General features: G+C 73.2%; 103 protein-coding genes, 1 tRNA gene and 2 pseudogenes (2 of these 106 only partly in view). 41 read left to right on the top strand and 65 right to left on the bottom strand.

Going from position 1 to position 111,619, the window contains the following annotated elements; all coding sequences use genetic code 11:
• Positions 1 to 945, bottom strand: partial view of an alpha/beta fold hydrolase gene (locus F0L17_RS21640; protein WP_155072364.1) — the 5' portion only. 42 nt of this gene lie to the left of the window's left edge; only the first 945 of its 987 coding nucleotides appear in the window; it begins with the start codon at positions 943 to 945; its stop codon lies beyond the left edge, outside the window.
• A 143-nt stretch (positions 946 to 1,088) separates the two neighbouring features.
• Here F0L17_RS21640 and F0L17_RS21635 point away from each other — a divergent pair, with 143 nt between their 5' ends.
• Positions 1,089 to 1,748 carry a helix-turn-helix domain-containing protein gene (locus F0L17_RS21635; protein ID WP_162466532.1) on the top strand — a complete coding sequence of 220 codons (660 nt, stop codon included), beginning with the start codon at positions 1,089 to 1,091 and terminating at the stop codon, positions 1,746 to 1,748.
• Here the strand turns inward: F0L17_RS21635 and F0L17_RS21630 are convergent.
• A pseudogene (locus F0L17_RS21630) lies at positions 1,700 to 2,035 on the bottom strand (helix-turn-helix domain-containing protein); the annotation flags it as partial. The gene F0L17_RS21635 and the pseudogene F0L17_RS21630 overlap by 49 nt on opposite strands.
• Positions 2,036 to 2,251: 216 nt before the next feature.
• Between F0L17_RS21630 and F0L17_RS21625 the strand changes: the two are divergent.
• Positions 2,252 to 2,746: an ATP-binding protein gene (locus tag F0L17_RS21625; protein WP_155072362.1), complete on the top strand. Its 495-nt coding sequence runs from the start codon at positions 2,252 to 2,254 to the stop codon at positions 2,744 to 2,746.
• A gap of 265 nt (positions 2,747 to 3,011) precedes the next feature.
• Positions 3,012 to 3,140, top strand: a complete 129-nt coding sequence (locus F0L17_RS27760; RefSeq protein WP_238419523.1) for a DUF6408 family protein — start codon at positions 3,012 to 3,014, stop codon at positions 3,138 to 3,140.
• 76 nt (positions 3,141 to 3,216) lie between these two features.
• Here the strand turns inward: F0L17_RS27760 and F0L17_RS21620 are convergent, their stop codons facing one another.
• The 3 genes from F0L17_RS21620 to F0L17_RS21610 form a co-directional block, all read right to left on the bottom strand.
• Positions 3,217 to 5,346 (bottom strand): DUF2075 domain-containing protein, encoded by a 2,130-nt coding sequence (locus F0L17_RS21620; RefSeq protein WP_162466531.1) that lies wholly within the window; start codon positions 5,344 to 5,346, stop codon positions 3,217 to 3,219.
• A 204-nt stretch (positions 5,347 to 5,550) separates the two neighbouring features.
• On the bottom strand, positions 5,551 to 7,440 hold the full coding sequence (locus F0L17_RS21615) for a DUF2075 domain-containing protein (protein ID WP_155072361.1): 1,890 nt from the start codon (positions 7,438 to 7,440) through the stop codon (positions 5,551 to 5,553).
• A 233-nt stretch (positions 7,441 to 7,673) separates the two neighbouring features.
• The gene (locus tag F0L17_RS21610; RefSeq protein ID WP_155072360.1) at positions 7,674 to 8,189 is read right to left on the bottom strand and encodes a hemerythrin domain-containing protein; all 516 of its coding nucleotides are present in this window, start codon (positions 8,187 to 8,189) and stop codon (positions 7,674 to 7,676) included.
• 631 nt (positions 8,190 to 8,820) lie between these two features.
• Between F0L17_RS21610 and F0L17_RS21605 the strand changes: the two genes are divergently transcribed.
• Both F0L17_RS21605 and F0L17_RS21600 read left to right on the top strand, forming a co-directional pair.
• Positions 8,821 to 9,336 carry a hypothetical protein gene (locus F0L17_RS21605; RefSeq protein ID WP_162466530.1) on the top strand — a complete coding sequence of 172 codons (516 nt, stop codon included), beginning with the start codon at positions 8,821 to 8,823 and terminating at the stop codon, positions 9,334 to 9,336.
• A 438-nt stretch (positions 9,337 to 9,774) separates the two neighbouring features.
• Positions 9,775 to 10,044 (top strand): hypothetical protein, encoded by a 270-nt coding sequence (locus tag F0L17_RS21600; protein WP_162466876.1) that lies wholly within the window; start codon positions 9,775 to 9,777, stop codon positions 10,042 to 10,044.
• Positions 10,045 to 10,228: 184 nt separating this feature from the next.
• Here F0L17_RS21600 and F0L17_RS27755 read toward each other — a convergent pair whose 3' ends face one another.
• The 3 genes from F0L17_RS27755 to F0L17_RS21585 all read right to left on the bottom strand — a co-directional run bounded on the left by F0L17_RS27755 (position 10,229) and on the right by F0L17_RS21585 (position 12,867).
• Entirely contained in the window at positions 10,229 to 11,356 is a 1,128-nt protein-coding gene (locus F0L17_RS27755; protein WP_162466529.1) for a dienelactone hydrolase family protein, read from the bottom strand.
• Positions 11,353 to 11,763 carry a hypothetical protein gene (locus F0L17_RS27750; protein ID WP_155072359.1) on the bottom strand — a complete coding sequence of 137 codons (411 nt, stop codon included), beginning with the start codon at positions 11,761 to 11,763 and terminating at the stop codon, positions 11,353 to 11,355. Before F0L17_RS27750 ends, F0L17_RS27755 begins: the two co-directional genes overlap by 4 nt.
• 153 nt (positions 11,764 to 11,916) lie before the next feature.
• Positions 11,917 to 12,867 (bottom strand): ABC transporter substrate-binding protein, encoded by a 951-nt coding sequence (locus tag F0L17_RS21585; RefSeq protein WP_155072358.1) that lies wholly within the window; start codon positions 12,865 to 12,867, stop codon positions 11,917 to 11,919.
• Between the two features lie 82 nt (positions 12,868 to 12,949).
• On the opposite strand from F0L17_RS21585, the gene F0L17_RS21580 reads away from it, so the two are divergent.
• From F0L17_RS21580 to F0L17_RS21570, 3 genes are read left to right on the top strand one after another with little or no spacing between them, the layout of a single operon-like run.
• Positions 12,950 to 13,948: an iron chelate uptake ABC transporter family permease subunit gene (locus F0L17_RS21580; RefSeq protein ID WP_202917906.1), complete on the top strand. Its 999-nt coding sequence runs from the start codon at positions 12,950 to 12,952 to the stop codon at positions 13,946 to 13,948.
• The gene (locus F0L17_RS21575) at positions 13,945 to 15,120 is read left to right on the top strand and encodes an iron chelate uptake ABC transporter family permease subunit (RefSeq protein ID WP_202917905.1); all 1,176 of its coding nucleotides are present in this window, start codon (positions 13,945 to 13,947) and stop codon (positions 15,118 to 15,120) included. The genes F0L17_RS21580 and F0L17_RS21575 overlap by 4 nt, the downstream gene beginning before the upstream one ends.
• On the top strand, positions 15,117 to 16,040 hold the full coding sequence (locus F0L17_RS21570) for an ABC transporter ATP-binding protein (protein WP_420802442.1): 924 nt from the start codon (positions 15,117 to 15,119) through the stop codon (positions 16,038 to 16,040). Before F0L17_RS21575 ends, F0L17_RS21570 begins: the two co-directional genes overlap by 4 nt.
• Before the next feature lie 36 nt (positions 16,041 to 16,076).
• On the opposite strand, the gene F0L17_RS21565 is transcribed toward F0L17_RS21570, so the two are convergent.
• On the bottom strand, positions 16,077 to 16,499 hold the full coding sequence (locus F0L17_RS21565; RefSeq protein ID WP_202917904.1) for a hypothetical protein: 423 nt from the start codon (positions 16,497 to 16,499) through the stop codon (positions 16,077 to 16,079).
• Between the two features lie 301 nt (positions 16,500 to 16,800).
• Between F0L17_RS21565 and F0L17_RS21560 the strand changes: the two genes are divergently transcribed.
• Positions 16,801 to 18,849: an N-6 DNA methylase gene (locus F0L17_RS21560; protein ID WP_155072356.1), complete on the top strand. Its 2,049-nt coding sequence runs from the start codon at positions 16,801 to 16,803 to the stop codon at positions 18,847 to 18,849.
• Position 18,850: 1 nt separating this feature from the next.
• On the opposite strand, the gene F0L17_RS21555 is transcribed toward F0L17_RS21560, so the two are convergent.
• The 4 genes from F0L17_RS21555 to F0L17_RS21540 all read right to left on the bottom strand — a co-directional run bounded on the left by F0L17_RS21555 (position 18,851) and on the right by F0L17_RS21540 (position 24,243).
• Entirely contained in the window at positions 18,851 to 20,119 is a 1,269-nt protein-coding gene (locus F0L17_RS21555) for an McrC family protein (RefSeq protein ID WP_155072355.1), read from the bottom strand.
• Positions 20,112 to 22,229, bottom strand: a complete 2,118-nt coding sequence (locus F0L17_RS21550; RefSeq protein WP_238419521.1) for an AAA family ATPase — start codon at positions 22,227 to 22,229, stop codon at positions 20,112 to 20,114. The genes F0L17_RS21555 and F0L17_RS21550 overlap by 8 nt, the downstream gene beginning before the upstream one ends.
• 99 nt (positions 22,230 to 22,328) lie before the next feature.
• A complete protein-coding gene (gene mgrA, locus F0L17_RS21545; RefSeq protein ID WP_155072353.1) occupies positions 22,329 to 23,321 on the bottom strand; it encodes an L-glyceraldehyde 3-phosphate reductase in 993 nt (330 codons plus the stop codon).
• Between the two features lie 190 nt (positions 23,322 to 23,511).
• Entirely contained in the window at positions 23,512 to 24,243 is a 732-nt protein-coding gene (locus tag F0L17_RS21540; RefSeq protein ID WP_155072352.1) for a TioE family transcriptional regulator, read from the bottom strand.
• A 58-nt stretch (positions 24,244 to 24,301) separates the two neighbouring features.
• On the opposite strand from F0L17_RS21540, the gene F0L17_RS21535 reads away from it, so the two are divergent.
• On the top strand, positions 24,302 to 25,513 hold the full coding sequence (locus F0L17_RS21535) for an erythromycin esterase family protein (RefSeq protein ID WP_155072351.1): 1,212 nt from the start codon (positions 24,302 to 24,304) through the stop codon (positions 25,511 to 25,513).
• A 59-nt stretch (positions 25,514 to 25,572) separates the two neighbouring features.
• Here F0L17_RS21535 and F0L17_RS21530 read toward each other — a convergent pair whose 3' ends face one another.
• The 7 genes and pseudogenes from F0L17_RS21530 to F0L17_RS21500 form a co-directional block, all read right to left on the bottom strand.
• On the bottom strand, positions 25,573 to 26,202 hold the full coding sequence (locus F0L17_RS21530; protein ID WP_162466528.1) for a methyltransferase domain-containing protein: 630 nt from the start codon (positions 26,200 to 26,202) through the stop codon (positions 25,573 to 25,575).
• Between the two features lie 186 nt (positions 26,203 to 26,388).
• Positions 26,389 to 27,681, bottom strand: coding sequence for a right-handed parallel beta-helix repeat-containing protein (locus tag F0L17_RS21525; protein ID WP_155072350.1), 1,293 nt, complete (start codon positions 27,679 to 27,681; stop codon positions 26,389 to 26,391).
• Between the two features lie 303 nt (positions 27,682 to 27,984).
• Positions 27,985 to 29,937, bottom strand: a complete 1,953-nt coding sequence (gene htpG, locus F0L17_RS21520) for a molecular chaperone HtpG (RefSeq protein ID WP_155072349.1) — start codon at positions 29,935 to 29,937, stop codon at positions 27,985 to 27,987.
• Positions 29,938 to 30,211: 274 nt separating this feature from the next.
• A complete protein-coding gene (locus F0L17_RS21515) occupies positions 30,212 to 32,047 on the bottom strand; it encodes a GmrSD restriction endonuclease domain-containing protein (protein WP_155072348.1) in 1,836 nt (611 codons plus the stop codon).
• A 684-nt stretch (positions 32,048 to 32,731) separates the two neighbouring features.
• Positions 32,732 to 33,472 carry a restriction endonuclease gene (locus tag F0L17_RS21510; protein WP_155072347.1) on the bottom strand — a complete coding sequence of 247 codons (741 nt, stop codon included), beginning with the start codon at positions 33,470 to 33,472 and terminating at the stop codon, positions 32,732 to 32,734.
• A 445-nt stretch (positions 33,473 to 33,917) separates the two neighbouring features.
• Positions 33,918 to 34,091: pseudogene (locus F0L17_RS28600) on the bottom strand (winged helix-turn-helix domain-containing protein); the annotation flags it as partial.
• Positions 34,092 to 34,545: 454 nt separating this feature from the next.
• Positions 34,546 to 35,343 (bottom strand): hypothetical protein, encoded by a 798-nt coding sequence (locus F0L17_RS21500; RefSeq protein ID WP_155072346.1) that lies wholly within the window; start codon positions 35,341 to 35,343, stop codon positions 34,546 to 34,548.
• A 94-nt stretch (positions 35,344 to 35,437) separates the two neighbouring features.
• Here F0L17_RS21500 and F0L17_RS21495 point away from each other — a divergent pair, with 94 nt between their 5' ends.
• Positions 35,438 to 35,626: a hypothetical protein gene (locus tag F0L17_RS21495; protein ID WP_155072345.1), complete on the top strand. Its 189-nt coding sequence runs from the start codon at positions 35,438 to 35,440 to the stop codon at positions 35,624 to 35,626.
• Positions 35,627 to 35,765: 139 nt separating this feature from the next.
• Here the strand turns inward: F0L17_RS21495 and F0L17_RS21490 are convergent, their stop codons facing one another.
• Positions 35,766 to 36,599, bottom strand: coding sequence for a ParB N-terminal domain-containing protein (locus F0L17_RS21490; protein WP_155072344.1), 834 nt, complete (start codon positions 36,597 to 36,599; stop codon positions 35,766 to 35,768).
• Positions 36,600 to 36,616: 17 nt separating this feature from the next.
• Positions 36,617 to 36,940: a DUF262 domain-containing protein gene (locus F0L17_RS21485; protein ID WP_238419511.1), complete on the bottom strand. Its 324-nt coding sequence runs from the start codon at positions 36,938 to 36,940 to the stop codon at positions 36,617 to 36,619.
• Between the two features lie 359 nt (positions 36,941 to 37,299).
• Between F0L17_RS21485 and F0L17_RS21480 the strand changes: the two genes are divergently transcribed.
• Entirely contained in the window at positions 37,300 to 37,878 is a 579-nt protein-coding gene (locus F0L17_RS21480) for an SMI1/KNR4 family protein (RefSeq protein ID WP_155072343.1), read from the top strand.
• A gap of 201 nt (positions 37,879 to 38,079) precedes the next feature.
• On the opposite strand, the gene F0L17_RS21475 is transcribed toward F0L17_RS21480, so the two are convergent.
• Positions 38,080 to 38,164, bottom strand: a tRNA-Leu gene (locus F0L17_RS21475).
• 344 nt (positions 38,165 to 38,508) lie between these two features.
• On the opposite strand from F0L17_RS21475, the gene fdhD reads away from it, so the two are divergent.
• The 3 genes from fdhD to F0L17_RS21460 all read left to right on the top strand — a co-directional run bounded on the left by fdhD (position 38,509) and on the right by F0L17_RS21460 (position 42,411).
• Positions 38,509 to 39,402: a formate dehydrogenase accessory sulfurtransferase FdhD gene (fdhD, locus tag F0L17_RS21470; RefSeq protein ID WP_155072342.1), complete on the top strand. Its 894-nt coding sequence runs from the start codon at positions 38,509 to 38,511 to the stop codon at positions 39,400 to 39,402.
• A 216-nt stretch (positions 39,403 to 39,618) separates the two neighbouring features.
• Positions 39,619 to 41,445, top strand: a complete 1,827-nt coding sequence (locus F0L17_RS21465; protein ID WP_162466527.1) for an AMP-binding protein — start codon at positions 39,619 to 39,621, stop codon at positions 41,443 to 41,445.
• 138 nt (positions 41,446 to 41,583) lie between these two features.
• Positions 41,584 to 42,411 (top strand): aldo/keto reductase, encoded by an 828-nt coding sequence (locus F0L17_RS21460; protein ID WP_162466526.1) that lies wholly within the window; start codon positions 41,584 to 41,586, stop codon positions 42,409 to 42,411.
• A 119-nt stretch (positions 42,412 to 42,530) separates the two neighbouring features.
• On the opposite strand, the gene F0L17_RS21455 is transcribed toward F0L17_RS21460, so the two are convergent.
• Complete coding sequence (locus tag F0L17_RS21455; protein ID WP_155072340.1) at positions 42,531 to 42,839, bottom strand: 4a-hydroxytetrahydrobiopterin dehydratase; 309 nt, start codon at positions 42,837 to 42,839, stop codon at positions 42,531 to 42,533.
• 272 nt (positions 42,840 to 43,111) lie between these two features.
• A complete protein-coding gene (locus F0L17_RS21450) occupies positions 43,112 to 45,193 on the bottom strand; it encodes a phage holin family protein (RefSeq protein ID WP_155072339.1) in 2,082 nt (693 codons plus the stop codon).
• A 281-nt stretch (positions 45,194 to 45,474) separates the two neighbouring features.
• Here F0L17_RS21450 and F0L17_RS21445 point away from each other — a divergent pair, with 281 nt between their 5' ends.
• Together F0L17_RS21445 and F0L17_RS21440 are read left to right on the top strand one after the other, a co-directional pair.
• Positions 45,475 to 46,251 carry an MBL fold metallo-hydrolase gene (locus F0L17_RS21445; RefSeq protein WP_162466872.1) on the top strand — a complete coding sequence of 259 codons (777 nt, stop codon included), beginning with the start codon at positions 45,475 to 45,477 and terminating at the stop codon, positions 46,249 to 46,251.
• Positions 46,248 to 46,895, top strand: coding sequence for a VTT domain-containing protein (locus F0L17_RS21440; protein WP_162466525.1), 648 nt, complete (start codon positions 46,248 to 46,250; stop codon positions 46,893 to 46,895). Before F0L17_RS21445 ends, F0L17_RS21440 begins: the two co-directional genes overlap by 4 nt.
• 53 nt (positions 46,896 to 46,948) lie before the next feature.
• Here F0L17_RS21440 and F0L17_RS21435 read toward each other — a convergent pair whose 3' ends face one another.
• From F0L17_RS21435 to F0L17_RS21425, 3 genes are all read right to left on the bottom strand, one after another.
• On the bottom strand, positions 46,949 to 48,022 hold the full coding sequence (locus F0L17_RS21435) for an MBL fold metallo-hydrolase (RefSeq protein ID WP_155072337.1): 1,074 nt from the start codon (positions 48,020 to 48,022) through the stop codon (positions 46,949 to 46,951).
• A complete protein-coding gene (locus tag F0L17_RS21430; RefSeq protein ID WP_155072336.1) occupies positions 48,019 to 49,485 on the bottom strand; it encodes an aminotransferase class I/II-fold pyridoxal phosphate-dependent enzyme in 1,467 nt (488 codons plus the stop codon). Before F0L17_RS21430 ends, F0L17_RS21435 begins: the two co-directional genes overlap by 4 nt.
• Positions 49,486 to 49,579: 94 nt before the next feature.
• Positions 49,580 to 50,326 (bottom strand): GAF and ANTAR domain-containing protein, encoded by a 747-nt coding sequence (locus F0L17_RS21425; RefSeq protein ID WP_155072335.1) that lies wholly within the window; start codon positions 50,324 to 50,326, stop codon positions 49,580 to 49,582.
• A gap of 321 nt (positions 50,327 to 50,647) precedes the next feature.
• Between F0L17_RS21425 and F0L17_RS21420 the strand changes: the two genes are divergently transcribed.
• Complete coding sequence (locus tag F0L17_RS21420; protein WP_155072334.1) at positions 50,648 to 51,850, top strand: PAS domain-containing protein; 1,203 nt, start codon at positions 50,648 to 50,650, stop codon at positions 51,848 to 51,850.
• Positions 51,851 to 51,974: 124 nt separating this feature from the next.
• On the opposite strand, the gene F0L17_RS21415 is transcribed toward F0L17_RS21420, so the two are convergent.
• Positions 51,975 to 52,817, bottom strand: coding sequence for a SigB/SigF/SigG family RNA polymerase sigma factor (locus tag F0L17_RS21415; protein WP_155072333.1), 843 nt, complete (start codon positions 52,815 to 52,817; stop codon positions 51,975 to 51,977).
• Positions 52,818 to 53,074: 257 nt separating this feature from the next.
• Between F0L17_RS21415 and F0L17_RS21410 the strand changes: the two genes are divergently transcribed.
• Positions 53,075 to 54,046, top strand: a complete 972-nt coding sequence (locus F0L17_RS21410) for an LLM class F420-dependent oxidoreductase (protein ID WP_155072332.1) — start codon at positions 53,075 to 53,077, stop codon at positions 54,044 to 54,046.
• Positions 54,047 to 54,184: 138 nt separating this feature from the next.
• Here the strand turns inward: F0L17_RS21410 and F0L17_RS21405 are convergent, their stop codons facing one another.
• Entirely contained in the window at positions 54,185 to 54,730 is a 546-nt protein-coding gene (locus tag F0L17_RS21405; protein WP_155072331.1) for a ribonuclease FAU-1 family protein, read from the bottom strand.
• A 320-nt stretch (positions 54,731 to 55,050) separates the two neighbouring features.
• Positions 55,051 to 55,278 carry a DUF6158 family protein gene (locus tag F0L17_RS21400; protein WP_155072330.1) on the bottom strand — a complete coding sequence of 76 codons (228 nt, stop codon included), beginning with the start codon at positions 55,276 to 55,278 and terminating at the stop codon, positions 55,051 to 55,053.
• Positions 55,279 to 55,430: 152 nt separating this feature from the next.
• On the opposite strand from F0L17_RS21400, the gene F0L17_RS21395 reads away from it, so the two are divergent.
• Positions 55,431 to 56,630: a baeRF2 domain-containing protein gene (locus tag F0L17_RS21395; protein ID WP_155072329.1), complete on the top strand. Its 1,200-nt coding sequence runs from the start codon at positions 55,431 to 55,433 to the stop codon at positions 56,628 to 56,630.
• Positions 56,631 to 56,827: 197 nt separating this feature from the next.
• Entirely contained in the window at positions 56,828 to 57,187 is a 360-nt protein-coding gene (locus F0L17_RS21390) for a VOC family protein (RefSeq protein ID WP_155072328.1), read from the top strand.
• Between the two features lie 125 nt (positions 57,188 to 57,312).
• Here F0L17_RS21390 and F0L17_RS21385 read toward each other — a convergent pair whose 3' ends face one another.
• From F0L17_RS21385 to F0L17_RS21370, 4 genes are all read right to left on the bottom strand, one after another.
• The gene (locus F0L17_RS21385; protein WP_155072327.1) at positions 57,313 to 58,236 is read right to left on the bottom strand and encodes an NADP-dependent oxidoreductase; all 924 of its coding nucleotides are present in this window, start codon (positions 58,234 to 58,236) and stop codon (positions 57,313 to 57,315) included.
• 106 nt (positions 58,237 to 58,342) lie between these two features.
• Complete coding sequence (locus F0L17_RS21380) at positions 58,343 to 58,609, bottom strand: LapA family protein (RefSeq protein WP_155072326.1); 267 nt, start codon at positions 58,607 to 58,609, stop codon at positions 58,343 to 58,345.
• A gap of 47 nt (positions 58,610 to 58,656) precedes the next feature.
• Complete coding sequence (locus F0L17_RS21375) at positions 58,657 to 59,295, bottom strand: 4'-phosphopantetheinyl transferase family protein (RefSeq protein WP_238420802.1); 639 nt, start codon at positions 59,293 to 59,295, stop codon at positions 58,657 to 58,659.
• 290 nt (positions 59,296 to 59,585) lie between these two features.
• Complete coding sequence (locus F0L17_RS21370) at positions 59,586 to 60,365, bottom strand: SDR family NAD(P)-dependent oxidoreductase (RefSeq protein ID WP_155072324.1); 780 nt, start codon at positions 60,363 to 60,365, stop codon at positions 59,586 to 59,588.
• Between the two features lie 95 nt (positions 60,366 to 60,460).
• Between F0L17_RS21370 and F0L17_RS21365 the strand changes: the two genes are divergently transcribed.
• Entirely contained in the window at positions 60,461 to 61,402 is a 942-nt protein-coding gene (locus tag F0L17_RS21365; protein WP_155072323.1) for an aminoglycoside phosphotransferase family protein, read from the top strand.
• A gap of 31 nt (positions 61,403 to 61,433) precedes the next feature.
• Here F0L17_RS21365 and F0L17_RS21360 read toward each other — a convergent pair whose 3' ends face one another.
• The 6 genes from F0L17_RS21360 to F0L17_RS21335 all read right to left on the bottom strand — a co-directional run bounded on the left by F0L17_RS21360 (position 61,434) and on the right by F0L17_RS21335 (position 68,154).
• The gene (locus tag F0L17_RS21360) at positions 61,434 to 61,970 is read right to left on the bottom strand and encodes a DinB family protein (protein ID WP_155072322.1); all 537 of its coding nucleotides are present in this window, start codon (positions 61,968 to 61,970) and stop codon (positions 61,434 to 61,436) included.
• A complete protein-coding gene (locus F0L17_RS21355) occupies positions 61,967 to 62,953 on the bottom strand; it encodes a S66 peptidase family protein (RefSeq protein WP_155072321.1) in 987 nt (328 codons plus the stop codon). The genes F0L17_RS21360 and F0L17_RS21355 overlap by 4 nt, the downstream gene beginning before the upstream one ends.
• Positions 62,950 to 64,977 (bottom strand): LpqB family beta-propeller domain-containing protein, encoded by a 2,028-nt coding sequence (locus tag F0L17_RS21350; RefSeq protein ID WP_155072320.1) that lies wholly within the window; start codon positions 64,975 to 64,977, stop codon positions 62,950 to 62,952. Before F0L17_RS21350 ends, F0L17_RS21355 begins: the two co-directional genes overlap by 4 nt.
• Positions 64,978 to 65,079: 102 nt before the next feature.
• Positions 65,080 to 66,426 carry a M20/M25/M40 family metallo-hydrolase gene (locus F0L17_RS21345; protein WP_155072319.1) on the bottom strand — a complete coding sequence of 449 codons (1,347 nt, stop codon included), beginning with the start codon at positions 66,424 to 66,426 and terminating at the stop codon, positions 65,080 to 65,082.
• Entirely contained in the window at positions 66,419 to 67,255 is an 837-nt protein-coding gene (locus tag F0L17_RS21340; protein WP_155072318.1) for a M55 family metallopeptidase, read from the bottom strand. The genes F0L17_RS21345 and F0L17_RS21340 overlap by 8 nt, the downstream gene beginning before the upstream one ends.
• 137 nt (positions 67,256 to 67,392) lie before the next feature.
• The gene (locus F0L17_RS21335; RefSeq protein WP_162466524.1) at positions 67,393 to 68,154 is read right to left on the bottom strand and encodes a class I SAM-dependent methyltransferase; all 762 of its coding nucleotides are present in this window, start codon (positions 68,152 to 68,154) and stop codon (positions 67,393 to 67,395) included.
• 228 nt (positions 68,155 to 68,382) lie between these two features.
• Between F0L17_RS21335 and F0L17_RS21330 the strand changes: the two genes are divergently transcribed.
• The 3 genes from F0L17_RS21330 (at position 68,383) to F0L17_RS21320 (ending at position 70,763) form a co-directional block, all read left to right on the top strand.
• Positions 68,383 to 68,916: a hypothetical protein gene (locus F0L17_RS21330; RefSeq protein ID WP_155072317.1), complete on the top strand. Its 534-nt coding sequence runs from the start codon at positions 68,383 to 68,385 to the stop codon at positions 68,914 to 68,916.
• A 214-nt stretch (positions 68,917 to 69,130) separates the two neighbouring features.
• Complete coding sequence (locus tag F0L17_RS21325) at positions 69,131 to 70,171, top strand: Rv2578c family radical SAM protein (RefSeq protein ID WP_155072316.1); 1,041 nt, start codon at positions 69,131 to 69,133, stop codon at positions 70,169 to 70,171.
• A 352-nt stretch (positions 70,172 to 70,523) separates the two neighbouring features.
• Complete coding sequence (locus tag F0L17_RS21320; protein ID WP_155072315.1) at positions 70,524 to 70,763, top strand: hypothetical protein; 240 nt, start codon at positions 70,524 to 70,526, stop codon at positions 70,761 to 70,763.
• Between the two features lie 258 nt (positions 70,764 to 71,021).
• Here F0L17_RS21320 and F0L17_RS21315 read toward each other — a convergent pair whose 3' ends face one another.
• Complete coding sequence (locus F0L17_RS21315) at positions 71,022 to 71,849, bottom strand: methyltransferase domain-containing protein (RefSeq protein WP_338018166.1); 828 nt, start codon at positions 71,847 to 71,849, stop codon at positions 71,022 to 71,024.
• Between the two features lie 92 nt (positions 71,850 to 71,941).
• Between F0L17_RS21315 and pdxR the strand changes: the two genes are divergently transcribed.
• Positions 71,942 to 73,477, top strand: coding sequence for a MocR-like pyridoxine biosynthesis transcription factor PdxR (gene pdxR / locus F0L17_RS21310; protein WP_338018165.1), 1,536 nt, complete (start codon positions 71,942 to 71,944; stop codon positions 73,475 to 73,477).
• 34 nt (positions 73,478 to 73,511) lie between these two features.
• Here the strand turns inward: pdxR and F0L17_RS21305 are convergent, their stop codons facing one another.
• Complete coding sequence (locus F0L17_RS21305) at positions 73,512 to 74,096, bottom strand: HEAT repeat domain-containing protein (protein WP_155073970.1); 585 nt, start codon at positions 74,094 to 74,096, stop codon at positions 73,512 to 73,514.
• Between the two features lie 337 nt (positions 74,097 to 74,433).
• Between F0L17_RS21305 and F0L17_RS21300 the strand changes: the two genes are divergently transcribed.
• From F0L17_RS21300 to pssA, 9 genes are all read left to right on the top strand, one after another.
• A complete protein-coding gene (locus F0L17_RS21300) occupies positions 74,434 to 76,218 on the top strand; it encodes a 3-hydroxyacyl-CoA dehydrogenase family protein (protein WP_155072312.1) in 1,785 nt (594 codons plus the stop codon).
• 107 nt (positions 76,219 to 76,325) lie between these two features.
• A complete protein-coding gene (locus F0L17_RS21295) occupies positions 76,326 to 77,144 on the top strand; it encodes a TetR family transcriptional regulator (protein ID WP_202917903.1) in 819 nt (272 codons plus the stop codon).
• A gap of 370 nt (positions 77,145 to 77,514) precedes the next feature.
• On the top strand, positions 77,515 to 78,852 hold the full coding sequence (gene ccrA / locus F0L17_RS21290; protein ID WP_162466522.1) for a crotonyl-CoA carboxylase/reductase: 1,338 nt from the start codon (positions 77,515 to 77,517) through the stop codon (positions 78,850 to 78,852).
• A gap of 9 nt (positions 78,853 to 78,861) precedes the next feature.
• On the top strand, positions 78,862 to 80,874 hold the full coding sequence (locus tag F0L17_RS21285; protein WP_155072311.1) for a protein meaA: 2,013 nt from the start codon (positions 78,862 to 78,864) through the stop codon (positions 80,872 to 80,874).
• Positions 80,871 to 81,854 (top strand): HpcH/HpaI aldolase/citrate lyase family protein, encoded by a 984-nt coding sequence (locus F0L17_RS21280; RefSeq protein ID WP_155072310.1) that lies wholly within the window; start codon positions 80,871 to 80,873, stop codon positions 81,852 to 81,854. Before F0L17_RS21285 ends, F0L17_RS21280 begins: the two co-directional genes overlap by 4 nt.
• Before the next feature lie 130 nt (positions 81,855 to 81,984).
• The gene (locus F0L17_RS21275) at positions 81,985 to 82,530 is read left to right on the top strand and encodes a MaoC family dehydratase (RefSeq protein ID WP_155072309.1); all 546 of its coding nucleotides are present in this window, start codon (positions 81,985 to 81,987) and stop codon (positions 82,528 to 82,530) included.
• Position 82,531: 1 nt separating this feature from the next.
• On the top strand, positions 82,532 to 83,737 hold the full coding sequence (locus tag F0L17_RS21270) for an acyl-CoA dehydrogenase family protein (RefSeq protein ID WP_155072308.1): 1,206 nt from the start codon (positions 82,532 to 82,534) through the stop codon (positions 83,735 to 83,737).
• 181 nt (positions 83,738 to 83,918) lie between these two features.
• Positions 83,919 to 84,566, top strand: a complete 648-nt coding sequence (locus F0L17_RS21265) for a phosphatidylserine decarboxylase (protein WP_155072307.1) — start codon at positions 83,919 to 83,921, stop codon at positions 84,564 to 84,566.
• Entirely contained in the window at positions 84,553 to 85,410 is an 858-nt protein-coding gene (gene pssA, locus F0L17_RS21260; RefSeq protein ID WP_238419508.1) for a CDP-diacylglycerol--serine O-phosphatidyltransferase, read from the top strand. The genes F0L17_RS21265 and pssA overlap by 14 nt, the downstream gene beginning before the upstream one ends.
• Positions 85,411 to 85,584: 174 nt before the next feature.
• Here pssA and F0L17_RS21255 read toward each other — a convergent pair whose 3' ends face one another.
• The 6 genes from F0L17_RS21255 to F0L17_RS21230 all read right to left on the bottom strand — a co-directional run bounded on the left by F0L17_RS21255 (position 85,585) and on the right by F0L17_RS21230 (position 92,020).
• The gene (locus tag F0L17_RS21255; RefSeq protein WP_155072306.1) at positions 85,585 to 86,853 is read right to left on the bottom strand and encodes an ABC transporter substrate-binding protein; all 1,269 of its coding nucleotides are present in this window, start codon (positions 86,851 to 86,853) and stop codon (positions 85,585 to 85,587) included.
• Positions 86,850 to 88,013 (bottom strand): ABC transporter permease subunit, encoded by a 1,164-nt coding sequence (locus F0L17_RS21250; RefSeq protein WP_162466521.1) that lies wholly within the window; start codon positions 88,011 to 88,013, stop codon positions 86,850 to 86,852. The genes F0L17_RS21255 and F0L17_RS21250 overlap by 4 nt, the downstream gene beginning before the upstream one ends.
• Positions 88,006 to 88,896, bottom strand: coding sequence for a branched-chain amino acid ABC transporter permease (locus tag F0L17_RS21245; protein ID WP_155072305.1), 891 nt, complete (start codon positions 88,894 to 88,896; stop codon positions 88,006 to 88,008). Before F0L17_RS21245 ends, F0L17_RS21250 begins: the two co-directional genes overlap by 8 nt.
• On the bottom strand, positions 88,893 to 89,711 hold the full coding sequence (locus tag F0L17_RS21240; RefSeq protein ID WP_155072304.1) for an ABC transporter ATP-binding protein: 819 nt from the start codon (positions 89,709 to 89,711) through the stop codon (positions 88,893 to 88,895). The genes F0L17_RS21245 and F0L17_RS21240 overlap by 4 nt, the downstream gene beginning before the upstream one ends.
• Positions 89,708 to 90,562 carry an ABC transporter ATP-binding protein gene (locus F0L17_RS21235; RefSeq protein WP_155072303.1) on the bottom strand — a complete coding sequence of 285 codons (855 nt, stop codon included), beginning with the start codon at positions 90,560 to 90,562 and terminating at the stop codon, positions 89,708 to 89,710. Before F0L17_RS21235 ends, F0L17_RS21240 begins: the two co-directional genes overlap by 4 nt.
• Positions 90,563 to 90,883: 321 nt before the next feature.
• Complete coding sequence (locus F0L17_RS21230) at positions 90,884 to 92,020, bottom strand: glycerate kinase (protein ID WP_162466520.1); 1,137 nt, start codon at positions 92,018 to 92,020, stop codon at positions 90,884 to 90,886.
• 178 nt (positions 92,021 to 92,198) lie between these two features.
• Here F0L17_RS21230 and F0L17_RS21225 point away from each other — a divergent pair, with 178 nt between their 5' ends.
• Positions 92,199 to 93,905, top strand: coding sequence for a BCCT family transporter (locus F0L17_RS21225; protein WP_155072302.1), 1,707 nt, complete (start codon positions 92,199 to 92,201; stop codon positions 93,903 to 93,905).
• Positions 93,906 to 94,080: 175 nt separating this feature from the next.
• Here the strand turns inward: F0L17_RS21225 and F0L17_RS21220 are convergent, their stop codons facing one another.
• Complete coding sequence (locus F0L17_RS21220; RefSeq protein ID WP_162466519.1) at positions 94,081 to 94,281, bottom strand: type II toxin-antitoxin system VapB family antitoxin; 201 nt, start codon at positions 94,279 to 94,281, stop codon at positions 94,081 to 94,083.
• A gap of 70 nt (positions 94,282 to 94,351) precedes the next feature.
• Between F0L17_RS21220 and F0L17_RS21215 the strand changes: the two genes are divergently transcribed.
• Entirely contained in the window at positions 94,352 to 94,576 is a 225-nt protein-coding gene (locus tag F0L17_RS21215) for a hypothetical protein (protein ID WP_155072301.1), read from the top strand.
• Between the two features lie 6 nt (positions 94,577 to 94,582).
• Complete coding sequence (locus F0L17_RS28545; protein WP_155072300.1) at positions 94,583 to 95,203, top strand: Clp protease N-terminal domain-containing protein; 621 nt, start codon at positions 94,583 to 94,585, stop codon at positions 95,201 to 95,203.
• A gap of 60 nt (positions 95,204 to 95,263) precedes the next feature.
• Here F0L17_RS28545 and F0L17_RS21205 read toward each other — a convergent pair whose 3' ends face one another.
• Entirely contained in the window at positions 95,264 to 96,679 is a 1,416-nt protein-coding gene (locus tag F0L17_RS21205; protein WP_155072299.1) for a phytoene desaturase family protein, read from the bottom strand.
• Positions 96,680 to 96,714: 35 nt separating this feature from the next.
• Positions 96,715 to 97,533, bottom strand: coding sequence for an inositol monophosphatase family protein (locus F0L17_RS21200; RefSeq protein ID WP_155072298.1), 819 nt, complete (start codon positions 97,531 to 97,533; stop codon positions 96,715 to 96,717).
• Positions 97,534 to 97,723: 190 nt separating this feature from the next.
• On the opposite strand from F0L17_RS21200, the gene F0L17_RS21195 reads away from it, so the two are divergent.
• The 3 genes from F0L17_RS21195 to F0L17_RS21185 all read left to right on the top strand — a co-directional run bounded on the left by F0L17_RS21195 (position 97,724) and on the right by F0L17_RS21185 (position 100,135).
• Complete coding sequence (locus tag F0L17_RS21195) at positions 97,724 to 98,494, top strand: SIR2 family NAD-dependent protein deacylase (RefSeq protein ID WP_155072297.1); 771 nt, start codon at positions 97,724 to 97,726, stop codon at positions 98,492 to 98,494.
• A 107-nt stretch (positions 98,495 to 98,601) separates the two neighbouring features.
• Positions 98,602 to 99,192 carry a hypothetical protein gene (locus tag F0L17_RS21190; protein ID WP_155072296.1) on the top strand — a complete coding sequence of 197 codons (591 nt, stop codon included), beginning with the start codon at positions 98,602 to 98,604 and terminating at the stop codon, positions 99,190 to 99,192.
• Positions 99,193 to 99,382: 190 nt separating this feature from the next.
• Positions 99,383 to 100,135 (top strand): GntR family transcriptional regulator, encoded by a 753-nt coding sequence (locus F0L17_RS21185; RefSeq protein ID WP_155072295.1) that lies wholly within the window; start codon positions 99,383 to 99,385, stop codon positions 100,133 to 100,135.
• An 86-nt stretch (positions 100,136 to 100,221) separates the two neighbouring features.
• Here F0L17_RS21185 and F0L17_RS21180 read toward each other — a convergent pair whose 3' ends face one another.
• The 13 genes from F0L17_RS21180 to F0L17_RS21120 form a co-directional block, all read right to left on the bottom strand.
• Complete coding sequence (locus F0L17_RS21180; protein WP_202917902.1) at positions 100,222 to 100,665, bottom strand: DUF6278 family protein; 444 nt, start codon at positions 100,663 to 100,665, stop codon at positions 100,222 to 100,224.
• Between the two features lie 51 nt (positions 100,666 to 100,716).
• Positions 100,717 to 101,508 (bottom strand): exodeoxyribonuclease III, encoded by a 792-nt coding sequence (locus tag F0L17_RS21175; RefSeq protein WP_155072293.1) that lies wholly within the window; start codon positions 101,506 to 101,508, stop codon positions 100,717 to 100,719.
• Positions 101,509 to 101,634: 126 nt separating this feature from the next.
• Positions 101,635 to 102,303, bottom strand: coding sequence for an MBL fold metallo-hydrolase (locus tag F0L17_RS21170; RefSeq protein ID WP_155072292.1), 669 nt, complete (start codon positions 102,301 to 102,303; stop codon positions 101,635 to 101,637).
• A 227-nt stretch (positions 102,304 to 102,530) separates the two neighbouring features.
• Positions 102,531 to 102,980, bottom strand: coding sequence for a peptidoglycan-binding domain-containing protein (locus F0L17_RS21165; protein ID WP_155072291.1), 450 nt, complete (start codon positions 102,978 to 102,980; stop codon positions 102,531 to 102,533).
• A gap of 114 nt (positions 102,981 to 103,094) precedes the next feature.
• Entirely contained in the window at positions 103,095 to 103,433 is a 339-nt protein-coding gene (locus F0L17_RS21160; RefSeq protein WP_338018164.1) for a peptidoglycan-binding domain-containing protein, read from the bottom strand.
• A 252-nt stretch (positions 103,434 to 103,685) separates the two neighbouring features.
• Positions 103,686 to 104,246, bottom strand: coding sequence for a hypothetical protein (locus F0L17_RS21155; RefSeq protein ID WP_162466517.1), 561 nt, complete (start codon positions 104,244 to 104,246; stop codon positions 103,686 to 103,688).
• Entirely contained in the window at positions 104,243 to 105,388 is a 1,146-nt protein-coding gene (locus F0L17_RS21150) for an ROK family glucokinase (protein ID WP_155072290.1), read from the bottom strand. Before F0L17_RS21150 ends, F0L17_RS21155 begins: the two co-directional genes overlap by 4 nt.
• Positions 105,389 to 105,403: 15 nt before the next feature.
• Complete coding sequence (locus F0L17_RS21145; RefSeq protein WP_155073961.1) at positions 105,404 to 106,279, bottom strand: ATP-binding cassette domain-containing protein; 876 nt, start codon at positions 106,277 to 106,279, stop codon at positions 105,404 to 105,406.
• A gap of 14 nt (positions 106,280 to 106,293) precedes the next feature.
• Positions 106,294 to 107,334, bottom strand: a complete 1,041-nt coding sequence (locus F0L17_RS21140; protein WP_155072289.1) for an ABC transporter permease — start codon at positions 107,332 to 107,334, stop codon at positions 106,294 to 106,296.
• Positions 107,331 to 108,329, bottom strand: coding sequence for a sugar ABC transporter substrate-binding protein (locus tag F0L17_RS21135; RefSeq protein WP_476691284.1), 999 nt, complete (start codon positions 108,327 to 108,329; stop codon positions 107,331 to 107,333). The genes F0L17_RS21140 and F0L17_RS21135 overlap by 4 nt, the downstream gene beginning before the upstream one ends.
• A 276-nt stretch (positions 108,330 to 108,605) precedes the next feature.
• Positions 108,606 to 109,889: a cytochrome P450 family protein gene (locus F0L17_RS21130; RefSeq protein WP_155072288.1), complete on the bottom strand. Its 1,284-nt coding sequence runs from the start codon at positions 109,887 to 109,889 to the stop codon at positions 108,606 to 108,608.
• A gap of 288 nt (positions 109,890 to 110,177) precedes the next feature.
• On the bottom strand, positions 110,178 to 110,492 hold the full coding sequence (locus F0L17_RS21125) for a DUF5955 family protein (protein ID WP_155072287.1): 315 nt from the start codon (positions 110,490 to 110,492) through the stop codon (positions 110,178 to 110,180).
• A 477-nt stretch (positions 110,493 to 110,969) separates the two neighbouring features.
• Positions 110,970 to 111,619: the 3' end of an 8-oxoguanine deaminase gene (locus F0L17_RS21120; protein ID WP_155072286.1), read on the bottom strand. 739 nt of this gene lie beyond the right edge of the window; 650 of the gene's 1,389 nt are visible here — the last part of the coding sequence; its start codon lies beyond the right edge, outside the window; it ends in the stop codon at positions 110,970 to 110,972.

Raw genomic sequence — 111,619 nt, 5'->3', positions numbered from 1 at the left:
GACCTCGTCGGGGCGTTCCTGCTGGATCCAGTGGCCGCAGCCGTCCAGGATGTGGGAGGCGGACAGGGCGGGGAGGGTGGTGGGGTAGGCGTCGATGGCGTCGGCCATCCAGGTGGTGGAGGCGTCCAGTGCGCCGCCGATGAACAAGGCGGGCTGCGTGATCGGGGCTCCGCGGTGGGAGGCGAGGTCTTCCCAGTCGCGGTCCATATTGCGATAGCGGTTCAGGGCGCCGGTCAGGCCGGTGCGCTCGAACTCTCCGGCGTAGACGTCGAGGTCTTCCTCGCTCAGCCAGGCCGGGAGCGGGCCGGCAGGGAAACGGTCGCGCAGCCGGCCGCCGTGGGCGACGAAGTGCGGGTCGGGCTCGCCCTTGGGGGGCATGGTGTCGGCGGACAGGGCCGCGTAGAAGCCTGCGAGCCAGCCCCGGACGTCGGGCTCGATCTCCGTCTCGGCGCGGCCGGGCTTCTGGAAGTAGGAGACATAGAACTCCTGCTCGGGGCCGCCGATCTGGCCGAAGACGTCGGTGGGCCGGGGGCCACCGGGTGGCGCGTAGGGGACGCTCAGCAGGCCGACGGCCCGGAAGACCTCGGGGCGGAGCAGGGCGGAGGTGGCGGCGATGTTGGAGCCCCAGTCGTGGCCGATGACGACCGCGTTCTCCTCGCCGAGGGCACGGACGACGGCGACGTTGTCCTCCACCAGGTCGAGCATCCGGTAGGCATCGGTCACGGCGGGCTTGGAGGAGCGGCCGTAGCCGCGTACGTCGATCGCCACCGCCCGGTATCCGGCTTCGGCGAGGGCCGGGAGTTGGTGGCGCCAGGAGTACCAGGACTCGGGGAAGCCGTGCACGAGCAGGACCAGCGGACCGGTGCCCTGCTCGACCAGGTGCAGGCGCCCTGCAGGGGCCTCGACGGTGCGGTGGCGGAGTACGGGGGCTGGCTCGGATCTCATGGGAACTTCTCCTCGGTTCGCGGACGGTCGGCGGTTACCTGTCGATCATGCGGCGCGGCGGCCACTCGGCGCGATCAGCGTTGCCATCCTGGCAAACTTGCAGGCAGGGTGATGCAACGGCACGGCGGAGAGGAACAGCGACAGTGGCAGAGGACGACGTGGCCCAGATGCTGGCGGCAATGGGGTCCCGGCTGCGGGCCGTGCGCGAGCGCCGTGGCGTCACACTCGCCGATGTCAGCCGCGCGACCGGCATCTCGTCCAGCACCCTGTCGCGGACCGAGACGGGTCGGCGCAAGCCCACCCTGGAGGTGTTGCTGCAGCTGGCGAAGGAATACGAAATTTCCCTCGACGAGCTGGCCGGCACCGCACCCGCTCCTGCCGCCGAGCCCCGCAGTACGGCGCCGCACAGCTTCGGCGACGACAAGGCGGTGTTGCCGCTGACCCGGTACGTCGGCGGCCTGCACGCCCACAAGCATCTCCTGCCTGCCGTCGCGGAGCCGCCAGGGCGGCCCCGACAGGTGTCCCACGAGGGCTACGAGTGGCTGTGCGTCCTGTACGGGCGGCTGTGGCTCGCACTCGGCAGCCAGGACCTCGTCCTGACTGCCGGAGAAGTCGTTGAGTTCGACACCCGCATCCCCCATGGAGTCGCGAACGCTGGATCCGACGGACCGGCCGAGTATCTGATCATGTTCGGGCCTCAGGGAGAACGTCTACGGCCGCGTACCCCTCCAGCAGCTGGTCGCGGAACTGATGATGGAAAGGCTTCATTGAGCATCACCGCCCGCGCGTACGCCTCCGTCTGAAGCAGGCCGGGCACCACCCGGCACTCGTACGTGCACAGGCTCACCGCCGTCGCCTCCAGTTGCGCCCACAGCCGGAACCACGACGCCAACCCCGGTTGGCGCGTGATGTGCCGCGCCGCCGCCCGCAGCACGCCGAAGGCGTCCAGGGCCTCCTCCGCCCGCTCCACGAGATCGTCCGGCGGCAGCCGCCGGCCCTGCTCGACCGAAGCGACGAAGTGCGGTGAGTAGCAGACCAGCGGCGCGAGTTGCTCCTGGGTGAGCGATACCCGCTCGCGGAACGTCTTCAGAACGGCCCCGAAGACCTTGAGGCTGTCGGACGTCCCCGGTCCGGGACTGCTGCTCGCCATGGGCGACCCCCTCATCGCGCCTGCCTGACTTGTCGTACGGCTCAACGAGCCGGGGAGACCGTGGTGCTCGTACGCTGCGGGGCCCGACTCGTACGGAGCGCCCCGGGCGGGCCGCGGTCATGGCGTGCGGCGCGGCGGCCCCGCCACGGTGGGCGCATGACGCATTCAGCAGACGCCGTGGACACCGTGAGCACCACGGGCGCCGGGGTGCCGCTCGCCGGAGACGTGTTCGCGGTGCGGTTCAGCTCCACCCACCGCGGCGCACGCCTCGCCCGCCTCCTCACCGCCGAGCAGCTCGACGCCTGGGGCGTCCCGTACGGCAGCGGGCCCGCGGAAGCCGCGGCACTGGTCGTGGCCGAACTGACCGCGAACGCGGTGGTGCACGGGCGCGTACCGGGCCGGGACTTCGAGGTGCGGCTGACGCTGGACGGCGGCGTGCTGCGCATCGCCGTCTCCGACGCGCGGGGCGAGCGGCTTCCGGTCGTCACCGAGGTGGCGGAGGACGGGGAGTCGGGGCGCGGCCTGCACCTGGTCACCGCCCTCGCCACCGCCTGGGGCACCGAACCGCGCCCGCCGTCGGGCAAGACGGTCCGGGTCGGGATTCCCCTACTCGACCGCCCGGCGACGGAAAGCGGAAAACGGAAACGGTGATTCCGAATACTGCCCAGGTGGCCGAACTCCGCTTCCATTCCTCGTTCGTACGCAGCGAATCGTCGACATTTCCACCAGATCCCGTGCTGTAAACTGCTTTCGCGCCGCGCGCCTTCCCGGAGGGTACGAGGGCGGAGTTCACGAACCACTTCCAGGCCGTGAGCACGGGACGACGGATCCACCATGGACCTCACCTCGCGTGAGGGCGGATGCCCCGGTGGGGCAACCCCTGTCGCACCACTTTCACGCCGAGGAGTGGTCCTGTATGAACCCTGTCGAGTACAAGCCCGCGCGCCGTGGTTGGATCCGTGAGGTCCTGGTCGGCACCGTCGCCGGAATCGTTTCCGGTCTCGCGCTGGACGCGCTGGCGGCGGCAGCGCACCGGCTCTTCTGAGCCGGACGGGCGGCGGGCCCGGGAGCCCACCGCCCCTCACTTGGTCGAGGCGGTTCCGCGACCGGGCCCCTCCCCATCAGAACAGTTTTCCCTGCCGTCCCCGGCTCTTCTTGCCCTTCTTTCCCGATGTGCGATTCCCCCCGCTGCGTTTGGGGCGCCTCTGGTGCGGAACGCGTGCCTCTATCGGAAGGTTGCCCCATGTGGGACGGAGGCCGTCGAGTCGGACCTCGCCCACGAGTTTCTTCAGATAGGCCCTCGTCTCCTCGTCCGTGGAGTAGAGCACCGTCGCACGGCTCGCCCGGGTCAACAGCACGTGGTAGGCATGGCGGACGCACCGCTCGAACTCGTCGTCGTCCAGACTGGCGGTGTTCACCTTCGGATCCTGGGAGCCGGGCACCACAACCCTCCTGAGTCCCGTCTCGTCCTTCCGGGCCCTCCCGCGCTGGAACACCCACCGGTCCCCGCGGCGCACCATGTCGTCACCCATGATCACGCCACACCAGTCCCACTCGAGGCCCTGCGCCGTGTACACGCAGCCGATCTGGCCGATCCCGTTCGGGTGCACCGACCAGATGGCGGAGGGGGGAACCGTGCCTCCCTCACAGTACTTCTCCTCCTTGGCATTCCAAGGGCGGCGCCAATCCCCGATGTGAACATCGGGCTCGAGCCTCAACTCGTCGCCCTGCGGTTCGTTCCAGGGCCAACAGAAACCGGCGACCATACGCGCCGACGCACCGGCAGCGGCTTCCGCCCGGATGATCCGCTCCATTTCCTCCGGGGTGTCGACGGTCTCAACGTGCATCAGCCCGTCCGGCACCCACTCCCTCGGCCTCTGCCCCGACAGCCCCAGAAGGCCGTGCACCCAACTCAGGTAGGCATCGCTGCCACCACATCTGAACTGCTCCCGCAGGTGATACCTCCGGAGCATGGCCCCATAGCGCTCCGCGGCGTCCTCGATCAGCTTCGCCGTGCCCACCTCGTCGGGCCTGAGGGACTGCCCCTCGTCCAGGAAGAAGACCGTCAATCGCGATGCGTCCAACAGCTCGTCCACCTGGGGCTTCTTCCCCCATTTCTCCTGTGGCCAGAACCGATTGGTGGAACGTGCCCGGATTCGGTGCGCTTCGTCGCAGATCAGCACGTCCAGCGGCGGCTCAGGCGGGGTGACGAAGCCGCTGAAGTAGGCGAAGCTCTCCTTGAACTCCCTGTCACCGTAGCCCACGTGTTCCTGCATGGCGCTGTTGAAAGCGCGCGAGCCGCTCGCGTATTTGACGCTCCGCCCTTCGGCTTCGAAACGCGCCTTGAGTTCGAGGCCGATCGCGCTCTTCCCGGTGCCGGCACCACCGGTCACCAGGAAGACGGCTCGCTCCGGGTTGTCGACGAGGGCCGCCTGCTCCGGGGGGTCGAGAACCTGAGACGCGAATTTGATCGCGTCTTCCACCACGTCCCTCTGCTCGCCGCGCAGTGTGAACACGGTGTCCTCACCACGCGAATTGATCATGGCGTCCAGCAGGGGTGTGTTCCGCAGGTTCATCTGTTGCAGCAGTATCTCGGCTTCCGAGGCGCCGCCGTCCTCCGCGAAGTACCGGCGCATGTCCCGCAGGAGCTGTTCCCGGCCGTCTTTGGTGTAAGTACGGGAGTACGCCCCGGGCGGCACGGTGATGTCGAACAACGGCTTCACCGACTCGTCGGACGCGTTGTGCAGGTAGGCGAAACCGCCGCACTCGAAGGAGAGCCCATTCAGCGGTCCCTTGTCACCGATGAAGAGATGGTAGTACTCGCGCAGTTGCACGACCGGGTGCTTCTTCTCCTCCTTGTCCTCCCCCATCCCCGGCACACGGACCAGCTCGGCCGTGGCTTCCTCCACCCTGGTCACGGTCGACCAACGCTTCAGCTCGACGAGTTGGACCGAGATGCGCCCGTTCCCCGGATGGCGGCCGACCAGGACCACGTCGATGAGGCGGGGCCCACCGGGACGGTCGTCCTCTTCGGTCGTCGCCGCGCATTCGACGACCATCTCCACATTGCCCCGGCCGGCCGCCATCAGATCCTCGGCCAGGGTGACCAGACTCTCCGCCCACGCCGAGCTTTCGCCCTCCGACACTTCGCTGCCCCGGAAGTGCTTCCACCTCGCGGCGAGGTGGGGCACCATTCTGCGCCGTTCGTTCAGAGCGAGCAGGTCCCTGGCCGAGAGCTTCAGCAGAAGCATGGACACGAGGTGGTTCCCCCAGAACACGAGTGGTCTCGTGCGGGTGGGGGCGTGTCCTGTCCGAGGAAGCCCGTCGGGCCGCATTTCGGTATGTACGAGTGGCGTCAGGCGACCGGCCTCACGTGGGGCTACCGGCACCTTTTCGGTCACGGCGGCTGTGGCCGGCCCGGCAGGGTCACTCGACGGAGCGACCCTGCCGCAGGGTCACACCGCGGCCACCGCTCGCTCCTCTCCGACTCCGATCAGCTCCCGCAGCTTCCGCTGCGTCTCGGGATCGGTGGAGTGGACGACGGTGCCGACCATGCCCCGGGTCAGCAGCACCTTGTAGGTGTTGCGGATCAGGCGGTCCACGTCGGCGTCCGGGGTGGACTTCTTGAACACCGGGTCCTTGGAGGCCGTGCGGTCCGTCACCCACCGGTCGCCCCGCCAGACCAGGTCCGGGCCGATGATGACGCCCGACCAGTCGTACTCGAAGCCCTGCGCCGTGTAGACGCAGCCGACCTGGCCGAAGCCCGCCGGATCGGTGGCCCACAGCGCGGACGGGGGCGCGCCGGAGACCGATCGGTCGCCGCGCAGGTTCCAGGGACGGGCCCAGTCGCCGATCACCACGTCCAACGGGAGCGGTTCGCCGGGCTTGGGTTCCGGCGACCACTTCCAGCAGTAGCCGGCGGACATCCGGGCGCCGTAGCCCTGGGCACGACGCTCCTCGAGGAACGCCTCCATCTCCTGAGGGCTGTCGGCGACAAGGAGCCGCATCCGGTCGTCGGGCTCCCAGACCACCGGGCCACCCGGCTCCAGGCCGAGGAGCCGCACCACCCAGCGCAGGTAGGCGTCGCTGCCGCCGCAGCGGAACTGGCTGTCCAGGGGCACGACGTGGCAGGCGAGGTTCCTCCTGGCCGCGGCCGCCTTGATCTCGGCGACGGTGCCCATCTCACCGGGCCGCACCACCTGGTGTTCGTCGAGGAGGAAGACGGGGACACGGGCGACATCGATGAGCTCGTCGACCTGCGGTTTTCCGGTGCGGTGTTCGGCCCTGGTGTAGCGGTTGGCGGAGGTCTCGCGGATGCGGTGGGCCTCGTCACAGATCAGGACGTCGAGGGAGTTCCTCTCGGCCGTCATGAAGCTGTTGAAATACTTGAAGAGATCCTGCACCTCTCGTTTGCGGGCGCCCGCCACCTTCCGCATGGTCTTGGTGAACGACTGGGAGCCGGTGGCGTGCAGCGTGGGGACACCCTGCCGGTACAGCTCGCCGAGCAGGGAGAGCGCGATGACGCTCTTGCCGGTGCCGGGCCCGCCGGTGACGATCACGACCTCCTTGTGGTCGGATCGCTTGGCCCTGCGGACTGCGTTGAGCACCATCCGGTACGCGACCTGCTGCTCGTCGAGGAGCACGAACTGTTCACGCTCACGGACCTCCTGGGCCGCGACGGCCATCAACTGCCGGGAGGGAACGGTCCTGCCCGCGAGGAGTTCATCGGCCGCGCGGGCACCGGAGTGCTCGTGACTCAGCCTGCTGCGGAGGTAGTCGATGAACTCCCCACGCCGTCCGGCGGTGTAGAGCTGCCCCTGACCGTCGGTCTCGATCTCACGCAGGCCGTTGACACCGAACTCGGTGGCGTTGTGGAGGTAGGCGACACCACTGAGGCGATCCGGGTGCTGGGCGACCGCGCCGTTGAAATTGGCGAGGTACCGGCAGTAGCGGCGGACCTGTTCGACGGGATTGAGGACCGGACGGGCGTATGTGTCGACATGGCACAGTGTCGGGTCGTCCTCGTCCGGAGTGGCCTGTCCCCACTGCTTCAGTTCCACCACGACGTACGACGGCTCTCCGGTAGCCGGATGCACTCCGGCCAGTACGGCGTCGGCACGCTTGCTGTTCAGCGGCAGCGCGTACTCGAGCATGACCTCCACGTTGCCGAGGCCCGCGTCGTTGAGCGCGGCGGCCAAGGCCGGGATGCTTCGCTCCCAGGAACGGATCTCGGAGAGGCCGGGACGGTGCCCGTGCGCATGGACGAACTGCTCGGTGAGACGCAGGAAGAGCGAGCTGTCGAACGCCATGACGGCAACCGTTTCGGCGGACTCGCGGAACAGCAAGACATGCCCCCAGGCAGCACGAAAGGACTCGTGCGGGTGGGGGCATGTCCTTCGGAACTCCACGGGGTGGAGCGGAAGCCCGTCGGGCCGCGATGACTATGTGCTCAAGGGTACTTGCGCGGGAGGACCATGGTGGAGTTTTAAGCCGGGCCCGGGGAACCAGGGTGCACTCCGAGCAGCCGTCGGGCCCGGTTCCGTATCGAGCGGGTCCGCGTTGGGGAAACTTGTCCGCTTCAGCCGTCGGGGCGCGCCGGGAGGCCCAGCAGGCTTTCCGTGGTTCCCGCCTCGGGGGGCAGGGCGTCGAGGGCGTCGAGGATCCGCCGCTCCTCGAAGGAGAAGTGGGATTCGAGGATGGCGGCCAGGCCGTCCAGTTCGCCCATCACCCGCCGGGCCTCGGCCTCGTCCGGCTCGTCCGGGATGCCGTCGAGCAATCGCTCCAGGTCGTGCAGGAGGCCGCTCACCAACCGGTGGTCCTCCTCCAGTTTGACGATGACGGGACGGAGATCGGGGAACCGGCGGGCCAGGTGCAAAAACGCTCCGGTGTCCTCGCCGGTGTGGTGCCTCGTCAGCGCGGAACAGAAAGCCAGACAGTGCGCCTTGAGCTGTCGCGGACGGCCGGCGCGCCCGTTCAGGTGGGCGTCGACGTCCGCACGGAGGCGCTCCAGCTCCGCGCGGAGCCCGGTGTGGATCTCGACCAGTTCGTCACCGAGCGCCCTGAGCCGGTCGCCCGGTCCGGTGGGGTCTCCCATGGCCGCCACGTTACCCATCGGCGGCGGGGTTTTCGACGGGCGCCGAGCGGGCGCTTCGGAGCTGGCGGTTCTTGCCGCCGTCCCACGACGCCGTCCCACCGCGCCGTCCCACCGCGCCCGAGACGGGCCACCGTGCGACCGCGCACGCCCCTTTTCCGGGCACGGAGCGGGCGGCGTGATGCGGCGCGAACGATGCCCATGGCAACGAACAAGCCCGGGCCTCTCGCCACGAAAAGGGCTCCGCAACGCGAGCCGAAGGGCCGATTCCAGGGGCCCCGATGGACGGGTAAAGCTTTCCGGAAAGCTTTACCCGTCCGTTTCCCCGAATGACCCGAGCGACACGAATGCGTCGGTGAGGCAGGAGAGGATCCGGGCCGGATCAGATATCGTGGTCCCACGGTTGACGCCTCGTGAAAGCCGTAATCCCTCGGCGGGACTGCTCGCGAGTACATCAGGCCAGGAATCCCCGCACCGGAAAATCGGATAACCGGCGCATACACGGACCGACCGAATGGCGAATTCCCCGCTTCAGAGGCGTTCCGAACAACCGACACCATGGCGTCGGCACGGATTTCACGAAGCCGCCGCTCCGAACGCGGCGCATCGCAGGCACCACCGAGGGGAGCACATCGTGAAACTGCGCAAAGCCCTGGGACTGGTCACCGCCTCCGTGGCGCTGGTCGCCACCCACCTGCTGACCGGCAGCGCCTCGGCCGCCCCCGCCGCCGACGACTACGTCGCCCCCGACGGGACCCGGGTGACCGCCGCCCAGGCGACCCAACTCGAGGAGAGGGTCCAGGACTACCTGGGCGAGCACCCCGAGGCGAGTCGGGTCTCGGGGAACAAGCTGAGGATCCCGGGCGGCACCGTCACCCTCGCCGTTCCCGGCTCGACCGTGGACGCCTCGGCCATCAGCTGCTCGTCCGGGTGGCTCTGCATCCAGGACGCCTACGGAGACCGCTACAACTACTACTACTGCGGCTACTACGACTTCTGGGGCCTCGGCGACGGGGTGTTCAACAACAACCAGACCTGGGGGACCGTCGCCCGGTTCTACAACAGGGACCACAGCCTCCGCTGGACGAACACCGCCAAGGACACCGGCACCGCCTCGTGGACGCCGGTGTACCACATCCGGCCGTGCTGACCCCGTAGTACCGCACCGCTCCACACGACGGACCTCGCCGTTCCGGCGGGGTCCGTCGTCCTGTCCGCCCCCGTCGGTCCCGCGGGTGCGGCCGGTGATGTCTCCGCGTTCCACACGTGTGCGGATGTTCCCGTGCCCACAGTTCCCCCGGTCGTTCTTCGATGGCCACCCGACTCGACAACGACGGTTCATATGACTCGATTACTGCCATACGGCGACTTCTTCGGTTCTTCCACCGGTCGTGGATACATCGGAGTGTCGGGAGTGACAAGCGAGCTCTCCCGGGGTGCCACCGATCAGCCGCATACGACAACCCTTGTCCGGCTTCCGAAATGACGTGAAAGAGCATCCCCTCAAAGTCCACCGGAACGCTACGGTTGTGGCATTTCCGCCGATCGGAGCGGCCGGTCATCGGAGCCGGCCAGAGGGGTGGTGGCTGTGGACAGGCCGTGGGAAGCCGATCCTGCGACGAGGTTCCGAAGGAGACTGGGGAAGGCGCCCCAGGAGTTAGGGGTGACGACCGACACCCCCGACTGCCCCGACATCTGGGAGCTCGACAACGGGGACATCGCCGTCATCGGGCGGGACCTCACGGAATCACTCGGAAAGCACCTCCCCGCCGGCGTGTCGATCGGCTCCGACGAACGGCTGGTGATTGTCCCCAGGAGCATGATGATCGCGGCGAAGCCGGACATTCCCCAAGCTTGACCCGTTCCTGGGAAGCCATACGGACCGCCTCGACCGGAAGAGCACCACGAGGACTTCTGCCGCGTCCTCGAGAATTTGACGGGACCGGCCGGCTCGCCGCCGTCGGACTCGGAGCGTCACCGTCCTGATCCCGTGTCGCCCCGCGCCCGGCCGGGTACGGGGCGACACGGGGCGGGCGCGGTCCTCAGGGGCGGGCGTGGCCCGTCCAGCGGTCCAGCCAGGTGAAGGCGGCATCCTGCATGGCGGGGGTGAAGGCGTGCCCCACGCCCGGTCGGACCTCGGTGTGCAGCCGGTCGTCGGCCCGGTGGGCGCGCCAGACGGCCCGCATCGTGCGGTACGCCGTCTCCACTCCGGCGGCGGTGAACAGCGGGTCGTCCTCGCCCCCGGTGAAGAACAGCGGCTTGGGGGCGGCGATGCTCGCCACGTCGGGGATGTCCAGGTGGCGCGACAGGCCCGGGTGGAGCATGAAGTAGGCGGACTGGCCGCGCAGGGTGTTGCCGCCCGGCACCATCAGCTCCTTCAGTCCCGTCATCCAGCAGGCGGCCACCGCCGCGCGGACGTGGTCGGAGAGCGCGGCCACCTGCCAGGCCCGGAAGCCGCCCATCGAGAAGCCCAGCGCCGCGACCCGCTCCCCGTCCACCTCGGGCAGGGAGGCGAGGAAGGCGGCGGCGCGCTGGTCCTCGCGGGCCACCAGGCCGGCCGGCGAGGAGCCGAGGTGGAACAGGTTGCTCGCCAGGGCCTGTTGCCCCTCGTAGCCGAGTCCGGAACGGTCGCCCCAGCCCGGGGCGTCGACGGCGAGCACGACGTGGCCGCGCCGGGCGAGTTCGTCGCCCACGAAGCGCCCGCCGAAACACCTGTCGGCCCAGGCGCGCGCCGAGGAGAGCTTCGCCGCGTCGTACCAGGGGCGGACGAGTTTCTCCTTGCCGATGTCGAACCTCGCGCCGTGGTCGTGGAGCAGGAGCACCGCGGGGAACGGGCCGCGCCCCTCGGGCAGCAGCATCGTCGCCCGTACCCGGCTGTACCGCGTCACGTCGAACAGGACGATCCGGCGGCGACACCCCTGCCCCGGCCGTTCGTCGACCACCTCCGCGTGGAACGGGGTGTCGTCGGGCGGGTGGAGGAGGTGGGCCTCGACCGTGGCGCGGGCGGTGCGGCGCCAGGTGGGGAGGTCGCGGATGGGGGAGGCGCCCCAGGCGAGCGGGAAGGTCAGGTCGGCCTTGAGGCGTTCGTGGCAGGCCGGGAGGTGGTCGTCCAGCACGCCCGGGGACTCGAAGTCCGCGGCTTCGGACTCCGGGGGCCCGGAGGAGGTCACGGGCGGGCGTCCAGGCGGTGCAGCAGGGCGCCGTCCGGACCGAAGACGTCCATCAGGTACCCCCGGCCGAGCGGGAGCCCTTCCGTCTCCGCGAGGAAGGTGACGACGGATCCCTTCAGCTCCTGGAAGCGCTCGTCGTCCCGGTTCGGGTCGTGGGTGCGGACGACGAGCAGGGGGGCGCCGTCCGGACCGGGTTCGCGGTGGAGGGCGTACACGTCCTCGTCGCCGCCGGCGTTCCGGTAGCGCTCGGCCCGTGCCTCCGCTTCCGCCGGCGCGGCGGTGCTCGTCGCCGTGGGGCCGGCGGAGGTCTGCGGCGGGGCGTCGGAACCGGTGCAGGCGGTCAGCGCGGCGGCGCAGAGCGGCAGTACCAGGGCGACCGCGCGCCCCACCCGGTGTTCTGTGGTCACCGTCCGTGCTCCCCTCCGTACCGACGTGGCCCGATCGTACTGCGGACGGACGCCGCGTCCCGCACGGGGAGGTGACGGCCCCTCGGCGTACGGGCACGCCGCGGTCGGCCGGCGGCCCGACGGCGGTGGTGGGGCCGCCGGGCCGGGCCGGACTCATCCGCCGTAGGCGGCCTCGATGTCCTCGATGACCTTCTCCATGGCGTACGGGCCCGAGCTGCTGCTCCACACCTGGCCGTCGACGCCGCTGACCGCGTCGTTCCGCACCGCTTCCAGCCGGGTGAAGGACTTCTGCCGCTCGGCGGCCTCCAGCGCCTTCTCGCCCTCGGCGTTGAGGGTGGCGACGAAGAGGTGGTCGGCGTCGATCCGGTCGAGGTTCTCCAGGGAGAGCGGGTCCGAGTGGGGCGAGTCCAGGTCCTCGGCGATCGGCATGAGCGAGGCGCCGGCCTCCTCCAGCAGGCGGCTGGGCATGTTGGCGCCGTTCATCACCATGGGGCCGGCGGGCATCCAGCGCACCACCACGGCCGTGCCCACGTCGTCGCCGCCGGCGGCGTCGGCGGCGCGTTCCAGGAGGGCGTCGAACTTCTCGGCGAACGCCTCCTTCCGCCCCAGGGCGTCGGCGTAGGTCTCCAGCGGCTGCTTCCAGTCGTCGCTCTTCGGGACGACGGTGGGCGCGACGGCCTTGAGGGCCTCGTACTGGGACTTCTCCAGGTTGGGCCCGGTGAGGATCAGATCGGGCTCGGTCTTGAGGATGGCCTCGATGTTGGGCTCCTTGACGGTGGCGACCAGCGGGACGGACGCCGCCTTCTCGCCCAGGTAGCCGGGGGCGGTGTCCGCGCCGCGGGCGCTGCTGGTGCCGACCGGCTCGATGCCGAGGTACAGGGCGGTGTCCAGGGGGGTGTCACCGAGAGCGACGACGCGTTGGGGGTCGGCGGGGACCTCCACCGTGCCGAAGGCCGTCTCCACGGAGCGGTCGGCCCGCTTCCCGTCGTTCCCGCCCTCGTCTCCGGAAGCCGATCCTCCGCATGCGCTCAATCCCATGATCAGCAAAGACGCCGTCAGGGCCTGGGATACTCTTCCGATTCCGGGCAGGGTGAAGTCGGGCATGACGAGCCTCCTGGTGGGGATGGTGCCGACGAATGAGCTTAGGCTAACCTAACTCATGTATCGACCACCGAGAAGGTGCCATGTGACGTTCCGTAATGTTCTGCTGCGCGGCCTGCTCCCCGCCGCCGGTCTGTTGGCGGTCACCGCGGTGGCCGGTCTGCTCGTCGGCGCCGGTGACGTCGGACCCGCCCGCGCCGCCGCCGTGCTTCTCGGCGGCGACGATCCCGACGCCCGCTTCACCGTGCTGCACCTGCGCCTGCCGCGCACCGCCGTGGGGATCGCGGTCGGCGCCGCCCTCGGAGTGGCCGGCGCCGTCCTGCAGGCCACCGCCCGCAACCCACTGGCCGAGCCCGGCCTGCTCGGGGTGAGTGCCGGAGCCTCCTTCGCGGTGGTCCTGGCGATCGTGCTCGGGGCGAGCGCCACCACCGTGGGTCCCTACGTCGCCGTGCTCGGCGCGGCGGTCGGCTGCCTGCTCGCCCTGGGCGCCGCCCGGTTGCGGGGGGCGGGCGACGATCCGGTCCGACTGGTGCTGGCCGGTGCGGCGTTCAGCGGCATGGTGGGCGCGGCCTCCTCGGTGCTGTTGCTGGTCAACCAGCGGGCCTCGGACGAGATCCGGTTCTGGACGGTGGGATCGGTCGTCGGACGCGGCACCGAGGAACTCCTCGCCGTCCTGCCCGTCCTGCTGGTCGGGGTGGCCGCGGCCGTCGCGGTGAGCCCCGCCCTGTCGGCGCTCACCCTCGGGGACGACGTGGCCACCGGACTCGGCCACCGTCCGCACCGGGTGCGCGCCGTGGCCGTCGCCTCCGTCGCCCTGCTGGTCGGCGGGGCCACCGCGGTCGCCGGCCCGGTGGCCTTCGTCGGACTGGTGGTGCCCTTCGCGGCGCGGGCCCTGGTCGGTCCGGACCTCAGGCGGCTGCTGGCCGTGTCGGTGCTGCTGGGACCGTCCGTGGTCCTGCTCGCCGACGTCGTCTCGCGTCTGGTCGTCCGCCCCTACGAGATGCCGCTGGGCGTGATGACCGCGCTGTTCGGCGCACCGGTCCTGGTCGCCGTCGTCCGTTCGTCGAGGTTGCCCGCGCTGTGAGGAATCCATCGGAAACGTCACCGAAGGCACGGCCGGAGGCTCCCGAGGGAGGCCCCGCGGGCACCGTCCCCGCCGCGGCGTCCGTGCCGCGGCCCCGGGCGCCGCGGGAGACGGTCGTCCCGTCCCCGCCCGCCGCGCCGCCGGGCACGGTCCGTCTGGCCGCCGGGGGGCTGTCCGTCCTCGTGTCCCGCGGGCCGCTGCTCGCCGGGGTCGCGCTCACGGCCGTTCTGGTCGCGGTGGTCGCGGTGTGCCTGTCCGTCGGCGATGTCGCCGTGGCACCGCTCGACGCCCTGCGCGCGGCGGTGCTGGGCACCGGCAGCCCGCGCGACCTGCTGGTCGTGACGGAGCTGCGGATGCCTCGGGTCGAGGCCGGCGTCGCGGTCGGCGCGGCCCTGGGAGCGGCCGGCTGCCTGATGCAGACGCTCTCGGGGAACCGGCTGGCCACCCCGGACACGGTGGGACTGAACAACGGCGCGACCGCGTTCGCCGTCGCCGGCGTCGTCGCCGGCCCCACCAGCGTGTTGCCGCCGGCGACGGCCCTGACCGGCGCGGCCACCGCCGCCGCGCTCACCCTCGCCCTCAGCGGCGGGGTCGGGCAGCGCGGCTACCGGTTCCTGGTGGTGGGGTTGGGGGTCGGCGCGGTCTTCGGCGCGGCGACGAACCTGATCCTGTCCCGGGCGGAGATCGACGCGGCGAACGCGGCGTTCGCCTGGACCGTGGGCACCCTCAACGGACGTTCGCAGCCGGCGGTGACGGTGCTGGAGGTGGGGTTGCTGGTCTGCCTGCCGCTCGCGGTGGTCCTGGCGCGCGGGTTGAACGCGCTGCGCTTCTCCGACGCCGTCGCCACCGTGCTGGGCGAGCGGGTGCGGCCCCTGCGGGTGGCGGTGCTGCTCACCTCCGTCGTCTGCGCGGGTCTGGCCGTGGCCGTCGCCGGCCCGGTCGGCATGATCGCCCTGGCCGCGCCCGAGGCCGCCCGGCGCCTGACCGGCCCCGGACCCGTTCCCGTCCTGACCTCCGCGCTCGCCGGCGCCGTCCTCACCCTGTCGGCCGACCTCGTCGGTCGGACCGTCATGGCGCCGTTGGAGATTCCCGTGGGTCTGGTCACCGCCGTCGTCGGCGGCCCGTACCTGCTGTGGCTGTTGCTCACCACCCGTACCAGGAGGACCCCGTGAACGCCCCGCACAACCGGAACGCCGGAAACGCCCGGGGCGACCGGAACGTCCCGACCGCCCCGAACGCGGCCGTGGCCACCGCGACCGACGCGGAGGCCGAGGCCCACCGGCTGCGGGCCCGGTCCCTCACCCTCGCCCACGGACGCGTCCCCGTCGTGCGGGGGTTGGACGTCGAGCTGCCGCCTCGGCGGGTCACCGCGATCGTCGGGCCCAACGGCTGCGGCAAGTCCACGCTGCTCGGCGGCCTCGCGCGGCTCATGGCACCGCACGAGGGCGCGGTGTTGCTGGACGGCCGGGAGCTCGCCTCGATCCCCACCCGGGAGGTGGCCCGCACGATCGGTCTGCTGCCGCAGTCGGCCACCGCCCCGGACGGGCTGACCGTGCGCGACCTGGTGCGCTACGGCCGCCGGCCGCACCAGGGGCTGCTGCGCCAGTGGTCGAGGGCGGACGCCGACGCGGTGGAGGGGGCGCTGGAGGCGGCGGACCTGGGGGAGCTGGCGGACCGGCCGCTGGAGACGCTCTCCGGGGGGCAGCGGCAGCGCGCCTGGATCGCGATGGCGGTGGCGCAGGACACCGCCATCCTGATGTTGGACGAGCCGACCTCGGCCCTCGACATCGGTCACCAGTTGGAGGTCCTGGAGACGGTCCGCTCCCTGGCCGCCCGGGGGCGCACGGTGGTGCTCGTCCTGCACGACCTGACCACGGCCTGTCGGTACGCCGACCACCTGCTGGCGATGTCGGAGGGGAGGATCGTCGCGCAGGGCGCCCCGGCCGAGATCATGACCACCGACCTGGTGCGCACCCTGTACGGGGTGGAGAGCGTCATCCTGACCGATCCCGTCCACGGCACCCCGGTGGTGTGTCCCACGGCCCTGACGGCGGGCCCGGCAGCGGAGCGGGCGGGCCGGAAGGCGTCCTGACGGTTCCGCGGGCCGGGCCGGGGCGGGCCCGGCGGCTCAGCGCCGGCGCACTTCCACCCGGGCCGGCAGGGCTCCGACGGCCGCGAACAGCGCCAGGTAGGCGACGGTCGCCCCGGCCCCGACGGCGTTCTCGACCACGTGCCCGCCGAGGACGGGCCACACCACCGCGCCCACCGCCACCAGCAGGTGGTTGCCCCGCTCCCGCAGCAGACGCATGCCCGCCCACAACAGGACCGGCATCAGCACCACCCCGACGGCCGTCGCCAGCAGCGACTCCAGGGCCCCGGCGAGGAAGGCCCCGTCGCCCGTCCGTGCGTCCTGCGCCCAGGACCGCGCGGACGTCCAGACCCGGTGGCACACGACGGCCGCCACCGCCGAGACGGCGGCGCCCTTCGCCCAGCGGGCCCGTAGGGGACTCCTCCCGTCGCCGGTCCTGTCGCCGGTCCTGTCGCCGGTCACGGCTCTCCTCTCTGCCACGGCTCCGCCGGTCGGGAGCGGGCACGGTCGTTGGGGGCCGGCGGGTCCGCCCCCCGGAGGGCCCCCGAGAGAGGACGGCCCCGCCGGCTCGCCGGTTCATCGGTTCCCTGTCTCCCGTCCGAAAACAAGCAACACCGCCTGTGAACGCTGTCAATGTGCGTAGTAATCTGGCCCGGTGAGCAGGCTGTTCGATGACCGGATCCCCGACCCCGAGGCTCCCGACGCCCTGTCCGCGCATCGTCCCTGCCCCCTCGACGGCCCGTAGACGAGTTCGGAGACCCCCATGCCCTCACCCCGCGCAGTCCCGGTCACACTGGCGGAGATCGCGCGCATCGCCGGGGTGGGACGGGCGGCGGTCAGCAACTGGCGGCGGCGGCACGACTCCTTCCCCGCCCGGATCGGCGGCACCGACGCCAGTCCGCAGTTCTCCCTCACCGAGGTCGAGCAGTGGCTCCGCGAGAACGGCAAGCTCAAGGACGTCGGCGGCCGCGAACTGCTCTGGCCCGGCTTCGAGGCGCTCGGCAGCCGTGACGAGACGGGACTGGCCATCGCCGAGGCCGGCCGGCGGATGCGGGGCGCTCGGGCCCGGTCCTCCGACCCGCGACTGTCCGACCGGGCCCGCGAACTGATCGACGAGGCGGTGGCCCTGGGGAAGCGCGAAGGAGACCGGGAGACCTTCGAGTTCCTGCTGCAACGCTGGCTGGACGCCCACGTGCGGCAGGTCAGCGCCAGCCCCCGTCCCCTGGCCGCCCTGATGACCGAGGTGGCCTTCGCCCTCCGGCCGCCCCGCGCCGGTGCCCCGTTGACGGTCCTGGACCCGGCCTGCGGCGCGGGCCACATCCTGGACGCCGCCGCCCGCGCCGCCGTGGCGACCGGCGCCGACCCGGTCGCGCTGTTGGGCTGCGAGATCGATCCGGCGCCGGCCGCCCTGGCCGCCGCCCGGCTGGCGTTCGTCCGGGACGCGGACGGGAACGGCGACGGGGGCGGCGCGGCGACGGCGGACGTGCGCCGGGGAGACTCGCTGCGCGCCGACCCGCACGCGGCGGTCACCGCGGACGTCGTCCTGTGCAACCCGCCGTTCAACGAGCGCGACTGGGGCTACGAGCAGCTCTCCACCGACCGGCGCTGGGCGCACGGACTGCCCCCGCGCACCGAGTCCGAACTCGCCTGGGTGCAGCACTGTCTGGCACGGCTGCGCCCCGGCGGCGTCGCGGTGCTGCTCCTGCCGCCCGCCGTCGCCTCCCGCCGCGCCGGACGCAGGATCCGCGGTGCGCTGCTCCGTGCCGGACTGCTGCGCGGCGTGATCGCCCTGCCGCCGGGCGCCGCCCAGCCGCACAGCGTGTCGCTGCACCTGTGGCTGTTGCGCTCCCCCGGCGGCGCCGGGCCCTCCGCCTCCGCCGACGGCTCCGGGGTGCTCCTGGCGGACGCCGCCGCACGACGCGCGGCCTCCCGGGAGGGCGGGGTCGACTGGGAGTCGCTGGGAGGCTTCGTGCGCGACGCCGTCACGGCCTTCGACCGCGGGGAGCACGACCTGCCCGACGGGGCCCGGCGCGTGGCCGCCATCGACCTGCTGGACGAGGAGGTCGATCTCACCCCGGGACGGCACGTCTCCCCGGCGACACGCGGCGAGGAACTGCGCCTCCCGGACGTCTGGCGCGAGTTCACCGGGACGGTCGAGGGTCTACGGGCCACCGGCCGGGCGTTGGAGGCCCTGGTGCCGGCCGCCGACGACGGGCGCAGGCCCCCGACGACGACCGTGGGCGAACTCGTCCGCGCCGGTGCCCTGGTGCTGCGCGGCGGACAGCAGCCCCCGGACGGGACGGTCACGGCCGGCGAACCGGGTGAGGACGGCATCCCCCTGCTGACCGTTCCGGACCTGCTCCAGGGCGGCGCCCCGACGGGGTGGCTGCGCCGGGCGGAGGCGGTCGAACGCGGAGCGCTGGTGGCCGAACCCGGTGACGTCGTGGTGGCCGGGGTGATCCGGGCCTTCACCGCCTGGGTCCACCAGGGGCCGCCCACCGTGCTCGGCGCCCAACTGCACTCCCTGCGTGTGGATCCCGAGAAGCTGGACGCCTGGTTCCTGGCGGGCTGCCTGCGGGCGCCCTCCAACGGCCGGCAGGCCGGCACCCACGCCTCCAGCGCGTCCCGGGTGGACGTGCGCAGGCTCCAGGTGCTCCAGATCCCCCTGGCCGAGCAGCTCCGCCACAGCGAGGCGTTCCGCCGGCTCACCTCCTTCGAGGAGTTCCGTGCCCGGCTGGACGAGCTGGGTTCCCGTCTCGCGCGCGACCTCGGTGACGGCCTGGCGTCGGGGCGGCTGACACCGGGAGGGTGACCTACCGGGCCGGGGCGGGGACCAGGGGCGCCCACACGGCGCGGAGGTGGTCGACCGCTTCCCCCGGGGACGCTCGGGTGTCGATGCCGATGACGTCGATGGTGCCGAGGCGGCCGTGCGGGCCGTCGACGCGCAGCACGCGGCGGGTGTGTCCGCTCGGGTCGGGGTGGACGATCGCGGCCGTCGAGGCGGGGTTCGAGGCGTAGCCGCCGATGTAGGTGAGGAGTTGGTGGATGTCGGCCGATCCCACGGCACGGCGGTCGTAGCGCTTGTACTTGGCGTCCACCGGCAGCAGGGTCCGGCTGTCCCCGCCCCTTCCGGGCAGGTCGGCCAGGACGTCCGGACGGAACGGCTTGTGCGGGCTCGTGTCGCCCCGGGTGGTGATGCCGAGGGACCCGGTGGCGGCGGCGATCCGGCCGCCCAGGGAGGCGGCGGCCTCCGCGGTCAGGCGCCGTACGACGCGCTCCCACAGGTCCGGCATGGCCAGGAGCATGCTCTCCGCGGTCGGTCCGCGGGCGGCGAGGAGGTCGTTGGGGCCTCCGCCCTCCAGGGCCAGGCGGGCCCACGCGTGAGCGGTGCGGTAGCGGGCGTTGAGACGGTTGTAGACGGCCCGGTCCAACAGGCGCAGGGCCGCTGCCCTGGAGGGCGCCTCGGGGAAGGCGGTCGCGGCATCGCGGAGGGCGCGGGCCGGCTCGGGCGAGCCGCTCACGGCGGCCGCCGTGGCGAGAGCGGTGCCCAGAACACGGTTCTCCCAGATGTCGGTCTTCCGCTCGAAGGTCTCGACGTGCAGTCGGTCCAGCATGCCGAAGCGCCGGGTGACCTGGGCCGTCACATCCAGACGACCGCGCAGCACGGGTTCGAGGCGCCGGTCGCGCACGTAGTCGCGGCGCAGTCCCTCACGCGTCAGCTCCCGGCACGCGATCAGGAGGGCGGCGGCGACGAGTTCCGCGTAGCCGTCACGGCCGGTGGTCCAACGACGCAGGGTGGAGCGGTGTGGCACCGGCAGGGCGAACGCGTAGCAGAGCCAGTGGACGATTCGGTCGCCCGGTACGGCGAACTTGGGCGTGACGGTGAGGTGGACGCGGTCGAGGACGAGCACACCGACGGTGGCATCGGCTGTCAACCGCCACCCCGAACGGGTCTCGGCGAGGGTGAGCGCACCGCGGCTCTGGAGCGCCCGCAGCCGGTCGACGTCCCGGTCCGTCAGCTTCTCCGGGCCGAGGTCGACGCTCTCGTACTCCCCGATGCGCACGTGTGCCGGATCAGCCATCGCCGTCGGAGGAGGAAGCGGTGAACTCGGCGGCGAGGGCGGTGACGAGGTCCTGCGGCGGCATCAGGGAGGGGCTGCCCGTCTCCTCGTCGATCAGGGAGCCCAGGATGCGGTGGAGCAGTTCGGGACGGCCCAGGCAGTAGTCCTCCAGGAGCGGGAGCACGTCGTGGTGGAAGGCGGCGGCGAGGTCCTCCTCGGTGCTGATCGGCTCGCCGTCGCGCAACAGGTAGGCGTGACCGATCCGGTGGTCCGCGTCCAGGTGGCGGGTGACACGGGTGTTGAGGCTCTCGATGAAGGAGGCCAGGTTCAGCGGACCGACCGTGCCCGAGACGGCCTCGGGGTCGGGTTCCACGGGCAGGAAGGCGAAGCGTCGCCGGACTGCGGCGTCCAGGTGGCTGATGCTGCGGTCGGCCGTGTTCATCGTGCCGATGATGCGGATGTTCTCCGGGACGGAGAACATCCGCTTGCTGATCGGCAGCTTCAGGGGGACGCCCCGCTTGTCGGGTTCGAGCAGGGTGATCAGCTCACCGAAGATCCGGGGCAGGTCGCCGCGGTTGATCTCGTCGACGATCAGCAGGAAGGTGCGGTCGGGGTGTTCGGCCGCGGCCGTGCACAGTTCGTGGAACAGGCCGTCGGTGAGGGTGAGCGTCAACCCCTGCCCCTGGGAGGAGGCGCCGGGCTTGAACCCCTCGACGAAGTCCTCATAGCCGTAGGACGGGTGGAAGGTGACCATCCGGACCACCCCGTCGCCGTCGCCCAGGAGCAGCCTGACGGCCCGGTGACGTTCCTCGGGCGGGGCGTCGACGGCCTCCGGCCGTCCGGCCACCGCGAGAGCGGCCCCGAGCGCCAGTCGCGTCTTGCCGGTGCCGGGCGGCCCGTAGAGGATCACCTGCTTCTTGCGTTCCAGGGCGTCCAACACCTGCCGGACGTCCTCGGTGAGTTCCGCCTCGCCGACCGCGGGCCGGGCGTTCGACGCGGACGCGGGCCCGCTTCGGGCCCGGGAGATCTGGTCGAACTGGGTGGGGGAGATCCGGGCGAAGGTGGAGCGCCAACCGTGCTGCGGTCTCGGCAGGGTCTGGGCGTAGGAGGTGTCCCATTCCACCGGGAGCACGTGGCGGAACTCCGCACGGTCGGGGTCGAAGCGGTACGCCTCGCGCACCGTGCCGACGCCGAGGATCTCGGACGTTCCCCGGTTGGCGACCACCGTGTCGCCGACCTCGAGGTCCCGGAAGGCCAGCAGATTCCGTGCCGCACGGGAGTTGCCGCCGCTCGACTTCGGCCACAGCCCGTCCATGGCCCGCCTCAGCTCCGTGTCGCTTCCGTACTCGCCGAGATCGCCGAGTTCGTCCCAGCCCACGCAGATGAAGCCGCCGGCGAGGCACTCCTCCCACAGCCGTCCCCGCTCGCCCGGCGCGATCTTCCAGATGGTGCGCTGTCGCGGCCGCGGATCGAACTCCTGGTAGAGGAAGCGCATCACCTCCTGTCCGGACCAGCCCTCGAACGCGGGCGTACGGGACACCAGGTGGAGCAGGTGCCGGTTCAGCTGCCAGGTCTGCGCGCCGCCCTCCGGCGTGCCGCCGAGGAGCCGGATGAAGCCCCGCAGATGCGTTCCGGAATAGACCGGGAGGAACTCCTCGGGAAAGTAGGTGGCCAGGGACTTGGTGACCAGGGCCGGCCCGTACCGCAACAGGCCCAGTCCGTCGACCGCGTCGACGTCTTTGTTCCCCACCGCCTCGAAGGCCCGTACGAACTGGTCGCGCAGTTGCTCCCACGCCTCGTGCGGTCCCGTCTCCCTGAGCGACGGCGGACTGATGCGCCACTGGCCCGAGTGGTGGCGGAATATGATGTGCTTCGCCGCGCCACCTCCCCTGATGCTCCCCAGGTGGGGGGTGCCGAACTCCAGCAGTCGACAGTACGGGACCCGACCGGGCACCTGGTCCTGGCCCAGGGCGTACCGTTCCAGAGGGAGCTTCGGCCAGTCCTCCAGCGGGAACTCGGTGATCACCTGTTGCCGCTCGGCCTCCGCCCGCCGCGCCTTCTCCGCTGTCTCCGTCCGGTCGAAGCCGGCCGCTGCCGTCGTCGGATCCATCCCACCGTCCACGGAGGTCATCATGGCGCATGGGAGCCGGCGGGATCAGCGATATGGCGCGGAAGGACGGAAACGGATCCCACCCGGGACCGGGGCGGCCCGGCCCCGGGTGAGGTGCGGCTAGCGGGTGGCGTGCCGCTCGATCTCGGCCAGTTCCTCGTCGGTGAAGTCGAGGTGGCCGACGGCCGCGACGTTGTCCTCCAACTGCCCGACGCTGCTGGCCCCGATGAGCGCGGAGGTCACCCGTCCGCCGCGCAGCACCCAGGCCAGGGCCATCTGTGCCAGGGACTGGCCGCGCCGGCGGGCGATCTCGTTCAGTGCGCGGACCTTGGCGAGGGTCTCCTCGGTGATGCCCTCGGCCTTCAGGAACGGGCTGGCGCTCGCGGCCCGGGAGTCGGCGGGGATGCCCGAGAGGTAGCGGTCGGTCAGCAGCCCCTGGGCCAGCGGGGAGTAGGCGATCGAGCCCGCGCCCGCCTCGTCCAGCACGTCGAGCAGGCCGTCCTCCACCCAGCGGTTGAACATCGAGTACGACGGCTGGTGGATCAGCAGCGGGGTGCCGAGGTCGGCCAGGATGCGGGCGGCCTCGCGGGTCTGCTCGGGGCTGTAGTTGGAGATCCCGACGTAGAGGGCCTTGCCCTGCCGGACGGCGGTGTCCAGCGCCCCCATCGTCTCCTCCAGGGGCGTGTCCGGGTCGGGGCGGTGGGAGTAGAAGACGTCCACGTACTCCAGGCCCGTGCGGGCCAGGCTCTGGTCGAGGCTGGCCAGGAGGCTCTTGCGCGAGCCCCACTCGCCGTACGGGCCGGGCCACATCAGGTACCCGGCCTTGGTGGAGACGACGATCTCGTCACGGTAGGGGCGCAGGTCGCGGGCGAAGTTACGGCCGAAGTTGGCCTCGGCGGCTCCGGGGGGCGGGCCGTAGTTGTTGGCCAGGTCGAAGTGGGTGACGCCCAGGTCGAAGGCGCGGCGCAGGATCGCGCGCTGGGTCTCCAGCGGCCGGTCGTCGCCGAAGTTGTGCCACAGGCCCAGCGAGATCGCCGGCAGCTTCAGCCCGCTGCGGCCGACGCGGCGGTAGGGCATGGCGCCGTAGCGCGTGTCCGCGGCGATGTAGGTCATGGTGCTCCTCACCAGGGGTTCTCGAGCGTGCGCGGGGACCGGGGCCCCGGCGGCTGCCACGTTATACCCGCCGTGCCCCGCCGTGGACCGCCATGCCCCGCCATGGGTCTCGCCGCGGCGTGCCCGGCCGCACGCCGGCGTTTCGAGGCGTGCGGCGGCCCTACGGCCGTTCCGGCCGGCGATCGGGGTCTCATCCGCGTTCCCGGAGGTACGCCTCCAGCTCGGCGGCCCCGGTCAGCATCGCCCGCCCGCGGGCGGACAGCCGACCACGCCAGTCGCGCAGCGCGGCCTCCAGCGGCTCCGGCCCGCCGGCCGCCCGCACCTGGGAGATCAGCGGGGCGATCTGCTCCAGCAGGTAACCGCCCCGCCTGAGTTGGTGGACCAACCGGGCGTCCCGCACGTCGGCCTCGCCGTAGACGCGGTACCCGGTCCGCGGGTCGCGGCGCGGGCGGACCAGCCCGGCGCGTTCCCACGCGCGCAGCGTCGCGGGCCGGATTCCGAGCTTCCCCGCCAACGGTCCGATGAACGTGCCGTCGGCCCCGGACACCGCGGCCGGCCCGGACGCCGCGGTGGGCTCCAGGTCGCGGAGGGCCTTCTCCACGGCCCGGAGGGTCCGGCGGTCGTCGAGGAGTTGGACGTGGCTCTCGTCGATGAGGCGGAACGCCTCCTCGGTCGCGCCCTCGTTCACCGCCCGCATGATCGACGACGCCGTCCGGTGGCCGTGGCCCGGCACCAGGGCGAGGAACGCCCGCAGGGCCCGCGCGTGCAGCGGGGTGTAGGCGCGGTGGCCGTGGGGGGTGCGGTCGGCGGCCGGGAGGATGCCGGCCTCCTCGTAGTTCCTGATCGCCTGCGTGGACAGACCGTGCCCGCGCGCCAGATCGATCGGCCTGAGCCGTTCACCGCTTTGAAGGTTTCGCCCCATGGTCCTGCCGGTATCGCGGAAAAGTTTCAACCGAAAGTTCAACTATACCGTTGAGGCCATGGTTACCGGCATCAAGGACACCGCCCATGCCGTCGAGGCCGCCGCCGTCATGGGGCTGCTCCCGGCCCGACCCCGGCTGCTCGCCCTGGGCGAGCCCACCCACGGCGAGGACGCGCTGCTCGACCTGCGCAACGAACTGTTCCGACAGCTCGTCGAGGAGGAGGGCTACCGGACGATCGCGATCGAGAGCGACTGCATGGCGGGCCTGGCCGTCGACGACTACGTCACCTCGGGCACGGGCACCCTCGACGAGGTCGTGGAGCGCGGAATCAGCCACGGCTGGGGCGCTTCCGAGGCCAACCGCGAACTCGTGCGCTGGATGCGCGCCCACAACCTCCGCGTCGACGACGAGGGCCGGCCCGCCTCCGAGCGGCTCCGCTTCGTCGGCTTCGACGGTCCGCTGGAGATCACCCACGCCGCGAGCCCCCGGCAGGCCCTCACCGCGCTCCACGGCTACCTCGCGGCCCACGTGGACGCCGACCTGCTCCCCTGCACCGGGAAGACGCTCGACCGCCTGCTCGGCACCGACGACCGGTGGACCGACCCCGCCGCGATGACGGACCCGACCCGGTCCGTGGGGCAGTCGGCCGAGGCCGGGGAGCTGCGGCTGCTCGCCGACGATCTGGTGGCGCTGCTCGACACGCAGACGCCGCACCTGATCGCGGTGACCTCGCGGGAGGACTGGGACCGGGCGCGCCTGTACGGACGCACCGCGACCGGCCTGCTGCGCTACCACCACCGGATGGCCGACTCCTCGCCGGCCCGCATGACCCGGCTGTTGGGTGCCCGGGACCGGATGATGGCCCACAACCTCCTCGCCGTCGCCGAACGGGGCCCGGCACTCGTCCACGCCCACAACGGCCATCTCCAACGGGCCAAGAGCTCGATGCGGATGGGCGGGACGCCGCTGGAGTGGTGGAGCGCCGGTGCGCTGGTGAGCGCCCGGCTCGGCGAGGGGTACGCCTTCGTGGCCACGGCCCTCGGCACGATCCGGCACCGGGGAGTGGACACGCCGCCACCGGACACCGTCGAAGGGCTCCTGTACGCGCTCCCCCGAGACCGCTGCGTCGTCGACGCCCCCCGGCTGGCCGCCGTCCTCGGCGACACGCGGCCCGCCCCTCGCGTGTCCCCCTGGTTCGGCTACTCCCCCCTCGACCCGGCCCGCCTGGCCGACAGCGACGGCATCGTGTTCGTCAGGGACGTCCCGTAGAGGGGATCGGCGGCCACGAGGACCAAGGCAGCGTGGTCCTCGTGGCCGCCGGACGGAACTCAGCGGAGACGGGCCAGCAGGTGGGCGTCGAGGAAGCCCCGCTCGGAGGCCGGGTCGTGGAGCAGCCGGGCGAATGTGACCAGCCCGGCCTCGGCCAGCAGCGCGGCGAACCGGTCCACCGGCCAGCTGTAGGCGGGCGCCACCTTGTGGTCGAAGCGGACCGGCTCGGGTGCGTCGGTCCCGAAGAACGAGGCCAGGAGCAGGCCCCCCGGTGCCAGGACCCGCGCCTGCTCGGCGAGTAGCGCGGGTAGCTCCCCGGGAGGGGTGTGGATCATCGAGTAGTGGGCCGGCACTCCGCCGAGCGCACCGTCCTCGACGGGGAGGGCCTCCATCCGCGCCTCGTCGAACCGCAGCGCCGGATGGGCCCGCCGGGCGTGGTCGACCATGGCCGGGGAGAGGTCGAGCCCGAAGGCGTCCAGCCCCAGCTCGTGCAGCATGGCCGTCAGATGTCCCGGCCCACAGCCGACGTCGGCCACCTGCGGGTTCCCCGCTCCACGCACCAGCTCGGCGAAGGTGCCGATCATGTTCCGCGCGAACGGCTGCGTCTCCAGTCGGTTGGCGAACATCGACGCGTACAGCTCGACGACCCCGTCGTAGGCCGCCCTGGTCTCGTCCTGGTGTTCCGCCACGGGAGGGAAACCTACACCCCGTTCGCTGCCGTTCTCCGGTCCCGTGCCGCATTCCGCGCCGCCGTGGCGGGCTCGCTTGTCGGTCGCCGCGTACGGGCGACACGGCCCTCGACGTGCCGGCGAGCGGCGGAGCGGGCCTCTCCCCGTCCGACGGTCCGGATGGGGAGAGGCCCCGTCACTCGATCTTCAGCAGGTGCTGCGGCTGGTGTTGTTCAGGGTGAGGTTGCGGTAGGTGATGTTGGTGCCGCAGGGGCTTTCCCTGAGCGAGGTGTTGTTCAGCGTCAGGTTCTGCAGGGTGATGTCCCGGTTGCCGGGGAACTCGCTGCGGGCGGCCAGCCGGACCTCCCCGCCACCGCTGATCGTGCCGCCCTGGGTGGCGATCGTGACGTTGCGGCAGTTCTCGATCAGGACGGCGTTGTTGCCGGTGTTGGTCAGTGTCACCCGGTCGATGACGGCGCCGCCGCTCTCGGAGACGCAGAACACCCCGCGTCCGCCGCCGCGCGCGATCACCTCGCCGACGCGGATGTTGGTCGGGTAGCCGTCGCCGATCCGGCCGTTGCGGTTGGCCATCCGGAACGCCGCGTAGCCGGTGCCGGTGCCGGTGTTCTCCGCGTCCACCCTGCCCACGGTGGCGTTGATCGTGTCGTTGAGCAGCAGCCCGGAGTAGCCCACGTCGCGGGTGGTGACCGTGCCGATGGTCAGTCCGTCCACGCCGTAGGTCTCCACGCCGTGGTTCCGGGCGCCCGAGACGTGGACGTTGTCGATGCGGATGTCGCGCGAACGCGTCGAGCGGTCACCGTGGTTGTCGATCCGGATGCCCAACCCTGCGGAGAGCCGCATCTCGATCTGTCCGAGCACCACGTTGTTCACGTTCCGCATGAAGATCCCGTACAGCGGGGATCCGGTCACGGTCAGGTGCCCCACCTCCACGTTGGAGGCGCCGCGGGAGTAGATCGGGGCCTGGTCGCCGGAGCCGGAGCCGGTGACGTCGATCGTGCCGCACACGTCGATCGCGGTGTTGCTCGGCAGCGACACCCGGGTGCCGGCGCCGATCGAACCCGAACCGCGCACCACCACGCGTTCCTTGGCGGAGCGGTTCGGCGTCAGGCTGTTGATCGCGGCCTGCATCGCGTCGCGCATGCTGCCGCCGGTGTAGACGGTGCTGCCGCCCCGGCGCGCGGTCCAGGTGCCGCCGCTGCGCACCGCCTCGGCATGGTAGGAGCCCTCGCCGCAGGCCGCCGCGGTCACCGCACCGGAGGCGGCATCGACGGCATCGACGGCATCGGCCGCGGGGGCGGTCTCGACGGTGTTCCGGTCCGGCGCGGCGGCGGCCCGGCCGGCCTCCCGCCCGCCGGACGCGGACTCGGTGGCTCCGGCCGTGGTGGCCACCGTGGCCAACAGGGCGGCGGACAGCGCTCCGGCCGCGACGGCGGTGATCCTGCGCCGCCCGGCGGGCTCGACGGCTCCTCTTCTTCCCATCCTCGGTCTCCTTCGTGGGGGGTGCGCCCCCGCACTCGGCCAAAGCCGCCCGCGCCGGCCGGAACGGATCGTCGGGGCGCCGCCCTGCCGAAAGGTGGGGGTGCCGGGGGCGCCGGGCACGGGGAGGTGCGGTAAGCGCTTTCTGAGAATGCGTCAGTATTGCAACGTTTCACTCCAGGGGTCAACCAGCGGGACACCGGTCGTTCCACCCGTTTCCCGGACCGCCGTGCCGGGGAGGGCGCACGGCCGGGCCGGCGCTCGGCCCCGCGCTCCCCGCCCCGGCACGGCACGGCGGTCAGAACGTCACAGGGTGCGCTCCAGACGCTCCGCGAGGAGCTTGGTGAAGCGAGACGGGTCGTCGGGACGTCCGCCCTCCGCGAGGAGCGCCATCCCGTAGACGATCTCGGCCATGCCCGACAGCTCCGGATCGGACGCACGGCCGGCGTGTGCCTTGCGCAGGCCGGTGATCAGGGGGTGGTCGGGGTTGAGTTCGAGGATGCGCTTGCTCTCGGGCATCTCCTGGCCCATGGCGCGGAGCATGTTCCGCAGACCGGGCGTGACGTCGTCGGTGTCGGAGACGACACAGGCCGGCGAGGTGGTGAGGCGGGAGGACAGCCGCACCTCCTTCACCTCGTCGCCGAGTCGACCGCCCAGCCACTCCAGCAGGTCGCCGTACTCCTGCCGCTGCTGCTCCCGCTCCGCCTTGGCCTGCTCCTTCTCCTCCTCGGTGCCGAGCTCGGCCTCCCCCTTGGCGATGGAGCGCAACCGCTTGCCCTGGAAGTCGGGCACCGCGTCGACCCACAGCTCGTCCACCGGGTCGGTCAGGACGAGCACCTCCAGACCCTTGTCCCGGTACCCCTCCATGTGCGGCGAGTTCTCGACGGCGGCACGGGAGGGGCCGGTCAGGTAGTAGATGTGCTCCTGCCCCTCCTTCATGCGCTCCACGTACTCCTGGAGGGTCGCCGTCTTCTCCGGGTCGTGGGTGGTGGCGAACGAGCAGGCCGCGAGGATCGCGTCGCGGTTCTCGAAGTCGTTGAGCAACCCCTCCTTGACGACCGGGCCGAACTCCCGCCAGAACTCCGCGTACTTCTCGGGTCGCTTGGCCCTCATCTCCTTGAGGGTGGACAGCACCTTCTTCGCCAGTCGCCGCCGCATCATCTGGATGTGGCGGTCCTGCTGGAGGATCTCGCGGGAGATGTTGAGCGACAGGTCCTGGGCGTCCACCACGCCCTTGACGAAGCGCAGGTACGGCGGGACCAGCTCCTCGCAGTCCTCCATGATCAGCACGCGCTTCACGTAGAGCTGCAGGCCCCGGCTGCCGCCCTGCGTGAAGAGGTCCCGCGGCGGCCGCGCGGGGAGGAAGAGCAGCGCCTGGTACTCGAAGGTGCCCTCCGCGTGGATGCGGACGGTCTCCAGCGGGTCGGCCCAGTCGTGGCTGATGTGCTTGTACAGCTCGTGGTACTCCTCGTCGGAGACCTCGTTCCTGGGCCGCGCCCACAGGGCCTGCCGGGAGTTGATCGTCTCCGGCTCCGGCTTCCCGCCGTCCTCTCCGTCCTCGCTCCCCTCCTCGGCGCTCCCCTCACCGGCCGCCGTGACCAGCCTGATGGGCCAGGTGATGAAGTCCGAGTAGCGCTTGACGATCTCCTTGATCTTCCAGGGAGAGGTGTAGTCGAAGAGCCGGTCGTCGTTGTCCACCGGCTTGAGCCGCAGGGTGACCGACGTGCCCTGGGGCGCGTCGGCCACCGTCTCGACGGTGTACGTGCCCTCGCCGGTGGACGTCCATCGGGTGCCCGCGTCCTCCCCGGCGCGGCGGGTCAGCAGCGTGACCTCGTCGGCCACCATGAAGGCGGAGTAGAAGCCGACGCCGAACTGCCCGATGAGCCCCTCCGCGGCAGCCGCCCTGTCGGGATTGTCGGTCTTCTGGACCTCCTTGAGCTTCCGGAGGAACTCCGCGGTACCGGACTTGGCGATCGTCCCGATGAGCCCCACGACCTCGTCGCGCGACATCCCGATGCCGTTGTCGCGGATCGTCAGCGTGCGGGCGTCCTTGTCCGGCTCGATCTCGATGTGCAGGTCGGAGACGTCGACGTCCAACGCGTCGTCGCGCAGCGCCTCGATGCGGAGCTTGTCGAGCGCGTCGGAGGCGTTGGAGACGAGTTCCCGCAGGAACACGTCCTTGTTCGAGTAGATCGAGTGGACCATCATCTGGAGGAGCTGCCGCGCCTCCACCTGGAACTCGAACGTCTCGGCCGTCATGGTCGTGGATTCCCCCACCGGTGTCGTCCGTGACCGGAAGAGCCGGTGCGCCGTCGGGCGGCGCGGGCCTTCCGGACGTGCTTGTCCACATGATGGTATGCCGTGCCGGCGACCGGCCCTCACCGGAACAGGCCCGGAGCGGCCCAGGCACCCACCGTCAGTGACAGGGCTTACCGTGTTCCGGGCCAGAGGCAGGGTTCAGGGGCGGCCCTGTTCCGGGATACTCCGCGCGGAACTCCGGGGAGTCCGCGCGGAGCCACCGACCGACAGCCGGTCATTCGTCGTCGATGTCTTCGGCGAGAAGCTCGTCGACGGAAGGCCATACCCGCAGCGCAAGGTTCGCGAGGTAGGTCCCCCGCTGCCTGATGCGGGTCTCGTCCCAGGTTCGTTCCCAGTTCCCCAGCCCGGTGCCGGGCGGAGGGTTGAGCAAGGTGCCATGGGTGAGACGGAGCAGACTGTGCTCCCCCAGCCACTGCCGCTTCTCGTGCCACCCCATGTTGCCGATGGCCGGGTTGAGTTTCGCGGTTGCCAGGGTGAGGTTGCCGAGCGTGTGGACGATCTCATCCCGAGTGGCAGTCGCGTCAGGATCGTCACTGTTGATTGGCCAGTTCTCCTGCCAACTCTGCGGCATGACATGCTCGATGGTGAGCTTGGACCCGATGCTCTCCCCGACAGGAACGGCGAGCTGCTCGGTCAGTGGCGTGCGCAGGGCGTCCTCCAGCGCTTCGAGGAGGATGCGCACCCGGTGGCGGTAGAGACGCTGGTAGATCGGATCGTTGACGAGTGCGTTCCGGAACTCTTCGTCGGCCGGCCACTCGCGGTGCTGCCCCTGCATGGCGGCCAACGTCTTGAGGACTGCCTCATCGGCTTGGTCCGGCTGCCTGATCGCGGCGGCGACGAGGTCCCGGAAGACGTGGTTGTAGTCCCTGTTGCTGAGGTTGAGAATGGAACGTCGCACGAGATAACTGTCGATGCCCCGGATCGCCCGTACGCGCCGCTGCTCGGACAGCCGTTGCCCCATCCCGTACAAGCACAGCAACAGAGGCATCGGCGTGGACAACTGCATGACCTTCACCCGGTACAGGAAGCGGCCTTCCACTCCGTCCGGCGCACGGTTCTCCAGGCCATCGTAGATTTCCGCATAGCGGGAAAGTTCCACGAAGATCTCTTCAACGGGCACTTGCCGACCGCGCTGCCAACGCTCGAATTCCTTGAACAGGGCGGGGAAGGTGAAGTCCCGCTGGGTACGCATGGTGAGCCAGTGAGTCAGGAAGACATCGAGCCGACTGCGTGTGATGCGTCCGGTGGTCTGGTCGACTCGCCACTCGTCCTGGTCGAAGGGCTCCCAGTAGGTGCTGTACAGACGGCCGGTGTCCACCCCGGTGTGCTCGGCTTCGCGGAACAGCAGGTTTTTCACCAAGTCCGCGTGTTCGAGCGGGGTGCCTCGACTGTTGAGGGTTTCGAAGACCATCTGGGCGTCATCGTGTTCCTCCAGGTCGATGATGACCAGCCTCAGGTGCTCCCGAAGAGTCTGGACCAGGCTGCCGAGCCTCTGCTTGGGATCCTCGCTGTCCTCCAACCAACTGCTGACGACGCGCCGGAAGTAGGTGACCGCCTCGGACAGACGTCCCTTGCCGTCTTCTCCGCTCATCACGGAGCGGAACTCGTCCCGATCGGCGTTGGTCGGCCAGACCTTGAAGCGGTGGTCCGGGTTGCGCTCGGTGTCGTACAGGTCCGGGTCATTCTCCAGGAACCTGCTGAGCAAGCGCACCGAGCGGTCGTCCCCGGTCTTCTGGGCGGACTGCCGTGCGGCGAACAGGAACAGTTGGAGGGTGGTGAGCCGCTGTTGGCCGTCGATGACCTGCCGGGCTTCCAGGTCCGACGAGGCGTAACGCGCCTCGTCGAAGACCACTGCTCCCAGGAAGTGCGGAAAGACGGTGTCACCGGTCTCCGCCGCTCCCTCGGCCTGCTCGGCGGTACGACGGATGTCCTCCCAAAAGGCAGTCCAGTTGTCATCTCTGTTCCACACATACGGTCTCTGGAAGAGCGGCACCATGTATCGGATGTCCCTGCCGAAGATCCGCTTCAGATCGACCGTGTCGGCACGCACTCAGGCTCCCTCCCTCGGTATGGCCTAGATCACGTTACCGACCTTCGCGTGGTGTTGTGGGGGGATCGTTCCGATTGAGTGGGAGAGCGAGCCTGCCGTTGTCAGCCGGTGGCCCGGGGAGATGGTGAGTCCGAACCGCTCGTGTCCCGGCCTGCCCCGCTCCTCCCCTCCAGCGGTGGGCGGCCGCCACCTCGTTCCACAGGTGGCGGGGCCAGGACTGCCGGACGTGTGCCGTGTCCCCGTCGCGGAACATCACACAGGCCCAGAACCGATCGGTGAGCCCGTACCACCTACACCGGCCGGACCCCGTCACGCCTCTCGGCCGCAACGCACAGGCAGTCCGTGACGCGGAGCCCGAGCGCGAACCGCCGCCCACCGAACCGCTCCTCGGTGCCCCTCGGCAGCGCGGTGGACGAATCGTCGGCACCGGCCAAACCGCCTGTGACATACACGGAGTGAACCACGGGCGGCAGGCGCCGAGCCCGCGGCTTCATGGATTCCAACCGGCCCGGTGAAGGCCCCCGAAGCGCTCTCTCCGTCATGGGAGACGGCCGGCCGGAGCACCGCGTCGCCGTTTCCGTGGTGCGTCCCCAGAATGCTGCCACGAGACCGCCGGGGCGACACCGCCGTGGCGCGCCGGACCGGGACGCCACCGTCGTCTCACCATCGGCCCGCCCGCGTGTGCTACGTGCCGTAGGTCCTCCTCCAGCGCGCACGGTGTTCCCTGTCGCCCTGGCCGGCGCCGTTGACGCCGGCCAGGGTTGGCAGGGAGACGCCGTTGTTCCACAGACCCAGGTGGTCGCGGTGCACGGCCAGGATGTCGTGCTCCACCGCCAGCGCCTGGGCCGGACCGCTGAAGCGCGAGGTCGTCACGAAGACCGCCACATCGGCCCTGAAATGCACCCTCGCTCCCATCAGGTCGCGCATCTCGCGGCTCGCGACAGTGCGGGTCGGTACATACCGCTTGCACTGGACGACCATCGTCCGGCCGTCCGGCAGCCGGCCGACCACGTCCGCGCCGTTGTCGTGGGAGCCGCCCACGCGCCGGACCTCCGTACAGCCGTCCCGGCGGCACAGCTCGGCCACCAGTTCCTCGAACTCGGTGCCGGACATCGCGTCCACCTCGGCCAGCGTCCGACGTCCGGCCTCCACCGCGTCCGCCTGCCGCCACTCCCGGTCCCCGCCTCGGACGATTCGGTCGGTATGCCACAGCCACCACACCAGGCCGCCGAGACCTGCGGCAACCGCAACCCCCAGGATGTACGGCCAGACCGTCTCCCAGGAGGCGACGAGCAGAAGCAGCACCGCCGCGCCGCCGACGACCGCCGTCCTGCCTCCGGCCCCGCGCCTGCGCCGCGCCACCGGACGGTGTCCGCGGCGCCCACCGCGCCTGCCACCTCCGCCGCGTCCACGGCGAGCAGCCATTCCAGACCTCCTCTCCCCCGCGATCCGCCCAGCAGTCTGGGCAGGGAGGAGGACAGGGCGGAAGAACGCCCGTCGGCCATGGCCGAAAGCCGCAGGGGTGAGGACCGGGAGTTCCGGCACAGGCGGGCCGCTCAACGAGGTTCGGCACCGGCCCGCGGTGTGGCGGCCAGGGCGGGGACGAGCGTGGCGCACCCCGTCCTCTTCGCCCGGACGGAGTCCGGAAGGCACCGCCGTGCCGGCCTCCTTGTCCGGACGGGCCGGGCAGGAGGGCCGGTCCCGGCCTTGCCGTTCCGCTGACCAGTGCCCGGGGACGCCTCGGATGCCGCGCGGAGGCGGACTGTGACCTTGTCACCCGGGACAGAGCGGGAGCACTCGCTGCGATCGACGAAAAGGATTTCGCCGTCCTCGCCCTCGCCCGGGTCTTCGGACAGGTCTTCTCATGCCGGCGTCGCACGGCCTCCGGGCTCCGTTCGACGGCCCGCTTGTCCGGCCGCTGGAAGGACGGCCCCCACCGTTTCGGGTACGTGCCCCACCCCGGGCTCGGTCGGCCGCACCGGTACAGCCTCGCGATCGGCTCGCCCACCAGCCGCCTCGTCCACAGCTGCCCGCCCGGTCCCACATAACGGGGCCGGTGATCGAGGACGGCCTGCCGCACGGCGGCCTGCTCGGCCTCCCCGAGCACCCGGTGCGCCCCGACCGGCTTGCCTCCCGGCCGCCGGCCTGCCACTTCGCCCACCACACATCGACCACCTTCGGCGCCCCCCGAAGAGCGCCGCCACGTCCTCACGGTCCCGCCCCGCCACCAATGCGGCCACCGTCCGCAGCCGCAGCGCCTCCTGCGCCGACGGTGCCGGATACCGCGCGGCCCCCGCCGGATCGCTCGCACACCACCGACGACCCAGAACCGTTCGGGTCAGCAGGGGTGAGGACGTCGCTGTGGTCGCCGCTGGAGCAGTTCGGTCCCATGCGTCGAGCGTCTTGGAGGTGTGACGCTGGGCCTCCCCACGGAGATGTGGCGCCACCGGGAATGGGCCATGAGGAGCGTCGCTCGCTTTCGTCCGGGAACAGGGAGGTCAATTCGCAGGGTGGTCGGGCTGTCCGCCTCGTGCCGGGGAATCAGGCGGCGACCGGCAGGGGGCCGGCCCCGGAACCGAGTGAGCGCAGGATCCGCGCCTCCTCCTTCCGGGCGGCGGCGGGAGGGATCCGGCCTTTGGCGCGGCGGAGGGCTCGGCGTCGGCGAAGCGTGTCAGAGCCGCGGCGCGACACTGCGCGACGAGTTCCGCGAAGGGTCCTTCGGTCACGCGGGCCCGCATCCGGTCGTGGAGGTCCGCGACCCTGAGCTGGGCCTCGCGTGAACGTGCGGCGAGGACCGCGGTGTCCTGGTAGGCGTCGTCCAGGGCGTCGAGCCGGGTGCGCCGCAGGGCGGGAGAGCAGGCGAGTACGTCCCGTTCGGCCCGGCCGATCGCGTAGCGGCCCCAGGCCAGCGCGGTACGGGCGTGGCGGCTCCACCGTTCGACCACCGCGTCGTGCGGGAGGTACGGGTTCTCCTCCTCGCGGGCATCGCGCAGGAGGGCCTGGACGAAGGCGTCGTCGTCGCAGTCCCGCAGCTCACGCACCGGTGCCGGCAGTTCGTCGCCTGCCGTTCTCCGGTCCCAGTCCCACCGGGCGAGGTCGCTCTCCGGCGCCTGCGGCGTGCCGTCCGGCAGTCCCCTGTCGCAAAGTTCCCGCCGCAGGGCCTCGGCGAAGGCCGCCGGGGACACCCTGCGCGCCACTCTCAGCTCCAGCGCGTCCACCGGTCGGGAGCGGCCGGTGGGGCGGCGGGCACGCTGCTCCTTGTACCGGGCCTCCGCCTGCGACCGGGCCCGTCGCACCCTGCGCGCGTGTGCGCGCAGCCGTCGCAGTCGCTCGGGGGGGCTGGGTCGAGAGTTCCGCGCGCCGGACGGCCCCGCGAGCGAGGACGTCGGCGTGGGCGAGAACGACGGTGACGGGGCCGGTGAGCGAGGCGTGTTCCAGGGCCGCGACGGCCTCCGGAGCGCAGATCCCGTTCATGCGGGCGAGGACGGCCTCCTGCAGGGCGGTGAAGTCGTCGGCGAAGCGACGGATCAGCTCGGTGTGCTCGGTGATCGTCACGGTGGCCTTCCAGGTCGCGGGTGATGGTGAGCGGGGCCGCACACGGTGTGCGGTCAGGGCGTGGGTGCGGGAGCCGTGGGCCGTGCCCCGCGGGCGGGGCCCATCCGGAGAGGGGCGTCGGCCGTGGGGTCCCGGCGTCAGGGAACCCGCACCCCCGGCCTGTTCACCTCCACAGACCCCGGATCTTCCGGCCGAGCTCGCTGTGCGGGTCGAGGAGCGCGCCGGCGACACGGCCGGCGGAGTCCTTCACGCCGCCGCTGAAGTTGAGCCGACCGGTGGAGCCGACGCTGGCGCAGACGCCGTCCCAGTAGGCGGGTTCGCGCTCCCAGCGGACGTCGGCGAGCAGGTGCTCGACCGTCTCGTAGCTCATGGCGTCGACGGGGTCGCACCAGGGGGTGGCGCGGTGCAGCAGGACGCCGAGGCCCGCCATCACGGCCGGGGCGGTGATCGCGCTGCGCCGGGCGAAGTCCGGGAAACGGTCCTCGATCAGCCGGGACACCAGACGGACGACGACCGTCTCCACCTCGCCGGCGTCGGTGTCGGGCGGCAGGTCTCCCTCGTGGACGTTGGTCGCCGAGTACTGCACGCCCTTGCCGCCGAAGACGGTGGTGACGATCAGCGCCCGCAGCGCGGACAGCGTCACGACCTCCTTGTCGGTCCTGGTGAGCTGCCGCTTGCCGACGTTGACCAGCGTGCCGAACGGCATCCGCCGGCCGTCCGACTCGATCTTGAGCCTCTCGCCGACGAGGTGGGCGAGGCGGGTGGCGAGGTCGCGCTGGTCCATGGACATGGCCAGGTTCTTGGCGACGTCGATGCCCTTGACGTTGCGGTCGTAGAAGATCTGCCGCGCGTCCGCCGGGGAGAGTCCCAGGTAGAGCTCGAAGGGGATGCGGACTCGCCGGCCCAGCTCGGCGTAGGTGAGGTCGAAGGACTCCGGGTCCCGGTAGATGTCGTGCCAGGCGGTGGTCTGGGGCTCGCCGTCGATGGCGATCACCATGGCGTCCGGGGCGACGGTCAGCGTCCGTCGAGGTCGCCGCGCAGGTCCGGGTCCTCGGTGAGGTCGCGCAGGACGGACAGGAGGATGGTCAGGGTCGTAAGGCGCTGCTGGCCGTCGATGACCTCCGCCCTCGGGGCCCCGCCGTCCTTGACGAGCACGACGGAACCGAGGAAGTACGGTTCGTCCGTCCCGCGGTCCAGCGCTTCCAGCAGATCCGTCAGCAATTGGGTCGCCTGCTCCTCCTGCCAGGCGTAGGGGCGCTGGTAGTCGGGGATCTGGAAGTCGTAGTCGCTGCTGAACACCTTGTGCAGGGGCATCTCGTGCGCTTCGAGCTTTTGCATGGTCCGATGATGTCGGAAGAGGAAGCGCCGTGGCGCTCATCCGATCAACTCAACCCCCTTTCCAGAGAAGCCCTTTCATTGGGGATACGTCCTCCCGTACCCGACTCGCAGGCCGCTTCATCGCCCGTCCTCCGCGCTGATGGCTGGTGTCCGAGGCCTGACGCCGTGTTCCTCTTCCGCTGCGCGGCGCTCCGGCTGCCGAGGTCCCCGTAGGGTGCGGTGGACGGCTGCCGGGCCGGCGGGGCGCACCGGGAGGCGTGCGGTGCGGGTGCCGGTCGTGCCCGGCTGACCGGGCACGGTCCGGCGGAGAAGGCCCCGGGCCCGCGGCAGCGCAGCGAAGACGCGGAAGGAATTGATTCGTGACGTACGAACTTCCGGTATGGAGCCAGATCACCGAGTGGCTTCGCCGGAACGCACCACGCTCCTACGCACAGCTCCACGAAGGCGCGACACCGGATGCCCTGGCGCACACGAGAGCGCGGCTGGGAACAGCTCTGCCCGAAGAGCTGTCGGCCATGCTGCGCATGAACAACGGCGTACAGATCGACCCCAATGATCCGGACGGTATGCGCCCTCGCCCCTCCGGAAAATTCATCTCCGACTTCTACGGCATTCTCCCGACCTACCTGATCACCCGCGTCAACGAGCACATGAACGCCGTCTACAACGACGGGGAGCGAGACGGCGAGTGGAAGCAGCACTGGATCCCCTTCGCCGTCGAGAGCGACTGGCTCTACGGTCTGTTCGTCGACGGAGCCACCGGGGCTGTCGGCAGCTGGTCCGACGGCGGCCCCATCGAGGAGAACGTCCATCCGTCGCTGTCGGCCTGGCTGGAGGAGTCGTTCCACCTGATGCAGAGCCGCGCAGACGTCTACAACGAAATGGTCGTCTGGGACATCGACGGCCTCGACCAGGAGGATCTCGACCAGCTCACCTGACCACGGACGCACCGCGGCCCCGCCGAATCCCCGGGCCCGTCAATCGAACGGTCCCCGTCTCGCTTCCGGGCGAAATCGTGCCGGATGTGCTGCCGTTCTGCGACCCGCACAGCCTCGGGCAGAGCTCGGCGGACCGCCTCGGACATCGGCCCCGAACGCGAGAACCCCGCTGCCTCGACAAGGCTGCGGGGTTCTGTGCTGTGTCCGAGGGGGGACTTGAACCCCCACGCCCGATAAAGGGCACTAGCACCTCAAGCTAGCGCGTCTGCCATTCCGCCACCCGGACCGGTGTGCGACTCGCGGCCTTCCGGCCGCGGCGACGGGGAACACCATACCAAGCTTTCGGGGTGCCTCTCATCCGCATAAGCCGTGGTCCGGTGGGGTGCGGCGACGACGCGTCCCCTCCCCCGGCCCCGCACGGCGGAGAGGGCGCGGGCAGCGCGTACGCGCGCGGCGGGGCGGGCCGCCCGGACACCGGGCGATCGGCACCGTCGGGGCCGGGACCGGTCTTGGGCGGGCCGCGACCGGGTACGGGACGGTGACCAGCACAATGGGGAGGCCGCGCCCCCATCGCGCGGCACGGGCGCCAACCGGCACCGAAACCGGCACCGAGCGAGGCGGGAACGATCCATGGGCCGAGTCACCGAACGCCGCCGCGTCGTCCGCGTCCGCGACGGCGTGGTCAGCGAGCGTCCCGACACCCTGGTGGCCGAGGAGCCGCTGGAGATCCGGCTGAACGGCAGGCCGCTGGCCGTCACCATGCGCACGCCCGGCGACGACTTCGCGCTGGCGGCGGGCTTCCTGGTCAGCGAGGGCGTGCTGGGCCGTCCGGAGGAGCTGGCGAACATCGTCTACTGCGCGGGCGCCACCGAGCAGGCCGACGGCACCACCCGCAACAGCTACAACGTCGTCGACGTTCGCCTCGCCCCCGGCACGCCCGTCCCCGACATCACCCTGGAACGGAACGTCTACACCACCTCCTCCTGCGGGCTGTGCGGCAAGGCGAGCCTGGACGCGGTCCGCACCACCGCCCGCTGGCCGATCGCGGACGGCGGCGCGGACGGCGGCGGCGACGGGGACGGGGACGGGGACGGCCCCCTGCGGATCGGCCCCGACGTCCTGGCCGCGCTCCCCGACCGGCTCCGGGCCGCCCAGCGGGTCTTCGACCGGACCGGGGGTCTGCACGCGGCCGCGCTGTTCTCCCCCGAGGGCGAACTGTTGGACCTGCGCGAGGACGTGGGCCGTCACAACGCCGTCGACAAGCTCGTCGGACGCGCCCTGACCGACGGCCGGCTGCCGCTGTCGCGGGCCGTGCTGCTGGTCTCGGGCCGGGCCTCGTTCGAGCTGGCACAGAAGGCGGTGATGGCCGGCGTTCCCGTCCTGGCCGCCGTCTCCGCCCCCTCCTCCCTCGCCGTGGACCTGGCCGCCGAGACCGGGCTGACCCTGGTCGGCTTCCTACGGGGAACGTCGATGAACGTCTACGCCGGCGGGCACCGCCTGACCCTGGCCGGCACGCGCGCCTGACACCCGACAGAGCGGAATCCGCCCCGCCGGAACCGGTCGTTGTCGGGATGTTCCGTGCGGACTCCCGGGCCGCATGGTGACGGTCTGGTGTACCCGTTCCGAAACGCCCCTGTTCGCCCCGGCGTACGGTGTCGCCGTTCCTTCCCCGGCTCTTCGCGGATCCGATACGGTCGCCCCGCTGTGATCCCCACCACAGCGCAGCGAGGAGAGCGGCACGTGCGCGAGTTCACCGTCCCGGCCCTGGTGACGGCCGCCCCGGCAGGGGGCCTGGCCGACGTCGTCTTCGAGCGCGCCGAGGCGGACCCGGGCCGGGCGGCCCTGGCGCGCAAGGACGCCTCCGGCGTCTGGCGGGACGTGACCGCCGCGACGTTCCGCGACCAGGTGCTGGCCCTGGCCAAGGGACTCCTCGCCGAGGGCGTGCGGTTCGGGGACCGGGTCGCCGTCATGTCCCGCACCCGCTACGAGTGGACCCTGTTCGACTTCGCCCTGTGGACCGTCGGCGCCCAGTCGGTGCCCGTCTACCCCACCTCCTCGGCCGAGCAGGTCCACTGGATGCTGCACGACGCGGAGGTGTCCGCCATCGTCGTGGAGCACGAGGACCACGCCATGACCGTCGGCTCGGTCGTCGATCGGCTGCCGCGCCTGAAGCGGCTGTGGCAGCTCGACACCGGCGTCGAGGAACGGCTCATGGCCGCCGGGACGGGCATCGACGACGAGGTCGTCCACCGGCACCGGCTCGCCCTGACCCCGGACACCCCCGCGACCGTCATCTACACCTCCGGCACCACCGGCCGACCCAAGGGCTGTGTGCTCACCCACGGCAACTTCATGGCCGAGTGCGACAACGTCGTCCGGCGCTACGAGACGGTGTTCCCCGACAAGGCCGGCCGGCAGGCATCGACCCTGCTCTTCCTGCCCCTCGCCCACGTCTTCGGACGGATGATCGAGGTCGGCGCGATCCGCTCCGGCGTCCGGCTCGGCCACCAACCCAGCCTCACGGCCGCCGCCCTCCTGCCCGACCTGGAGGCGTTCCGCCCCACGTTCGTTCTGGCCGTCCCCTACATCTTCGAGCGGATCTTCCACGCCGCCCGACGCAGGGCCGAGGCCGAGGGCCGGCTCGGGCCGTTCGACAAGGCCGTGGAGGTCGCCGTCCGCCACGCCGAGGCGAGGGAGCGCAAGGCGTTCGGCACCGGTCCGGGCCCCGGCGCGGTCCTGCGGGCGCAGCACCGGTTCTTCGACAGGACCGTCTACTCCAGGCTGCGCGCCGCCCTCGGCGGCCGCTGCCGGTACGCCATGTCGGGCGGCTCGGCGATGGAGCGGCGGCTGGGCCTGTTCTACGACGGCGCCGGCATCCGGATCGTCGAGGGCTACGGCCTGACGGAGTCCACCGCCGCGGCCACCGCCAACCCGCCCGAGCGGCCCCGCTTCGGCACCGTCGGCGTGCCCGTCCCCGGCACCACCGTGCGCATCGCCGAGGACGGCGAGGTGTGGCTGCGCGGCGGCCAGGTCTTCACCGGGTACCTGGGCGACCGGCACGCCACCGGGAAGGCCCTGCGCGACGGTTGGCTGGCCACCGGCGACCTCGGCTCCCTGGACGAGGACGGCTATCTGACGATCACCGGGCGGAAGAAGGACATCCTGGTCACCTCCAGCGGCAAGAGCGTCTCCCCCGCCCCGCTGGAGGACCGGGTGCGGGCACACCCGCTGGTGGCCCAGTGCATCGTCGTCGGTGACGACCGCCCCTACGTCTGCGCGCTCGTCACCCTCGACCCCGACGCCGTGCACCACTGGCTGACCATGCGGAACAGACCCGAGACGGACCCGGCCGAAGTCGCCCACGACCCCGATCTGGAGGCCGAGGTCAGGCGGGCGGTGGCGGCCGCCAACACCCGGGTCTCCCAGGCCGAGTCCATCCGCGCCTTCCGGATACTGGGCTCGCCGTTCACCGAGGAGGACGGGCTGCTGACGCCCTCCCTGAAGCTGCGGCGGAAGGCGATCGAGAAGGCGTACGCCGCCGAGATCGAGGCCCTCTACCGGTCCTGAAGCGTCCGCGGCACCCCGGTCGTCGGTGTTCGCCGCCGAACCACCGGGCGCGCCGGCCAAGAATGTGACAGCGATGTCATGATCTTCTGGCCCCTTGGGTACACGTGTGTGGTCAATCGAGTCTTAAGGATCTGTCCCGTGAGCAACGTTCCCAGCATCATCCTCAACAACGGCGTCCGGATGCCGCAGCTCGGCTTCGGTGTGTGGCAGGTGCCGGACGAGGAGGCGACCGCCGCCGTCGGGCACGCGCTCGCCTCGGGCTACCGCAGCATCGACACCGCCGCGATCTACCAGAACGAGAAGGGCACCGGGAAGGCCATCGCCGAATCCGGGATCCCGCGCGAGGAGCTCTTCGTCACCACCAAGCTCTGGAACGACGAGCAGGGTCGCGACTCCACCCTGCGCGCCTTCGACGCCTCCCTGGAACGCCTGGGCCTGGAGTACGTCGACCTCTACCTCATCCACTGGCCCGCGCCCAAGCAGGACCGTTACGTCGAGACCTGGAAGGCGTTCGAGGAGCTGTACGCCGGCGGCCGCGTCAAGGCCATCGGCGTCTCCAACTTCAAGCCCGCCCACCTGCGGCGGCTGATGGAGGAGACCGAGATCGTCCCCGCGCTCAACCAGATCGAGCTGCACCCGAACTTCCCGCAGGCCGAGGCGCGCGCCTTCCACGCCGAGCACGGCATCGCCACCGAGGCGTGGTCGCCGCTGGGCCAGGGCAAGGGGCTGCTGGACGATCCGGTCATCGGCACCCTCGCCCGCAAGCACGGCCGCACTCCCGCCCAGGTGGTGCTGCGCTGGCACATCCAGCTCGGCAACGTGGTGATCCCCAAGTCCGTCACCCCGTCCCGGATCGAGGAGAACGTCGACGTCTTCTCCTTCGCTCTGGACGACGACGACATGACGGGTCTGGCCACCCTGGACAACGGCACCCGCCTGGGTGCCGACCCGGAGGAGATGGGCTGACCCCACCCGGCACCCGCCGCTCCCCGAACCGGTGCCGCCCCCGGGCCCCGGTGCCCCCGGCCGCGGGCGGGGCCGGGGCCCGGGGGCGGCGGGAGAACGCGCGGGCGCGGCGGCGACGGTCAGGAACGGACGTCGTGGGCCGGGGCGACGGCGGCGATCCGACGCGCCAGCTCCACGTCCCGCTCGGTGATCCGCCCGCCCGCGCTGTGCGTGTTCACCGACACCGCCAGGGTGTTGTAGCCCAACAGCAGATCGGCGTGGTGGTCCAGCTCGTCCTGGATCCGCGCCACGTGGATCACCATCGCCGCCGCCGGCAGATGCCCGGCGAAGGAGTACGTCCTCCTCAGCCGGTCGCCGTCCGACTCCCAGCCGGGCAGCTCCGCCAGCGCGGCGTCGATCTCCTCCTGGCTCAGCGGTCGAGGTGCCATGTCGGGGAACCCACTTCCGGTAGACGACCCTCCCAGCCTAGGCGCGCCGCGCGGGATCGTCGGCCGCCGACGCGGACGCCGGGGCCGGTGGAGTGGACCCCGGTCACGGCACCGGAGTGACCGCGCCGGGAGGGGCCGACCCGAACCGGCGCTCGGCGCCGATCCGCCGTTCCTCGCCGCGGGCCGGGCATGCGAGGGCGCTTGGCACACTTTTCACGGGTACGGAGGGCGTGCGGACCCGCCGCCGTGCCGCCCCGGGCAGGGCGGTCCCGTCAGCGTGGGCGGGCCCGGACGGGCGGACGGGCGGGCTCCTCCGGGACGGCCCGCGCCTCCTCCAGCCAGCGCCGCAGCACCCGGTGGATCCGCTCGGCGCCGACCGGCTCACCGTCCGCTTCCGGCGGGGACAGCAGGCGCGGGTGGAGGAGGAAGGCCCGGGACTGTTCGCCGCCGAGGCCGCCGTGGGAGCCGATCTGCTCCTCGAAGGCGTGGACGGCCCCGGTGACCGGGTCGAGGGCGGAGTTGACCATGATGTCGGCGGCGTGCGGGAAACCGGCGGTGCGTCGCACGGTGTCCGCGGCGCGCGGCCCGTAGGGCGCCAGGGGGTCCTTCCCGAGCACCTCGCCGCTCTCCAGTCGGTGCTCGGCGCCGTCCGGACCGAGCACCACCGCCCCGTGGCGCTCGTCCCGCACGAGCAGGAAACCGATGCCGGGGTGGTTGGCGAGGGTGGCCAGCAGGGCGGGGTGGCGGCGGTCGATCTCCTGGCGGGAGGCCCGGCCGGGAAGGTCGGGGAAGGAGACCAGGCCGAGGTTTCCCGAACCCAGCACCACCGGCTCGCTCGTCCGGGCGGGGTGGTGCGGCTCCGCCCCGTGCCCGTCCTCGGGCCGGTGGAGGGCCGCGCGGGCGGCGGTGCGGGCCTCGGCTCCACTGGCGGAGCGCCGGGCGCGGCGGGAGACGGGCAGCCCGCAACCGGCGCGGACGAGGTCCTCCAGGGTCAGCCCGTAGCGGGCGGCGAAGGTCTCGCCGGGGCTCTGCCCGTGGTCGGAGAGGAGCACCAGCCGGTAGGGGCGGGGGGCCCGTTCGGCGACCTTGGCGATCAGGGCGACGGACCGGTCCAGCCGTCGCAGCACCTGGTGGGTGTCGCGGCCGCGCGGCCCGGAGTGGTGGGCCACCTCGTCGTAGGCGACGAGGTCGGCGTAGACGGCGGTGCGGCCGTTGAGGATGTCCCCGAGGACGGCGGCGACCACCACGTCCCGCTGGACGACGGTGGCGAAGGCCCGGATGAAGGGGTAGAGGCCGCCGCGCGAGACCCGTGGCCACTCCCCGCGCAGCCGGGCCCGGGTGGACTGGACGATCTCGCGGACGACCTCGGCCGTGAAGGAGACGGCGGTGCGGGTGGCGTTGGCCGGGTCGGAGAAGTAGGCGAAGTACCCGGCGCGGGACCGGTTGTGTCTGCCGCGCCGGGCCGAGACGGAGAGCACCAGCGCCACCTGGGCGGCGCCGCCGCTGAAGAGGTTGCCGCGGCTGGCGCCGTCGTCGGCGAGGAGACCGGGGTGCCCGGCGCGGTCGGCGGCGCGGCGCTGGAGTTCGGCGGCGCTGCTGGGCCGGTTGCTGACGACCACCTCGCCGGTCTCCTTCTCGTACCAGCGGAAGGCGGGCACGTCCTCGTTGGAGCCGTGCAGGATGCCGAGCTGGCTGGCGCCGGTCTGACTGGACCAGTCGGTGTGCCAGACGGTGAGGCGGTGGGTTTCGCGGCACATGGCGGCGATGGTGGGCATCAGCGGTTCGCCGTCCTCGCCGGGGGCGATCGCGTCGCGCAGCACGTCGTGGCCGAGGCCGTCGAGCTGGAGGAAGACGGTGCCGGGGGCGTCGGTCACGCCGGCCCCGTCCGCGCGCGGCCGGCGGCGGTCGGCGAGCCGGGCCAGCCGGCGCCGGTAGGCCTCGTCGTCGCGGACGGCGAGGAAGGTGCTGGCGGCCGAGGAGGCCGCGGACATCACGGCGGCGACGACCACCGCGGTCCGGGGGTCGGCCTCGCCCCGGCCCTCGGGCAGGAGGGCGAGGGCGATCCACAGCAGCGATCCGTTGAGGAAGAACACCAGCAGGCCCAGCACCAGGGCGGGCACCAGCAGCAGCGCTCTGACCAGCAGCGGCCACACCAGCGCGCTGAGCAGCCCGAAGGCGCCGGCGCCGAGCGCGGCGGTGATCCCGATCCGGGTGGCGGTGTCGCCGTGCTCGGACTGGAGCCGGAAGTCGGGCAACGCGCCGGCCAGGGCGAGCATGGTGAGGGTGCTCACCGCCCACACGACCAGGACGCGCAGTACCGCACCGCCCGCCCTGCGCCAGGATGCCGGCCGCATGTCGTTCCGTCTCCTCTCGGGCCTCTCGGCCCCTCCTCCGTGCCCCGGCGTGGTCCCCGCGGCCCGAACGGGCCTTTGTCGTCGGGAAACGCCCCGGCCGGGCGGCACGTTCCACCTTTCCACAGTGCGTCCGGCCACAGGGGGGCGCGCCCGGGGCCGTCCCGCGGGCGCCCGGGAGCGCGGCACGGTGGTCGGAGCGGCGCCGGCGGGCAGGCGGTGGAGGGGTGGGCAGGATGAGAGGATCGGGACGGCCCGGCGGCGACCGACGGGAGGAGGACCCGGTGCCGGTGGAGATCACGTGGTGGGGTCACGCGACGGCGACGGTGCGGGACTCCGGCGTCGCGGTGCTCACCGACCCGCTGTTCACCCGGCGCCTGGTGCACCTGCGCAGACGTCGCGGTGCCCTGCCGCCCGAGTCGCTGGCGCGGGTGGACGTGGCGGTGGTCTCCCATCTGCACGCCGACCACCTGCACCCGCCCTCCCTGGCCCGGCTCGCGCCCGGCACCCGTGTGGTGGTGCCGCGCGGCGCGCTCGCCTCGGTGCGGGGGCTGCGGCGGTTGGCGGACCGGCTGCGGATCGAGGAGGTGGACGTGGGGGACCGGGTGCGGGTCGGCGGGGTGACCGTCCGCGCGGTGCCCGCGCTGCACGACGGTCGCCGGCTGCCGTACGGGCCGCGACTGGCGCCCGCGCTGGGTTACGTGGTGGAGGGCGAGGCCCGGACGTACTTCGCCGGCGACACCGGCCTGTTCGATTCCATGGCCGAGGAGGTCGGAGCGATCGACGCGGCGCTGCTGCCGGTCGGCGGCTGGGGGCCGCGGCTGGGCGAGGGCCACATGAACGCGCACCGGGCGGCCGAGGCGCTGGCCCGGCTGCGGGCGGCCCTGGCGGTCCCGGTGCACTACGGCACGTACTGGCCGATCGGCCTGGACGCGGTGCGGCCGCACGAGTTCCACTCCCCCGGCGACGAGTTCGTGCGGCTGGCGGCGCGGACGGCGCCGGCGGCGGCGGTACGCCGTCTGGGGCACGGTGAGAGCGTGGAGTTGGGGGCGACGGGGTGATCGAGGCGCTGCTCGCCGCGGTGCGGGAGATACCGGCGCAGGTCGCGCCCACCGGCGCGGTGGGCTACCCGTCGCTGTTCCTCCTGGTCGTGTTCGGCTCCCTGGTCCCGGTGGTGCCGACGGGCGCGGTGGTCAGCGGGGCGGCCGCGGTGGCCTTCCACAGCAGTCCCCCGGCGCCGCCCCTGGTCCTGGTGTTCGCGGTGGCGGCGGCCGCCGCCTTCCTCGGCGATCTGACGCTGTACTGGCTGGGGCAGCGCGGGGGCCGCTCCAGGAGCGGTTCGCGCTGGTTGGAGCGGATGCGGGAGCGGGTGCCGCCGGACCGGTTGGCGGCCGCGCGCCGGAGGCTGGACGAGCACGGCGTGACGGTGCTGGTCCTCTCCCGGCTGGTGCCGGCCGGACGCCTTCCGGTGATGACGGCCTGTCTGGTGGCGCGGATGCCGGTGCGCTCCTTCGTCCGCGGCGATCTGCCGGCCTGCCTGGCCTGGACGGCGACCTACCAGTTGATCGGGGTGCTGGGCGGGTCGCTGTTCCCCAGGCCGTGGCAGGGGGTGGTCGCCGCGGTGGGCCTGACGCTGCTGGTCGGGGCGGTGCCCCGGGCGTGGCGCCGGCTGCGTCCCGCGCGGCCCGAGCGGCCCGAGCGGTAGGCGCCGGCCGCGCCCGGTGGGGGTCGGGTGAGCGCGCACCGGTCGCCCCGGCCTCACTCCAGCGTCCTGGAGCCTCCGACGGGCAGGTCCCACAGGTCCTCGCGGGGCAGTCCGGCGGCGGCCCAGGCGGCCCGTACCCGGGTCAGCGGCTCCAGCGGCGGTTCGGCCGACAGCAGGAAGGTGGCCCAGTGCATGGGGGCCATGCGGCGGGCGCCGAGGTCCCGGAAGGCGGCGACGGCCTCCTCGGGGTCGGTGTGCACGGGACGGAGCATCCGGCGCGGCGCGTAGGCGCCGATCGGCAGCAGGGCGAGGTCGATGCCGGGGTGGCGGCGTCCGATCTCGGTGAACCAGTGGCCGTATCCGGTGTCGCCCGCGAAGTACACCCGCCGTCCGGCGCGGTCGGTGAGCACCCAGCCGCCCCACAGCGAGCGGCAGGTGTCCGTCAGGCCGCGCCGGGACCAGTGGTGGGCGGGGACGAAGTCGAACCGCACGGTGCCGCCGTCCGGCGCGGGCAGTTCGGCCGCCTCCCACCAGTCCAGTTCGGTGACGCGGGTGAAACGGCGGCGCCGGCACCAGGAGCCGAGTCCCGCGGGGACGAAGAGCGGTGTGTCACGGGGCAGCCGCCTCAGGGTGGGGGCGTCGAGGTGGTCGTAGTGGTTGTGCGAGACGACGACCGCGTCGACGCGGGGCAGGTCCTCCCAGGGGACGCCGACCGGGGTCACCCGGGCCGGGGTGCCCAGGATTCTGCGGGACCAGACGGGGTCGGTCAGGACGGTCAACCCGCCGATGCGCACCACCCAACTGGCGTGTCCGGCCCAGGTGACGGCGACGGTGTCGGGTCCGGCCTCGGGCGGCGTCCCGGTCCCGCGGGGCAGCAGGGGGACGTCGGCCAGTGACTCGGGTGCGGGGCGCATGCTGCCCTCACGGGCTATCCGCGTCAGGGAACGGATGCCGGGCAGCGGCTCGGTGAGCCGGTCGGCGAAGGAGCGCGGCCAGGTGCGGCGTTCGCCGATCGGGCGGAGGACGGTCGGGGGCCCGGCGGGTTCGACGAGTTCGGCGGGGTCGGCGGCCCCGTGGACGTCCAGGACGGCGGGCGCGGGGGACTGCTCGTGCGTCTGCTCGGTCATGCGGGGCTCCCATCTGTGTCCGGGGACTTCGCGGGGGACGCGGCCGCCGGGGCGTCGGCCGCCAGTTCGTCGAGGGCCGCTTCCAGCGCCGCCAGCGCCTCGGTCGTCGCCGGCCGCCGGAGGGCCTCGTGATCGCCGTCGTGATCGCCGCCGTGATCGCCGTCGTGGTCTCGGACGCGTGCCCGCCCCCGGGCGGGGTCGTACGGGTGGGGGGCGCGCGGGCCGCCCGGAGCCCCGGGCGGTTCGATGTCGGTGTCGGTCCCGGTCTCGCCGGGGGAGCCGGGGGACGCGGCGCCCGGGGGGACGCGCCGGGCCAGTACCTCGGTCGACAGCCGTACCCGCAGGGCGCGCGGATCGTCGCCGAAGCGGTGGCCGCCCAGCGCGTACGGGCCCAGGCGCCGCACCAGTTCGGCCTCCAGGCGGGGCGCGTCGGTGACGCCGCGGGCGGCCAGGGCCGGGCGCAGCGGCTCGAAGTCGGGGTACAGGTACCGGCCGACGTACGGCGGGCGGCACACCGCGCCGGCGGCGGTGAGGGCGCGGTGGAGGGCGGCGGCGAGCGTTCCGTGGGCGCGGTTGGCGGCGGCACGGCGGCCCCTCAGCCGGTCGGACTCGCCGAGGACCTCCACCGCCCCGGCGGTCGCGGCACCGGAGGGGCGGGCACGCAGCGCGGCCAGGACGGCGCGCGTCCCCGCCACGAGGCGCCGGCCCCGGCCGGCGGCCGGGAGGCGGGCGACGCTCGCGGCGGCGCCGGGGACGGCGGTCGGATCGACACCGGGATCGACGAGCACCACGACGGAGTCGCCGTCCGCGCCGTCCGACGCGCGCAGGTGGGTGACGGCGTGCGGTCCCGGGCCGGGCCGGGTGCCACGGGCCACCCGCGGCACGGAGCAGTGGAGGATCTCGGCGGGGCCGGCGAGGACGGTGTCGTGGGGGTCGTGGGCGGTGTCACGCCAGCTCTCGTCACTGACGATCAGCAGCCCCTCCCGCGCGGCCGCTTCGCACACCTCGTGGAGCACCTCGGGCGGCGCGACGGTCCCGGTGAGGCCGTCCGCCACGGACAGCAGCAGCACCCGCGGGTCGCCGCCCGCGGCGCGGGCCCGGCCCACCGTCTCCAGCAGCGCGAAGGGGTCGGGCACCCCGCCGCAGTCGGCCGGTACGGGCACGGGGTACAGGGGGAGGCCCAGCGTCCGGACCTGCTCGGCGTGCCAGGCGGGACCGGGGCGGGGCAGCACCACCCCGCCGGGCCCGTCCCTCCCCTCCGCGCCGCTCCCGCACTCGGCGGCCAGGAGCGCCAGGAGCAGCAGGGGCGCGGTGGGGGCCGTCACGACCTGGTCCGGCCCGGTGGGCAGGCCGCGCCGCCGCCAGTAGCCGCGGGCCGCCGCCACCACGGGGTCCTCCCGCTCCCCCGGGGAGGTCCCGGGGGGCGCCGTGGGGACGGGGTCTCCCGGTCGGGTCTGCTGCATCCGTGCCTCCGCTGGTCCTCGGCCGGTCGGCCGGTGGACCGGCCGTTCTCTGCCTCGATCTCTCCTCCCGTCCGCCGAACGGGTGGTGTGCGGGTCAGGGCCCCTGCCGAAACCGCCGGAGCTCCCGCTCGACGCCCCGGCCCCGGGTGCGCACCAGCGCCCGGGCCAGATCGGCCAGCTTGCGGTTGGTCTGCTGGGAAATCCGGCGGAGCAGGGCGAACGCCTCCTCCACGTCACAGCCGAGCACGTACATCACGATTCCGCACGCCTGGTCCACGACGGGCCTGCCGCGCAGGGCCTCCTCCAACTGCTCCACCTCCGCCAGCGCGTCCCGGTAGCGGCGTTCGCGGGCCAGGCCGGTGGCGGCCAGGTCGCCCAGCAGGGCCGCCGGCGACCGCGCGGCCTCCGTCTGGGGGCGGGGACGGAAGCCGTAGACGGTGACGGTGAGGGCCAGGCCGTCGCGGCGGTACGGCAGGGTGGTGCCCGACCGCAGGCCCATCTCCAGGGCCCGTGCGCGGTAGCGCGGCCAGCGGTCCTCCAGCAGCAGGTCCTCCGAGCCGGTGGGGTGGCCGGTGCGCAGGGCCTGGGGCACGGGCCCTTCCTCGCCCTCCCACTGGAGGGCGAGGAGTTCGGACAGGTCCGGATGGGTGACGGCGACGGTGGCCTCGGCCCGTTCGTCCCCGACGTGGACGGTGGCGGCGGCCCCGCAGCAGCCGGGGGTGCAGCGGGCGACCTGCTCGGCCAGTCGGGCGAGGCTCCGGGCGGGCGAGGCGGCCTCGAGCACCGGCTCCGGCCGGGCCGGGGCGGGCTCGAACGGAATCGCTGCGCATCGGTCCGCCATGGTGGTCGCTCTGTCCTCTCCGCTGTCCGGGCCGGGCCGCGGGGTCCGGTCCCGATGGATCGGCTGCCCCGGGCGGCGGCCGGGAAACGGTGCGGTGGATCGCCGTGGGACGGCCCGCGCGCCGATTCGCACGCCCGTGCGTACGCCGGTTCACGCGTCGGTGGCGCGGGCCACGGTGGACCCGCTTCCGGGCGCCCGGCCCTCCCGCGTCGCGGCGCCTTCCCCGGCCCCCTCTCATCGGCTGATCGACAAAGAGTGACGAGTCATACTTTTCCACGTCACCAACGAGACCCGCGGCCCTTGGCGGGTTACGTTGAGCGCATGGCGCAGGTGGAGGAGTTCGGAGCCGAACTGGCGGACTTCCGCCGGCGGGTGGAGGAACTGCGTTCGGCGCGCGCCCTGCCCTCGGCCGACCGGCTCCCCGCGTTGGACGCCGCCCTCCTCGAACTCCGGCACGCGGCCGAGGCGCTGTGGCCGCGCTACGAGGAGCTGGCCGCCGCCGAGCGGCACCGGGACGGTCGGGAGGAGCACCACGAGCACCGGCTGTTGCGCTCCCTGTTCCAGCGGCTGCCGGTCGCGGTGGTCCTGCTGGACCGGGACGGCGTGGTGCGGCGGCTCAACCCGGCCGCCACCCGGTTGTTCGGAGTGCGCGCCGGGTACGCCACCGGCCGGGCCCTGGCCGGTTCGCTGGCGCACGACTCGCGGGCGGTCTTCCGCTCCCACGTGGCCGCGGTCGCCCGGGGCGAGGGGGACCGCACGGTGGTCGTCCGTCCGCTCCGCCCGCCCGAGCACGGGTCGGACACCGAGGGAGGCGCCCGGGAGGACGCCGGGGACGAGCTGCGGGCGACCCTGACCACGCTGCACCCGCCGCACGAACCGCGCTCGGTGGTGCTCGCGGTCTTCGAACGGCAGACGCCCCCCGTGGCGGAGGCGACCGTCGCGGCGCCCGCCCGTCGGACGTCGGACGCCGGTGTCACCGCCCGCTCCCGCCCCGCGCCCGTCTCCGAGGAGGCCGGGCGCGGCGTCGAGCTGATGGACCTGTTGGACGGCACGACGACGGCGCTGCTCCGGGCGGACTCCCCCAAGGAGGTGCCGCAGCGGGCGGCCGAGGTGTTCCACGGGCGGTTCGCGGACTGGGTGGTCGTGGACGTCGCCGTGCCCGACGGCACCCCCCGGCGGGCTGCGGTGCTGGGCCCGGCCGGCCGGCTGCGGGAGGCGGTCGCCGAGCAGGACCCCCTGTCCTGGGGCCCGGTGCGGGACGCGGTTCGGCGCGGTGCCCCGTCCCTCCTGGTGTGCCCGGAGGACCCCGAACTGCTGGGCCGGGACCCGGCCGGCGCCCCCGTCCTGGCCCGCGCCGAGGTCGGCTCCCTGCTGTGCGTGCCCCTGAGCGACGGCTCCCCGGGGCCGACGGTCGGCGCGCTGACCCTGCTGCGCACCGGCGGGCGCCGCGCCTTCGAACTGGCGGAGGCGGCCGTGGTGGACCGGATCGCCCGGCACGTGGCCCTGGCCATGCGCGGCATATGACGGAACGCGCCGCCCGGCGGGTGGACGCGGACGCGCGGACGGCTCCGCGGACCGGGTGGGGAGCACGGTCCACGGAGCCGCGGGACGCGGGACGCGGGAGGCTGACGGGCGCCGGCGCCTCCGCTCAGGCCGCGTGCGAGCCGGCGTACGCCTTCTCCCGCTCCCGCTCCTGGTCGGCCTCGACCTCCGCCTGGAGACGGTTGCAGGTGCGGCTGATCAGCCGGGAGACGTGCATCTGGGAGATGCCGAGCTGCTCGGCGATCCGGCTCTGCGTCATGTCGCAGAAGAAGCGCAGGTACAGGATCTTGCGCTCGCGCTCGGGCAGCTTGCGCAGCCGGGGCTTGAGCGACTCGCGGTAGACGACCAGGTCGAAGCCGGGCTCGGCGCTGCCGAGGGTGTCCACGAGGGCGTAGCCGTCGTCGGCCCCGGGCAGTTCGGCGTCCAGGGACAGGGTGCTGTAGCTCTCCAGTGCCTCGGACCCGATGCGGACCTCCTCCTCCGTCAGTCCGCTGTGCTCCGCTATCTCCTTGATCCCGGGAGTGCGGCCGTCGAGGGAGTGGCTGAGCTGGCGGGCGGAGGCGCGGACGCGGTTGCGCAGCTCCTGCACCCGGCGCGGCACGTGCAGCCCCCACATGTGGTCGCGGAAGTGTCGCTTGATCTCGCCGACGATGGTTGGCACGGCGAAGCTCTCGAAGGCACTGCCGCGCGCCGGATCGTAGCGGGTGACCGCCTTCACCAGACCGAGGGCGGCCACCTGCTGGAGGTCCTCCAGGGACTCGCCGCGGTTGCGGAAGTGGCGGGCCAGTCGCTCGGCCATGGGCATCCAGGCTCGCACGACCTGCTGCCGCAGTTCGTCGCGCTCCGGGCCGTCGGGAAGCTCGGCGATGCGCTGGAACTCGGCGGTGGTGTCAGGGGCGTCGTCGTGCGGGTGCCGCGCGTGCTGTGCTCGTGCTCGTACGGGGGTCATGTGCGGTCTCTCCCGAACTGTGGACGTGGGCTGCGGGGGATGCCGCGGGAGAAGGCACAGGCCGGACCGGGGCCCTGGGCTCCCGGGGCGGAGGGTCGCGCGAGTCCGCGCCGACCGGGCCGCTCCCGCGGATGTGCCTGCGGTCCGAAGCACGAGGGTTCGGATGCCCGGGGCCAATCCCTTCAAACGACGTTTTTCACACGGGCACCCGGATACCCGGTGCCCGGACCAGCCTGCGTGCGGAAAGGCACTCGAAGATGACCGAGTACGGCTACTTCCTCGCCTGTGAGGACCACGGGCCGAAAGAGCTGATCGAGCAGGCCCGCATGGCGGAGCAGGCCGGCTTCACCTCGCTGTGGATCTCCGACCACTACCACCCGTGGATCGACGTCCAGGGCCACAGCCCGTTCGTGTGGTCCGTCATCGGGGCGATCTCCCAGGCCACCTCGCTGCCCGTGCAGACCGCCGTCACCTGCCCCACCGTGCGGGTCCATCCGGCCGTCGTCGCCCAGGCCGCGGCCACCAGCGCGGTCCTGTTGGAGGGCCGTTTCCGACTGGGCGTGGGCACCGGGGAGGCGCTGAACGAGCACATCCTGGGCGGCCCCTGGCCCCAGGCGTCGGTACGGATGGAGATGCTGGAGGAGGCCATCGGCGTCATCCGGCACCTGCTGACCGGCGAGGAGGTCAGCCACCACGGGAAGCACTACACCGTGGAGAACGCCCGGCTGTACGACGTGCCCGACGAACCGGTCCCGATCGACGTCTCGGGCTTCGGCCCGGCGGCGATCGAGCTGGCCGGGCGGGTCGGCGACGGCTTCGTCACCACGATGCCGGACGTGGAGGGCCTGGAGCGGTTCCGCCGCAGCGGCGGGGGGCGGAGCTCCGGCCAGGGACCGGCCTTCGCGGGGACGAAGGTCTGCTACGACACCGACCGCGACACGGCGGTGCGCACCGTCCACCACCGCTGGCCGAACATGTTCCTCCCCGGCGAGCTGGGACAGATCCTGCCGACCCCGGCCCACTTCGAGCAGGCCTCGCAACTGGTGACCGAGGAGCAGGTGGCCCGGTCCGGCCCGGTGTGCGGGGCCGATCCGGAGGAGCACGTACAGGCCCTGCGGGAGTTCGCCGACGCGGGGTTCGACGTGGTGCACGTCAACCAGATCGGCCCCGATCTGCGCGGCTTCTTCGACTTCTACCGGACGAGCGTTCTGCCGCGGCTGCGCGACTGATCGCCGAGGTGGGGCGCGCGGCGCGGACGAGGGGCCCCGCGCCGCCCGTGGACGGGGGTGTGGAGAGGGTGCGGCTCTCCACACCCCCTTCTTCTCCGGCCCCTCCGGTCCTCCTCGCGCCCGCCGCTCCCCGCCCGGTCAGTCCAGCAGGGCGGCGAACCCGTCCGTCCGGGCCAGGCGCTCCAGTTCGTCCAGCGCCCGGCGGGCGCGTCCGGCCGTCTCCGGTTCCCGCTCGGGCAGCCCGCTCTCGGCGAACTCGTCCTCGTCCAGGCGGAGGACGGCGGAGCGGTCGGGCGACACCCACAGGTCCAGTTCCAGGTCCCAGGTGGTGAGGGTGTCCCGCCCGACGGCCGCCGGGCGGGTGATGTCGCAGTACCACCCCTTGAGCGTGCCGTCGGGGCCGCGTACCTCCTTCACCGAGTACCAGCGGTCGCGCCAGTAGTGCTCGGTGAAGACGTCGCCCGACTCGAAGCGCACGAAGCCGAAGTCCCGCACCGGCGGCCCGGCCCAGGGGGCGCGGACCACGACGTGGACACCGTCGTCGCGCTCCGCCGTCGCGGGGTAGGTCACCTCCCGGCCTCGGGACTTGACCAGGACGACGGTCGTCTCCGTCCCCGGTTCCAGGACGGCCGCGGCGGACGGGGAGGCGGGGCGGGCGGGGACGTGGGGGCGCGGATCGCTCATGTGTCCACCCTTCCCGGCACGCGGGAGGAGCGCACCCGGTTTTCGGGCGCGCTCCTCGGGCCGGTCCTCGGGTGTCGGGGGGCCGGGACGCCGGCGTCGGCGGGCCCCGGACGGTCGGGCCGGCGACGGACGGGGCGGCCCCGGGCACGGTCCCTGACCACCGTGCCCGGGGCCCTCTCACTCCCCCACAGGGCCGCTCGCTCGGCCGCGGTCCGGGTGCCCCGGCCCTCGGGGGGCAAACACCTTCTCCTCCCCGTTCGGGGAAACCACCTCGGACAACGTGGCGCGGGCGGCGCAGGCGGCGGTGCGCACGGCACGCGTCACTGCGTGCGCGCCCGAGCCCCCTCCCGGGTACGGCCCGGCGAGACCGCGCGGTCGGGGTGGCGCCGAAGGTACTCGCCCTCCAACTCCGCGGTGCGCCGGGTGTGGGCGGCCAGCGCGTCGGCCGAGCCGTGCAGCAGGGTGTCGTGCCTGGTGCGGTGGAGGGACTCCAGCTCCTCGATCAGCTCGCTCTCGGTCAGCTTCTCCGGGTCGATCCCCATCGTCATGACGTCGTTCTCCTCGTTCTCCTCGATCGTCGCTCTCCGACCTCTTTCCGGTTTCGCCCCGTTCTGGTTCCCGCGATCCGGCAACGGTCACTCCGTGTTCTTCGTACCGCTTCGGGTACCCGCCTGCGGAGCACGCCATCTTGGAGGGAGCCATGGAACTCGGATTCCTCAATCCGATCATCGACCGGCCCGGACCGTGGGCGTCGGTCTACTTCGACACCACCTGGATCACCGAGGACGCGGCGGCCCGTCACGAGCTGGCTGCCCGGCGGGTCCGCGACCAGCTGAAGGAGCAGGGCGCCGACGAGCGCGCCTGCCGCGCGGTGTACGACACGCTGGTCGCGTCGGCGCGCGACTCGCGCACTCCGGGACGGGTGCTGTTCGCCGCCGACGGCGAGGTGGTGCTCGACGAGCCGCTGGCCGCGCCGCCGCCCAACGGGCAGCAGGCCTTCTGGGGCCCGTTGCCGCACCTCACTCCGCTGCTGGACCTGATGGACGCGGCGCCGTCCTGCCTGGTGGCCCGCATCGACCGCACCGGCGCGGACCTGGAGCTGCGCGGGCCGGGCGGAACCCGCGACCTGGGCCAGGTGCGGGGCGACGACCACCCGCTGCACGTGACCCCCTCCTCCTCCTGGCACGAGAGGCACTTCCAGAACTCGGTGGAGAACACCTGGGAGCGCAACGCCGGGGTCATCGCCGAGGCCCTGCGCGAGCGCCGCGCCGACACCGGGGCCGACCTGGTGGTGCTGGCCGGCGACGGCCGCGAGTGCCGCGCCGTACGGGACCGACTGGCCACCGAGGTGAAGGAGGTGTGCCACATCGCCGAGCACGGGGTCCGCGGTCCGGGCCGCAACCAGGCCGAGGGCGAGCGGAAGCTCGACGAGGAGATCGAGGCGCTCCGCGCCGACCACGTGCGCCGGCACGCCGCCGAGGTCATGGACCGCTTCCAGTCCTGGCGGGTTCCGACGGACGACGGGCGGGTGAGCGCCGCCGAGGGCGTGCCCGCTCTCGTCGACGCGGTCCGCGAGCACCGTGTCGCCGCGTTGCTGATCCGTCCGGACGGTCCCGACCTCCACCGTGAGGTGTGGGTGGGCGACGGCCCGGACCAGGTGGCGGTCCGCCGCAACGACGTCCAGTACCTGGGCGACACCCACCCCGTCAGCGCCCGCGCCGACGACGCGCTGCTGCGGGCGGCGGTGGCCGGCGGGGCCGAGGTGATCTCCGTGGGGCCGCTCGCGGACGAGCCGGACACCCCCGGCGGGCTGCCGGTGGGCGGGCTCGGCGCGCTGTTGCGCTGGCCCTACGGCGGGCCTCCGGCGGAGGGTTCGACCGGGGGGCAGCCGCCGTCGTGAGGTCCGCGCGGTGTCGGTTCCCCACCCAGTCGTCCGCCCGTCGGTACACACCCGCTCGGACGGCGGGGCCGACTACGCCGCGACGGCCCGGTGCCCGCCGCCCCCGGTCACGCGTCCTCGGCCGTGGCGGGCGGGCACGGTGAAACAACCGCGGGGCGCGCCTGACACCGTTCGCGCCCCCAACTAGGCTCGCCCGCATGGAGATTCTGGGGACTTCGCTGCGCGTGTGTGTCGACGACCTGGACGCGGCGGTGGGCGTGTACGAGCGGCTCACCGGCGCCGAGGCCGTGCGGTTCGCCCAGGGCCCCGTCTCGGCCGCGGCGGTGGGCCCCTTCCTGCTGATGAGCGGCCCACCGGGCCCGATGGAGATCCTGCGCAAGGTCACCGCCACCCTGGCGGTGCGGGACGTGCACGAGGCCGCGGCCGCGCTCCGGGAAGTGGGCGCCGAGGTCATCGCGGGGCCCCAGGCCACTCCCATCGGCGGCACTCTGATGGCCCGCCACCCGGACGGCTCGGTCTTCGAATACGTCGATCGCCGCACGGCGGATCGACAGTGACCGCTCGCCGCACGGCGGATCGACAGTGACCGCTCGCCGCACGGCGGGCCGACGGTGACCGGACCGGATCGGAGCGTCCGGGCCCTTCCGGGCCCGGACGCTCCGACGGCGTTCGGCCGCGGCCGTCAGGCGACCTCGATCACGACCTTGCCCCGGGTGCGCCCGGACTGGTTGTGCCGCCACGCCTCGGCGGTCTCGGCCAGCGGCACCGTCCGGTCCACCTCGACCGTCAGCTTCCCCGCGTCCGCGAGGTCGGCGAGGGCGGCCAGGTCCTCCGGGACGGGCCGCACGAACAGGTAGTGCCCGCCCTTGGCCATCGTCTCGGCGTCGACGACCGACAACACCCGGGAACGGTCGCGCAGCACCTGCTGCGAGACGTCCACCACGTCACCGCCGACGAAGTCGAACGCGGCGTCCACGCCGTCGGGGGCCAGCGCGCGGACCCGGTCGGCCAGCCCCTCCCCGTAGACCACCGGCTCGGCTCCCAGGCTCCGCAGGAAGTCGTGGTTGCGCTCGCTCGCGGTGCCGATGACACGGGCGCCGCGGGCGACGGCGATCTGCACGGCCATCGATCCCACACCGCCGGCCGCGGCGTGGACCAGCACCGTCTGTCCGCCGTCCACCTCCAGCCGGTTCAGCGACTGGTAGGCGGTGAGTCCGACCAGGGGCAGCCCGGCCGCCTGCCGCCAGTCCAGCGCCGCGGGCTTGCGGGCCAGGGTGCGCACCGGGGCGGCGACGAGTTCGGCGTAGGTGCCGTTCTGGGCCCAGTCCTTGCGGACGTACCCGATCACCTCGTCACCGGGGGAGAACTCCCCCGCGTCCGGCCCGGTCCGCTCCACGACGCCCGCCACGTCCCAGCCGGGGACCAGCGGGAAGTGCGCGTCGAGGATCGGATCGAGGTAGCCGGCTCCGACCTTCCAGTCCACCGGGTTCACCCCGGCCGCCTTCACCCGCACCAGGACCGAGTCCGGGCCGAGCTTGGGTTCGGGCAGGTCCATCAGTTCCAGGTCGTCGGGGCCGCCGTACTGCTTCAGAGCGATTGCCTTCATGTCCGGCACAACTTCCCCGCCGGCGCGATCATTCCTGCCGCCGCCCGGTACGCGCCCCGGACGGCGGATCGGCGGATCGGCGGCCGGAGCCGGGAGGCGGACGCCCCTACCGGCGGCGGACGAGGTACATGCCCGTCAACAGGCCGATGGCGCCCGGGATCAGCAGCGCGACCCACAGCGGCATGGTGACCACGGGCACCAACAGCCGGATCTCGGTCCGCCCGGTGTTCTGGAAGACGAAGACGATGCCGGCGACCAGCAGCAGGAACACCAGTGCCCTGCCGGGCGTCACGAGGCCGCGCCACCCGGACGGCGCGCCGGTCCCGTCCGCCCCGGGCTCCGTCCTCCTGTGCGATCTCCGCCGTGCGCTCATGCCTCCACCATGGGCGCGCCGCCCGCGCTCCGCCCGGTGGGTCCGCCCTACGGGGTGCCGGGGTCGGCCGGACGGGGGACGGCGACGGCGACGGCCGCCGCGTAACCGTCGGGGACCGGCACGTCGCCGATCGTCCAGCCGGGCACCTCCGCGGGCACCGCCAGGCTGCCGACGTAGGTCACCGACGGGGCCTCGCCCAGCCCGGTGCCGGTGCCCTTGAGGTAGGCCTCCTTCCGCGTCCAGCAGCGGGCGAACGCGGCCGGCCGGTGGGACGCCGGCAGCCCGCCGAGTTCGGCGCGCTCGCGCGGGTGGAGGACGGACGCGGTCTCGGCGACGACGGCGGCCGTGGGGTACGCCTCGACGTCGACGCCGACGGGGGCGTCGTCGAAGGCCAGCACCACCAGGTCGCCCGAGTGGGAGAGCGAGAAGTGCACCGGGTTGCCGGGCACCGCGGGACGACCGTGCGGCCCGCCGCACAACGGGCACGCCTCGCGGGTGAAGGGCACGGCGGTCGGGTCGGTGCCCAGCAGACCGGCGAGTTCCCGGCGCAGGGCCGTGTGGGCGACGCGGTAGCGGTCGCGGTCCTCCTCCCGGACGAACGCCGCGCACCGGGCCCGCTCCTCCTCCGACAGCACCGCGCCGTCACGCGCGTCGGCCGCGTGCTCGGACACCCGCAGTACGTGCAGCTTCAACGGTCTCCTCCAGGGCTCGGCGGTACGGCGTGCCGGTTCGGGACGGCTCGGGGACGCCGCGGGCGGACGCGGACGCCGAAGAGGCGTCCTTGGTGCTCCGCCACCACTATCTCGAACCCGGCCGCGTCCGGCACCGGTTTCCGCAGCCATCGGAAGGCGTTGTGCCCGGTGCGCGGGGGTTCGGCGCGCCCCCGACACAGCCGGCGCCCCCCGCCGCCGGGCGGCGGACGGACGCCGGGGTGGGGAGGACCGTCCCGAAGAACGGTGCCGGGAGGGGTCCCGGCTCAGGCGGCGAAGCCGCCGTCCACGGCGATGGAGGCACCGGTGATGTAGCGGCCCTGGGAGCCGACCAGGTGCGCCACCGTCGCCGCCACCTCCTCGGGGCGTCCGTAGCGCCCCAGCGCGGTGAGGTCGCTCTGGGCCTCCGCGCCGGGCCCGTCCGCCGGATTCATCTCGGTGTCGATCGGGCCGGGGTGGACGAGGTTGGCCGTGATGCCGCGGGGGCCCAACTCCCTGGCCAACGCCTTGGTCAGGCCGGTCAGGGCGGCCTTGCCGGTGGCGTAGAGGGAGCCGCCGGGAAAGGCGACACGCTCGGCCATGCAACTGCCGATGGTCACGATCCGTCCGCCCTCTTCGAGATGGGCGACGGCGGCCTGACAGAACAGGTAGGGGGCGCGGACGTTGACGTGCAGCACCCTGTCGACGTCCTCCGCCGTGATCTGTTCGATCGGCGCGAGGACACCGGTCCCGGCGTTGTTGACCAGGATGTCCAGGCGCCCGAACTCCGCCACGGTGGTCTCCACGGCGGCGCGGACGGCGGCCGGGTCGGCGTTGTCGGCGCGCACCGCGCGGGCGCGGCGGCCGATGGCCTTGATCCGCTCCACCACCCGTTCGGCGCGTTCCCCGGAGTCCCGGTGGGTCAGTGCCACGTCGGCGCCGTCCCGGGCCAGGCGCAGCGCCACGGCCTCGCCGATGCCGCGGCTGCCGCCGGTCACCAGCGCCACCCTGCCGGACAGGTCGTTCAGGTCGGTCGTGTCGGTCGTGTCGGTCGTTGTCCATGACATGGCTCGATCCTCGTACGGCGCGTCCGCGGAGTCCGGCGGCATTCGGACACGGCGTTCGGGCACGCCTTCCGCGGCCGCGGCCGTAGGCTCGACCCATGTCCACCGCAGAGCTGGTGCCCCCCACGCTGCCCGTCGTCCGCACCGTCTCCGGCTATCCGGGCGGGAGCGCGTGGCTGGGGCGACTGCCGGAACTGGTGCGGGAGTTGGCCGAGCGCTGGGAGGTGACGCCCGGGGAGCCGTTCGCCAAAGGAAGCTGTTCGTGGGTGGCGCCGGTGCGGCGGGCGGACGGTTCCGAGGCCGTGCTCAAGGTGAGCTGGCCGCACCGGGAGGCGGCCGGGGAGGGCGAGGCGCTGCGGTTGTGGGACGGCCGGGGCGCGGTGCGGGTGTACGCGCACGACGCCGAGCGGTACGCCCTGCTGCTGGAGCGCTGCGTCCCCGGCACCGAGCTGGGGGACGCCGGCGGGGCGCCCGCCGAGGAGCGGCTGCTGGTCGGGGCCCGCCTGCTGCGCGAGCTGTGGAGCGTGCCCGTGCCGTCGGACACGGGTCTGGAGCGGATGGCGGACGTGACCGCCGGGTGGGCGGAGGTCGCCGAGGAGCGCGCGGCACGGCTGCGGCCCTCCGGCTTCGACCCCGCCCTGGTGGCGCTGGGTGTGCGGCTGTTGCGTGAGCTGCCCGCCACGGCCGACCGCGAGGTGGTGGCGCACGGCGACCTCAACCCCGGCAACGTCCTGGCCTCCCGGCGGGGTTGGCTCGCCATCGACGCCAAGCCGATGGTGGGCGATCCGCTGTACGACCCCTGGCCGCTGATCGAGCAGATCGACGATCCCTTCGCCCGGCCCGATCCGCGTCCGCCGGTCGCCGCGCGGTGCGCGCTGGTCGCCGACGCGCTCGGCGTGGACGCAGCGCGGCTCCAGGCGTGGGCGGTGGCGCGGCGCGTGGAGTCGGCGCTGTGGACGGTGGACCGGACGGGCGACGCGGAGAGCGGTGTCGCGATCATGCGCGAGGCACGGATCGTGGCGGACCTCGCGGGGCTGTGACCCGCGAGGCCCGGCCCGGTCCGGTCCGGCCTCACTCCCCCACGGCGCCGTCGGCCAGTTCGCGGACGATGTCGAGGTGACCGGCGTGGCGGGCGTACTCCTGGAGGAGGTGGAAGAGGATCCAGGCCAGGGTCGGCGCCTTCTCCTCGGTGGTGAAGCGGCCCCCGAGGGCGGCGCGGTCGGTGAGCGCGGCCGAGGAGGCGATCTCGCGGGAGCGGGCGCATTCGGCGCGGAAGTGCTCCACGACCTCCGCGGGCGTCGTGCCGTCGGGGACGTGCCAGCGGCCGTCGGCGTCCCGGTCCGCCCAGGGGTCCTCGACCGGCTCGGCCAGGAAGCCCCAGCGCAGCCACCTGCGTTCGACGCAGGCCAGGTGGCGGAGCAGCTCCAGCGGGCTCCAGCCCGAGGGCAGCCGGCTGTGGCGCAGTTCGGCCTCGTCGAGTCCGTCGAGCTTCCGCAGCACGGTGTCGCGGTAGTGGTCCAGGTAGGCGAGCAGCATCCCGTGCGGGTCGGGCGGGAGGGTGCGCGGGGGCTCCGGCAGCGGGGTGCCGTCCGTGAGGGTTCCGGTCATGTCAGTGCGGGTTCCTCCAGGGTGAGGACGCACGCGTCGGCGTCCAGGGTGGCGGGCACGCCCAGCGGGAGGGTGCGGGTCGTCGGGCCGTGGCCGAAGCCCATCTCCTCCACCACCGGGACGCCCAGCGGGACGAGTCGGTCCAGCAGCACCGCGCGGACCTCCTCGTAGGGGCCGCAGTCGTGCCAGGAGCCCAGCACGACGCCCGTCACGTCGTCCAGCGCCCCCGAGCGCAGCAGGTGGGTGAGGTGTCCGTCGAGGCGGTAGGGCTTCTCCCCGACGTCCTCCAGCAGCAGGATGCCGCCGGCCGGGCGGGCGGGGCGTCGGCCGCGGACGCCGAGTTCGCCGGCCAGCAGGGAGAGGCAGCCGCCGAAGGTGGTGCCGTGGGCGCGGCCGGGCACCAGGGTGCGGGCGGCCGGCGGGGCGATCTCGGTGACCGTCTCCGGCGCGAGGAGGGTGCGGCGCAGGTGGTCCTGGGTGTCGGCGTCCTTGAGGAAGGAGGCGGTGGCGGGCATCGGACCGTGCAGGGTGACCAGCCCCAGCCGGGCGGCGACGGCCTCGTGCAGCGCGGTGATGTCGCTGTAGCCGACGAACACCTTGGGGCCGGCGGCCCGCATCGCCTCCCAGTCCACCAGCTCCACCATCCGTTGGGCTCCGTAGCCGCCGCGTGCGGCGAGGACGGCCGCGACGGACGGGTCGCACCAGGCGTCGGTCAGGTCGCGGGCCCGGTCGGCGTCGGTGCCGGCGAGGTGGTCCAGCTCCGGGTGGACGTCCAGGACGTGCGGCATGACCTGCGGGTCCAGGTCCCAGCCGCGCAGGACGTCCAGGCCCGCGTCCAACCGCTCGCGGAGCACCGGGCCGCTGGGGGCGACGATCGCCACCCGGTCGCCGGGCCGCAACCGCCGGGGGCGGACCGGCGGTCGGGCGCGGGGGCGGTCGACGGCCTCCGGAGGGGGCGGGGGCGCCGCGGGGGCGCCGGTCATCCGTCCAGCTCCAGCGGGGGGACGTCCGGCCGGTCGAAGCCGAAGGCGTGGGCGTAGAGGGAGAGTTCGGCCTCGACGGCCCGGACGATGGTCTCCGCCTTGTGGAAGCCGTGGCCCTCCCCCTCGAAGGTCAGGTAGGCGTGCGGCACCCCGCGGTCGGCGATGGCCGCCAGGAAGCGGTCGCACTGGACCGGCGGGCAGATCCTGTCCTCCAGCCCCTGGAGCAGCAGAAACGGCGTGGTGACGCGGTCGGCGTGGTGCACGGGCGAGCGGTCGCGGTAGCGCTCGGGGTGCTCCTCCACCTCGCCGACCAGGGAGATCGGGTACCGCGACTCGAAGTCGTGGGTCTCGCCGGTCGCCCATCCCTCCAGGTCCAGGATCGGGTAGGCGATCGTGCCGCAGGCGTACAGCCCCTCGGCCAGGGGCGAGGTGAGGGAGACGGCGGTGGTCCAGCCGCCGGCGCTGCCGCCGCGTATGGCGAGCCGGGCGGGGTCGGCGGTGCCCTCCTCGACCAGGGCGCGCGCGACGGCCGCGCAGTCCTCGACGTCGACCACGCCCCACTGTCCCCGCAGCCGCTCGCGGTAGGCGCGGCCGTACCCGGTCGAGCCGCCGTAGTCGACCACGGCGACGCCGATGCCGCGCGAGGTGAAGTAGGCGGTCTCCAGGTCCAGTGCGAGCGGGTCCCGCCCGGTGGGCCCGCCGTGGGCCCGGACGACGTACGGCGGCAGCTCTCCGTCGGGTGCCCGGTGTGCGGGGTTGCGCGGCGGGGCGAGCCGGGCGTGGATCTCGCGTCCGTCGGGGCCGCGGAAGAGGCGCGTCTCGGGCTCGGGGTAGTACGCGGGGTCCACCGGGTCGGTGTGTTCGGCCCCGACGACCAGGGCGTGGCCGGTGCAGGTGTCCAGCTCCACGACCTCGTGGGTGCGGTGCGGGCCGGCGGCGACGCCGATGACGCGGGTGCCCGCGACGGCCAGGGTCGGGGACCACTCGGTCCACGGGCCGGGCGCGTCGGCCGGCTCCCCGCCGGCCGGTTCCAGGATGCCCAGGCGCAGGGGGCCCACCCCGTGGAGGACGGCGACCAGGCCGTTCTCCAGCGGCTGGAACCACTGGCTGCCGATCCGCCACAGCGGGCCGCCGAACTCCTCCTGGCGGGGGCAGAGGGCGGTCGCCCGGCCGCCGCTCCCGGTCCCGCTTCCGTCCGCGCCGACGTCCAGGCGGTACAGGTTCCACCAGCCGCTCGCGTCGCCGGAGTACAGCAACGAGCCGTCCGCGGCCCAGTCGACCTGGACGACCGACTCGTCGGGGCCGCCGGCGACGGGCCGCGCGTCCGTCAGGGTTCCTCGGTCGGTGACGTCGGCGAGGCGGACCTCCGTACCGTCCCAGGGCATCCTCGGGTGGTTCCAGGCCAGCCACGCCGCGCGTCGCCCGTCGGGCGAGAGCCGGGGACCGGTGACGAAGCGGTCGGCGCCGTCGGTCAGCTCCCGCACCCGGGTGCGGTCCTCGGCGGCCGAGCCGTCCAGGGGCACGGCGGCGAGCACGCGGCGCACGTCGGTGGGGCGTGCGCCGGTGAACTCCTCCAGCACGCACCACACCTCGTCCCGCTCCGGCAGCACCACCGGATCGACCCAGCGCAGGCCCTCGCCGACCGGGGAGAGAGGGGTCAGCGGGCGCGGTCCGCCGCCGGGGGCGTCCGGCTCGAACGCGTACATCCGCTGGTCGGGCCCGTGGACGAAGACGAGCAGCGGCCCGCCCCGGGGGCGTTCGGTCCCGGCCCAGGGGCGTCCGCCGTACTCGATGACCCGGCTGCGGACGCTCCACGGTTCGGGCAGCACGGACTCGGCGGGTCCGGTGCCGTCCGGGCGCAGCCGCATCAGGGACCGGCGTCCGCCCTCGGCGGGGCGGGGCTCGGTCCACCACACCTCCTGCCCGACGGTGCCCACGTACTCGGGCCGGCCGTCGTGCGCGGCGACCGTGCGGGCATCGATCGGGGACGTCCAGGTGCCGTACGGGGCGGTGGCGGGCGTCATCGGGTTCGGCTCCTCGGGGCTCGTCGCGGTTGGTGCGGGCCGCACCGGGGGGCGGTCCGCGCCGGGGGCGGTACCGGGTGCGGAGGGAGGGGCTCCGTCGGGTCAGAGGGTGAACAGCGCGCGGTCCATGACGCGTACGCCGAAGTGCAGGGCGTCGACGGGGACGCGCTCGTCCACCCCGTGGAACATCGCCTGGTAGTCCAGCCCCTCGGGGAGCCTCAGCGGGGTGAAGCCGTAGCCGGTGATGCCCAGCGACGCGAACTGCTTGGCGTCGGTGCCGCCGGTCATGCAGAACGGGACGACGTGGGCGTCGGGGTCGAAGTGCTCCAGGGACTCGCGCAGCACGGCGAAGGTACGGGAGTCGACCGGGGCCTGGAGGGGCTGGCCCAGGTGGTAGAACTCCCAGTCCACGTCCGGGCCGGTCAGCTCGTCCATGGTGGCGGCGAACTCCTCCTGGGTGCCGGGGAGCATCCGCCCGTCCACGTACGCCGTGGCGGTGCCGGGAATGACGTTGATCTTGTAGCCGGCCTTGAGTCCGGTGGGGGCGGAGCTGTTGCGCACCGTCGCCTCGACCAGCTTGGCGGCCGGGCCGAGCTTGGGCAGCAGGGCGTCCACGTCGAAGTCGGGGGCGTCGAAGTCCGGCTCCCCCAGACCGTTCAGCCGGGACAGCTCGGTCAGGGCCGCCCGCACCGTCTCCGAGAGCCGCACGGGCCAGGTGTGCTCGCCGACCCGGTGCACCGCGGCGGCCAGCCGGCTGACGGCGTTGGCGCGGTTGACCTTGGAGCCGTGTCCGGCACGACCGGTGGCGGTGAGCTCCATCCAGGCGGTGCCGCGCTCCCCGGCGGCGACCGGGTACAGGCGCAGGCCGTCGGCGTGGAAGGTGTAGGCGCCGGACTCGCTGAGGCCCTCGGTGCAGCCCTCGAACAGCTCGGGGTGCTCGCGGGCGAGGAAGTCGGCGCCGTACTGGCCGGTGTCCTCCTCGTCGGCGGTGAAGGCCAGGACGATGTCGCGGCGGGGGCGCGCCCCGGCCCGCTGCCAGGCGCGGACGACGGAGAGCACCATCGCGTCGGCGTTCTTCATGTCGACCGCGCCGCGTCCCCAGACCACGCCGTCGCGGACCTCGCCGGAGAAGGGGTGGACGGTCCACTCGGAGGGCTCGGCGGGCACCACGTCCAGGTGACCGTGGACGAGCAGCGCGTCGGCGTCCGGATCGGTGCCCTCGACGCGGGCGACGACGTTGGTGCGGCCGGCGACCTTCTCCAACAGGACGGGCTCGACGCCGACGTCGGCCAGCTTCTCCGCGACGTACTCGGCGGCCTTCCGTTCCGTGCCGTCGCCGTTGCCGAGGTTGACGGAGTCGATGTGGATGAGTTCGGAGGTGAAGGCGACCGCCTCGTCGAGCGCCTGTCGGTCGACGCGTCCGGTGGCGTCGGTGTGCCGCTCAGCCATACTGTTCCTCCACTGCGGCGGAGACGACGGTGGTGACCGCCTTGAAGGTGCGGATCCCCTCGTACATGTCGGGAGAGGTGTAGGCCACGCGACGCTCGCCGGTGCGCTCCACACCGGGGACGACGGTCGCCGCGCCGGCCAGGTGTTCGGCGTCGAAGTCCACCTCGACGGTGTGGGGCCGGCGCTCGGCGGGCTCGTGGCGGACGGCCAGGGCCACCGCCTCCTTCGCCGCCGTCCGGATGTCGGCGGCGGTGCGGGCGGGGGTGCGGCAGACGGCGGCGTAGCGGGAGACGCAGTCCTTGACGGCGACCGTGCGCGCGTCGGGCGCGTAGCCCCGGGCGTCGGCACAGGTGCGGTCGTCGCCGGTGACGAGGACGACGGGCACGCCGTACTCGGCGACCACCGCGGCGTTGAGCCGCCCCTCGCTCGCCCGCTCGCCGTCCAGCCGGACGCCGGTGATGGAGTTGGCCAGGTAGGTGTGGGCGAGGACGCCCTCCTCGCCGGCGCCCGTGTGGTAGCCGACGAAGGCGACGCCGTCCACGTCGCCGTGCTGGACGCCCTCGACCATGCTGAGGGACTTGTGGCGGCCGGTGAGCATCACGGCCCGGTCGTCCAGCTCCTCCAGCAGCAGGTTGCGCATGGTCCAATGCGCCTCGTTGACCAGCACCTCGTCGGCGCCGCCGGCGAGGAACCCGGCGATCGCCGCGTTCACGTCGGAGGTGAACATCGGGCGGCAGCGCTCCCACTGCGGCGTCCCGGGCAGGACGTCGGCGGGCCAGGTCACCCCCGTGGCGCCCTCCATGTCGGCGCTGATCAGGATCTTCGTCATGGCAGGTCACGTTACGCGCCGTCCGCCCCCGATCAAAGACCTCGGGGGGCCGCCGGTGGACCATACCGGTGACGCTCGCGGGCGGTGTCCGCCGTCCGCGCCGGCGGGTGGCCGCCCGGCGGCCTTCACGTGGCCGCTCAGCGGCCGACCACCAGCCACGTCGCGGGGAGGTCGAGCCGTGAGCCGTCCGGTTCGAAGTCCGTGGTGGACAGCGGGAGCGCCCCGCCGGCGATCACGCGGAGCCCGGCGGCGGCGAACGGGGCGGCGGGATCCTCCGGGCGCGCGTCCCCGGCCCGGTCGGCTTCCCGTCCGGCGGGACCGCCGGACGGGGCGGGGGGCTCGGAGAGACGGGCGAGGTCGGACAGGCCGGGCGCGTCCAGGGGGCCGGGGAGGTCCCCGGCGCTCTCGGCCCCGGCGCCCCGGGCCAGGGCCGCTCGGGCCGTCGGGGTGGCCTCCACCACGAAGGCCCGGCCCCGTCCTCCGACGAGGGCCGCGACGGACTCGGCGACGCGCGACCGGTCGTCGGGCTCGCTGCGCTGGAGGACGCCGCGCAGGTAGACGTTGGTGTCGCCCAGCTCGTCGTGGAGGCGACGCATGGCGTCGGGGTCGGCGGCGTCGAGCTGCCGGAAGTCGGGAGCGGAGCGGCCCCCCGCGCCTTCGCCCACCACCGTCCGGGCGCGTTCCAGGGCCTCGGCGGACCGGTCGATGCCGACGCAGGGGTGGAAGCGCCCGGCCAGGAAGACCGTCCGGGCGCCGCTGCCGCAGTCGACGTCGACCAGCGGCAGGTCGGGGTCGACGTACTCCTCGAAGATCGGCAGGTGGACGGCGGCCGTGATCGCGGGATCGGTGTTCCAGACGCCTTCCCAGGTGTCGCCGCCGGTTCGTGAGGTGGCGTTCACGGGTCTCTCCTCTCCCCTGTCACGGGCGGCGGATCCGTCGGAGGGCCCGTCGCCGGGAGACCCGCCTACCCCGTTCGGCGCGGTTCGTGCATCCGGATTCCGGCGGGCGCGCGGCGGCCCCGGGGCGACCGGTCGCGCGCGCCCGTCCGGGCGGTGGGCACCCGCCGGCAGGGGCCCACCGTGCCGCGCCGGGCGTGGACGCGCGAGGAGGGGGGTAACCGGAGCCGCATGCTGAAACGCGCGCTGTGGCAGGGACTCGTCGCCGGTGCCACCGGGGTGGTGGTGATGACGCTGGGCGAGAAGGTGGAGCAGAGCCTGACCGGCCGGCCCGACTCCCACGTTCCGGCCCGGACGTTGGAACGCCTGACCGGCATGTCCGAGCGGCCCGGCCGGCAGTCGCCGTCGGTGAACCTGGCGATGCACTACGGCCAGGGCGCCCTGTTCGGGGTGCTGCGGTCGGTGATGGCGCACGCCGGGCTGCGCGGGCCGGTGGCGTCGGCGAAGTTCACCGTGGTGCGGTTGACCGGCGACCAGATCCTGGAGAACGCCACCGGTGTCGGCGCCCCGCCGTCGACCTGGCCGCGCGGGGAACTGGTGATCGACGTGCTGCACAAGGCCGTCTACGGATTCGTCACCGGAGCCGTCGCCGACGCCCTGGCCGCTCGCTCCGGCCCCGGCCCCGGACAGCGGCACGCCGCGCGGTGTGCGGGCCGCCACGCGGATGTCGGTCCGCTGCCCCGCCGGGAGGCCCACGGGCGGTAGGGGCCGACCGCGGGGCACGCACGTTCCGGAGGGCGGCCCCGTCGCCGCGCCGACGACCGACGACCGACAACCGACACAGACCGATGCTCCCCGCGTCGGCCTCCCACGGAGGCCCCGCCCGGGAGCCGACCGCCTCACGCTCGCCGCCCCGGCCGGGTTGACCCCAAGAAGGGAACAGATGTTCTATTCTTGGACGGCAGAGCGAGGAGGCCGCATGCGCTGGGACAACCTGGGCGACGACGGACCGGACGCGAGCGGCACCACGGCCGCCCTCTTCGGCACCGACGTGGTGACCCGCACGTTCGACACCCCCGAGTTCCGGGGCGTCACCTTCCACGAGGTGCGGGCCCGTTCGATCATCAACCGGGTGCCCGGCGCCTCCCGAATGCCGTTCGAATGGACCGTCAACCCCTACCGGGGCTGCACCCACGCCTGTGTGTACTGCTTCGCCCGTCGCAGCCACGCCTACCTGGACCTGGACACCGGCATCGACTTCGACACCCGGATCGTGGTGAAGACCAACGCCGACCGGCTGCTGCGCCGCGAACTGTCCTCGCCCCGCTGGCCCGGCCACCACATCGCCATGGGCACCAACGTCGACTGCTACCAACGCGCCGAGGGCCGCTACCGGCTGATGCCGGGCATCCTGGCCGCCCTGCGCGACCACGCCAACCCGTTCTCCATCCTCACCAAGGGCACCCTGATCCTGCGCGACCTGGAGCTGCTCCGCTCGGCCCGCGCCGTGGCGGAGGTGGGGGTGTCGGTGTCGGTGGCCTTCCTCGACGAGGAGTTGTGGCGCACCGTCGAGCCCGGCGCCCCGGCCCCCGAGCGACGGTTGGAGGTGGTGCGCGCCCTCGGCGAGCACGGCATCGGCTGCGGGGTCCTGATGGCCCCGGTGATCCCGTTCCTCTCCGACGGTCCGGCCCAACTGCGCGCGACGGTACGGGCGATAGCGGCGGCGGGCGCCACCTCCGTCACCCCGCTCGTCCTGCACCTGCGCCCCGGCGCCCGCGAGTGGTTCACGGCCTGGCTGGAGCGGCACCACCCCGGCCTGGTGCGCCACTACGAGGCGCTGTACGCCGACGGCGCCTACGCCCCCCGGTGGTACCAGCGCCGGATCACCCGTCAGGTGCACGAACTGGCCGAGGAGTACGGCATCGGCCCCGCCCGGCCGGGGGCGCACCGCCGTGTCACCGCCGCCCCGCACTGCGCTCCCGGGGCCGAACCGGGGCCGACCCAGCTCACCCTGTTGTAGGGGTCCTCCCGCCCCCGGCCCTCCCGGCCGGGGGCGCCTCCCACCGCGGGAGTCCCTCGGCGCCGCCCCCCGGACCGACCCGGTCGCCCGCCGTACACGCACCGGATCCCACCCGTTCACCGACACACCCTCACTTCGCCCGTACGGGCGCCGTCCGTCCGGCCTCCGGCGACCACCACAACCCTCCCACTGCGTTAGAGTGGGACCGCTCGCCGACATGGTCGGCCTGCTTCCACGCCACCTCCGGGGCCACCGCTCCGTCGTCGTCCGGAGCCTCGGGGGTGGCCCCCCCCGACACACCCCCCCTGAACGACCGCCCCGCGCGGGGCCCACGGGAGAAAGGCACACGACGATGGCCGTCTTCAAGCTGCGACTCACCGATGGTCGGGAGAGGCTGATCGAGGCCGGCCGGGCGGGACGCACCGCCGACGGTCAGATCGTCATCGAGGACGCCGACTCCCTGGGCGTGTGGGACTGCCTGGAGGAGTACCCGGCCGAGAAGGTGGCGGCCGTCTACCGGCGCGGCCCGGCCGAGAGCGGCATCTACACCTGGATCCCGCAGCCCGCCGAGGGCCGCTGGTGGAGTTACTGAGTCCCGCCGGACTTCCCCCCGGGTCCCACGCCCCCTTCGGGGGGCTCCGCGCCCGGGGCGGCGAGACTCGACCGCCGCCTGTGCCGTGAATCACAGGAGGCAGGGCGCCCCTGCCTGCGATTCGCAACTCGGCGACCGCTTCCAACTCTTACACCACGGTAAGTTCCTCCTGCTTCCGGGCGGCGCGACGCCCATGATCGTCCCGGGCGCCGGCGCCCGGCCGCACCGCGCGAACCGGCGGGCGGCGGACGGCGGGCGTCAGCCCACGGGGCCGGGCGGGTTGACCGCGGTGGCCTTGAAGAACGTGTAGTGCAGGGTGCCGCCGTCCTCCGCCGTCCGGTACAACTCGGCGATCCCCCGCCGCCAGTCGTCCTCGGTGACCAGCCCGAGGGCCGGCGCGTCCCGCCCCGCCTCCTCGAAGACGGGGATGAAGGTGCGGCGGGTGAAGCCCTCGACCAGCCGGGGGCGGGTCCGGTCGGCGTAGACGGTGCGCGGCCGCACCCGGACGTCGGCGTACCCGGCCGCGGACAGCAGCGGCTGCAGCCTGCGGCCGATCAGCGCGTCACCGCCCGCCTCGGCCTGGAGCCGGACCTGGCAATCGATCACCGCGCGGGCGTGGGGGCCGTCGGGGTGCAGGACCGCCGAGCCGTGGTCCCCCTCGATCACGGTGACCGTGCCCGACGGGCGCAGCAGCCGGCGCAGGGCGCGCAGCGCCCGCTCGGGCTCCCTCAGGTGCTCCAGCACGAAGCAGACGAAGACGTGGTCGAAGGACGCCTCGGGGAACGGCAGGTCGTACAGGTCGGCGTGGTGCCACTCCACCGCGGCGCCGGGGTGCTCGGCCGCCACCTTCGCCCGGGCCCGCTCCAGGGACTCCCCGTCGGCGTCGACCGCGGTGAAGCGTGCCCCGGGGCTGTTCGCGACCAGGTGCACCGTCTGGGCCCCGACCCCGCAGCCGGCCTCCAGCACCCGACTGCCGGCCGGGTAGGCCGTGTCCCCGTGCAACAGGGCGGCCAGGGTGTCCGCCTGGTCGCGCAGTCTGCGGGTCTCCCGGTCCGAGTACCCGTGTACGTATGCGGTCGCCGTCACGTCCGTGTCCCCTCGTGCCCGTCGCGTGGGTCGTCCGCGGGCGCCGGCCCGTCCGGCGCCCGCGGCCTCCATCCTGGGTCCACAATGGCCCGGTGGACAGGGCCATTGGACACGACACCGACAGGGCCGAAGCGGACAGGCGGGGAGCGGGCCGGGCCGGGACCGGCGCCGGAGCGGACTTCCTCCAACTCGACCCCCGCGAGGCCCCGCCCGGAGGGCTGGCCGACTGGCTGACCCACCGGCTGCGGACGGCGATCCTCGACGGCGGCCTGCCGGTGGGCACCCGGCTGCCCGCCACCCGCGCGCTGGCGGCGGAGTTGCGCGTGTCCCGGGGCGTGGTCACCGAGTCCTACCGGCGGCTGGGCGAGGACGGTCTCGTCACGGGGCGGGGTCGGGCCGGGACGACGGTGGCCGCCGCGCCCGTGCGACCCGCCGCTCCCCCGCCGCCTCCCCCGCGGTTTCCCGCGCCCGCCGCTCCCCCGTCGTCCGCGGAGGTGTTCGCCGCCGACCCCGGGCCGGACGTCTTCGACCTGTTGCGGGCGGTGCCCGCGCGGCTCGACCTCACCCCCGGCACCCCCGACCTGTCCGCCTTCCCCCGCAGGGCCTGGCTCCGGGCCGAGCGCCGTGTCCTGGAGGACGCGGCCGCCTCGCACCTGGGCTACGGCGACCCCCGCGGGGTGCCCGCCCTGCGGTCGGCCGTCGCCGGTTGGCTGGCCCGCAACCGCGGGATGCGGGTGGACCCCGACGAGGTGCTGATCACCTCCGGCACCGCCCAGGCCATCACCCTGTTCGGCCGGGTCCTGCGCGACGGCGGGGTGCGGGAGGTGGCGGTGGAGGACCCGGGGGCCCTGGGTGCCCGGATGCACCTGGCCGCCCTCGGCCTGGCCACCCCGCCGGTCCCGGTGGACCGGGAGGGGGTCCGCGTCGACGCGCTGCGCGCCACGGGTGCCTCGGCCGTCCTGCTCACCCCCGCCCACCAGTTCCCCACCGGGGTGGTGCTCGGCGGCGGGCGGCGCCGCGCGCTGATGGAGTGGGCCGACGCGGGCGGACTGGTCCTGGAGGACGACTACGACGCCGAGCACCGCTACGACCGCCCTCCGGTGCCCGCGCTGCGGTCGATGCTGCCGGGCCGCGTCGTCCACTGCGGCAGCGTCTCCAAACTGCTGGCCCCCGCCCTGCGGCTGGGTTGGGCGGTGGCGCCACCGCACCTGCGAAAGACGCTGGTGGAGGCCAGGCGGTACGCCGACCTGGGCGGCGCCGCGCTGCCGCAACTGGCGCTGGCCCGACTGATGGAGTCGGGCGAGCTGGAGCGCCACCTGCGCCTGCTGCGCGTCCGTCACCGCCGCCGCCGGGACGCGATGGTCGCGGCGGTCCGTGATCATCTGCCGGGCGCGGTCGTGCGGGGCGCCGCGGCGGGCCTGCACCTGACGGTCACCTTCCGGGCCGCCTTCCCGGACACCGAACTGGCCGCCGCCGCGCTCGCCCGGGGCGTGAAGACGCAACCGCTGTCCTGGCACGCGCAGCGGCCCGGTCCGCCGGGGCTCGTCCTGGGCTACGCCGCCCGGACCCCGGGCGAGATCCGCGAGGCGGTGGCCTCCCTGGGCGAAGCGGTGCGGGCGGTGGGGTGAGCCCGTGCGACGGACCGTCGCGGAAGCGGCCGCCTCACAGCCGCCGCAGCGCCTCGTCGGCCGCGGCGCGCAGCTCCTCGCGCTCCCGGGCGGCGAGCAGCACCAGTCGGGCCCGCGCGTCACCGAGCTCCCCCAGGCCCTCGACGCAGGCCCGCGCCACCGGCCAGGGGCGGCAGGGGCTCGCCAACAGCCGGTCCAGCACACGGATGAGGGTGGGCGCGGACAGCGGCGAGCGCAGCGCGGTGAGCAGTCTGACGGGGTGGAGGGCGTAGGAGACGCGCAGTTCGTTGTCGGCCAGCGCCGCGGCGGCCCGTGCGGTGCGCGGGTCGTCCAGGGCCAACAGGGCGCGGGCGGCGGCCGCGCAGCGGGCCGGGTCGCGGTGGTTGAGCAGGAACACCAGCGTCTCGAAGGCGCGGCGGTCGCCGGCCCCGCCCAGCGAACAGGCGGCCAGTTCCCGAGCCCACAACGGCCGCCCGGGGGCGGTGAGTTCGGCGGCGAGCGCGTCGCGGGCGGCGGGTGCGTCCTGCCGGGCCAGGGCCAACAGCCGCTCGAACCGGTCCGGTTCGGTGCGGGCCTCGTCCCGCAGTCGCTCCACCAGTGCGCCGTCCACCGTCCCCATGGTGTTCCCCACAGCTTCCACCGGCACGCCACCTCCCTGTGGTATGTGCCACACCCCTGGAAGCGGTCTACCCCCTGGCGGCGCCCTTACCCGCGCGTTAACCTGCTCATCGGAGCGGTACCCCCGCTCAATCGGACGGCCTGGTGACGCAGCCGTCCGACGCGCAGTCGGTTCGGCACCCCCACGCGGGCCGAGCACGGCCCCGGGACAGGGCCGTTCGGCTCGTTCGGCGCCCGCGTACGACGCGGGGCGGCGCGGTCGCGCCCGCCCGCGCGCTCTCTCGATTCTCCTCTTCCCTTTCAGTCGTCACCGCTTCTTTCCCCTCTGGAGTCCCGTGATGGACCGTCCCACCCTCCCCACCGTCGCCGTGGTCGGCCTCGGCACCATGGGCACCGGCATCGCCGAGGTCCTGGCCCGCTCCGGCCGCGAGGTCGTCGGCATCGACATCGACGAGAACGCCACCCGCCGGGCCGTCGCCGCCCTGGAGTCCTCCACCGCCCGCGCCGTGGAGCGCGGGCGGCTCACCGAGCGGGAGCGGCGGGACACGCTCGCCCGCTTCCGCGCCTTCGGCGACCTCCGGGCGGCCGCCGAGGCCGATCTGGTCGTCGAGGTCGTGCCGGAGGACTACGCGACCAAGCACCGGGTGATCACCGAACTCGACGACATCGTCGAGCCGTCGGCCGTCATCGCCACCGGCACCAATGCCCTGTCGGTCACCCGTCTGGCCGCCGACTCCGCCCACCCCGAGCGGGTGGTGGGCCTGCACTTCTTCAACCCCGCGCCCGCGATGAAGCTGGTCGAGGTCGTCTCCAGCGTGCTGACCTCCCCCGAGGCGGTCGCCGCGGTCACCGACCTCGCCCACGACCTGGGCAAGGAACCGATCGCGGTCGGCGACCGGCCCGGCTTCGTCGCCGACGGCCTGCTGTTCGGCTACCTCAACCAGGCCGCGGCGATGTACGAGGCGAAGTACGCCACCCGCGAGGACATCGACGCCGCGATGCGGTTGGGCTGCGGTCTGCCGATGGGCCCGCTGGCCCTGCTGGACCTGATCGGCGTCGACACCGCCCGCACCGTCCTGGAGGCGATGTACGCCGCCTCCCGCGACCGGCTCCACGCGCCCGCGCCGATCCTGGGCCGGCTTGCCGCCGCCGGTCTGACCGGCCGCAAGGCCGGCCGCGGCTTCTACACCTACGAGGCGCCCGGGTCGGCGACCGTCGTGCCGGACGCGCCGGCCCCGCGCGAGGGCGGGACCACCGGGACGCCGCGCGAGGTGCGCTCGGTCGGCGTGGTGGGGTCGGGCACCATGGCCTGCGGCATCGCCCAGGTGTTCGCCACCGCGGGCCACCGGGTGGTGCTGGTCGCCCGCGGCGTGGAGAAGGCGGAGCGGGCCAGGGCGCGCGTCGCCTCCTCGCTGGAGCGGTCGGTCCGGAAGGGCCGGATGACGGCCGAGGCCCGCGAGGAGGCCCTGGCCGGGATCGTTCCGGCCGGCGAGCCGGCCGCGCTGGCCGACGTCGACCTGGTCGTCGAGGCGGTGGCCGAGGACCTGGCGGTCAAGAGGAGCCTGTTCGCGACGTTGGACGCGGTGTGCAGGCCGGGCGCGGTGCTGGCCACCACCACCTCCTCGCTGCCCGTGGTCGCCTGCGCCCGCGCCACCTCGCGTCCGCAGGACGTCGTCGGGATGCACTTCTTCAACCCCGCGCCCGCGATGAAGCTGGTCGAGGTGGTCCGCACCGTGCTGACCGACGACGACGTCCACGCCACCGCGCGCGAGGTGTGCGCCTCGCTCCGCAAGCACCCGGTGGACTGCGGCGACCGGGCGGGCTTCATCGTCAACGCGCTGCTCTTCCCGTACCTGAACAACGCGGTCAAGATGGTGCAGGAGCACTACGCGACCATGGACGACATCGACACGGCCATGAAGCTCGGCGGCGGCTACCCGATGGGGCCGTTCGAGTTGTTGGACGTGGTCGGCCTGGACGTGTCGTTGGCGATCGAGCGGGTGCTGCACCGGGAGTTCCGCGAGCCGGGCCTGGCTCCGGCTCCGCTGTTGGAGCACCTGGTGGCGGCGGGCCGCACGGGCCGCAAGACGGGGCGCGGCTTCCGCGAGTACGCGAGGCGGTGACCGGGGCGGACCGGGCCTTCCCGCCGCACGCGGATCCCGGGTGGGGCGGGCTGCTGGAGCCCGGTGAACCGTCCGCCGGCGGTGGTGGGCCGTGTACCGTTCCACACATGTCCCAGACCGTGAAGCCCGCGCGTCCCCAGGTGCCGAACCAGCGACTGAAGATGCGTCGGGAGTTGGCCGCGGCCGCGATGGAACTCTTCGCCACCAAGGGCTACGAGGAGACCACGGTCGACGAGATCGCCGCGGCGGCCGGCGTGGCCCGACGCACCTTCTTCCGGCACTTCCGCTCCAAGGAGGAGGCGATCTTCCCGGACCACGACGACACCCTGGAACGGGCCCGTGCGGTGTTGGACGCCGCGCCTCCGCACGAGAACCCGCTGGACACCGTCTGCCGGGGCATCAAGGAGGTCATGAAGATGTACGCGGCCTCCCCGGCGGTCTCGGTCGAGCGGTACAAGCTCACCCGCAAGGTGCCCACCCTGCGGGAGCGGGAGATCGCCTCGGTGGCCCGCTACGAGCGGTTGTTCACGCGCTACCTGCTGGGCCACTTCGACGAGGCCGCGCTCTCCCACCGGGACGGCGACGACGCCGGCCCGGACGAACCGCTGCTGGCGGAGGTGGCCGCGTCGGCGGTGGTCACCGCGCACAACCACGTGCTGCGGCGCTGGCTGCGGGCGGGCGGCCAGGGGGACGTGGAGGCCCAACTCGACCGGGCCTTCGCCACGGTGCGGCGGACCTTCGGGACGGGCTTCGTGGCCGGCCGGGCGACGGCCGGCGGGGGTCCGTTCCCCGCGGCGGGGAACGCCGTGGAGGTCGAGCGCGCCGCGGTGAGCGACACCGGCGAGGTGCTGGTGGCGGTGGCGCGTACGGACGCGCCGCTGGAGCGGGTGATGCGCACCCTTGAGGAGGCCCTGCGCAAGGGCTGAGCACCGAGTGCCGCCTTCCGCGGCGGAACGAAGCGGAACGGTTCGACAGAGAACGACACGACAGCACACACGAGCGCGGTCGCCTCATCGAGAGGCGGCCGCGCTCGCTCATGTGGGCGGCCCCGGGGACAGTTGAGAGAAATTCTTGGCACGTAGTGCCTTGTGCACTGGCACGCAGTGCCATAACGTGCTCGGTGTCCGGGCACCGTCCCCACGGTCACTGCCGTGCGTCCGGACGCCTGCGTCACAGGCCTTCAGCGCTACCGCGCCGAGCCGCAACACCCTCGCCGAACCGACGGCACAGCAGCTCAGAGACCGAAGAAGACCCCAGCGACCCTCAAGCGTCCCCGAACGCTCGCCGGAGGCCCACGTGAAGGACATCCTGGACGCGATCCTCGCGTCGGACAGCACGCCCGCAGACTTCGCCCACCTCGCCCTGCCCGAGTCCTACCGCGCGGTGACCGTGCACAAGGACGAGGTCGAGATGTTCGACGGCCTGCCCACCCGGGAGAAGGACCCCCGCAAGTCGCTGCACCTGGACGAGGTCCCGGTGCCCGAACTGGGGCCCGGCGAGGCCCTGGTGGCGGTGATGGCCAGCTCCGTGAACTACAACTCGGTGTGGACCTCGATCTTCGAGCCGCTGCCGACCTTCGGCTTCCTGGAGCGCTACGGCCGCACCTCGCCGCTGGCCAAGCGCCACGACCTGCCGTACCACATCATCGGCTCCGACCTGGCGGGCGTGGTGCTGCGCACCGGTCCCGGCGTGGGCGCCTGGCGGCCCGGCGACGAGGTCGTCGCCCACTGCCTGTCGGTGGAGTTGGAGAGCGCCGACGGCCACGACGACACCATGCTCGACCCCGAGCAGCGCATCTGGGGCTTCGAGACCAACTTCGGCGGCCTGGCCGAGATCGCGCTGGTGAAGTCCAACCAGCTCATGCCCAAGCCCGCCCACCTGTCCTGGGAGGAGGCGGCCGCTCCGGGCCTGGTGAACTCCACCGCCTACCGGCAGCTGGTCTCCCGCAACGGCGCCGGGATGAAGCAGGGCGACAACGTGCTGATCTGGGGCGCCTCCGGCGGCCTGGGCTCCTACGCCACCCAGTTCGCGCTGGCCGGCGGCGCCAACCCCGTCTGCGTGGTCTCCAGCGAGAAGAAGGCGGAGCTCTGCCGGGCCATGGGCGCGGAGGCGATCATCGACCGTTCGGCCGAGGACTACCGGTTCTGGAAGGACGAGCACACCCAGGACCCCAAGGAGTGGAAGCGCTTCGGCAAGCGCATCCGCGAGCTGACCGGCGGCGAGGACGTGGACATCGTCTTCGAGCACCCCGGACGCGAGACCTTCGGTGCCTCCGTCTACGTCACCCGCAAGGGCGGCACCATCGTCACCTGCGCCTCCACCTCCGGCTACCTGCACAGCTACGACAACCGCTACCTGTGGATGTCGCTGAAGCGCATCGTCGGCTCCCACTTCGCCAACTACCGCGAGGCGTGGGAGGCCAACCGTCTGATCGCCAAGGGGAAGATCCACCCCACCCTCTCGAAGACCTACCCCCTGCACGAGACCGGGCAGGCCGCCCACGACGTGCACCGCAACGCCCACCAGGGCAAGGTCGGCGTGCTGTGCCTCGCACCGCGGGAGGGCATGGGCGTGCGCGACGAGGAGAAGCGCGCGAAGCACATCGACGCCATCAACCGCTTCCGGAACGTGTAGGGGGCACCCATGGCAGAGCGCCGGAAGGACCGTCCGTGGCTGATGCGGACGTACGCCGGGCACTCCACGGCCGAGGCGTCCAACGAGCTGTACCGCCGCAACCTCGCCAAGGGCCAGACGGGGCTGTCGGTCGCGTTCGACCTGCCCACCCAGACCGGCTACGACCCCGACCACGTCCTCGCCCGCGGCGAGGTCGGCCGGGTCGGGGTCCCGGTCTCCCACCTGGGCGACATGCGGCGGCTGTTCCACGGCATCCCCCTGGAGCGGACGAACACCTCGATGACCATCAACGCCACCGCCATGTGGCTGCTGGCGCTGTACCAGGTGGTCGCCGAGGAACAGGGCGCGGACGTCTCCGGGCTGTCGGGGACGACGCAGAACGACATCGTCAAGGAGTACCTCTCGCGCGGGACGCACGTCTTCCCGCCGGGTCCCTCCCTGCGCCTGACCACCGACGTGATCGCCCACACCGTGGCGAACATGCCCAGGTGGAACCCGATCAACATCTGCAGCTACCACCTGCAGGAGGCCGGGGCCACCCCGGTGCAGGAGATCGCGTACGCCATGTCGACGGCCATCGCGGTGCTGGACGCGGTGCGCGACTCCGGACAGGTGGCGGCCGAGCGGATGGGCGACGTCGTCGGACGGATCTCCTTCTTCGTCAACGCGGGCGTCCGCTTCGTCGAGGAGATGTGCAAGATGCGGGCCTTCACCCGCATCTGGGACCGGATCACGCGCGAGCGCTACGGGATCGAGGACCCCAGGCACCGCCGCTTCCGCTACGGCGTCCAGGTCAACTCCCTCGGGCTGACCGAGGCGCAGCCGGAGAACAACGTCCAGCGGATCGTGCTGGAGATGCTGGCCGTCACCCTCTCCAAGGACGCCCGTGCCCGCGCCGTGCAGCTGCCCGCCTGGAACGAGGCGCTGGGCCTGCCCCGGCCCTGGGACCAACAGTGGTCGCTCCGCATCCAACAGGTGCTCGCCCACGAGAGCGACCTGCTGGAGTACGACGACCTGTTCGCCGGGTCGCGCGTGGTGGAGGCCAGGACCGCCGAGCTGACCGAGGGCGCGTGGGCCGAGATCGAGCGCGTCCAGGAGATGGGGGGCGCCATGGCCGCGGTGGAGTCCGGCTACCTGAAGTCGCGGCTGGTCGCCTCGCACGCCGAACGGCGGGCCCGCATCGAGTCCGGCGAGGAGAAGATCGTCGGGGTCAACTGCTTCGAGTCCACCGAGCCCAGCCCGCTCACCGCCGACCTGGACACGGCCGTCATGACCGTGGACACGGCGGTGGAGCGGAACGTCGTCGCCGCCCTCCAGCGGTGGCGGGACGAGCGGGACGAGGGCCGCGCCCACCGGGCGCTGGCCGAGCTGAAGCGGGTCGCCGCGGGCGACGGCAACCTGATGCCGGCCACCGTCGAGTGCGCCCGCGCCGGGGTGACCACCGGGGAGTGGGCCTGGGCGCTGCGGGACGTCTTCGGCGAGTACCGGGCCCCCACCGGGGTGAGTTCGGCGCCGGTGGCCACCGGCGCCGAGGAGGGTTCCGCGCTCGCCTCCGTGCGCGCGAAGGTGGCGGCCACCACCGCCGAGCTGGGCTGCGGCGCCCTGCGCCTGCTGGTCGGCAAGCCCGGCCTGGACGGGCACAGCAACGGGGCCGAGCAGATCGCGGTGCGGGCCCGCGACGCGGGCTTCGAGGTGGTCTACCAGGGCATCCGGCTCACTCCCGAGCAGATCGTGTCGGCGGCCGTCGCCGAGGACGTGCACTGCGTCGGGCTGTCGATCCTCTCCGGCTCGCACGCCGAGCTGGTGCCCGACGTGCTGGACCGGCTGCGCCGGGCCGGTGTGGAGGACATCCCCGTCATCGTCGGCGGCATCATTCCGCGCGCCGACGCCGAGGCGCTGCGCTCCGCCGGAGTCGCCGCGGTCTTCACCCCGAAGGACTTCGGCATCACGGAGATCATCGGCCGTATCGTCGACGAGATCCGCACAGCGAACAAGCTCGACCCCCTGGAGGTCCCCGCATGACGCCCCCCGCACGCACGTCCGCTTCCGTGAACCGGCTGCGGCCGCGCCGTTCCTGCCTGGCCGTCCCCGGGAGCAACCCGCGCTTCCTGGAGAAGGCCCAGGGCCTGGCGGCCGACCAGGTCTTCCTGGACCTGGAGGACGCCTGCGCGCCGCTGGCCAAGCCCGAGGCCCGCAACACCATCGTGAAGTTCCTCAACGAGGGCGACTGGACGGGCAAGACCCGGGTCGTGCGCGTCAACGACTGGACCACCCACTGGACGTACCGCGACGTGGTCACGGTCGTCGAGGGCGCGGGCGCCAACCTGGACTGCCTCATGCTGCCGAAGGTGCAGGACGCCGCCCAGGTCAAGGCGTTGGACATGCTGCTGACCCAGATCGAGACGACGATGGGCCTCGAGGTCGGCCGCATCGGCATCGAGGCGCAGATCGAGAACGCCAGGGGCCTGGTGAACGTCGACGAGATCGCGGCGGCCTCGCCGCGGCTGGAGACCATCGTCTTCGGCCCGGCCGACTTCATGGCCTCCATCAACATGAAGTCCCTGGTCGTGGGCGAACAGCCGCCGGGCTACCCGGCCGACGCCTACCACTACATCCTGATGCGCATCCTGATGGCCGCCCGCGCCCACGACCTCCAGGCGATCGACGGGCCGTACCTCCAGATCAGGAACGTGGACGGCTTCCGCGACGTCGCCCGGCGCGCCGCGGCCCTCGGCTTCGACGGCAAGTGGGTGCTGCACCCGGGGCAGGTCGAGGCGGCCAACGAGGTCTTCTCCCCCTCGCAGGAGGACTACGACCACGCCGAGCTGATCCTCGACGCGTACGAGTACTTCACCTCCGAGGAGGGCGGCAAGAAGGGCTCGGCGATGCTCGGCGACGAGATGATCGACGAGGCCAGCCGCAAGATGGCCCTGGTCGTCGCGGGCAAGGGCCGGGCCGCCGGCATGGAGCGGACCTCGAAGTTCCAGCCGCCGACCGCCTGATCCCCGTGGCGCGGCCGGCCCGCCACCGGGCCGGCCGCCACCGGCGGTCGCGCCGCGTCCGCCCCGCTCGCGCCATGCCGCGGCCCCGCCCCCGTCCGGCGGGACCGCCACACCACCGGAGAGTCACACCATGCAGTTCGGCCGCACCTACGAGGAGTTCGAGGTCGGTGCCGTCTACCGGCACTGGCCCGGCAAGACGGTCACCGAGTACGACGACCACCTCTTCTGTCTGCTGACCATGAATCACCACCCGCTCCACCTGGACGCGCACTACGCCGGTGAGACGACGGACTTCGGCCGGAACGTGGTGGTCGGCAACTACGTCTACTCGCTGCTGCTGGGCATGTCCGTCCCGGACGTCTCCGGCAAGGCGATCGCCAACCTGGAGATCGAGTCGCTGCGGCACGTGGCGCCGACCTTCCACGGCGACACGATCTACGGCGAGACCACCGTCCTGGACAAGGTCCCGTCGCGCTCCAGGTCCGATCGCGGCATCGTCCACGTCGAGACGAAGGGCTACAAGCAGGACGGCACCCTGGTGTGCGTCTTCCGCCGCAAGGTGATGGTGCCCACCGCCGAGTACGTCCGGGAGCGCGGGGGAGAGCAGCCCGGCCGCCCCGAGCTCCGCGAACCCGAGAAGAAGCCCGGGAAGAAGTCCGACAGGAGGGGCGAGTGACATGGGGCGCCTGGCGCAGACCGAGGGACTGACGGACGTCCAGCAGGAGATCGTCTCCACCGTCCGCGACTTCGTCGACAAGGAGATCATTCCCGTCGCCACCGAGCTGGAGCACCGGGACGAGTACCCGACCCGGATCGTGGAGGGCCTGAAGGACCTGGGGATCTTCGGCCTGACGATCCCCGAGGAGTACGGCGGCCTCGGGGAGTCGCTGCTCACCTACGCGCTGTGCGTGGAGGAGATCGCCCGCGGCTGGATGAGCGTGTCCGGCATCATCAACACGCACTTCATCGTCGCGTACATGCTCAAGCAGTACGGCACCGACGAGCAGAAGGACCACTTCCTGCCCCGGATGGCGGCCGGCGAGGTCCGGGGCGCCTTCTCGATGTCCGAGCCGGGCCTGGGCTCGGACGTGTCGGCCATCACCACCAAGGGGGTGCGCGACGGCGACGAGTACGTGCTCACCGGCCAGAAGATGTGGCTGACCAACGGGGGCACGTCCTCGCTGGTCGCGGTGTTGTGCCGGACCGACGAGGGGCTGCCGGAGGGGGCGGCGCCCCACAGGTCGATGACCACCTTCCTCGTCGAGAAGGAACCCGGTTTCGGCCAGGTCGGGCCGGGTCTGACCATCCCCGGCAAGATCGACAAGATGGGCTACAAGGGCGTCGACACCACCGAGCTGATCCTGGACGGCCTGCGCGTCCCGGCGAACCGGGTGTTGGGGGGCACCACCGGCCGCGGCTTCTACCAGATGATGGACGGCGTCGAGGTCGGCCGGGTGAACGTGGCCGCGCGCGGCTGCGGCGTGGCCCGGCGCGCCTTCGAACTGGGCATTTCCTACGCCCAGCAACGGCACACCTTCGGCAAGCCCATCGCCCAGCACCAGGCGATCCAGTTCAAGTTGGCCGAAATGGCCACCAAAGTGGAGGCAGCACACGCCCTGATGGTCGGCGCCGCGCGGAAGAAGGACTCCGGGCAGCGCAACGACCTGGAGGCGGGCATGGCCAAATATCTCGCGTCGGAGTACTGCAAGGAGGTCGTCGAGGACGCGTTCCGGATCCACGGCGGTTACGGTTTCTCGAAGGAGTACGAGATCGAACGGCTCTACCGTGAGGCCCCGATGCTCCTGATCGGCGAGGGCACGGCCGAGATCCAGAAGATGATCGTTGGGCGCCGACTCCTGGAGGAGTACAAGATCCAGGGGTAGAATGTCTTCTTCGGGGTGTTTTTCCGCAGGTTGGGACGGCACCCCGGAGCAAGGCTTTCCGGGGGGTTCCCGATCCCGACTGGTGCTCTGGCTTGCCCAGTTGCCACCGGTAACCGATAGCATCCCGGGAAAGCCGCCGTCCCCCGTGTATACGCGGCACCCTCCGCTACGAAGGTCATCCATGCCCCACAGCTCACCCTCTGCACCACGCGGCCGAATCCGTCTCGCGCGCGGAGCATCGCCGTGGCTCCTCCCGACCGTCGCCACCGCCGCCCTCAGCCTGGCCCGCGCCAGACGCTCCAGGGGCGCGGCGGTGGCGGCCGTGCCCGCCACCGCCCTGGCGGCGGGCATGCTGTGGTTCTTCCGCGACCCCGAGCGAGAGATCGCCCAGGGCCGCGTCATCTCCCCGGCCGACGGCGTGGTGCAGAGCATCATGCCGTGGAAGGACGGGCGCACCCGCGTCGCGATCTTCATGAGTCCGCTGAACGTCCACGTCAACCGCGCCCCCCTGGCGGGGACGGTGACGTCCGTCGAGCACGTGCCCGGCGGTTACGTCCCGGCGTTCAACAAGGAGAGCGAGAACAACGAGCGGGTCGTCTGGCACTTCGACACCGAACTGGGCGACATCGAGATGGTCCAGATCGCCGGCGCCGTGGCCCGGCGGATCGTGCCCTACGTCGAGCAGGGCGCCAAGGTCGAGCAGGGCGAGCGGATCGGTCTGATCCGCTTCGGCTCCCGCGTCGACCTCTACCTCCCGGAGGGTGTCGAGGTCGACGTCGAGGTCGGCCGGCCCACGACCGCGGGGGTGACTCGCCTTGACCGTGATTGACCCCAAGACCGAGTGGGTCCCCGAGGCGGAGCTCGACGACGACGCCGACGAGATGGACGACATGCCGCTGTCCATGCGGCTGTCGATAGCCGACGCGCTCACCCTCGGCAACGCCACCTGCGGCTTCATGGCCGTGTACTTCACCACCACCGGTGTGCTCATCCCGCACCTGACCGGCAACGGGGACGGCGGCATGGCCCGCCACAGTGCCGCGACCGCCGTGATGCTGATGTTGCTGGCGTCGGTCTTCGACCTCTTCGACGGGCTGGTGGCGCGCAAGCTGCGCAGCTCGGCGATGGGCGCGGAGCTGGACAACCTCTCCGACCTGATCAGCTTCGGGCTGGCGCCCGCGTACTTCGTCCTGGTCTGGGGGATGGTGGCCAACGACGCGCACCAGGCGGTCTCGGTGCTCGCCGGGGTCGTGGTGTTGCTGGCGGTGGTGCTGCGACTGGCGCGATTCTCCTGCGTCACCCTGCCCAACGGGGTCTTCCAGGGCATGCCCAGCCCCTTCGGGGCGCTGACGGTGGTCTCGATCGTGCTGCTGGAGCTGCCGTTCGTGCCCACGCTGCTGGCGATCGTCGGGGTGGCCTGGCTGATGGTGAGCCGGGTGGAGTACCCCAAGCCGCGGGGCCTTCTGGCCGTGGCGATGCTCTGCTGGATCGCGCTGAGCATGGCCCTGCTGACGGCCTGGGCCTTCGACGCCCCGGGCGGCGAGCTGCTGCTGGAGAGCGGCTGCGCCCTCCAGTTGGTGCTGGGCGCGGTGATCCCGCTGTTCGCCACGGCGCGGCGGGTCCACGCCTTCCGCGACAACCGGCGGGAGGCACGGGCGACGGCGCAGCCCTAGCCGCCGGGGAGGACGGCTCGCTCTCGGGCGCCGTACGGGTCCCATCGACCCGTACGGCGCCCGTCGTCCTTCCGGTCCGCCTTCCCCCTGCCCCGTTCGGCGGACCTCACACCCGCCGAACGGGACGGATCCGGGGATCTCCCGCGGCCGGAGGCCCGCTCGGGCCCGGCCCGGTCACCCCTCGAAGGAGAACGCCTCCGCTCTCTCCGAGGCCGCCGCCTCGCGGTACACCCTCAGTCCGCCCTCGACCTCCGCGTCGGGCTTGAGGACGAAGCTCTCCCGCGTCGAGGGGAGCGCCGGGTCGGAGAAGTCGTGGGTGATGCCGAAGCCCGCCTCGTAGGTGTTCAGGGACCGCAGCGCCTTCACCACGCCCTCCCGGGTGAGGTCCTTGTCGTCGCACGCCGCCTTCAGGGCGGCGCCGAAGGCCGCCGCGGCGCTCCAGCCGGCGGCCACGCCGTTGTCCAGGACGTCGTCGGGGTGGGCGGCGGCGTACTCCTTCGCCAGCTTGGCCGGGGCGGGCTGCTCGGCGCCGATGGGCAGGGTGGAGGCGGCCACGTAGTAGTCCTTCCGCAGGGCCGGGCCCGCCTGGGTGTCCAGCAGCTGCGGGGCGAACGCCGAGTTGTTGCCGATCACCGGCACGTCCAGGCCGCCGGCCGCCGCCACGCCGACCAGGGAGGCGGCCTGCCGGGGTCCGGCGCTGATCACGATGGCGTCCACCTCCGCCTTCCGGAACGCCGCGACCTGGGCGGACATGTCCTCGTCGGTCGGTTTGATCTTCTGTTCGACGAGCTCCAGACCGGCCTCCTCGGCCACGTACCGGGAGCCCTCCAGGGCGTTCTCCCCGTAGTCGCCCTCGAAGTAGACGTGACCGATCGTGTCGCCCTCGGCGATCTTCCCCTCCTCCAGCAGGAAGTCCACCGCGTTGACCGTCTCCACGTCGTAGGTGGCGCCGATGGTGCGCACGTAGGGGCTGCCGAGCAGATCGGCCGACCAGGCCTGCGGCAGCACCAGCAGCTTGTCCCGGCCCTCGATCCGCTCCTTGACCGCGCTGACGAACGGGGAGCCGAGGAACTGGGCGAATCCGACGACATCGGACTGGAGGTCGTTGTAGGCGGGGATGGCCTTGCCCGCGTCGTAACCGTGGTCGCGGACCACCATCTCCAGGCGGCGCCCGCAGATGCCGCCGTCGTCGTTGATCCGGTCCACGTAGAGCTGCTGGGCCTGGGTGACGCTCTTGCCCAGGGAGGCGTAGACCCCGGTCATGTCGGTGAGGGCACCGATCCGGATGACCTCGTCGGTCACGCCCTTGTCGGTCCTCACCCCCTTCTCGTCCGTACCCCCCGAGCCGCCGCCGTCCGCCTTGCCGCTGCATCCGGCGCCGGTCACGAGGGCGAGGACGACCGCGGCGGCCGCGGCGGCGGTGCGTGTGGTGCGTGTGGTCATGGTCTTTGTTCCTCGGCTTTCTCACGGGGTGCGCGGCGGGCGGCGAGCCGCACCAGGCCGCCGGGCAGGAAGAGCACGACGGCGACGATCGCGGCGCCGTACAGGTAGCGGGAGGCCTCCCCCGGCGCGACTCCGCCGGTGCCGGGCGCGGAGACCAGGGGCAGGGCCTCGCTGTAGCGGGTGAGGATCTGGGGCAGCAGGGTGACGAAGGCGGCCCCGACGACGGCCCCGGTGACCGACCCCAGGCCGCCGATGACGATCATGGCCAGGTACTCCAGGGCCAGGGCGATGCCGAAGTACTCCGGCACCGTCCGTTGGAAGACCAGGGCCGACAGCACCCCGGCCAGTCCCGCGTACATCGAGGAGAGCACGAAGATCCCGGCCCGGTGGCGGGCGACGGGCACCCCCAGGACCCCGGCCGCGATCCGGTGGTCGCGGATGGCGTTCAGCGCCCGTCCGGGACGGTCGCGCAGCACTCCGCGGGCGAAGAGGGCGCAGCCGGCCAGCAGGACCAGGCCGACGTACCAGAGCTTCTCCATGGCCTGGAACGGCACGGCGGCCACCACGGTCTCGGTGTCGTCGAAGGTGACGCCGAACAGGGACAGCGGCGGGACGGAACGGCCGTTGTAACCACCCGTCAGTCCGTGGGCGTTGAACAGCACGTGTTGGCCGACGAAGACCAACGCCAGGGTGGCGATGCCCAGGTACGCGCCGCGCAGCCGGGCGGAGATCGGGCTGAACAGCCCGCCGGCGACACCCGTCAGCAGCACCGCGAGCACCACCGCCTGCCAGCTCGGCAGCCCCAGGCCGATCGTCTCCCCGGTCCTCTCGTCGGCCCCTTCCCCGGCCAGCACGCAGTAGCCGTAGGCACCGACGGCGAGGAAGAAGGAGTGGCCCAGTGAGAGCTGGCCGGCGGCGCCGGTCAGCAGGGTGAGGCCGATGGCGCCGATGGCGGCGGCCATGGCCAGCAGCCCGGCCTGGAGCCAGAAGCGGTCCAGGTAGAAGGGCAGGGCGAGCAGGAGCAGTCCTCCCGCCGTCGCCGCGTACGGAGCGGCCCGACGCGGCGGCCGGGGCGGAGCGGCGACGCGGTGGCGCACCGCGCCGGTGGCGGGTGCGGTGACTGCGGGTGCGCCGGCGGCGGGTGCGGTGGGTTCAGACACGGGACAGCTCCCTCGTTCCGAACAGGCCCGCCGGGCGCACCAGCAGGACCAGGAGCATCACCAGGTAGGGCGCCAGGTCGCCGATGCCGCGCCCCAGGAACGTCAGGTCGCTCTGGTAGCCGGTGGCCAGGGACTGCGTGACGCCCACCACCAGACCGCCCACCAGGGCGCCGGTGGTGGAGTCCAGGCCGCCCAGGATCGCGGCGGGGAAGGCCTTCAGGGCCGCCGTGGCGGTGCCGCGCTCCAGGCCGGGGGTCGGGAAGACCGCCAGGAACAGGGCGGCCACCGCGGCCAGTGCGCCGGCCACCGCCCAGGCCGACGTCGACACCCGACCCAGCCGGACGCCCATCAGCGCGGCGGTCTCGGGATGCTCGGCGGCGGCGCGCGTCGCCACGCCCCAGGAGGTGAGGCGGAAGGCCGTCAGGAAGACGGCGATGACCAGCCCGGCGGTGACGAACGCGGCCACCCTGGTCTGCGGGACGCTGAGCCCGCCGATGGTGAGCACCGCGTCCCCCCACGGATCGCCCATGGGGTACACGCGGGTCCCGATCAGCCGGGTCAGCTCGGTGAGCAGGACGATGTCGACGCCGATGGTGACGATGGCCAACACGCCGTGGTCGTGGCCCCGGTAGCGACGGATCACGGCGAACTCCACCAGCGCGCCCACCGCGGCCGCGCCCGCGGCGCCCGCCAGCAGGGCGGGGACGAAGCCGATGCCGTCCGCCAGCACGGCCGTGAGGTAGCCGCCGACCAACAGCAGGGAGGCGTGGGCGAAGTTCACCACCTCGGTCGCCCGGAAGACGACCACGAAACCCAGGGCGATCAGCGCGTAGACCGAGCCGATGGACACGCCGCTCAACAGCAGTTCGAGGAAGGTCGTCATGCCGTCGCCTCCTGTCCGAGGTAGGCGCGGACGACCGCCGGGTCGCGCTGCACCACCTCGGGCGGGCCGTCGGCGATCCTGCGGCCGAAGTCCAGGACGGTCACCGCGTCGGCGAGCCGCATCACCACCGCCATGTCGTGCTCCACCAGGACGATCGAGATGCCCAGCCCCTCGCGGACGGCCGCGACGACCTCGGCGGTGCGGCGCCGTTCGGGGGCGGTCATGCCGGCCACCGGCTCGTCGAGCAGCAGCAACCGGGGTTCCGTGCACAGCGCGCGGCCGAGTTCCACGAGCTTCTGGAGCCCGTAGGGCAGTGACCCGGCGGGCCGGTCCAGATGGTCCTCCAGCCCGGTGAAGGCGGCGATCTCCCGGACCCGTTCGCGGTGCCGGGCCGCCTCGCGGGCGGCGCCGGGCAGGTGGAGCCCGGCGGAGAGGAAGCCGGTGCGGGTCAGCCGGTGGCGTCCCAGCATCAGGCTGTCGAAGACCGTGGTGTGCGCGGAGAGCGCGAGGTTCTGGAAGGTGCGGGCCACTCCCAGGGCGGCGATGCGGTGCGGGGGCAGCCCGGTCAGCTCGGCGTCGCCGAGGCGGACGCTGCCCGAGGTCGCCCGGTGGACACCGGACAGGACGTTGAAGGTGGTGGACTTGCCCGCGCCGTTGGGGCCGATGACCGCGTGCACGCTGCCCGGCTCGACGGTGAAGGAGACACCGTCCAGGGCCGTGAGGCCGGCGAAGCGGACGGTCAGGTCGCGCACCCGGAGCCGCGGGACGTCGGACGCGGCGGTCCGGGGGGCCGTCTCGGGGGGCGAGGAGGTCATGCCGACCACCTGCGCAGGACGGGCCGGGGACGGGCGGTGGCGGCGAAGGGTTCCGCGGCGCCGGCGTCGGTGTCGGTTCCGGTGTCGGTGTCGGTGTCGGTGCCGTCGGCGACGCCCAGGTAGCGGCGGCGCACCTCGTCGGAGGCGGCGAGTTCGTCCGCCGGACCGGCCAGGGCGACCTCGCCCACCTCCAGCACGACCGCCGAGGAGGCCAGCCGCAGCGCGATGGCCGCGTTCTGCTCGACCAGCAGCACCGAGGTTCCCCGGGCGTTGATCTCGCGCACGGTCTCGGCGATGCGGTCGGCCATCAACGGGGCCAGCCCGAGCGAGGGCTCGTCCAGGAGCAGCAGCCTGGGGCGGGCCATCAGGGCGCGCCCCATGGCCAGCATCTGCTGTTCGCCGCCGGAGAGCAGACCGGCCCGTTGGCGCGCCCGCTTCGCCAGCACCGGGAACAGTTCGTGCACCCGGTCGCGGGTCTCGGCCGCCGCGCGGCGGCCCCCGTGCCCGCCGCGCGCGCCCAGGGCGCCGACGCGGAGGTTGTCGGCCACGGTCATCCGGGCGAACACCTGCCGCCCCTCGGGGACCTGCACCACTCCGGCGGCCACCACCCGGTCGGGGGTGAGCCCGTCCAGGCGCTGCCCGGCGAAGGCGATCGTGCCGGCGCCGATCGTCCCTCCGTGGAAGCGCAGGGTCCGCGAGATGGCGCGCAGCAAGGTGGTCTTGCCGGCGCCGTTGCCGCCGAGGACGGCGACCACCGCGCCCTCGGGTACGTCCACGGAGACCCGGTGCAGCGCCCGTACCGGGCCGTAGCCCACGGACACCTCCCGGACCTCCAGCGAAGCGGCCGTCATCGGCCCTCCTTCTCTTTCCGTCCTGCTCCCGGCGGGCCCCGCCGGGATGGCGCTCACCCCAGCACCGGCCGGGGCACCCGTCCACGGGCGGCGGGCCGATCCGCTGCCGGTGACCAACGGGGACGGGGGCGCGACTGTGCGCCGGCACAGCGGACCCGTGGACTCCGCCACGGCGGGGCGCGGGACGGCGCGGGTGCGGGCGGTGGCGAGGGCCGCCGGGGCGGGCGCCCCCGGACGCGCGGGAGCCCGGACCGCTCGGTGCGGTCCGGGCTCCCGTCGCTCGCACGGCTCCCGTGCTGCCACGACCGTGCTACGGCTGTGCTACGGCGTCGTCGGCTCCCCCAGGTGTGCGGCGGCCAGCCGTTCGGCGGCCCGCTCCAGCAGCGGGCCGGCCTGGGCCATGCAGACGGCCGGGTCCGGTTCCAGGTCGGTGAGCGCGTAGGCCGCCTCGATCCCGACCTTCCGCAGCGCCTCGCGGTCGACCTCCAGTCGCCCGCACACCGCGACCGTGCGGCGTCCGGCCCGGCGGGCGGCGGCGGCCACCCCGGCGGGGGCCTTGCCGTGGAGGGTCTGGGCGTCCAGCGAGCCCTCGCCGGTGATCACCAGGTCGGCTCGGGCCACGGCCTCCTCGAAGCCCAGTACCTCCAGCAGCACCTCGATGCCGGGGCGGAAGGAGGCTCCCAGGCCGACCAGGGCGCCGTAGCCGACGCCGCCCGCCGCACCCGCCCCCGGCCGGCGCGCGCTGGCGGCGGCGCGCGGGCCGACGGCCGCCGCCAGCACGGCGACGTAGTGGGCGAGGGCGGCGTCCAGGGTGGCGACGTCCTCCTCGCTCGCGCCCTTCTGGGGGCCGTAGACGGCGGCCGCGCCCGTCGGCCCGGTGAGCGGGTTGTCCACGTCGGAGGCCAGGACGATCTCGGTGTCGGCCAGCCGTGGATCCAGCCCGGTGAGGTCCGCCGTCGCCAGGCGCCGCAGCCCACCGCCGCCGGAGCCGACGGGCTCGCCGTCCGCGTCCAGCAGCCGGGCGCCGAGCGCGGTGAGCATGCCCGCGCCGCCGTCGGTGCCGGCCGAACCGCCGACCCCGAGGACGACGGTGCGGGCACCCGCGTCGAGGGCGGCCCGGATCAGCTCCCCGGTGCCGTAGGTGCCGGCCGACAGGGGGGCGAAGACCCCGGCGGGCAGCTTCTGGAGGCCGGAGGCCTGGGCCATCTCCACCACGGCGGTGCCGTCGCGCAGCGCGTAGGAGGCGGTGACCGCCTTGCCCAGCGGGCCGGTGACCGCCGTTTGGCGCAGCGCGAAGCCGGCGGCGACCGCCGCCGCCACGGTGCCGTCGCCGCCGTCCGCCACGGGCAGGGCCTCCACCTCCGTCCGGGGTCGGGCCCGGCGGAGCCCGGCGGTGACGTGCTCGGCGACCTCCACCGCGGTGAGGGAGCCCTTGAACTTGTCCGCGGCGATCAGCACGCGGCCTGTCTCGGTGTGTGTTCCGTCCACGAGGTCTCTCTTGTGTCTCGAACAGGCTGTCGCGCCGTCTAGACCCTACCGATACCGGGCAGGGGGGTCCACGGCACACTGTCGGTCGCGCCGGTTCGTCCGGCGTGCCATACAAGAAACAGGAAAAACCACTCCATAGTTGGGCGATATGAGCACCGATGTGACCACACCTCCCCAGGAACCAGCCCCTCAGCGACCACGCGAGGACCCGCCGCCGGACACCAAGGTCATCGCCATCGGCGTGACCGCGGTGCTGGCCGTGGTCGCCTGGGCGGCGATCGGGACGGACAACTTCTCCTCGGTGTCCACCACCGCGTTGGGCTGGGTACTGGACAACTTCGGCTGGCTGTTCTCGCTGGCGGCCAACCTCTTCCTGGTGCTGTGCGCGTTCTTCGCGATCAGCCGCTTCGGTAGGATCAGGCTCGGCAAGGACAGCGACGAGCCGGAGTTCGGCAACCTGGCGTGGATCGCGATGATGTTCAGCGCCGGCATGGGCATCGGTCTGATGTTCTACGGTGTCGGCGAGCCGCTGACGTACTACGTCACCCCGCCGCCCTTCGGCGACATCGAGAGCGGTTCCGGCGCGGCCGAACGCACGGCGCTGGAGTACTCCTTCTTCCACTGGACGCTGCACCCCTGGGCCATCTACGGTGTGGCCGGCCTGGCCCTGGCGTACGTCACCTTCCGCAAGGGGCGCGGCAACCGCATCAGCTCGGTCTTCGTCCCGCTGCTGGGCGAGCGCCGCGCGAACGGTTGGCCGGGGCGCGTCATCGACCTGCTGGCCGTCTTCGCCACGGTGTTCGGCACGGCGACCAGCCTGGGGCTGGGCGCCCTCCAGGTGGCCAAGGGCCTCAACCTGACGGTCGGCTGGGACGACTCCCGGGAACTGCAACTGCTCATCATCCTGGTGCTGTCGGCCGCGTTCGTCGTCTCCGCGTTCTCCGGCATCCACCGGGGCATCAAGTGGCTCAGCAACATGAACGTCGGGCTCGCCGCGCTGCTGATGCTCTTCGTCTTCCTGCTGGGCCCGACGGTGTTCATCCTGGACGCGATCCCGGCCGGCGTCGGCGCCTACCTCCAGGACCTGGTCACGCTCTCCTCGCGGACGGGCGCCTTCGGCGACAAGGACTGGCTGGGCACCTGGACGATCTTCTACTGGGCGTGGTGGCTGTCGTGGGCCCCGTTCGTGGGCACCTTCATCGCCCGCATCTCCCGGGGCCGCACCATCCGCGAGTTCCTGATCGGCGTGCTGCTGGTGCCCAGCGGCGCGACGGTCGTCTGGTTCTGCGTGATGGGCGGCAGCGCCATGCGGCTGGACGCCACCGGTGAGGCGGACATGGCCGGCAAGCTGACGGACGGCGTGGAGGCCTCGCTGTTCGGGCTGTTGGACGCGCTGCCGCTGGGCGCGGTCACCTCGGTGATCGCGATGGTCCTGGTGATGACCTACTTCATCACCAGCGCCGACTCCGCCTCCCTGGTGATGGGTTCGCTGACTTCCGGCGGCGCCCTGCATCCGCGCAGCTGGCTGGTGGTCACCTGGGGCGTGCTGATGGCGGCGGTGGCCGCCGTGCTGCTGGTGGCCGGCGGTCTGGACGGCCTGAAGACGGGGACGATCCTGGTCGCCCTGCCCTTCGTCCTGGTGATGTTGACGTTGTGCTGGGCGCTGTTCAAGGAGCTGCGCGAGGACCCGGGCGCCGGACCGGCCCGCCACCACCCGCTGCACGGGATGCGCGAGGCCGTCCGGGCGATGGTCGGCGAGGCCATCGACGAGCGGACCTCTCGTCACCCGAAGCTGCGCCGGGTCGCGGAGACGGCCTCGCGGGACAAGGGCGGCGAGGAGCCCGACAAGCGTTGAGGCACCGCACGGTCCCACCTCGGAACGCACGGCGGCGCCCGCGGAGAAGCGTTCTCCGCGGGCGCCGCCGTGCGTCGGGCCCGGTGGGTCACAGGACGTGCTCGCGTCCCCACCGCGGGACGGACGCCGCCACGGCCGGGGCCGGGCGTCCGACCCCGGGGGGACACGCGGCGCCTCAGCCCTCCTCGATCTTGGGCTCGCCCGCGATCTCCCGCAGCCGCGCGTCCGTCTCGCCCGCGCGCGCCTCCGTGCGGTGTCCGCGGGCGATGTAGTCGCGCACGACCGCCTCGACGGCGTCGCGCGGGTTGCCGACCCCGCTCAGCACCATGACCTCGACGACCAACTCCGCGTCGAGCGTGATCTCCACCTTCGCCACGACACCACCCCATTCCCCGCGATGTCAACCTAGGTTGACACCCTCCGATTGTCATCCTATGTTGACAGACATGGCCGGATCGGAAGCAAGGGAAGCGGTGGACACCGCGCAGGCCGCCCTGGACCACGACCCCCGCGTGGGACTGCGGGCGGTCGCGGCGCTGCGTCGACTGGTGGAGCGCCTGGAGACGCTCCAGGTGGACAACGCGCGGGGACAGGGCTGGTCCTGGGAGGAGATCGGGACCGCCCTCGGCGTCAGCAGGCAGGCCGTGCACAAGAAGCACAGCAGGAGGTAGGCGGGAATGTTCGAGCGATTCACCCGGCAGGCCCGCGCCACGGTGGTGCGGGCACAGGAGGAGGCCCGACGGCTCGGGCACGACCGGATCGGCACCGAGCACCTGCTGATCGGCGTGCTGCGGCACCCGACGGAACCGGGCGCGGCCACACTGGTCCGGCTGGGCACCGACGACGAGGCGGTCCGCGCGGCCGCGGCCCGACTGGTGGCCGGCGGCGGGGACGGCATCGACGAGGAGGACGCCGACGCGCTGCGGGCACTGGGCATCGACGTGGCGGAGGTCCGCCGACGTGCCGAGGAGGCGTTCGGCCCCGGCGCGCTGGACCGCGCCCCGGAGCCGCCGGAAGAGCGGCGGAGGGTGCGACGGATCCTGCCCTTCCGCGGCGGCGGCCGGGGCCGGCGCCGCGAACGGGGCCACATCCCGTTCACCCCGCGCGCCAAGAAGGCACTGGAGTCGGCGCTGCGCGAGGCGCTCGCCCTGAAGGACCGTCACATCGGCGTGGAACACCTCGTGCTGGGGTTGCTGCGCTCCGACGACCGGCTCACCCGCGACCTGTTCGCCCGGCTCGACCTGGACCCGCGGACCACGCGCGCCCACGTCCTCGCGGACCTGCGCCGCGCGGCGTGACCGGACCGCCGGCCCGGTCGGCGGGGCGCCCGCGCCTCAGTCCGCGCCTCGGCCCGCGCCTCAGCCCGTGGCGCGCAACCGGCGCCAGACCGCCTTGGCCGCGTTGTGCCCCGACATGCCGTGCACCCCGGGCCCCGGCCAGGTGGCCGAGGAGCACAGGAAGACGGCCGGGTGGGCGGTGGCGTACGGAACGCGGGCGAGCTTGGGGCGCAGCAGCGTCTGGAGCCCGCTGAAGGCGCCGCAGGCGATGTCGCCGCCGACGTAGTTGGCGTTGCGGACCGCCAGCTCGGGCGGGCCCGCCGTGGCCCGGGCCAGCACCCGGTCCCGGAAGCCGGGCGCGAAGCGCTCGATCTGCCGCTCGATCTCCTCGGTGGCGTCCCCGCTCCAACCGCGCGGCACATGGCCGTACACCCAGAAGACGTGCTTGCCCTCCGGGGCCCGGCCCGGGTCCACCAGCGTGGGCTGGGCGGTGATCAGGAAGGGGGGATCGGGCTGCCGGCCCTCGACGGCGGCGGCCCGCAGGGCGGCGGCGATCTCGCCGCTGGAGGGGCCGAGGTGGACCGTCCCGGCCCGGCGGGCGGCCTCGGAGGTCCACGGGACGGGACCGTCCAGAGCGTAGTCGATCTTGAAGACGCCGGGACCGTAGCGGAAGTGCCGGTAGGCGTCGCCCAGTCCGGCGATCCCGGCCAGGGCGGTGGGCGAGGTGTCGAAGACGTAGGCGCGGGCGGGCGGCAGTTCGTCCAGCCGCTTGACCTCCACCCCGGTGTGGACGGCTCCGCCCAGGTCGCGCAGGTAGGCGGCGAGCGCGTCGGAGAGCGACTGCGAGCCGCCGCGCGGCACCGGCCAGCCGACCTCGTGCGCGGCCAGCGCGAAGACCAGCGCGATGCCGCCGGTGGCGGGCGAGGTGGTCGGTCCGATGGCGTGGGCGGCCAGCCCGAACATCAGGGCGCGGGCCCTGTCGTCGCGGAAGCGCCGCACCAGCCAGTCCACCGGCTGGAGGGCCGGCAGCCCGAAGCGCGCCAGGGTGACCGGGTCGCGCGGCAGCCCGTCCCAGGGCACCTTGAAGAAGTCGCCGACCAGCGTCGCCCAGCGGCCGAGGAACGGCGCCACCAGCCGGCGGTACGTGCCGGCGTCGCGCGGCCCGAGGGAGGCGGCCGTCTCGGCCGCCGAGCGGGCCAGCGTCCCGGCGGTGCCGTCGGGGAAGGGGTGGGCCAGCGGCAGCTCCGGGTGGAGCCACTCCAGTCCGTACCGCTCGGTCAGCGGCATGGCGGAGAAGGCGGGCGAGCCGACGCCCAGCGGGTGGACGGCCGAGCAGGGGTCGTGTCGGAAGCCGGGGAGGGTCAGCTCCTCGGTGCGGGCCCCTCCCCCCACCGTCCCCATCGCCTCGAACAGCTCGACGGACATGCCGCGCCGAGCCAGTTCGACGGCGGCGGTCAGTCCGTTCGGCCCGGCTCCCACCACGACCACGTCACGCATCAACGGCACTCTCGGCGCTCCCCTCGTCGGTGAGGTCAGCCGGCGACGGCCAGCAGGGAGAGGATACGACGCACCGTCGCCGTGTCCCGGGCCGCGGTGAACGGCAGGGCGTTGCCGCCCGCCAGGCGGAACGGCTCCCCGGTGAGGGTGGCGTGGTCGCCACCCGCCTCGGCCACCAGCAGCAGGCCGGCGGCGTGGTCCCAGGCGCTCTCCCAGGAGAAGGCGACGGCGTCCAGCTCGCCGCGCGCCACGTTCAGGTACTCCAGCCCGGCCGAGCCGCACGGCCGGGGCGCGACCCCCTCCGTGCGCAGGCCGAGCAGGGCCCGCTTCTGTTCGTCGGTGGTGAAGTCCGGGTGGGAGTGCGCCACCTCCAGCGTCGCGTCCGCTCCGGGCACGCCGGAGCGGAGCGTCTCGCCGTTGAGGCGCGCGCCGCCGCCGCGCAGGGCGACGGCCAGCTCGTCACGGGCGGGGGCGTACGTCCAGGACGCCAGCACCTCGCCGTGGTGGGCGAGGGCCACCAGGGTGCAGAAGCCCGCCTCGCCGCGCACGAACTGGCGGGTGCCGTCGACCGGGTCCACGATCCACACCGGGGCCTCGCCCTCCACCGCCCGGTACGCCGCGGGGTTGGCGTGCACCGCCTCCTCGCCGACGACGGCCGAACCGGGCAGCAGCGCGGTCAGGGCGGCCGCCAGCTGCTCCTCGGCGCGCCGGTCGGCGATGGTGACCAGATCGTGCGGTCCCGTCTTCTCCGTGACCTCGTCCGCCGCCAACTGCCGCCAGCGGGGCATGACCTCGGTGGCGGCGGCCTTGCGGACCGCCTCCTCGACACCCGTCACCAACGCGTCATTGATCATCCTCCCATGGAACCACGTCGCCGGACGGTCCGGCCGGATCGCGGACGGCAGGCGGGCGACCGGTGGGCGACCGGCGGATGAACGGTCCTCGGGCGGACGCTCGCGGTGTCGTGCCCGGTCCCGCCGTCCCGGTCCCGCCGCCGTGGGAACTCACTCGTGGTCCGGGCACCGGTCTGCGTAGGCTCGGAACATGAGCACCCACGGCACGGAGCAGGGGTACCGGCGGCGTCCGCTGGTGGCGATCCTCAGCGGCGCGGGCGTCTCCACCGACTCCGGGATCCCCGACTACCGGGGTCCGAACGGGGTGTGGCGCAAGGACCCCGAGGCCGAGAAGCTCGTCACCCACTCGTACTACATGGCGGACCCGGAGATCCGCCGCCGTTCCTGGCGGATGCGGCTGGACGGGGAGGTGCTGCGGGCCGGTCCCAACGCCGCGCACGAGGCGGTGGTGCGGCTGGAGCGGTCCGGGGTGCCGGTGCGGGTGATCACGCAGAACGTGGACGGGCTGCACCAGGCGGCCGGGATGCCCGACCGGAAGGTGCTGGAGCTGCACGGCACCGCGCGGGCCGTGGTCTGCACCCGGTGCCACACCCGTTCGGGCATGGACGAGGCGCTGGAGCGGGTGCGGGCCGGGGTCGCGGACCCGGCGTGCCACCGGTGCGGCGGCATCCTGAAACCGGCCACCGTGATGTTCGGCGAGGCGCTGGACCCGATGGTGCTCGGCGAGGCGATGGGCATCGCCAAGGCCTGCGAGGTGTTCGTCGCGGTGGGCACCAGCCTCCAGGTGCAGCCCGCCGCCTCGTTGGCGGGGATCGCCGCCGAGCACGGAGCGCGCCTGGTGATCGTCAACGCCGAGCCGACGCCGTACGACCCGCTGGCCGAGCGGGTGATCCACGAGCCGATCGGTCGGGCGCTGCCCGCGCTGCTGGAGGAGCTGGCCGGGGCGGACCCGAAGGACTGACCCGGCGGACCGAACCGGTGCCTCGGCGTGGGCGTCACGTCACCGCTCGGCGGTGCCCCCGCCGCCTCCCGAACGCGGGTGCGCCGCCGGCGCTACGCTTCCGGCCCATGGACGACGACCTGCGCGAGACCGTGCCGGGCGTGTCGGCGGCCGGACTCACCACGTCACTCGGCTGGTTCGGCCGGACGTACCCGTGGCGCCGCGCGCACCGTCGCGAACAGCGGTTCCTCGGACTGCCGGACCGCTCCGAGTGTCCGCTGGTGGTCGGCCACCGGGCCGGCACGGACGAGGGGGCCGCCTCCCGCGACGACGTCTTCGCGCTGTCGGAACCCTCCGCCCTGACCGAGGACCGCGGTGCGCACGCGCAGGTGGCCTCCCCCGAGTCGGCCCGCCGGGGCTTCGGCGAGCGGACGGAGTCCCGCGTCGGGGGACCGGTCTCGGACCCGCGCACGGCGGCCCACCACCGTTCCCCGTCGCCGGGGGCGCGGGTGGACACCTCCCCCGGCGCGGGCCCGGACCAGGCCGCCTTCGTCACCGGAGGCGAGCGCCACCGGATGGAGGGCGGCTCGGTGGAGCACGCGCCGCCCTCCCCCACGTCCGCGACGGACGGCCGTCCACGGCGCGGGGCCGGGGAAACCGGGGGGCGAGCCGGAGCGGAGGCGGAGGCTCCCGGCCCCGCCGGCGCCCCCCGCCGGTGACATCACGGTACGGTCGGGCGACTTCACCGGATCGGCCACGGTCGTCCCCACGGTGTTGGCGGTGTCGTCGCCGGCGGTGTCCCCCACATCGGAAGGCTTCCTTCTACCCTGTTGACCCAGGTACCGGCCTAGGTACGACAGACCACTCCCCGTACCCCGGTGCAGGCGGCAGCACGGAGAGGAGTCCCGCATGGGCGACAGCAGACCGGTCTACCAACGGATCGCCGACGACCTGCGGCAGCAGATCGACGAAGGACTCCTGGCCGTGGGCACCCGGATACCGTCGCGCTCGGAGCTGAAGCGCACCTACGCCGCCAGCGACCAGACCGTGGACCGGGCGGTACGCGTCCTGAAGGCCGCCGGATACGCGGAGGGCCAGTTCGGGCGCGGGGTGTTCGTCACCGACCGCAGCCCCATCGGGAGCCTGCTGCGCACCGGGGAGACGGTGGACTCCCCGTTCGCGGCCCGGATCAGCACCGGCGGGTCGTCGACGCCGCTGCTGTGGGAGGCCACCTCCACCACCGCGGCGGCCCCGCCGCGTGTCGCCGAGCGGCTGGGGATATCCACCGGTGACCGCGTGATGTGCACGCAGTACGAGTACCTGGCCGGCCGCCGCCCGCTCCAGCTCGCCACCAGCTGGGAACCGTTGGCGCTCACCGAGGGAACCGACGTCGTCTTCCCCGAGCGCGGCCCGTACGCCCGGCGCGGGGTGCGCGAACGGTTCGCGGCCATCGGGGTGCGGGTGACGGGGGCGACCGAGCTGGTCGGCTCACGCCCGGCGACCTCGCTGGAGTCGGAGACCCTGGGCTGCTCCCCGGGGCAGTGCGTGACGGTCATCGAGCGCACGCACCACACGGCGGACGGCCGGGCCGTGGAGACCTCGGACATCGTGATACGGGCGGACCGCTGGCGGCTGGAGTACCGCATCCCCTTCCCCGGCTGACGTCCGACGTCCGTCCGCCCCGCCCGCCGGTCCCCGCCGTCCCGCCGGGAGCGGGGAGCACGGCGGGAGCGGGGCCGCGCACGGCCTCACGCCTCGGAGGCCTCCGCGTACGTCTGCGACAGCTCGGGGGCGCCGTCGAACGCCCAGTCGCGTCCGGCGGTCACCACGTCGATCTCCCGGCCGGAGGCGAGCCGCACCACCGGACGGCCGTTCGGCCACACCTGCCAGCGGGCACCGGGGACGGTGCGGACGACGACCGTGCCCAGGTACAGGCCCGCGTCGTTGCCCAGCCGGGCGAGCACGTCGGGATCGCCGTCGCGCCAGAGCGGCATCAACTGGTCGAGGGCGGTCAGGGACTCGGGGGTGTCCTCCAGTTCGATCCCCGCCGAGCGCGCCTGCCCGCGCAGCAGCTCGCACTCGGAGAGCAACTGCGCCACCCCCTCGGCGTCCGAGGAGCCGTGCTCCATCACCGCAACCCCGCGGGACATGCCGTGCCGCTTGCGCCAGTTGTCCAGGAAGGGGATGTTCATACCCCTCAGCGTGACATCACGGGCGGGACGAACACCACAGGCGCGCGGAGGTCACGCGGTTCCGTGTCGGAGGTCGAGGTCCACGACGACCGGGGCGTGGTCGGAGGCGCCCTTGCCCTTGCGCTCCTCGCGGTCGACGTAGGCGTCCCTCACCGTCGCCTCGAAGGCCGGGTTGCCGTAGACCAGGTCGATGCGCATGCCCCGGTTCTTGGGGAAGGCGAGTTGGCGGTAGTCCCAGTAGGTGTAGGGACGGTCGTACTTCAGCGGGCGCGGTACGACGTCGGCCAGGCCCGCGTCCCGCAGTTCGGCCAGCGCCCGGCGCTCGGCCGGGGTGACGTGCGTGGCGCCCTCGAAGGCGGCCGGGTCGAACACGTCCTCGTCGGTGGGCGCGACGTTGTAGTCGCCCAGGACGGCGAAGGGTCGCTCCCCCGACTCCCGCACCACCAGTTCCCTGAGCGCGGCGAACCACCGGAGCTTGTACGCGAAGTGCGGGTGGTCCACCTCGCGCCCGTTGGGGACGTACACCGACCACAGGCGGACCCCGCCGCAGGTGGCGCCCACCGCGCGGGGCTCGGTGACGCCCTCGTACTCCGGGCCGCCGGGCAGACCGACCACCGGGTCCTCCAGACCGACCCGGGAGAGGATCGCCACCCCGTTCCACCGGCCGCCGGCGTTGACGGCCGCCTCGTAGCCCAGCTCGCGCAGCGGCTCGGTCGGGAACGCCTCCGCCGCGCACTTCAGCTCCTGTAGGCACAGCACGTCGGTGCCGGTGCTCTCCAGCCAGGCCAGCAGGCGCTGCAGCCGGGAGGTGATCGAGTTGACGTTCCAGGTGGCGATACGCATGGCAGCGAATCTACCGCCCGGCACCGACGGTCGGGGGACGACGGTCCGCTCCCTCCGGCCGGCTCCTCCGACCGCCGTCCGACCGCCGTCCGACCGCCGTCCGACCGCCGTGACGGGCCGAGTCCGTCAGGGCCGGGCCGTCGGCAGGGCGACGCGCTGCCCGGGTTCCAGCCGCACGTGCTCGGCACCGCCGACCCCGGGGCCGTCCGGGCCGAGCAGCCGACCGTAGACGGGGTGCGCGAGGTCCGACAGCAGTCCGTCGTGGACGTCGTAGGCCACCCGCGGCCGTACCTCGCGGAGGTAGTCGACGACCTCGGCGACCTTGCTCCAGGGGGCGTGCACGGGCAGCAGCAGGGTGTCGACGGGCCGGTCGGGGACGGTCAACGCGTCACCGGGGTGGAAGACCGTGCCGCCGTCGTGCCCGACGGCGTAGCCGACGTTGGTGATGCGCGGGATGTCGGGGTGGATCACGGCGTGCAACTGTCCGTGGACCTCCACCTCGAACCCGGCGGCGGTGAAGGCGTCCCCCTCGCCGACGGTGTGGACGCGTCCGGGAAAGGCCGCGGTGAGCCGCTCGGCGACACTGCGCAGGGTCCAGACCTCGGTGGCGGGGTCGGCCTCCAGCGCCGCGCGCAGTCGGCCCTCGTCGAAGTGGTCGGGGTGCTCGTGGGTGACCAGGATCGCGTCGGCGCCGACCGCGGCGTCCTCCTCGCTGAAGGCACCGGGATCGATGACGAGGGTGCGGCCGTCGCGGTGCAGGCGGACGCAGGCGTGGCCCTTCTTGGTGAGTTCCATGAGGCCATTGTGCTGTGTGGGGCGCGGGGCACGCCCGGTCGCGCGCCCGGGACGACCGTGCCCCGGCCCCGGGCCCGACGAGGGTCTCCCCGCGGCTCACCGGGGGAGACCCGTCGTCGGGCGGCGGACTCCGACGGGCATCGACCGTCGGGGATCGACGCACGGCCGCGGGGCGCCCGAGGCCGTGCGGCAGGGCTCGGGAGGGCCCGCCGCTCGGCCGCCGTCCGTCAGGAACGGGCGTTAGCGAACCGCTTGAACGCCGCCTGGGTGCCCACTCCGGCTATTCCGTCGACCCTGCCGGAATAGCCGTAGTTCGCCTTGAGCATCCACTGCAGAGCCGTGACCGTGCCGCCGCCGACGACGCCGTCGATCGCGCCGGTGTAGCCCCACTGGGCCTTCAGCCAGCGCTGCATCGCCTTCCAGCTGTTGGTGCCCAACTGGCCGTCGATCGCCCCGCTGTAGCCCCAGTGCAGCGTCAGCCAACGCTGGACCTTCTTGGCCTCCGTGGTGGTCAGGCCGAGGTTGACCACGGCGAGCGGGGCGACCGACCCTCCGGTCACAGCGGGTTTCCCGGCCGGTGCGGCCGTTGCTGCGCCCGCGCTCGCCAGGCCGCCGACGGTGACGCCGACGACCGCGGTGAGGGCGGCGAGTGTTCTCGCGGAAATCCTGGGAAGCATTTCGATCCATTTCTGTCTGCGGAGAATCGGAACGGCTCGCGGCGGATCCCGTCACCGGCGATTGCCGTGTTCGGTGCACCGGATTGGTCGCGCGCAGCCGGATGAACAGTCCCGTCAGAGGTAGTAGGGGAAATTCCCGAACGCTCTCCGGGTCTCCGGACCGGCGATACCGTCGATGGCGCCGGTGTAGCCGTGGTGTTCCTTCAGCCATCCCTGGAGCCGCTTGGCCTCCGTGGTGGTCAGGCCGAGGTTGACCACGGCGAGCGAGGCGACGGTCCCGGAGCCCGCCGCCGGCTTCTCGGGCGGCGCGGCGCCCGCGGTCGCCAGGCCGCCCGCACCGATCGCGAAGGCGGCAGCCAGCGTGACGAGAGCCCCGGCCGTGCCCGCGCCGATCCGTGGCGCGGGCTCCGTTCCCCGCCCCCGACGGAGCCCGGTCGCCGTGGCGGATGACACGCGTTTACGCATTTCCCTCCTCGGGGCGTGGTTTCCGGACCAGGACCGTACGGCCCGCCGGATCGCCCCCGGAAGGCACCGGGCGTCCCTGGGATTCCCACGCCTCCGACCTGGGCCGGCGGGACCGTCGCCGGGACATCGGGGGACGGGGGGACAGCGGCGGGACGATTCCCGCGCAGCGCGCCGCGCCACGGCGACCGGAACCGACCGGGCCGGGCGCCGCGCGTCGTCGCGGCGCCCGGCCCGGTGGATTCAGAAGTCGACCGTGGAGACCACGTGGACGCGTGGGCTCTCCCGGCTGGTGACGTCCACGGTGACGGTCAGGTCCGGTCGGTCGCCGGGGCGCTCGATCCGGGCGCCCGCGTAGCGGCGGCCGGGGAGGTCGAAGTCCCAGCCGACCGCGTCGGCCTGCGGGTCGGTGACCCCGGCGCCGCCCTCGCGCAGTCCGTCCGGATCGCCGCCGGCCTGCTCCAGGAAGGTCTCCAGTCCCCGCGACGAGGTGCGGAACTGCACGTAGAACGAGCTGCGCCCCCAACTGTTGGACTCGTAGTGCGCGACGTGGCTCGACCCGCTGGGAACGGGCACCTCGTAGATCCGGCGCTCCAGCTTGCTGGGCCACTGCCACACCAGTCCGGTGGCGGCGGCGGCCCGCTGCTTGTCCCGGCCGCTGTCGCGGCTCTGGTGGGCGGAGAGCACCAGGTAACCCGCCGGGACGGCGATCAGCAGCACCACCACGATCGCGGCCAGCCAACGGTGCTTGGGGCGGTGCGGCGGGCGGTCGGGCCACGGCGGGAGGAGAGGTGTGGAGGTCACCGCCCGACCCCCCAGCCGCGCGGCGGCAGCAGGCTGACACCGGCGCGCTCGTAGCGTTCCACGCGGCGCCGGTTGGCGCGGCGGAAGCGGCGGGCGACCAGCCGGGCGAGGTCGGCGGCGCCGACCATGCCGGCCTCCGGGCCGAGCTGGGCGCGGACGATACGGGCCTCGGGACGGTAGCCGCGGCCGGTGAGGTGGCGGCGGAAGGCGTCCCGGGCCGGTCCGATGAGGAGTTCGTCGGCGGCGCTGACCCCGCCGCCGACGACGAAGCAGGAGGGGTCCAGGGCTGCGGCCAGATTGGCGATGCCGACCCCGAGCCACTGGCCGATCTCCTGGAGGAGCTCGGTGCACATCGCGTCGCCCTCCCGGGCGAGCTCGGTGATCAGCGGGCCGGTGATGTCGGGTACGCGGCCGTCGACCCGGTCGATGATCCCGTAGGCGACGGGCGACTCGGCGGCGGCCAGCTCGCGGGCCTCGCGGACCAGGGCGTTGCCGGAGCTGTACTGCTCCCAGCAGCCGCGGTTGCCGCAGGGGCAGCGGTGCCCGCCGGGAACGACCTGCATGTGGCCGAACTCCCCGGCGACTCCGTACTTGCCGCGTTTGACCTGCCCGTTCTCCAGTATGGCGCCGCCGATGCCGGTGCCCAGGGTGATCATCACCAGGTGGTCCTCGCCCCGGCCGGCACCGAAGCGCCACTCGCCCCAGGCGGCGGTGTTGGCGTCGTTGTCGACCATGACGGGGACGGCGAGACGGGTGGTCAGGGCGTCGCGCAGCGGCTCGTCGCGCCAGGCCAGGTGGGGGGCGAACAGCACCCGGGAGCGGTCGGCGTCCACCCAGCCGGCCGCCCCGATGCCGACGGCGTGCACGTCGTGGCGGTCGGAGAGGTCCAGGACCAGTTCGGCGATGGTGTCCTCGACCACCTTGGGGCTCTTGGACTTGTCGGGCGTCTCGGCGCGGACCTTCTCCAGGATGTTGCCGTCGGCGTCGACGACGCCCGCCATCACCTTCGTACCGCCGATGTCGATGCCCACCGTGGGCACCCGTGGCGCGGAGACGTACGAGCGCCGTTCGCGGGTGGCGACGGTCCTGAGCACCGTCGCCCTGGCTGTGCCCCGGTGCGCCCGGTCGCGGTAGGTACTCATCGGGTCGATTGTGCCTTACGCGGTGTCGTCGCCCGGTCCCGTCGCCGGGGTGCGGGCCAGTTCGTGACCGAGCTGTTCCAGTTCGCTGCCGCCGGCCATCTGGCGGGTCAGCTCCTCCAGGGTGATGCGGTCGCGGAGGTGGCTGCCGGCCATGGTGCCGCGCTTGAGCAGGACGAACCGGTCGCCGACGAGGTGGGCGTGGTGGGGGTTGTGGGTGATCAGGACGACGCCCAGGCCCCGGTCGCGGGCCGCGGCGACGTACCGCAGGACCACCCCGGCCTGCTTGACGCCGAGCGCGGCGGTCGGCTCGTCCAGGACCAGCACCCGGGCGCCGAAGTGGACGGCCCGGGCGATGGCCACCGACTGGCGTTCGCCGCCGGAGAGGGTGCCGATGGGCTGGTCGACGTCGCGCAGGCGGATGCCCATGCGCAGCAGCGCCTCGCGGGTGGTGCGGCGCATGGCGGCGGCGTCCAGGCGGCGGAAGGGGCCGCGGCCGAGCGTGGGCTCGGAGCCGAGGAAGAAGTTCCGCCACACCGGCATCAGCGGGACGACGGCCAGGTCCTGGTAGACGGTGGCGATGCCGCGGTCGAGGGCCTGGCGGGGCGAGGTGAGGCGGACCTCCTCGCCGTCGATGCGGAAGGTGCCGCCGTCGTGCCGGTGCAGTCCGGAGACGATCTTGATGAGGGTGGACTTGCCGGCACCGTTGTCGCCGAGCACACAGGTGATCTCACCGGGGTGGACGGTGAGGGAGACCCCGTCGAGGGCGCGGACGTTGCCGTAGTTCTTGCCGACGTCGACCAGCTCGACCAGTGGGGGCGGCGCGTCGGACGCCCCCGCCGACCCGGCCGTCTCGGCCGTCTCGGCCGGTTTGTCGAGCGCCTCGTCCGGCATCCGGTTTTCCCTGGTCACGACGGAGCCTCCGCCCTCTTGCGGATCCATGCGTTGAGCAACGTGGCGAGCAGCAGCATCGCCCCGAGGAAGAACTTGAACCAGTCCGGGTTCCACTGGGCGTAGACGATGCCCTTGCTGGTCATGCCGAAGATCAGGGCGCCGACGGCGGCACCGGCCGCCGAGCCGTGCCCACCGGTGAGCAGACAGCCGCCGATGACGGCGGCGGCGATGTAGATCAGCTCGTTGCCCACGCCCTCGCCGGACTGCACGACGTCGTAGTTGAACAGCAGGTGCTGGCCGGAAATCCAGGCTCCCAGGGCCACGCCCATGTAGAGGCCGATGCGGACCCGGTCCACGGGGACGCCCACCGCGCGGGCGGCGTCGGGGTTGCCGCCCACGGCGTGTATCCAGTTGCCCGCCCTGGTCCGCAGCAGGATCCAGGTGGCGACGGCGATCAGTACCAGCCACCACACGATGGTGATCTGGAGCCGTACGTCGCCCACGGTCAGGTGGGAGGCGAAGACCGCGCGCGCGGCGGGGAAGCCCTCCATGTCGCCGATGGCCTTGGTGGAGACCGTCTCGCTGATCAGCTTGGTCAGGCCCAGGTTGAGGCCGGTGAGCATCAGGAAGGTGCCCAGGGTGATGATGAAGCTCGGCAGTCGGGTGCGGGTGAGCATCCAGCCGTTGAAGAAACCGATGGCGAGGGTGACCAGCAGCGACACCGCCACGCCCACCCACACGTTCGCCGTCATCTGGTAGCTGAACATCGAGGACGCCAGGGCGGAGCTGGTGACCATGACGCCCGCCGACAGGTCGAACTCGCCGCCGATCATCAGCAGTGCCACGGGGACGGCCATGATGCCGATGGTGGAGGAGGCGTACAGGACGGTGCCCAGGCTGGAGGCGCGCAGAAAGCTTTCGGCGGCCACGGCGAAGAAGACGAACACGGCCAGGGCCCCCACCACGGCGCCCAGCTCGGGACGGGTGAGCAGGCGCCGCGTGACCGGGCCGCGGACGGTGGTGTTCCTCGACAGGGCCGCGGGGGTGACGCTCATCGGGTCCCCCGGTCGGTGTACTTCTCCAGGTCGGCGGCGTCGTCCTGGGTGACCAGCTGTGGGCCGGTGAGGACCGGCTGTCCGCCGCCGAGCATGTTGCCGTTGTACAGGTGGAGCCAGAGCAGGTCGACGGCCTCGTAGCCCTGGAGGTAGGGCTGCTGGTCGACGGCGAAGCCGATGGTGCCGTCCTTCAGACCGCGGGCGACCTGGGCGTTGAGGTCGAAGGTGTTGACCTCGGCGTCGCCGCCGGCCTGCCTCACCGCCTTGGCGGCGGTGGGGGCGAAGGGCGCGCCGAGGGTGACGACGGTGTCGACGTCCGGGTCGGACTGGATCCTGGCCTCGATCGAGGACTCCACGCCGGGCATGTTGGTGCCGTCCACGTAGAGGTTCTCGACCTCGCCCCCGAAGCCCTCGCGCACTCCCGCGCAGCGCTCCTCGTGGCCGACGTTGCCCTGCTCGTGGAGCACGCACAGGGCCTTGGAGTGGCCGCGCGCCTCCAGCTCCCGGCCGACAACCTCACCGGCGACGGCCTCGTCCTGGCCGATGTGGGCGAGGGCGCCGAACTCGGTCGAGTGGTCCTGGCCGGAGTTGATCGTGACCACCGGTATCCCGGCCTCCACGGCCTTGCGCACCGCCGCCTCCATGGCCTCGGGCTTGGCCAGGGTGACGATCAGGCCGTCCACCTTCTGGTCGATGGCCGTCTGGACGAGCTGGGCCTGGCGGCCCGCCTCGTCGTCGTGGGAGTAGAGGAACTCCACGTTGTCCTTGACCGCGGCCTGCTCGGCGCCGCTCTGGACGATGTCCCAGTAGGTGTCGCCGTCCCCGGAGTGGGTGACCATCGCGAACGTCCAGCGCGGGGTGTCCACGGCCGCCCGGCCACCGGCGCGCTCGCGCTCCTCCTCGGCCCGTTTGCCGCCCGTGCTGCTGCACGCGGTCAGCACGAGGACGAGGGCCGCCACCAGCACCGCGCCCGTCCTGCGCACACCCCTCCGCACGCCCGTACGGGTTCCTCCTGCCGTGACCACGCGGTATCCGCCCTCTCACCGACGACTGTCCTGTCTCATGCGTCCGGGGCGCGGATGTGTTCCGGCCCCGGACGCACAAGTATCCGTCACCGCAGCTCGCGGGGGCACCGGGGGTGCCCCCGGGGACGTTCCGCGCGGGTCCGGGACGGGTCGGGACGGAGTGCGGGACGGGGTGCGGGACGGCCGTCGGCGGCCGGGCCCGACGGGAGGTCGGACGGGGTCGGGCCCGGGGCGGCGGGCCTCGGGTCAGAAGCGGACCGGCAGGCGCCGCGGGCCGCGGATGAGCAGCCCCGGCCGCCAGGCGAGGGCCGCGGGGTGCGCGTCCAGGGCGAGGTCCGGCAGCCGTTCCAGAAGGGCGCCGATGGCGATGCGCCCCTCCAGCCGGGCCAGCGGGGCGCCCAGGCAGTAGTGGACGCCGTGCCCGAAGGCGATGTGCCCGCGCGCGTCGCGACGGATGTCGAAGCGGTCCGCCTCCGGGAAGCGGGACGGGTCGCGGTCGGCGTCGGCGAGGACGGGCAGCACCAGCGCCCCCCGGGGGATCACCGTTCCGCCGATCTCGACGGGCTCGGTGGCGAAGCGGTGGGTGGGCGTCTCGACCGGGCCGTCGTAGCGCAGCATCTCCTCGACGGCCCCCTCGGCGAGGGAGGGGTCCGAGCGCAGCAGCTCCAGCTGGCCGGGGTGGGTGAGCAGGGCGAGGGTGCCGTTGGCGATGAGGTTGACGGTGGTCTCGTGACCGGCGACGAGCAGCAGCCAGGCCATGCCCAGCAGCTCCTCGGCCGACAGTCGGTCCCCGTCCTCGTCGGCGGTGTGCAGCAGGGCGCTCATCAGGTCCTCGCCCGGCCGTCCGCGCTTCTCCTCCAACAGTTCGACGAGGTACTCGGTGACGGCGGTCCTGGCGGCCTTCTTCTCCTCGAAGGGCGCGTCGCCGACGAGGGCGGCCGTCCAGGCGCGGAAGGCGTCCTGGTCCAGGAAGGGAACGCCCAGCAGCTCGCAGATGACCGTGATGGGCAGCGGGAAGGCGTAGGCGTCGACCAGGTCGGCCCGTCGGTCGGGGGCGCGGAGCATCTCGTCCAGCAGGCGGTCGGCGATCTCCCGCACCCGGGGGGCGAGGGACTCCACGCGGCGCGAGGTGAACTCACGGGCGACGAGCTTGCGCAGCCGGGTGTGGTGCGGCGGGTCGGTGCTGAGCATGCTGACCCCGGAGGCCACCGTCTCCACGCCCAGGTCCGGCGAGGCGTTCGCCCACTGCTTGGACAGCCGCGGATCGGCCAGGGCGGCCCGTGCCTCCTCGTACCCGACGACCAGCCACGCGTCGGGCCACTCGGGGGCGCGCACCCGGTGGACCGGGCCGCGGGCGCGCAGTTCGGCGTAGAAGGGGTAGGGGTCGCGGACGAAGTCCTCGCCGAGGGCGACCAGATCGACGGGTTCGACGGGTTCGACGGGTTCGACGGGTTCGACGGGTTCGGAGCCGCCGCCGGGGACGCCGGCCGGTCCGCCCGTCGTCCCGCTCTCCGGTGCGCTGGTGCTCATCCCACGTCTCCCCTTCACCTCGCCGGACCCTCAGCGATCGAATCCTAGGCCGCCGGGCGGTGCCCGGAACAGGGCGGGTCCTGCCCCGACACCGGGTCAGCGGCCCTGCCGGAGCCGTCAGTTGGCGCGCCTTCCCCTGCCGGACGGAGGCCGTGCGGCCCCCGATGCCGCCGGCCGACACCCGCCCGGCTCACGCCCGCCGCCGCGCCGGCGGCGGCGTGCGCCGCTCCGTGCCGCGCACCCGTGGCGCGCCCCTTCGCGCCCGACGCGCCACCCGTCGGAAACCGCTCAGCCCGGCGGGGCACCGAACAGCTCGACCGCCTTGCGCACCTCGGTCAACGCCTCGGAGAGCGCGCTCACGGAACCGATCGCTCCGGCAATCAACAGCAACGATCCACGGAGTCGTGCGACCTCGGGGACGCCCTCCCGGGCCATCGTCTCCACGGCGGCCAGCTCCTCTTCGGCTATCTGCCGGTCGGCCAACCGCGCACGATAACCGGCCAGTTCACGATGTAAACGGGTGATGGCCCGCCGTAGTCCGAGGACTCGGGGGTCCTCCTGGCCGAGCACGACCGCTCGGCGTTCCGTCGCTTCCTTTCGCAACGCAGCTCCCCCCACACGGATGCTGTGTCGATGTCGTTCCCGTCGTGGTGCCCGCCGTCCCGCGGCCCCCGTCACATTCCTATCGGCCGCCCGTCTCCGTCGGGCCGCCGCGGCGGGAACCCCCTTCCAACGCCACGCGTCGGGAAGCGGTCCGCACAGTAAACGCCACTCTCCGCACATCGCGCTACACGGAGGGCGAAACTCAGGGCAGGGTTCAGGCCATTCGACTCCGCGCTCCGGCCCGTGCCCCACCCCGTTCGGACTCCTGTTCCACCGGCCCGCCGGGTGGGGACCGGGGAAGCCGGAGGGAGGGGTCGGGGGTGGCCGCAGGGAGGTCGGGGCCGGCGGAGAGGCCGTCCGCGTGACGGGGACCGACACCGGAAGGGGTCGTTCCGAAAATGACCGGAAGTTGATCCTCCGGGCGCTTCCCGGCCTCTCCCCCTCACCGGCCCCGCCCGATCCCCGCCGGCCCCCGGCTCAGTGCTCGCGGCCGGCGAGCCGGGCGAGTCGTCGTGCCTGCTCCCGGGCCTCGCGCGCGACGGTCTCCTCGTCCACCCCGACAGGCCGGCCGTCCTCCACCACCACGCGGCCGCCCACCAGCGACAGGGCCACGGGAGCGGGCGGGCCCAGCACCAACGCGGCCACCGGGTCGGCGATCGTGGAATGGCCCAGTCCGTCGAGCCGCCACAGCACCAGATCGGCCGGCCGGCCCGGCTCCAACGAGCCGATCTCCCCGGCACGCCCCAGCACCCGCGCCCCGTCGCGGGTGCCCATGCGCAACACCTGGCGGACCGTCAGGGCCTTCGCGCGGCGCGGACCGAGCCGGGCCACCAACAGGGCGTTCCGCAGCTCGGCACGGAGGTCCCCGGCCTCGTTGGAGGCGGCGCCGTCCACCCCGAGCCCGACCGGCACCCCGGCGGCCAGCAGGGCGGGGACCGGGGCCCGTCCCGCGCCCAACCGGGCGTTGGAGGACGGGCAGTGGGCCACGCCCGTGCCGGTGCGGGCGAAGGCGTCGATACCGGGGCCGTCCAGGTGGACGCCGTGCGCCATCCACACGTCCTCGCCCAGCCAGCCGGTGGACTCGAAGTACTCGACGGGCCCCGTCCCGAACCGCTCGCGGCAGATCC

This window comes from Streptomyces taklimakanensis, assembly GCF_009709575.1.
GTDB lineage: Bacteria > Actinomycetota > Actinomycetes > Streptomycetales > Streptomycetaceae > Streptomyces > Streptomyces taklimakanensis.
Note: the sequence above shows the minus strand (reverse complement) of the source record. Positions and strands in the feature narration are given on the sequence as shown.

Excerpts from the sequence above, each read along its gene's own strand:
- F0L17_RS21625 (WP_155072362.1), top strand. The coding sequence starts at position 2,252 with ATGACGCATTCAGCAGACGCCGTGGACACCGTGAGCACCACGGGCGCC.
- F0L17_RS27760 (WP_238419523.1), top strand. The coding sequence starts at position 3,012 with ATGAACCCTGTCGAGTACAAGCCCGCGCGCCGTGGTTGGATCCGTGAG.
- F0L17_RS21620 (WP_162466531.1), bottom strand. The coding sequence starts at position 5,346 with ATGCTTCTGCTGAAGCTCTCGGCCAGGGACCTGCTCGCTCTGAACGAA.
- F0L17_RS21610 (WP_155072360.1), bottom strand. The coding sequence starts at position 8,189 with ATGGGAGACCCCACCGGACCGGGCGACCGGCTCAGGGCGCTCGGTGAC.
- F0L17_RS21585 (WP_155072358.1), bottom strand. The coding sequence starts at position 12,867 with ATGCCCGACTTCACCCTGCCCGGAATCGGAAGAGTATCCCAGGCCCTG.
- F0L17_RS21560 (WP_155072356.1), top strand. The coding sequence starts at position 16,801 with ATGCCCTCACCCCGCGCAGTCCCGGTCACACTGGCGGAGATCGCGCGC.
- F0L17_RS21555 (WP_155072355.1), bottom strand. The coding sequence starts at position 20,119 with ATGGCTGATCCGGCACACGTGCGCATCGGGGAGTACGAGAGCGTCGAC.
- F0L17_RS21550 (WP_238419521.1), bottom strand. The coding sequence starts at position 22,229 with ATGACCTCCGTGGACGGTGGGATGGATCCGACGACGGCAGCGGCCGGC.
- mgrA (WP_155072353.1), bottom strand. The coding sequence starts at position 23,321 with ATGACCTACATCGCCGCGGACACGCGCTACGGCGCCATGCCCTACCGC.
- F0L17_RS21540 (WP_155072352.1), bottom strand. The coding sequence starts at position 24,243 with ATGGGGCGAAACCTTCAAAGCGGTGAACGGCTCAGGCCGATCGATCTG.
- F0L17_RS21535 (WP_155072351.1), top strand. The coding sequence starts at position 24,302 with ATGGTTACCGGCATCAAGGACACCGCCCATGCCGTCGAGGCCGCCGCC.
- F0L17_RS21525 (WP_155072350.1), bottom strand. The coding sequence starts at position 27,681 with ATGGGAAGAAGAGGAGCCGTCGAGCCCGCCGGGCGGCGCAGGATCACC.
- htpG (WP_155072349.1), bottom strand. The coding sequence starts at position 29,937 with ATGACGGCCGAGACGTTCGAGTTCCAGGTGGAGGCGCGGCAGCTCCTC.
- F0L17_RS21510 (WP_155072347.1), bottom strand. The coding sequence starts at position 33,472 with ATGGCTGCTCGCCGTGGACGCGGCGGAGGTGGCAGGCGCGGTGGGCGC.
- F0L17_RS21490 (WP_155072344.1), bottom strand. The coding sequence starts at position 36,599 with ATGGTGATCGCCATCGACGGCGAGCCCCAGACCACCGCCTGGCACGAC.
- F0L17_RS21485 (WP_238419511.1), bottom strand. The coding sequence starts at position 36,940 with ATGCAAAAGCTCGAAGCGCACGAGATGCCCCTGCACAAGGTGTTCAGC.
- fdhD (WP_155072342.1), top strand. The coding sequence starts at position 38,509 with ATGGGCCGAGTCACCGAACGCCGCCGCGTCGTCCGCGTCCGCGACGGC.
- F0L17_RS21455 (WP_155072340.1), bottom strand. The coding sequence starts at position 42,839 with ATGGCACCTCGACCGCTGAGCCAGGAGGAGATCGACGCCGCGCTGGCG.
- F0L17_RS21450 (WP_155072339.1), bottom strand. The coding sequence starts at position 45,193 with ATGCGGCCGGCATCCTGGCGCAGGGCGGGCGGTGCGGTACTGCGCGTC.
- F0L17_RS21435 (WP_155072337.1), bottom strand. The coding sequence starts at position 48,022 with ATGACCGAGCAGACGCACGAGCAGTCCCCCGCGCCCGCCGTCCTGGAC.
- F0L17_RS21430 (WP_155072336.1), bottom strand. The coding sequence starts at position 49,485 with ATGCAGCAGACCCGACCGGGAGACCCCGTCCCCACGGCGCCCCCCGGG.
- F0L17_RS21425 (WP_155072335.1), bottom strand. The coding sequence starts at position 50,326 with ATGGCGGACCGATGCGCAGCGATTCCGTTCGAGCCCGCCCCGGCCCGG.
- F0L17_RS21420 (WP_155072334.1), top strand. The coding sequence starts at position 50,648 with ATGGCGCAGGTGGAGGAGTTCGGAGCCGAACTGGCGGACTTCCGCCGG.
- F0L17_RS21415 (WP_155072333.1), bottom strand. The coding sequence starts at position 52,817 with ATGACCCCCGTACGAGCACGAGCACAGCACGCGCGGCACCCGCACGAC.
- F0L17_RS21410 (WP_155072332.1), top strand. The coding sequence starts at position 53,075 with ATGACCGAGTACGGCTACTTCCTCGCCTGTGAGGACCACGGGCCGAAA.
- F0L17_RS21405 (WP_155072331.1), bottom strand. The coding sequence starts at position 54,730 with ATGAGCGATCCGCGCCCCCACGTCCCCGCCCGCCCCGCCTCCCCGTCC.
- F0L17_RS21400 (WP_155072330.1), bottom strand. The coding sequence starts at position 55,278 with ATGACGATGGGGATCGACCCGGAGAAGCTGACCGAGAGCGAGCTGATC.
- F0L17_RS21395 (WP_155072329.1), top strand. The coding sequence starts at position 55,431 with ATGGAACTCGGATTCCTCAATCCGATCATCGACCGGCCCGGACCGTGG.
- F0L17_RS21390 (WP_155072328.1), top strand. The coding sequence starts at position 56,828 with ATGGAGATTCTGGGGACTTCGCTGCGCGTGTGTGTCGACGACCTGGAC.
- F0L17_RS21385 (WP_155072327.1), bottom strand. The coding sequence starts at position 58,236 with ATGAAGGCAATCGCTCTGAAGCAGTACGGCGGCCCCGACGACCTGGAA.
- F0L17_RS21380 (WP_155072326.1), bottom strand. The coding sequence starts at position 58,609 with ATGAGCGCACGGCGGAGATCGCACAGGAGGACGGAGCCCGGGGCGGAC.
- F0L17_RS21370 (WP_155072324.1), bottom strand. The coding sequence starts at position 60,365 with ATGTCATGGACAACGACCGACACGACCGACACGACCGACCTGAACGAC.
- F0L17_RS21365 (WP_155072323.1), top strand. The coding sequence starts at position 60,461 with ATGTCCACCGCAGAGCTGGTGCCCCCCACGCTGCCCGTCGTCCGCACC.
- F0L17_RS21360 (WP_155072322.1), bottom strand. The coding sequence starts at position 61,970 with ATGACCGGAACCCTCACGGACGGCACCCCGCTGCCGGAGCCCCCGCGC.
- F0L17_RS21355 (WP_155072321.1), bottom strand. The coding sequence starts at position 62,953 with ATGACCGGCGCCCCCGCGGCGCCCCCGCCCCCTCCGGAGGCCGTCGAC.
- F0L17_RS21350 (WP_155072320.1), bottom strand. The coding sequence starts at position 64,977 with ATGACGCCCGCCACCGCCCCGTACGGCACCTGGACGTCCCCGATCGAT.
- F0L17_RS21345 (WP_155072319.1), bottom strand. The coding sequence starts at position 66,426 with ATGGCTGAGCGGCACACCGACGCCACCGGACGCGTCGACCGACAGGCG.
- F0L17_RS21340 (WP_155072318.1), bottom strand. The coding sequence starts at position 67,255 with ATGACGAAGATCCTGATCAGCGCCGACATGGAGGGCGCCACGGGGGTG.
- F0L17_RS21330 (WP_155072317.1), top strand. The coding sequence starts at position 68,383 with ATGCTGAAACGCGCGCTGTGGCAGGGACTCGTCGCCGGTGCCACCGGG.
- F0L17_RS21325 (WP_155072316.1), top strand. The coding sequence starts at position 69,131 with ATGCGCTGGGACAACCTGGGCGACGACGGACCGGACGCGAGCGGCACC.
- F0L17_RS21320 (WP_155072315.1), top strand. The coding sequence starts at position 70,524 with ATGGCCGTCTTCAAGCTGCGACTCACCGATGGTCGGGAGAGGCTGATC.
- F0L17_RS21305 (WP_155073970.1), bottom strand. The coding sequence starts at position 74,096 with ATGGGGACGGTGGACGGCGCACTGGTGGAGCGACTGCGGGACGAGGCC.
- F0L17_RS21300 (WP_155072312.1), top strand. The coding sequence starts at position 74,434 with ATGGACCGTCCCACCCTCCCCACCGTCGCCGTGGTCGGCCTCGGCACC.
- F0L17_RS21295 (WP_202917903.1), top strand. The coding sequence starts at position 76,326 with ATGTCCCAGACCGTGAAGCCCGCGCGTCCCCAGGTGCCGAACCAGCGA.
- F0L17_RS21285 (WP_155072311.1), top strand. The coding sequence starts at position 78,862 with ATGGCAGAGCGCCGGAAGGACCGTCCGTGGCTGATGCGGACGTACGCC.
- F0L17_RS21280 (WP_155072310.1), top strand. The coding sequence starts at position 80,871 with ATGACGCCCCCCGCACGCACGTCCGCTTCCGTGAACCGGCTGCGGCCG.
- F0L17_RS21275 (WP_155072309.1), top strand. The coding sequence starts at position 81,985 with ATGCAGTTCGGCCGCACCTACGAGGAGTTCGAGGTCGGTGCCGTCTAC.
- F0L17_RS21270 (WP_155072308.1), top strand. The coding sequence starts at position 82,532 with ATGGGGCGCCTGGCGCAGACCGAGGGACTGACGGACGTCCAGCAGGAG.
- F0L17_RS21265 (WP_155072307.1), top strand. The coding sequence starts at position 83,919 with ATGCCCCACAGCTCACCCTCTGCACCACGCGGCCGAATCCGTCTCGCG.
- F0L17_RS21255 (WP_155072306.1), bottom strand. The coding sequence starts at position 86,853 with ATGACCACACGCACCACACGCACCGCCGCCGCGGCCGCCGCGGTCGTC.
- F0L17_RS21245 (WP_155072305.1), bottom strand. The coding sequence starts at position 88,896 with ATGACGACCTTCCTCGAACTGCTGTTGAGCGGCGTGTCCATCGGCTCG.
- F0L17_RS21240 (WP_155072304.1), bottom strand. The coding sequence starts at position 89,711 with ATGACCTCCTCGCCCCCCGAGACGGCCCCCCGGACCGCCGCGTCCGAC.
- F0L17_RS21235 (WP_155072303.1), bottom strand. The coding sequence starts at position 90,562 with ATGACGGCCGCTTCGCTGGAGGTCCGGGAGGTGTCCGTGGGCTACGGC.
- F0L17_RS21225 (WP_155072302.1), top strand. The coding sequence starts at position 92,199 with ATGAGCACCGATGTGACCACACCTCCCCAGGAACCAGCCCCTCAGCGA.
- F0L17_RS21215 (WP_155072301.1), top strand. The coding sequence starts at position 94,352 with ATGGCCGGATCGGAAGCAAGGGAAGCGGTGGACACCGCGCAGGCCGCC.
- F0L17_RS28545 (WP_155072300.1), top strand. The coding sequence starts at position 94,583 with ATGTTCGAGCGATTCACCCGGCAGGCCCGCGCCACGGTGGTGCGGGCA.
- F0L17_RS21205 (WP_155072299.1), bottom strand. The coding sequence starts at position 96,679 with ATGCGTGACGTGGTCGTGGTGGGAGCCGGGCCGAACGGACTGACCGCC.
- F0L17_RS21200 (WP_155072298.1), bottom strand. The coding sequence starts at position 97,533 with ATGATCAATGACGCGTTGGTGACGGGTGTCGAGGAGGCGGTCCGCAAG.
- F0L17_RS21195 (WP_155072297.1), top strand. The coding sequence starts at position 97,724 with ATGAGCACCCACGGCACGGAGCAGGGGTACCGGCGGCGTCCGCTGGTG.
- F0L17_RS21190 (WP_155072296.1), top strand. The coding sequence starts at position 98,602 with ATGGACGACGACCTGCGCGAGACCGTGCCGGGCGTGTCGGCGGCCGGA.
- F0L17_RS21185 (WP_155072295.1), top strand. The coding sequence starts at position 99,383 with ATGGGCGACAGCAGACCGGTCTACCAACGGATCGCCGACGACCTGCGG.
- F0L17_RS21180 (WP_202917902.1), bottom strand. The coding sequence starts at position 100,665 with ATGAACATCCCCTTCCTGGACAACTGGCGCAAGCGGCACGGCATGTCC.
- F0L17_RS21175 (WP_155072293.1), bottom strand. The coding sequence starts at position 101,508 with ATGCGTATCGCCACCTGGAACGTCAACTCGATCACCTCCCGGCTGCAG.
- F0L17_RS21170 (WP_155072292.1), bottom strand. The coding sequence starts at position 102,303 with ATGGAACTCACCAAGAAGGGCCACGCCTGCGTCCGCCTGCACCGCGAC.
- F0L17_RS21165 (WP_155072291.1), bottom strand. The coding sequence starts at position 102,980 with ATGCTTCCCAGGATTTCCGCGAGAACACTCGCCGCCCTCACCGCGGTC.
- F0L17_RS21150 (WP_155072290.1), bottom strand. The coding sequence starts at position 105,388 with ATGAGTACCTACCGCGACCGGGCGCACCGGGGCACAGCCAGGGCGACG.
- F0L17_RS21145 (WP_155073961.1), bottom strand. The coding sequence starts at position 106,279 with ATGCCGGACGAGGCGCTCGACAAACCGGCCGAGACGGCCGAGACGGCC.
- F0L17_RS21140 (WP_155072289.1), bottom strand. The coding sequence starts at position 107,334 with ATGAGCGTCACCCCCGCGGCCCTGTCGAGGAACACCACCGTCCGCGGC.
- F0L17_RS21130 (WP_155072288.1), bottom strand. The coding sequence starts at position 109,889 with ATGAGCACCAGCGCACCGGAGAGCGGGACGACGGGCGGACCGGCCGGC.